Origin of the sequence: Polynucleobacter asymbioticus, from assembly GCF_018687575.1 — a bacterium.
In the GTDB taxonomy this organism is placed as follows: Bacteria; Pseudomonadota; Gammaproteobacteria; order Burkholderiales; family Burkholderiaceae; genus Polynucleobacter; species Polynucleobacter asymbioticus_C.
Genome location: NZ_CP061297.1, coordinates 797,186 through 912,528 on the forward strand (window position 1 = coordinate 797,186; position 115,343 = coordinate 912,528).

General features: G+C 46.0%; 110 protein-coding genes, 5 tRNA genes, 1 pseudogene and 1 riboswitch (2 of these 117 running past the window's edge). Of the genes and pseudogenes, 71 read left to right on the plus strand and 45 right to left on the minus strand.

Annotation, left to right across the window (positions count from 1 at the left end):
* From AOC19_RS03930 to AOC19_RS04000, 15 genes are all read left to right on the plus strand, one after another.
* Positions 1–509 carry the 3' portion of a CoA transferase subunit B gene (locus tag AOC19_RS03930; RefSeq protein WP_215377747.1) on the plus strand. 142 nt of this gene lie to the left of the window's left edge, so the window shows 509 of its 651 coding nt (coding positions 143–651); its start codon lies beyond the left edge, outside the window; the stop codon is at positions 507–509.
* Positions 510–576: 67 nt separating this feature from the next.
* Positions 577–2,397, plus strand: a complete 1,821-nt coding sequence (locus tag AOC19_RS09385; RefSeq protein WP_215377749.1) for an alpha/beta fold hydrolase — start codon at positions 577–579, stop codon at positions 2,395–2,397.
* A gap of 15 nt (positions 2,398–2,412) precedes the next feature.
* A complete protein-coding gene (locus AOC19_RS03940) occupies positions 2,413–4,449 on the plus strand; it encodes a RelA/SpoT family protein (protein ID WP_215377751.1) in 2,037 nt (678 codons plus the stop codon).
* Between the two features lie 18 nt (positions 4,450–4,467).
* Positions 4,468–4,544 (plus strand) — tRNA-Val (locus tag AOC19_RS03945).
* Between the two features lie 113 nt (positions 4,545–4,657).
* Complete coding sequence (thrS, locus tag AOC19_RS03950; protein ID WP_215377752.1) at positions 4,658–6,580, plus strand: threonine--tRNA ligase; 1,923 nt, start codon at positions 4,658–4,660, stop codon at positions 6,578–6,580.
* A gap of 33 nt (positions 6,581–6,613) precedes the next feature.
* Positions 6,614–7,147, plus strand: coding sequence for a translation initiation factor IF-3 (gene infC, locus AOC19_RS03955; RefSeq protein WP_435367688.1), 534 nt, complete (start codon positions 6,614–6,616; stop codon positions 7,145–7,147).
* A gap of 139 nt (positions 7,148–7,286) precedes the next feature.
* The gene (gene rpmI / locus AOC19_RS03960; RefSeq protein ID WP_011902674.1) at positions 7,287–7,484 is read left to right on the plus strand and encodes a 50S ribosomal protein L35; all 198 of its coding nucleotides are present in this window, start codon (positions 7,287–7,289) and stop codon (positions 7,482–7,484) included.
* A gap of 25 nt (positions 7,485–7,509) precedes the next feature.
* Entirely contained in the window at positions 7,510–7,875 is a 366-nt protein-coding gene (rplT, locus tag AOC19_RS03965; RefSeq protein ID WP_011902675.1) for a 50S ribosomal protein L20, read from the plus strand.
* Between the two features lie 29 nt (positions 7,876–7,904).
* Positions 7,905–8,951 carry a phenylalanine--tRNA ligase subunit alpha gene (pheS, locus tag AOC19_RS03970; RefSeq protein WP_215377754.1) on the plus strand — a complete coding sequence of 349 codons (1,047 nt, stop codon included), beginning with the start codon at positions 7,905–7,907 and terminating at the stop codon, positions 8,949–8,951.
* Positions 8,952–8,982: 31 nt separating this feature from the next.
* Positions 8,983–11,442, plus strand: a complete 2,460-nt coding sequence (gene pheT, locus AOC19_RS03975) for a phenylalanine--tRNA ligase subunit beta (protein WP_215377756.1) — start codon at positions 8,983–8,985, stop codon at positions 11,440–11,442.
* Between the two features lie 40 nt (positions 11,443–11,482).
* Positions 11,483–11,806 (plus strand): integration host factor subunit alpha, encoded by a 324-nt coding sequence (locus AOC19_RS03980; RefSeq protein ID WP_015421014.1) that lies wholly within the window; start codon positions 11,483–11,485, stop codon positions 11,804–11,806.
* Entirely contained in the window at positions 11,784–12,134 is a 351-nt protein-coding gene (locus tag AOC19_RS03985) for a MerR family transcriptional regulator (RefSeq protein ID WP_215377758.1), read from the plus strand. Before AOC19_RS03980 ends, AOC19_RS03985 begins: the two co-directional genes overlap by 23 nt.
* A gap of 25 nt (positions 12,135–12,159) precedes the next feature.
* Positions 12,160–12,236 (plus strand) — tRNA-Pro (locus AOC19_RS03990).
* Between the two features lie 22 nt (positions 12,237–12,258).
* A complete protein-coding gene (locus tag AOC19_RS03995; RefSeq protein ID WP_215377760.1) occupies positions 12,259–12,660 on the plus strand; it encodes a PaaI family thioesterase in 402 nt (133 codons plus the stop codon).
* 203 nt (positions 12,661–12,863) lie between these two features.
* Positions 12,864–13,148, plus strand: a complete 285-nt coding sequence (locus tag AOC19_RS04000; protein ID WP_215377761.1) for an H-NS histone family protein — start codon at positions 12,864–12,866, stop codon at positions 13,146–13,148.
* A gap of 89 nt (positions 13,149–13,237) precedes the next feature.
* On the opposite strand, the gene AOC19_RS04005 is transcribed toward AOC19_RS04000, so the two are convergent.
* Positions 13,238–13,939: an excisionase family DNA-binding protein gene (locus tag AOC19_RS04005; protein ID WP_215377763.1), complete on the minus strand. Its 702-nt coding sequence runs from the start codon at positions 13,937–13,939 to the stop codon at positions 13,238–13,240.
* A gap of 297 nt (positions 13,940–14,236) precedes the next feature.
* On the opposite strand from AOC19_RS04005, the gene AOC19_RS04010 reads away from it, so the two are divergent.
* The 9 genes from AOC19_RS04010 (at position 14,237) to bamC (ending at position 25,702) form a co-directional block, all read left to right on the plus strand.
* Complete coding sequence (locus AOC19_RS04010) at positions 14,237–17,095, plus strand: 2-oxoglutarate dehydrogenase E1 component (protein ID WP_215377765.1); 2,859 nt, start codon at positions 14,237–14,239, stop codon at positions 17,093–17,095.
* Positions 17,096–17,137: 42 nt separating this feature from the next.
* Positions 17,138–18,367, plus strand: a complete 1,230-nt coding sequence (gene odhB / locus AOC19_RS04015; RefSeq protein ID WP_215377767.1) for a 2-oxoglutarate dehydrogenase complex dihydrolipoyllysine-residue succinyltransferase — start codon at positions 17,138–17,140, stop codon at positions 18,365–18,367.
* Positions 18,368–18,377: 10 nt separating this feature from the next.
* Positions 18,378–19,814, plus strand: a complete 1,437-nt coding sequence (gene lpdA / locus AOC19_RS04020; protein WP_215377769.1) for a dihydrolipoyl dehydrogenase — start codon at positions 18,378–18,380, stop codon at positions 19,812–19,814.
* Positions 19,815–20,918: a cell division protein ZapE gene (gene zapE / locus AOC19_RS04025; RefSeq protein ID WP_215377770.1), complete on the plus strand. Its 1,104-nt coding sequence runs from the start codon at positions 19,815–19,817 to the stop codon at positions 20,916–20,918. It begins immediately after the preceding gene.
* Between the two features lie 9 nt (positions 20,919–20,927).
* Positions 20,928–21,776, plus strand: coding sequence for a 3',5'-nucleoside bisphosphate phosphatase (locus AOC19_RS04030; protein WP_215377771.1), 849 nt, complete (start codon positions 20,928–20,930; stop codon positions 21,774–21,776).
* A 53-nt stretch (positions 21,777–21,829) separates the two neighbouring features.
* Complete coding sequence (locus AOC19_RS04035) at positions 21,830–23,032, plus strand: tryptophan--tRNA ligase (protein WP_215377773.1); 1,203 nt, start codon at positions 21,830–21,832, stop codon at positions 23,030–23,032.
* Between the two features lie 18 nt (positions 23,033–23,050).
* Positions 23,051–23,605 (plus strand): class I SAM-dependent methyltransferase, encoded by a 555-nt coding sequence (locus AOC19_RS04040; protein ID WP_215378087.1) that lies wholly within the window; start codon positions 23,051–23,053, stop codon positions 23,603–23,605.
* A gap of 76 nt (positions 23,606–23,681) precedes the next feature.
* Positions 23,682–24,554, plus strand: a complete 873-nt coding sequence (dapA, locus tag AOC19_RS04045) for a 4-hydroxy-tetrahydrodipicolinate synthase (protein ID WP_215378090.1) — start codon at positions 23,682–23,684, stop codon at positions 24,552–24,554.
* On the plus strand, positions 24,554–25,702 hold the full coding sequence (bamC, locus tag AOC19_RS04050) for an outer membrane protein assembly factor BamC (RefSeq protein ID WP_215378092.1): 1,149 nt from the start codon (positions 24,554–24,556) through the stop codon (positions 25,700–25,702). Before dapA ends, bamC begins: the two co-directional genes overlap by 1 nt.
* A gap of 69 nt (positions 25,703–25,771) precedes the next feature.
* Here bamC and AOC19_RS04055 read toward each other — a convergent pair whose 3' ends face one another.
* Both AOC19_RS04055 and AOC19_RS04060 read right to left on the minus strand, forming a co-directional pair.
* Positions 25,772–25,954 (minus strand): hypothetical protein, encoded by a 183-nt coding sequence (locus tag AOC19_RS04055; RefSeq protein WP_215334916.1) that lies wholly within the window; start codon positions 25,952–25,954, stop codon positions 25,772–25,774.
* A gap of 115 nt (positions 25,955–26,069) precedes the next feature.
* Entirely contained in the window at positions 26,070–27,296 is a 1,227-nt protein-coding gene (locus tag AOC19_RS04060) for a cupin domain-containing protein (RefSeq protein WP_215377775.1), read from the minus strand.
* Positions 27,297–27,340: 44 nt separating this feature from the next.
* Between AOC19_RS04060 and AOC19_RS04065 the strand changes: the two genes are divergently transcribed.
* Positions 27,341–27,931 (plus strand): FKBP-type peptidyl-prolyl cis-trans isomerase, encoded by a 591-nt coding sequence (locus tag AOC19_RS04065; RefSeq protein ID WP_215377776.1) that lies wholly within the window; start codon positions 27,341–27,343, stop codon positions 27,929–27,931.
* A gap of 1 nt (position 27,932) precedes the next feature.
* On the opposite strand, the gene cysE is transcribed toward AOC19_RS04065, so the two are convergent.
* The gene (gene cysE / locus AOC19_RS04070; protein ID WP_215377777.1) at positions 27,933–28,700 is read right to left on the minus strand and encodes a serine O-acetyltransferase; all 768 of its coding nucleotides are present in this window, start codon (positions 28,698–28,700) and stop codon (positions 27,933–27,935) included.
* 29 nt (positions 28,701–28,729) lie between these two features.
* The gene (locus AOC19_RS04075; protein ID WP_215377779.1) at positions 28,730–29,479 is read right to left on the minus strand and encodes an RNA methyltransferase; all 750 of its coding nucleotides are present in this window, start codon (positions 29,477–29,479) and stop codon (positions 28,730–28,732) included.
* 130 nt (positions 29,480–29,609) lie between these two features.
* Here AOC19_RS04075 and AOC19_RS04080 point away from each other — a divergent pair, with 130 nt between their 5' ends.
* Positions 29,610–30,398: an inositol monophosphatase family protein gene (locus AOC19_RS04080; protein ID WP_215377781.1), complete on the plus strand. Its 789-nt coding sequence runs from the start codon at positions 29,610–29,612 to the stop codon at positions 30,396–30,398.
* Between the two features lie 13 nt (positions 30,399–30,411).
* Here AOC19_RS04080 and AOC19_RS04085 read toward each other — a convergent pair whose 3' ends face one another.
* Genes AOC19_RS04085 through AOC19_RS04095 form a run of 3 tightly spaced genes read right to left on the minus strand, consistent with a single transcriptional unit; the run spans position 30,412 to position 32,561 of the window.
* Positions 30,412–31,200 (minus strand): UDP-2,3-diacylglucosamine diphosphatase, encoded by a 789-nt coding sequence (locus AOC19_RS04085; RefSeq protein WP_215377783.1) that lies wholly within the window; start codon positions 31,198–31,200, stop codon positions 30,412–30,414.
* A complete protein-coding gene (locus tag AOC19_RS04090) occupies positions 31,197–31,700 on the minus strand; it encodes a peptidylprolyl isomerase (RefSeq protein ID WP_215377785.1) in 504 nt (167 codons plus the stop codon). The genes AOC19_RS04085 and AOC19_RS04090 overlap by 4 nt, the downstream gene beginning before the upstream one ends.
* 45 nt (positions 31,701–31,745) lie before the next feature.
* Positions 31,746–32,561, minus strand: a complete 816-nt coding sequence (locus tag AOC19_RS04095; protein WP_215377787.1) for a tetratricopeptide repeat protein — start codon at positions 32,559–32,561, stop codon at positions 31,746–31,748.
* A gap of 87 nt (positions 32,562–32,648) precedes the next feature.
* Here AOC19_RS04095 and cysS point away from each other — a divergent pair, with 87 nt between their 5' ends.
* The 11 genes and pseudogenes from cysS to AOC19_RS04150 all read left to right on the plus strand — a co-directional run bounded on the left by cysS (position 32,649) and on the right by AOC19_RS04150 (position 40,785).
* The gene (gene cysS / locus AOC19_RS04100; RefSeq protein ID WP_215377789.1) at positions 32,649–34,070 is read left to right on the plus strand and encodes a cysteine--tRNA ligase; all 1,422 of its coding nucleotides are present in this window, start codon (positions 32,649–32,651) and stop codon (positions 34,068–34,070) included.
* Positions 34,071–34,129: 59 nt separating this feature from the next.
* Positions 34,130–34,756, plus strand: a pseudogene (locus tag AOC19_RS04105) (DNA-3-methyladenine glycosylase family protein); the annotation flags it as partial.
* Positions 34,757–34,765: 9 nt separating this feature from the next.
* Positions 34,766–35,737, plus strand: a complete 972-nt coding sequence (locus AOC19_RS04110; RefSeq protein ID WP_215377790.1) for an acetyl-CoA carboxylase carboxyltransferase subunit alpha — start codon at positions 34,766–34,768, stop codon at positions 35,735–35,737.
* Positions 35,703–37,016: a tRNA lysidine(34) synthetase TilS gene (gene tilS / locus AOC19_RS04115; RefSeq protein ID WP_215377792.1), complete on the plus strand. Its 1,314-nt coding sequence runs from the start codon at positions 35,703–35,705 to the stop codon at positions 37,014–37,016. The genes AOC19_RS04110 and tilS overlap by 35 nt, the downstream gene beginning before the upstream one ends.
* Before the next feature lie 83 nt (positions 37,017–37,099).
* Positions 37,100–38,350 (plus strand): aspartate kinase, encoded by a 1,251-nt coding sequence (locus AOC19_RS04120; RefSeq protein ID WP_215377794.1) that lies wholly within the window; start codon positions 37,100–37,102, stop codon positions 38,348–38,350.
* A 91-nt stretch (positions 38,351–38,441) separates the two neighbouring features.
* A tRNA-Ser gene (locus AOC19_RS04125) sits at positions 38,442–38,536 on the plus strand.
* A 408-nt stretch (positions 38,537–38,944) separates the two neighbouring features.
* Positions 38,945–39,241, plus strand: coding sequence for a hypothetical protein (locus AOC19_RS04130; protein WP_215377796.1), 297 nt, complete (start codon positions 38,945–38,947; stop codon positions 39,239–39,241).
* 46 nt (positions 39,242–39,287) lie between these two features.
* A complete protein-coding gene (locus tag AOC19_RS04135) occupies positions 39,288–39,728 on the plus strand; it encodes a Smr/MutS family protein (protein ID WP_215377797.1) in 441 nt (146 codons plus the stop codon).
* 65 nt (positions 39,729–39,793) lie between these two features.
* Positions 39,794–40,129, plus strand: coding sequence for a DUF883 family protein (locus AOC19_RS04140; RefSeq protein ID WP_215377799.1), 336 nt, complete (start codon positions 39,794–39,796; stop codon positions 40,127–40,129).
* A 6-nt stretch (positions 40,130–40,135) separates the two neighbouring features.
* Entirely contained in the window at positions 40,136–40,507 is a 372-nt protein-coding gene (locus AOC19_RS04145; RefSeq protein ID WP_215377801.1) for a phage holin family protein, read from the plus strand.
* On the plus strand, positions 40,504–40,785 hold the full coding sequence (locus AOC19_RS04150) for a YqjK-like family protein (protein ID WP_215377803.1): 282 nt from the start codon (positions 40,504–40,506) through the stop codon (positions 40,783–40,785). The genes AOC19_RS04145 and AOC19_RS04150 overlap by 4 nt, the downstream gene beginning before the upstream one ends.
* 7 nt (positions 40,786–40,792) lie before the next feature.
* Here the strand turns inward: AOC19_RS04150 and AOC19_RS04155 are convergent, their stop codons facing one another.
* Complete coding sequence (locus tag AOC19_RS04155; RefSeq protein ID WP_215377805.1) at positions 40,793–41,311, minus strand: adenine phosphoribosyltransferase; 519 nt, start codon at positions 41,309–41,311, stop codon at positions 40,793–40,795.
* Between the two features lie 11 nt (positions 41,312–41,322).
* Here AOC19_RS04155 and AOC19_RS04160 point away from each other — a divergent pair, with 11 nt between their 5' ends.
* Both AOC19_RS04160 and AOC19_RS04165 read left to right on the plus strand, forming a co-directional pair.
* Positions 41,323–41,886, plus strand: a complete 564-nt coding sequence (locus tag AOC19_RS04160; protein WP_215377807.1) for a 5'-methylthioadenosine nucleosidase — start codon at positions 41,323–41,325, stop codon at positions 41,884–41,886.
* Between the two features lie 19 nt (positions 41,887–41,905).
* Positions 41,906–43,579: an AMP-binding protein gene (locus AOC19_RS04165; protein ID WP_215377809.1), complete on the plus strand. Its 1,674-nt coding sequence runs from the start codon at positions 41,906–41,908 to the stop codon at positions 43,577–43,579.
* 2 nt (positions 43,580–43,581) lie between these two features.
* Here AOC19_RS04165 and AOC19_RS04170 read toward each other — a convergent pair whose 3' ends face one another.
* The 3 genes from AOC19_RS04170 to AOC19_RS04180 are packed head-to-tail and all read right to left on the minus strand — an operon-like array spanning position 43,582 to position 46,387.
* Positions 43,582–44,538, minus strand: a complete 957-nt coding sequence (locus AOC19_RS04170) for a transporter (RefSeq protein ID WP_215377811.1) — start codon at positions 44,536–44,538, stop codon at positions 43,582–43,584.
* Positions 44,510–45,049 carry a hypothetical protein gene (locus AOC19_RS04175; protein ID WP_215377812.1) on the minus strand — a complete coding sequence of 180 codons (540 nt, stop codon included), beginning with the start codon at positions 45,047–45,049 and terminating at the stop codon, positions 44,510–44,512. The genes AOC19_RS04170 and AOC19_RS04175 overlap by 29 nt, the downstream gene beginning before the upstream one ends.
* A gap of 36 nt (positions 45,050–45,085) precedes the next feature.
* A complete protein-coding gene (locus AOC19_RS04180; protein ID WP_215377814.1) occupies positions 45,086–46,387 on the minus strand; it encodes a peptidase U32 family protein in 1,302 nt (433 codons plus the stop codon).
* Between the two features lie 224 nt (positions 46,388–46,611).
* Between AOC19_RS04180 and AOC19_RS04185 the strand changes: the two genes are divergently transcribed.
* Together AOC19_RS04185 and AOC19_RS04190 are read left to right on the plus strand one after the other, a co-directional pair.
* On the plus strand, positions 46,612–47,196 hold the full coding sequence (locus AOC19_RS04185; RefSeq protein ID WP_215377816.1) for a hypothetical protein: 585 nt from the start codon (positions 46,612–46,614) through the stop codon (positions 47,194–47,196).
* 347 nt (positions 47,197–47,543) lie between these two features.
* Positions 47,544–49,244, plus strand: coding sequence for an amidohydrolase (locus tag AOC19_RS04190; RefSeq protein WP_215377817.1), 1,701 nt, complete (start codon positions 47,544–47,546; stop codon positions 49,242–49,244).
* Positions 49,245–49,763: 519 nt separating this feature from the next.
* On the opposite strand, the gene AOC19_RS04195 is transcribed toward AOC19_RS04190, so the two are convergent.
* The gene (locus AOC19_RS04195) at positions 49,764–50,075 is read right to left on the minus strand and encodes a hypothetical protein (RefSeq protein ID WP_215377819.1); all 312 of its coding nucleotides are present in this window, start codon (positions 50,073–50,075) and stop codon (positions 49,764–49,766) included.
* A 227-nt stretch (positions 50,076–50,302) separates the two neighbouring features.
* On the opposite strand from AOC19_RS04195, the gene AOC19_RS04200 reads away from it, so the two are divergent.
* Positions 50,303–51,472 (plus strand): outer membrane beta-barrel protein, encoded by a 1,170-nt coding sequence (locus AOC19_RS04200; RefSeq protein WP_215377821.1) that lies wholly within the window; start codon positions 50,303–50,305, stop codon positions 51,470–51,472.
* A gap of 24 nt (positions 51,473–51,496) precedes the next feature.
* A complete protein-coding gene (locus AOC19_RS04205; protein ID WP_215377823.1) occupies positions 51,497–52,285 on the plus strand; it encodes a DUF4239 domain-containing protein in 789 nt (262 codons plus the stop codon).
* Between the two features lie 140 nt (positions 52,286–52,425).
* On the opposite strand, the gene AOC19_RS04210 is transcribed toward AOC19_RS04205, so the two are convergent.
* Both AOC19_RS04210 and AOC19_RS04215 read right to left on the minus strand, forming a co-directional pair.
* Positions 52,426–53,775, minus strand: a complete 1,350-nt coding sequence (locus AOC19_RS04210; protein ID WP_215377825.1) for a TAXI family TRAP transporter solute-binding subunit — start codon at positions 53,773–53,775, stop codon at positions 52,426–52,428.
* A 32-nt stretch (positions 53,776–53,807) separates the two neighbouring features.
* Positions 53,808–54,707, minus strand: a complete 900-nt coding sequence (locus tag AOC19_RS04215; protein WP_215377827.1) for a hypothetical protein — start codon at positions 54,705–54,707, stop codon at positions 53,808–53,810.
* A gap of 141 nt (positions 54,708–54,848) precedes the next feature.
* Between AOC19_RS04215 and AOC19_RS04220 the strand changes: the two genes are divergently transcribed.
* Both AOC19_RS04220 and AOC19_RS04225 read left to right on the plus strand, forming a co-directional pair.
* Entirely contained in the window at positions 54,849–56,597 is a 1,749-nt protein-coding gene (locus tag AOC19_RS04220; protein ID WP_215377829.1) for a carboxylesterase family protein, read from the plus strand.
* A gap of 36 nt (positions 56,598–56,633) precedes the next feature.
* A complete protein-coding gene (locus AOC19_RS04225) occupies positions 56,634–57,905 on the plus strand; it encodes a hypothetical protein (protein ID WP_215377831.1) in 1,272 nt (423 codons plus the stop codon).
* A gap of 47 nt (positions 57,906–57,952) precedes the next feature.
* Here AOC19_RS04225 and AOC19_RS04230 read toward each other — a convergent pair whose 3' ends face one another.
* Complete coding sequence (locus AOC19_RS04230) at positions 57,953–58,351, minus strand: YidH family protein (protein WP_215377833.1); 399 nt, start codon at positions 58,349–58,351, stop codon at positions 57,953–57,955.
* Positions 58,352–58,362: 11 nt separating this feature from the next.
* Positions 58,363–59,859 carry a hypothetical protein gene (locus AOC19_RS04235; protein ID WP_215377834.1) on the minus strand — a complete coding sequence of 499 codons (1,497 nt, stop codon included), beginning with the start codon at positions 59,857–59,859 and terminating at the stop codon, positions 58,363–58,365.
* A gap of 127 nt (positions 59,860–59,986) precedes the next feature.
* Between AOC19_RS04235 and AOC19_RS04240 the strand changes: the two genes are divergently transcribed.
* The gene (locus AOC19_RS04240) at positions 59,987–61,366 is read left to right on the plus strand and encodes a patatin-like phospholipase family protein (protein WP_215377836.1); all 1,380 of its coding nucleotides are present in this window, start codon (positions 59,987–59,989) and stop codon (positions 61,364–61,366) included.
* 163 nt (positions 61,367–61,529) lie between these two features.
* On the opposite strand, the gene AOC19_RS04245 is transcribed toward AOC19_RS04240, so the two are convergent.
* Both AOC19_RS04245 and AOC19_RS04250 read right to left on the minus strand, forming a co-directional pair.
* Positions 61,530–62,684: a Gfo/Idh/MocA family oxidoreductase gene (locus tag AOC19_RS04245; protein WP_215377838.1), complete on the minus strand. Its 1,155-nt coding sequence runs from the start codon at positions 62,682–62,684 to the stop codon at positions 61,530–61,532.
* A gap of 21 nt (positions 62,685–62,705) precedes the next feature.
* Entirely contained in the window at positions 62,706–63,503 is a 798-nt protein-coding gene (locus tag AOC19_RS04250; RefSeq protein ID WP_215377840.1) for a sugar phosphate isomerase/epimerase family protein, read from the minus strand.
* A 79-nt stretch (positions 63,504–63,582) separates the two neighbouring features.
* Here AOC19_RS04250 and AOC19_RS04255 point away from each other — a divergent pair, with 79 nt between their 5' ends.
* Positions 63,583–64,329 (plus strand): hypothetical protein, encoded by a 747-nt coding sequence (locus AOC19_RS04255; protein ID WP_215377842.1) that lies wholly within the window; start codon positions 63,583–63,585, stop codon positions 64,327–64,329.
* Between the two features lie 225 nt (positions 64,330–64,554).
* Entirely contained in the window at positions 64,555–65,382 is an 828-nt protein-coding gene (locus AOC19_RS04260) for an HNH endonuclease (RefSeq protein WP_215377844.1), read from the plus strand.
* Positions 65,383–65,496: 114 nt separating this feature from the next.
* Here AOC19_RS04260 and AOC19_RS04265 read toward each other — a convergent pair whose 3' ends face one another.
* The 7 genes from AOC19_RS04265 to AOC19_RS04295 form a co-directional block, all read right to left on the minus strand.
* Positions 65,497–65,835 carry a hypothetical protein gene (locus AOC19_RS04265; protein ID WP_215377845.1) on the minus strand — a complete coding sequence of 113 codons (339 nt, stop codon included), beginning with the start codon at positions 65,833–65,835 and terminating at the stop codon, positions 65,497–65,499.
* A 320-nt stretch (positions 65,836–66,155) separates the two neighbouring features.
* Positions 66,156–66,662 carry a hypothetical protein gene (locus AOC19_RS04270; protein ID WP_215377847.1) on the minus strand — a complete coding sequence of 169 codons (507 nt, stop codon included), beginning with the start codon at positions 66,660–66,662 and terminating at the stop codon, positions 66,156–66,158.
* A gap of 8 nt (positions 66,663–66,670) precedes the next feature.
* A complete protein-coding gene (locus AOC19_RS04275; RefSeq protein ID WP_215377849.1) occupies positions 66,671–67,348 on the minus strand; it encodes a hypothetical protein in 678 nt (225 codons plus the stop codon).
* A complete protein-coding gene (locus AOC19_RS04280) occupies positions 67,345–67,584 on the minus strand; it encodes a hypothetical protein (protein WP_215377850.1) in 240 nt (79 codons plus the stop codon). Before AOC19_RS04280 ends, AOC19_RS04275 begins: the two co-directional genes overlap by 4 nt.
* 189 nt (positions 67,585–67,773) lie before the next feature.
* Positions 67,774–68,460 (minus strand): hypothetical protein, encoded by a 687-nt coding sequence (locus tag AOC19_RS04285; protein ID WP_215377852.1) that lies wholly within the window; start codon positions 68,458–68,460, stop codon positions 67,774–67,776.
* Positions 68,461–68,485: 25 nt separating this feature from the next.
* Complete coding sequence (locus AOC19_RS04290) at positions 68,486–69,484, minus strand: tyrosine-type recombinase/integrase (RefSeq protein WP_215377854.1); 999 nt, start codon at positions 69,482–69,484, stop codon at positions 68,486–68,488.
* Between the two features lie 74 nt (positions 69,485–69,558).
* Positions 69,559–69,634, minus strand: a tRNA-Asn gene (locus AOC19_RS04295).
* Positions 69,635–69,655: 21 nt separating this feature from the next.
* Here AOC19_RS04295 and thiD point away from each other — a divergent pair.
* Complete coding sequence (gene thiD / locus AOC19_RS04300) at positions 69,656–70,540, plus strand: bifunctional hydroxymethylpyrimidine kinase/phosphomethylpyrimidine kinase (RefSeq protein WP_215377855.1); 885 nt, start codon at positions 69,656–69,658, stop codon at positions 70,538–70,540.
* A gap of 20 nt (positions 70,541–70,560) precedes the next feature.
* On the opposite strand, the gene AOC19_RS04305 is transcribed toward thiD, so the two are convergent.
* The 10 genes from AOC19_RS04305 to AOC19_RS04350 all read right to left on the minus strand — a co-directional run bounded on the left by AOC19_RS04305 (position 70,561) and on the right by AOC19_RS04350 (position 79,671).
* Positions 70,561–71,487 carry a thiamine phosphate synthase gene (locus AOC19_RS04305; protein WP_215377857.1) on the minus strand — a complete coding sequence of 309 codons (927 nt, stop codon included), beginning with the start codon at positions 71,485–71,487 and terminating at the stop codon, positions 70,561–70,563.
* A gap of 12 nt (positions 71,488–71,499) precedes the next feature.
* The gene (locus AOC19_RS04310; RefSeq protein WP_215377859.1) at positions 71,500–72,318 is read right to left on the minus strand and encodes a thiazole synthase; all 819 of its coding nucleotides are present in this window, start codon (positions 72,316–72,318) and stop codon (positions 71,500–71,502) included.
* A gap of 44 nt (positions 72,319–72,362) precedes the next feature.
* Positions 72,363–72,560 (minus strand): sulfur carrier protein ThiS, encoded by a 198-nt coding sequence (thiS, locus tag AOC19_RS04315; RefSeq protein ID WP_215377861.1) that lies wholly within the window; start codon positions 72,558–72,560, stop codon positions 72,363–72,365.
* A complete protein-coding gene (locus AOC19_RS04320; protein ID WP_285896597.1) occupies positions 72,548–73,708 on the minus strand; it encodes an FAD-dependent oxidoreductase in 1,161 nt (386 codons plus the stop codon). Before AOC19_RS04320 ends, thiS begins: the two co-directional genes overlap by 13 nt.
* Positions 73,709–75,646 (minus strand): phosphomethylpyrimidine synthase ThiC, encoded by a 1,938-nt coding sequence (gene thiC / locus AOC19_RS04325; RefSeq protein WP_251368082.1) that lies wholly within the window; start codon positions 75,644–75,646, stop codon positions 73,709–73,711.
* A 40-nt stretch (positions 75,647–75,686) separates the two neighbouring features.
* Positions 75,687–75,794: riboswitch (TPP riboswitch) on the minus strand.
* Between the two features lie 73 nt (positions 75,795–75,867).
* Positions 75,868–76,719 carry an NUDIX hydrolase gene (locus AOC19_RS04330; protein WP_215377863.1) on the minus strand — a complete coding sequence of 284 codons (852 nt, stop codon included), beginning with the start codon at positions 76,717–76,719 and terminating at the stop codon, positions 75,868–75,870.
* A 211-nt stretch (positions 76,720–76,930) separates the two neighbouring features.
* Positions 76,931–77,005: transfer RNA gene (locus AOC19_RS04335), tRNA-Arg, on the minus strand.
* 60 nt (positions 77,006–77,065) lie between these two features.
* Positions 77,066–77,206 carry a hypothetical protein gene (locus tag AOC19_RS04340; protein ID WP_215377865.1) on the minus strand — a complete coding sequence of 47 codons (141 nt, stop codon included), beginning with the start codon at positions 77,204–77,206 and terminating at the stop codon, positions 77,066–77,068.
* A 6-nt stretch (positions 77,207–77,212) separates the two neighbouring features.
* A complete protein-coding gene (locus AOC19_RS04345) occupies positions 77,213–78,445 on the minus strand; it encodes an MFS transporter (RefSeq protein WP_215377867.1) in 1,233 nt (410 codons plus the stop codon).
* A gap of 5 nt (positions 78,446–78,450) precedes the next feature.
* On the minus strand, positions 78,451–79,671 hold the full coding sequence (locus AOC19_RS04350; protein WP_215377869.1) for a CaiB/BaiF CoA transferase family protein: 1,221 nt from the start codon (positions 79,669–79,671) through the stop codon (positions 78,451–78,453).
* 78 nt (positions 79,672–79,749) lie between these two features.
* Here AOC19_RS04350 and AOC19_RS04355 point away from each other — a divergent pair, with 78 nt between their 5' ends.
* A complete protein-coding gene (locus AOC19_RS04355; protein ID WP_215377871.1) occupies positions 79,750–81,738 on the plus strand; it encodes a DNA topoisomerase IV subunit B in 1,989 nt (662 codons plus the stop codon).
* A gap of 74 nt (positions 81,739–81,812) precedes the next feature.
* Entirely contained in the window at positions 81,813–84,185 is a 2,373-nt protein-coding gene (gene parC / locus AOC19_RS04360; RefSeq protein ID WP_215378102.1) for a DNA topoisomerase IV subunit A, read from the plus strand.
* A 68-nt stretch (positions 84,186–84,253) separates the two neighbouring features.
* Here the strand turns inward: parC and AOC19_RS04365 are convergent, their stop codons facing one another.
* Positions 84,254–85,213: an XdhC family protein gene (locus AOC19_RS04365; protein WP_215377873.1), complete on the minus strand. Its 960-nt coding sequence runs from the start codon at positions 85,211–85,213 to the stop codon at positions 84,254–84,256.
* A 62-nt stretch (positions 85,214–85,275) separates the two neighbouring features.
* On the opposite strand from AOC19_RS04365, the gene AOC19_RS04370 reads away from it, so the two are divergent.
* Positions 85,276–85,932: a nucleotidyltransferase family protein gene (locus AOC19_RS04370; RefSeq protein WP_215377875.1), complete on the plus strand. Its 657-nt coding sequence runs from the start codon at positions 85,276–85,278 to the stop codon at positions 85,930–85,932.
* On the opposite strand, the gene AOC19_RS04375 is transcribed toward AOC19_RS04370, so the two are convergent.
* Genes AOC19_RS04375 through AOC19_RS04385 form a run of 3 tightly spaced genes read right to left on the minus strand, consistent with a single transcriptional unit; the run spans position 85,929 to position 88,506 of the window.
* On the minus strand, positions 85,929–86,387 hold the full coding sequence (locus tag AOC19_RS04375) for a RidA family protein (protein WP_215377877.1): 459 nt from the start codon (positions 86,385–86,387) through the stop codon (positions 85,929–85,931). The two genes, AOC19_RS04370 and AOC19_RS04375, sit on opposite strands and share 4 nt — an antisense overlap.
* 60 nt (positions 86,388–86,447) lie before the next feature.
* Entirely contained in the window at positions 86,448–87,623 is a 1,176-nt protein-coding gene (locus AOC19_RS04380; protein ID WP_215377879.1) for a vWA domain-containing protein, read from the minus strand.
* A 25-nt stretch (positions 87,624–87,648) separates the two neighbouring features.
* Positions 87,649–88,506 carry an AAA family ATPase gene (locus tag AOC19_RS04385; RefSeq protein WP_215377881.1) on the minus strand — a complete coding sequence of 286 codons (858 nt, stop codon included), beginning with the start codon at positions 88,504–88,506 and terminating at the stop codon, positions 87,649–87,651.
* A 155-nt stretch (positions 88,507–88,661) separates the two neighbouring features.
* On the opposite strand from AOC19_RS04385, the gene AOC19_RS04390 reads away from it, so the two are divergent.
* Both AOC19_RS04390 and AOC19_RS04395 read left to right on the plus strand, forming a co-directional pair.
* On the plus strand, positions 88,662–89,036 hold the full coding sequence (locus AOC19_RS04390) for a c-type cytochrome (RefSeq protein WP_015421076.1): 375 nt from the start codon (positions 88,662–88,664) through the stop codon (positions 89,034–89,036).
* Positions 89,037–89,053: 17 nt separating this feature from the next.
* Positions 89,054–89,398, plus strand: a complete 345-nt coding sequence (locus AOC19_RS04395) for a c-type cytochrome (RefSeq protein ID WP_215377883.1) — start codon at positions 89,054–89,056, stop codon at positions 89,396–89,398.
* Between the two features lie 64 nt (positions 89,399–89,462).
* Here AOC19_RS04395 and AOC19_RS04400 read toward each other — a convergent pair whose 3' ends face one another.
* Positions 89,463–90,101 (minus strand): GntR family transcriptional regulator, encoded by a 639-nt coding sequence (locus tag AOC19_RS04400; RefSeq protein ID WP_215377885.1) that lies wholly within the window; start codon positions 90,099–90,101, stop codon positions 89,463–89,465.
* A 96-nt stretch (positions 90,102–90,197) separates the two neighbouring features.
* Between AOC19_RS04400 and scpA the strand changes: the two genes are divergently transcribed.
* From scpA to AOC19_RS04440, 8 genes are read left to right on the plus strand one after another with little or no spacing between them, the layout of a single operon-like run.
* Positions 90,198–92,393 (plus strand): methylmalonyl-CoA mutase, encoded by a 2,196-nt coding sequence (gene scpA / locus AOC19_RS04405; protein ID WP_251368083.1) that lies wholly within the window; start codon positions 90,198–90,200, stop codon positions 92,391–92,393.
* Between the two features lie 22 nt (positions 92,394–92,415).
* Positions 92,416–93,441 carry a methylmalonyl Co-A mutase-associated GTPase MeaB gene (gene meaB, locus AOC19_RS04410; protein ID WP_215377887.1) on the plus strand — a complete coding sequence of 342 codons (1,026 nt, stop codon included), beginning with the start codon at positions 92,416–92,418 and terminating at the stop codon, positions 93,439–93,441.
* A 10-nt stretch (positions 93,442–93,451) separates the two neighbouring features.
* Positions 93,452–94,984: an acyl-CoA carboxylase subunit beta gene (locus AOC19_RS04415; RefSeq protein WP_215377889.1), complete on the plus strand. Its 1,533-nt coding sequence runs from the start codon at positions 93,452–93,454 to the stop codon at positions 94,982–94,984.
* A gap of 26 nt (positions 94,985–95,010) precedes the next feature.
* Complete coding sequence (accC, locus tag AOC19_RS04420) at positions 95,011–97,035, plus strand: acetyl-CoA carboxylase biotin carboxylase subunit (protein WP_215378107.1); 2,025 nt, start codon at positions 95,011–95,013, stop codon at positions 97,033–97,035.
* Between the two features lie 8 nt (positions 97,036–97,043).
* Entirely contained in the window at positions 97,044–97,508 is a 465-nt protein-coding gene (locus tag AOC19_RS04425) for a VOC family protein (RefSeq protein WP_215377891.1), read from the plus strand.
* 18 nt (positions 97,509–97,526) lie between these two features.
* On the plus strand, positions 97,527–98,249 hold the full coding sequence (gene tsaB / locus AOC19_RS04430; RefSeq protein ID WP_251368084.1) for a tRNA (adenosine(37)-N6)-threonylcarbamoyltransferase complex dimerization subunit type 1 TsaB: 723 nt from the start codon (positions 97,527–97,529) through the stop codon (positions 98,247–98,249).
* Positions 98,242–98,787, plus strand: a complete 546-nt coding sequence (gene rimI / locus AOC19_RS04435) for a ribosomal protein S18-alanine N-acetyltransferase (protein WP_215377893.1) — start codon at positions 98,242–98,244, stop codon at positions 98,785–98,787. The genes tsaB and rimI overlap by 8 nt, the downstream gene beginning before the upstream one ends.
* A gap of 2 nt (positions 98,788–98,789) precedes the next feature.
* A complete protein-coding gene (locus AOC19_RS04440) occupies positions 98,790–99,329 on the plus strand; it encodes a hypothetical protein (RefSeq protein ID WP_215377895.1) in 540 nt (179 codons plus the stop codon).
* A 9-nt stretch (positions 99,330–99,338) separates the two neighbouring features.
* Here the strand turns inward: AOC19_RS04440 and lplT are convergent, their stop codons facing one another.
* Complete coding sequence (gene lplT, locus AOC19_RS04445; protein WP_215377896.1) at positions 99,339–100,658, minus strand: lysophospholipid transporter LplT; 1,320 nt, start codon at positions 100,656–100,658, stop codon at positions 99,339–99,341.
* 48 nt (positions 100,659–100,706) lie between these two features.
* Here lplT and alr point away from each other — a divergent pair, with 48 nt between their 5' ends.
* A complete protein-coding gene (alr, locus tag AOC19_RS04450) occupies positions 100,707–101,831 on the plus strand; it encodes an alanine racemase (protein ID WP_435367680.1) in 1,125 nt (374 codons plus the stop codon).
* A gap of 26 nt (positions 101,832–101,857) precedes the next feature.
* Here alr and AOC19_RS04455 read toward each other — a convergent pair whose 3' ends face one another.
* The gene (locus AOC19_RS04455; protein WP_435367681.1) at positions 101,858–102,757 is read right to left on the minus strand and encodes an outer membrane protein assembly factor BamD; all 900 of its coding nucleotides are present in this window, start codon (positions 102,755–102,757) and stop codon (positions 101,858–101,860) included.
* On the opposite strand from AOC19_RS04455, the gene AOC19_RS04460 reads away from it, so the two are divergent.
* The 7 genes from AOC19_RS04460 (at position 102,751) to AOC19_RS04490 (ending at position 110,331) form a co-directional block, all read left to right on the plus strand.
* Positions 102,751–103,791, plus strand: a complete 1,041-nt coding sequence (locus AOC19_RS04460) for an RluA family pseudouridine synthase (RefSeq protein WP_215377898.1) — start codon at positions 102,751–102,753, stop codon at positions 103,789–103,791. The two genes, AOC19_RS04455 and AOC19_RS04460, sit on opposite strands and share 7 nt — an antisense overlap.
* Positions 103,775–104,572: a peptidoglycan editing factor PgeF gene (pgeF, locus tag AOC19_RS04465; protein WP_215377900.1), complete on the plus strand. Its 798-nt coding sequence runs from the start codon at positions 103,775–103,777 to the stop codon at positions 104,570–104,572. Before AOC19_RS04460 ends, pgeF begins: the two co-directional genes overlap by 17 nt.
* A gap of 84 nt (positions 104,573–104,656) precedes the next feature.
* The gene (gene phaC / locus AOC19_RS04470; protein ID WP_215377902.1) at positions 104,657–106,288 is read left to right on the plus strand and encodes a class I poly(R)-hydroxyalkanoic acid synthase; all 1,632 of its coding nucleotides are present in this window, start codon (positions 104,657–104,659) and stop codon (positions 106,286–106,288) included.
* 21 nt (positions 106,289–106,309) lie between these two features.
* On the plus strand, positions 106,310–107,050 hold the full coding sequence (locus tag AOC19_RS04475; protein WP_215377903.1) for a 3-ketoacyl-ACP reductase: 741 nt from the start codon (positions 106,310–106,312) through the stop codon (positions 107,048–107,050).
* Positions 107,051–107,166: 116 nt separating this feature from the next.
* Complete coding sequence (gene phaR, locus AOC19_RS04480) at positions 107,167–107,706, plus strand: polyhydroxyalkanoate synthesis repressor PhaR (RefSeq protein ID WP_215377905.1); 540 nt, start codon at positions 107,167–107,169, stop codon at positions 107,704–107,706.
* 2 nt (positions 107,707–107,708) lie between these two features.
* Positions 107,709–109,067, plus strand: a complete 1,359-nt coding sequence (gene rimO / locus AOC19_RS04485; RefSeq protein WP_215377907.1) for a 30S ribosomal protein S12 methylthiotransferase RimO — start codon at positions 107,709–107,711, stop codon at positions 109,065–109,067.
* Positions 109,068–109,146: 79 nt separating this feature from the next.
* Positions 109,147–110,331, plus strand: coding sequence for an acetyl-CoA C-acyltransferase family protein (locus tag AOC19_RS04490; protein WP_215377909.1), 1,185 nt, complete (start codon positions 109,147–109,149; stop codon positions 110,329–110,331).
* Positions 110,332–110,370: 39 nt separating this feature from the next.
* Here the strand turns inward: AOC19_RS04490 and serB are convergent, their stop codons facing one another.
* Both serB and mfd read right to left on the minus strand, forming a co-directional pair.
* Positions 110,371–111,261, minus strand: a complete 891-nt coding sequence (gene serB / locus AOC19_RS04495; protein ID WP_215377911.1) for a phosphoserine phosphatase SerB — start codon at positions 111,259–111,261, stop codon at positions 110,371–110,373.
* Positions 111,262–111,282: 21 nt separating this feature from the next.
* Positions 111,283–114,837, minus strand: coding sequence for a transcription-repair coupling factor (gene mfd / locus AOC19_RS04500; RefSeq protein ID WP_215377913.1), 3,555 nt, complete (start codon positions 114,835–114,837; stop codon positions 111,283–111,285).
* Between the two features lie 23 nt (positions 114,838–114,860).
* On the opposite strand from mfd, the gene ispD reads away from it, so the two are divergent.
* A protein-coding gene (gene ispD, locus AOC19_RS04505) for a 2-C-methyl-D-erythritol 4-phosphate cytidylyltransferase (protein ID WP_215377914.1) crosses the window boundary here: on the plus strand, positions 114,861–115,343 show its 5' portion. The gene runs 267 nt beyond the window's last position; only the first 483 of its 750 coding nucleotides appear in the window; its start codon is at positions 114,861–114,863; its stop codon lies off the right edge, out of view.

Consider the following 115,343-nt stretch of genomic DNA (forward strand, 5'->3'; position numbering starts at 1 on the left):
ATGGTTTGCTTGGTATTGGCCCATTTCCGACTGAGAAAACGATTGATGCAGATTTAATCAATGCGGGCAAGCAAACGATTACTACTTTGCCAGGCTCATCCATTTTTTCTTCAGCAGATTCATTTGGAATGATTCGCGGTGGAAAAATCAATATTGCGATTTTGGGTGCAATGCAGGTCAGTGAGTATGGTGACTTAGCCAACTGGATGATCCCGGGCAAGATGGTGAAGGGTATGGGCGGTGCCATGGACTTGGTCGCTGGTGTTAAGCATGTGGTTGTCCTGATGGAACATGTTGCTAAGAAAAAAGATGGCACAGAAGAAATCAAGATCTTGCCTAAGTGCACCTTGCCATTAACTGGTGTGGGTGTCATTAGCCGCATCATTACCGACCTGTGTGTGCTCGACATCACACCTAAGGGCTTGAAGCTGGTCGAATTGGCTCCAGGCGTGACTAAGGAAGAAGTGATCTCCAAAACGGGTGCCCCTGTTGATACAACGGGTTTCTAAGCTATTTTTCATCGGATGGTGAAATAATGGGGTCAATGACCCCATTTCTATTTCTAGAGACCCTTTTATGAGCGCTGCAGACCATTCACTTCATGCACATAAGCAGGGTGATGCCAAGCATTCCCATGCCAAGGAAGTCTCCAATCAGAATCTATTGCTAATTGCCTTAGTGCTCACTCTAGGGTTTTCTGGGGTTGAGGGGGCAGCAGCTTATTTCGCCAATTCACTAGCCTTGATATCAGATGCCGGTCATATGGTGACTGATGCAGCCGCACTTGGATTGGCTTTATTGGCTCAAATTATTTCTCGACGCCCACCGTCACCAAAGCATTCTTTTGGATTTGGTCGTGCTGAGGCCTTAGCTGCCTTTGTCAATAGTATTGCGATGTTGGCTTTAGTGTTGTGGATTGTGGTGGAGGCGGTAAGTCGGTTTTATGATCCGCACCAGGTTGATGGTTTGACCGTCACGGTGGTTGCTGCGATTGGTTTGCTAATGAATATCGTAGTGGCATGGGTTCTTTCGCGCGACAAGAAAAGCGTGAATACGCGTGCCGCCTTAGTGCACGTCATGGGCGACTTGCTGGGATCGATAGCCGCCTTAATTGCCGGTATTGTTATTCAGCTAACAGGATGGATGCCGATCGATGCCATTTTGTCTATTCTCGTTTCGCTGCTGATTTTGAAGTCAACTATTTCCATTTTGCGTGAGTCATATCACTTCTTAATGGAGGGTGTACCTTTACATATTGATTACTTGCAGGTCGGCAGTGATCTTAAAAAAGTTCCTGGAGTATTGGCAGTCCATGATCTGCATGTTTGGGAAATGACGCCTAGCTTTCCAGCGCTGATTGGTCATATTGAAATCGAACGCATTAATGAGTGGCCAGAAATCATGGCTCGCATTAATGAGATGTTATTAAATAAACATGGTATTGATCACGTTACCTTGCAGCCTGAAGTTGCGGGTATGGTGGATGAGCATACGCACGACGAAAAACTTCAGGATGAAATCAAGCGATCTGATGTGATTCATCATGGTGATACCTTCTTTGTCACTTGTACTAGTCCTGATGGATCGCATCGCATGGCTTACCATGCCTGGGGAAATCCGAACAATCCCAAGGTATTGGTTTGTGTTCATGGACTAACTCGCAGGGGTAGTGATTTCAAAACCCTTGCGCAGGCGATGAGTCATGATTACTACGTCGTTTGCCCGGATGTGGTCGGTCGCGGAGATTCGGATCGACTTCAGAACCCCATGCTCTATGCCGTTCCTCAATACGTTGCAGATATGGCAAGCCTGATTAAGCACTTGGGAGTCTCGCAGGTAGATTGGTTTGGCACTTCGATGGGCGGTCTCATTGGTATGGTCTATGCCTCAATGCCTAAGAACCCAATTCGTCGTATGTTAATTAATGATGTAGGCCCAAAGATTGAGCCCGAAGCAATCAAGCGCTTAGGTTCTTACGTCGGCCAGCCATTTAGCTTTAGTAATCGCGCAGATGCGCTGCAGCGCCTGAATGAAATCTGTGCGTCGTTTGGTAGTCATACACCAGAAGAGTGGGAGATTTATAACGGACCCATGCTGGTACAAAAGGATGGGCTGTGGGTAATGCACTATGACCCCGATATTTCTGTACCGTTTGCATCTGTTAATCCGATTATGGCAAAGGCAGGAGAGATGGCAATGTGGCATGCCTTCAAGCAAATTCATATCCCGATGCTGATCGTGCGTGGTGGCGAATCGGATTTACTGTCAGCTAAAACTGTTGCCGAGATGTGCAAGGTCAACCCCTACATTCGGAGTATTGAGATTCCCGGAGTAGGGCATGCACCCGCTTTTGTGAAGTCTGAGCAAGTTGCTTTAGCAAAAGAATTCTTTAGTTAAGGATCTTGGTCACCCATGTCAAATGCTGGCAACGCATCTGAGAGCATCAAAATTGTTGATGGGTGGTATGGTGAGCCTTCTGAGAATCATGCTGCTGGCGTATTCAAGATCCTGAACTTACTTCATCTGGATGAAGCAACCCTTACTGCTGCAAACAATATTGCCCGCACCCATGGCAAAGAATCGCTTACCAAGCTCATTGGTGAGGAGTCAGCCAAGCTTCTGATTGGTTACCGTGGTCTGAGGCAGGCTCAAGCTAAGCTTGTGCGCAATGATGGTGGTTTGAGCATCTCTGGACAAGAGGAAATGCTCAGAAAGATGTTGCTGGCCTTTGGTGATGACCTGCGCGTAGTCCTTATTTATCTTGCCTCTCGGTTGCAAACCTTGCGCTGGATTACCCAAGAAAAGATGGATATGCCAAAAGCTTGGGCGCAGGAAATTTTGAACATTGATGCATCTCTCGCAAATCGTCTTGGTATCTGGCAGATGAAATGGGAGATGGAGGACTTAGCATTTCGGGTTCTGTCCCCAGAGGTCTATCGAGATATTGCCAAGATGTTGGATGGCAAGCGTATTGAGCGTGAATCTTTTATTGAGCAGATCGTCAGAAAGCTCCAAGAAGAATTAACAGCCGCCCATATTCAAGGTGAGGTTCAGGGTCGCCCAAAACACATCTACAGTATTTGGAAAAAGATGCAGGGTAAGTCACTCGACTTTGCAAATCTGTATGACGTCAGAGCATTCCGGGTTTTAGTGGACGACGTGAAATCCTGCTATGCCATTTTGGGAATAGTACATAACGTTTGGCAGCCCGTGCCTCGTGAATTCGATGACTACATCGCACGGCCAAAACCGAACGGTTATCAATCTTTACATACTGTTGTGATGGATGAGCATGGCACCGCGTTTGAGATTCAGGTGCGCACCAATGAAATGCATCAACAAGCTGAGTATGGATTGGCTGCGCATTGGCGCTATAAGGAGGGTGCATATATTGGTGCTGCAACACCACCAAAAAATAAACCCACATCTAACGGCTCAAGCACGCCAAACCCAAATCATCAAAATGGCACGCATAGTGCGGCGGTTGCCTATGAGCGTCAGATTGCTTGGGCAAGGCAGCTGATCTCCTGGAAAGAAGATGCTTGGGAGCAACTGAAGCATCATGAGATTGATGATCATATTTATGTTCTCACCCCACTAGGAAAAGTAATTTCCCTAGAGAAGGGCTCATCACCAATCGACTTTGCATACGCAGTGCATACCGATTTAGGGCATCGTTGTCGAGGTGCTCGGGTTGATGGTGCAATGGTGCCATTGGATACGCCGCTCCAAAATGGCCAGACTATTGAAATCATTGCTGTGAAGCATGGTGGTCCTTCACGAGATTGGATTAGCCCCAACCGAAACTACTTGCGTTCTCAGCGTGCCCGTACTCGTGTGCGGACCTGGTTTAATGCCTTGGACGATGAAGAGGCTGGTACTAAATCTGCCGATATCAAAACAGAGCAAAAGCCAGAAGCTAAGGCCACTGCACCTGCCCCAGAAATTATTCTGAAGCAAAGTACTCGAAAGCAGGGTCAGGCTGGTGATGTTTTAGTGGTTGGAGTAGATTCATTGCTGACCCAGTTAGCTCGCTGCTGTAGACCGGTTCCGCCGGATGCAATTGCGGGCTTTGTGACTCAGGGACGTGGCGTGTCTATTCATCGTCGCTCTTGTAAAACTTTTAGGGGTCTGCTGGAGCGAGCACCTGAGCGCGTTATTCAGACTGCTTGGAATGATTCCGGAGTCGAAGCGGTCAGTGGGAATGATGCTAAGCGGGTGTTTCCTGCTGATTTGGCCGTAACGAGCCTAGACCGTCCGGAGTTGATGCGCGAGTTATTTGAAATCCTCACCAGGCAGGGCGTTCATGTGATTGATTTACGTAAATCTGCCAAACGAGGCCTTGCTCAAATACTGTTGACCGTTGAAATTAAAGACTCAGAAGCCTTACGTTTAGTTCAAAACAGTCTAGAAGAGGTCAAAGGGGTGACCCAAGTACGCCGCCGGTGATAAACTCTATGGCTATATAGGCTCGTAGCTCAGCTGGTTAGAGCACCACCTTGACATGGTGGGGGTCGTTGGTTCGAGTCCAATCGAGCCTACCAACGAATAAAGACCCAAAAGTGCGCGGTTGCCCAAAAGCTTCCGCGCTTTCTTTTTGGTAGCTGTTGTGAAGTACATCAGTCAATTGGCTGAATCTTAATAAGATGGAGTGGTCATGCTTGTAGTTACTCTGCCAGATGGATCTAAACGTGAGTTCGATGCTCCCGTTCGCGTGCTTGATGTTGCCCAAAGCATTGGTAGCGGTCTTGCCAAAGCTGCTCTCGGTGGCATTGTCGATGGAAAAATGGTTGATGCCAGCTTTGTGATCGACAAAGATAGTCAGCTTGCGATCGTCACAGATAAAAGCCCTGAAGCTCTGGAGATCGTGCGTCACTCCACGGCACACTTACTGGCTTATGCCGTTAAAGAACTCTTCCCAGAGGCGCAGGTCACCATTGGTCCCGTGATTGAAAACGGTTTCTATTACGACTTCTCATTTCATCGCCCCTTCACGCCGGAAGATCTAGTTGCAATTGAAAAGAAAATGGCTGAGCTGGCTAAAAAAGATGAGCCAGTGATTCGTACAGTGATGCCTCGTGATGAGGCGGTGCAGTTTTTTAAAGATCAAGGCGAGAACTACAAAGCAGAAATCATCTCTAGCATTCCGCAGGGTGAGGATGTGTCTTTGTATGCTGAAGGCAAGTTCACCGACTTATGTCGTGGGCCGCACGTGCCATCTACTGGCAAGCTCAAGGTATTCAAGCTTCTGAGCGTTGCTGGTGCTTATTGGCGTGGCGATAGCAAGAATGAGATGCTGCAGCGGATCTACGGTACAGCTTGGTTGAAAAAAGAAGATCAAGATGCGCATTTGCATATGCTTGAAGAAGCTGAGAAGCGCGATCACCGCCGCCTCGGTAAGTTCTTGGACTTGTTCCACTTTCAGCCTGAAGCACCTGGTTTAATTTTCTGGCACCCTAAGGGCTGGTCTATTTGGCAAGAGGTTGAGCAGTACATGCGCCGCGTTTATCAGCGCGAAGGTTATCAGGAGGTGAAGGCTCCACAAATTCTCGATCGTGGATTGTGGGAAAAGTCTGGTCACTGGGATAACTACAAAGAAAATATGTTTACGACCGAGTCGGAGAATCGAGCTTATGCGTTAAAGCCGATGAACTGCCCAGGACACGTTCAGATTTTTAACTCTGGTTTGCATAGCTATCGTGAGTTGCCATTGCGTTACGGCGAGTTTGGTCAGTGCCACCGCAATGAACCATCAGGTGCATTGCATGGCTTGATGCGCGTACGTGGCTTCACACAAGATGATGGCCATATTTTCTGCACTGAAGATCAGATTCAATCCGAAGTGGCTGCCTTTGATACAGCAGTTCGTGGGGTCTATCAGGACTTTGGCTTTACTGAGGTTGCTGTCAAGCTAGCCTTACGCCCGGCAAAACGCGTTGGCGATGATGCTATTTGGGATAAAGCCGAGGCTGCCTTACGTGGCGCTTTGACTGCCTCAGGCCAAGAATGGGAAGAATTGCCAGGCGAGGGTGCTTTTTATGGTCCGAAGATCGAATATCACCTCAAAGACTCCATCGGACGTACTTGGCAGTGCGGCACGATTCAGGTGGATTTCTCGATGCCAGCCCGTCTAGGCGCTGAATACGTCACAGAAGAGAACACCCGTAAGGCTCCAGTGATGCTTCATAGAGCAATTGTGGGCTCTTTAGAGCGTTTTATCGGTATTTTGATCGAAAACCACGCTGGAAACATGCCAGTTTGGCTTGCTCCGACCCAGGCTGTAGTCCTGAATATCTCCGACAATTCCGCTGCATATGCACAAAAAGTCCAGCAATCTCTGAAAAAACAAGGGTTTAGAGTCGAATCAGATTTGCGGAATGAGAAAATTACGTATAAAATACGCGAGCACGCATTACAGAAGCTCCCATTTTTGTTAGTTGTAGGGGACAAAGAAGCAGAAAGTAATTCGGTGGCCGTTCGTGCCCGTGGCGGAGTGGATTTAGGTGTAATGCCTCTTGATGCCTTCGTTGCCCGACTCCAGCAGGATATTTCCCAGAAAGTCGGACCCGAGCCTAGCTAGGGGTGGAATGGTTTTTATTGTTTTTTTAAAGGAATTAAGAAGATCGCTACTGATAAATCGCAGCGCATAAACCGGGAGATTACTGCTCCTGAAGTGCGTCTGATTGGACTAGATGGAGAACCCATCGGTGTAGTTAAGTTGAGTGAAGCCCTGGCTTTAGCAGAAGAGAAAGAAACCGATTTGGTTGAAATTGCTCCGACGGCTGTGCCACCTGTAGTCCGCATCATGGACTTCGGCAAATTCAAGTACCAAGAAGCCAAACGTTTGCATGAAGCCAAGCTTAAGCAAAAAGTGATTCAGGTGAAGGAAGTGAAATTCCGTCCCGGCACAGATGATGGTGACTATGGTGTGAAGCTACGCAATCTAATCCGCTTTTTAGAAGATGGTGATAAGACAAAGATTACGCTGCGGTTTCGGGGTCGTGAAATGGCTCACCAAGAAATCGGAGTCAGAATGTTGGAACGTTTGAAGGCAGACCTGATTGAGTATGGTCAAGTAGAACAGTTTCCAAAGATGGAAGGTCGCCAGATGGTGATGGTATTGGCCCCCATTCGTAAGGCTAAGTAATAAACCAAATCGCAAGATTGGGTTTGTTGTTTAAGTAGGGAGGAGTCGCAAGGCTCTGGTAGTTAGAAGTGCTTCTAGGTACAGGAAGCGTAACCGTCGGTTACCACCTATGTTGCACAAGTAATTGAAGGGGTGCTTTATGCCCAAGATGAAGAGCAAGAGTAGCGCTAAAAAGCGCTTCACGGTTCGCGCAGGCGGAACGATCAAACGAGGTCAGGCTTTCAAACGCCACATCCTCACCAAGAAGACCACAAAGAACAAGCGTCATTTGCGTGGTTCCACAGAAGTTGCGAAGGCAGACGTTAAGTCAATTCGCTCCATGCTTCCATACGCTTAACCTCAGACTAGATTAGGAGAAATAAATGCCAAGAGTCAAACGTGGGGTTACAGCAAGAGCCCGTCATAAGAAAATTACCGATGCCGCAACAGGCTATCGTGGACGTCGTAAAAATGTATTCCGTATTGCTAAGCAAGCAGTTATGCGTGCTGGTCAATATGCATACCGCGACCGTCGCAATAAGAAACGTGTATTCCGCGCATTGTGGATTGCTCGTATCAACGCGGCAGTTCGTCAGCATGACATGACCTATAGCGTATTCATGAATGGTATGAAGAAGGCTGCGATCGAACTCGACCGCAAAGTGCTTTCTGATATGGCCATTGCTGACAAAGCGGCTTTCGCTGCTTTGGTTACTCGGATCAAATCCGTAGTAAACGCTGCAGCTTAATTCTTAGTTTATTTATTAACTAAGCTGCAATGGTTTCTCTCGACCACATTGTCGAGGATGCTAAACGTGATTTCCTCGGAGCTGCCGATGCGGCAGCTCTAGAGGACGCGAAAGCCAAGTATCTCGGTAAGTCAGGTGTTCTCACTGAGCGTTTAAAAGCGCTTGGTGGAATGTCGCCTGATGAGCGCAAGAGTGCTGGCGCCCAAATTAATCAAATCAAAACCCAAGTTGAAGCTGCATTGCAAGAGCGTCGCCAAGCATTGGCTGATGCGGTATTACTGCAACGTCTTGCGGCAGAATCCATTGACGTCTCTTTGCCTGGTCGTGGCCAAGCAGTAGGTAGCCTGCATCCCGTGATGCGTACCTGGGAGCGTGTTGAGGAGATCTTCCGCTCTATTGGTTTTGATGTAGCAGATGGCCCAGAAATTGAAACCGATTGGTTTAATTTCACCGCCTTAAATAGTCCTGAGAATCATCCTGCTCGCTCAATGCAGGACACCTTCTATATCGATGGCAAAGATTCCAATGGAAAGCCTTTGTTATTGCGTACGCATACCAGTCCAATTCAGGTTCGTTATGCGAGTGAGCATGTCAAGAAATACGCTCATGCTGATGTGATGCCGCCAATTAAAGTGATTGCTCCAGGCAGAACCTATCGCGTGGATAGTGATGCCACCCATTCACCGATGTTTCATCAGGTCGAAGGCTTGTGGATCGCAGAGAGCGTTTCATTTGCCGACCTTAAAGGTGTGTATACCGATTTCTTAAGAACCTTTTTTGAAACGAATGAATTACAAGTTCGTTTCCGCCCATCGTATTTCCCTTTTACTGAACCTTCAGCTGAAATCGATATGGCCTTTGGTAGCGGCAAGTTGGCTGGCCGTTGGTTAGAGATTTCTGGAGCAGGGCAGGTCCATCCAAATGTATTGCGCAATATGGGTATTGATCCAGAGCGCTATACCGGTTTTGCTTTTGGCTCTGGTTTAGAGCGCTTGACGATGTTGCGTTACGGCGTTGATGATTTACGTCTTTTCTTTGAGAACGATCTCCGTTTCTTAGCGCAATTTCCGGCTTAATTCGCCAACCTTCTAATAGTAGATAGCGCATATGCAATTTTCTGAATCTTGGTTACGCCAATATGTAAACCCTTCGCTCGATAGCAATGCCTTAGGTCACGCAATGACTATGGCGGGTCTAGAGGTTGAGGAGCAAAATTCAGTAGCACCCCCATTCACAAAGATTGTTGTTGCGCAAATTCTCTCTGCTGAGCAGCACCCTGATGCAGATCGTTTACGTGTTTGTAAGGTTGATGCTGGCACTGGGCAGGAGTTACAAATCGTATGCGGCGCCCCAAATGCGCGCGCTGGTATCAAGATCCCATGCGCCCTGGTTGGTGCCGAACTACCGCCAGCTGAATCAGGTGGCAAGCCATTCATGATCAAAGTAGGTAAGTTGCGTGGTGTCGAAAGCCAAGGCATGTTGTGCTCTGGTCGTGAATTAGGTCTAGGCGATGATCATGAAGGTATTCTGGAATTGCCTACGGATGCACCAGTAGGTGAGGATATTCGCCAGTATTTAAATTTGGATGATCAGATCTTTGTTATTAAGTTGACGCCAAATAAAGCCGATTGTTTGTCTCTGATGGGCATGGCTCGTGAAGTATCCGCTATTACTGGCGCTGCACTATGTGCCCCTAAGTGGACTCCTGCCAATGTCACTATTGCTGACAAGCTCAAAGTGACCGTTGAAAACACGGATCTTTGCGGACGTTTTGCTGGTCGTGTGATCCGCGGTGTGAATCCAAAGGCTAAAACTCCAGACTGGATGATTCAACGACTTTGTAATGCTGGTCAAAGAAGTATCTCTCCATTAGTCGACCTATCAAACTATGTGATGTTGGAAATGGGTCAGCCAACCCATGTGTTTGACATTGATAAATTAGCTGGTGATATCTCTGTTCGTTGGGCAAAGTCCGGCGAAAGTCTTGAACTATTAAATGGCCAGACAATTACTCTGCAAGGTCCAGACTCTGCAGGCAAGATCCAAGATGCTGGCGTAGTTGCAGATCAAAATGGTCCAGTGGCTTTAGCTGGAATCATGGGTGGCAATCACTGTGCTGTAACTGACGACACTAAAAATATTTATGTTGAAGCAGCCTATTGGCAGCCTTCAGCAATTCAGGGACGTGCTCGTCGCTTTAATTTCAGTACCGATGCCGCTCATCGCTTTGAGCGTGGTGTGGATCCACAAAATACGGCTAACTGTTTAGAGTATTTAACTGCTTTAATTGTTGAGGTATGTGGTGGTCAAGTTGGTCCAATTGATGATCAAGTATTAGCTGTTCCAGAGCGTAAGCCAGTGAGTATGCGTTTGGCTCGCGCCATCAAAGTGATTGGTATTCCACTGACTGCTGAAGTTGTTTCTGATGTATTCAAGCGCTTAGGTTTTGAGTTCAAGCAAGAAACTGGCGATGTATTCGTTGTGACTCCACCAAGCTATCGCTTTGATATCGAAATTGAAGAAGATTTAATTGAAGAAGTCGCACGCATGTACGGCTTTGAAAATATTCCTGATGTGCCGCCTGTTTCTTCTTTGAAGATGAGCGCTAAAGCTGAAGCAAAGCGTGGCGTGCATTTATTACGCCAACGTTTGGCTCTGCAGGGCTACCAAGAGGCAGTCAATTTTGGATTTACCGATCTTGAAAGTGAGCAACGCTTAGCAGCCGCTACTGAAAAAGATTTAATTGCCGTACTCAATCCAATTGCTAGTCAGTATGGTGTGATGCGGAGTAATCTCTGGGGTGGCTTATTAGGCAATCTCAAGTCAAACCTGAATCGTGGTGCTGGCCGTGTCCGTTTATTTGAAACAGGCCGGGTATTTAAGCGTGATTTAAGCGTTCAGGAAGAGGCTGGCAAGGTAGCTGGCTTTCATCAGCCGCAGCAAGTTGGCGGCTTAGCTTATGGTTCGTTTGTCCCTGAGCAATGGGCGAGTGCTGATCGTGCAGTTGATTTCTTTGACGTGAAGGGTGATCTGGAGCGCGTGCTCGATCCCTTACATTTCACAACTGAGGCTGCAGTTCATCCTGCGCTTCATCCAGGCCGTAGTGCACACATTCAATTATTAACCCCATCTGGCAAGCAGCATATTGGCTGGATTGGTGAATTGCATCCTGGATTGCAGCAGGCCTATGAATTACCTCAGGCTCCAGTGCTCTTTGAAATGGATCTTGAGGCCATTCGCAATCTCGGTATTCCGCAGCCAGAAGAGTTAAGTAAATTCCCTGCTGTTCAACGAGATTTGGCAGTAGTGGTGAAGCAGACTGTTTCTGCACAGGTTTTACTAGATGCAATGAATGCAAAGAAGCAGAACTTGGTGAAAGCGATTGAGCTCTTTGATGAGTTCAAGCCTAAGGCTGGTTCTAGCAGCATGGCTGATGATGAGAAGAGCTTAGCCTTCCGTGTTACCTTGCTTAATCCACAAGAAACCCTGCAGGATGCCCAAATTGAAGCAGTTATGACGGCTTTATTGTCATCGCTTGAGAAAAATTGCGCAGCCCGTCTGCGCTAGGTTTAATATTAGTAAAAGATATTACAAAGAGACTTCCGCCATGAATGACTTAGTTAGCAACGATACCGTTACCAAGAATGAACTCTCGGAAGCCCTCTTTGATCAAGTTGGTCTAAATAAGCGTGAAGCTAAAGACATGATTGATGCCTTCTTTGACCGCATCGGCCAGTCGCTAGAGGCTGGTGTTGAGGTGAAGATTTCTGGATTTGGAAATTTCCAACTACGTAATAAATCAGCTCGCCCAGGTCGCAATCCAAAAACGGGGCAAATGATTCCCATTGCAGCACGTCGCGTTGTCACATTTCACGCAAGTCAAAAGCTCAAGGACGTAGTTGAGTCACATGCTCGAGAAAACAGTATTTGATGCTGGGTCGGTGCTGCTGAGTTCGCAGCTCCCCCCAATTCCCGCTAAGCGTTATTTCACTATTGGTGAGGTATCAGACCTTTGCGGCGTGCGCTCGCATGTCTTGCGCTACTGGGAACAAGAATTCTCGCAGCTAAGTCCGCAAAAGCGTCGAGGTAATCGACGCTACTATCAGCATCATGAGGTGGTCTTAATTCGCAAGATTAGGGCGCTTCTATATGAAGAAGGCTTCACGATCAGTGGTGCCAGAAATCGTCTTGATGAGGCTCGTGGTGAGCTTCGATTGCGCGATGAGTTGCAAGCTGTTCTGCAAATTCTCTCGAAATAGTAACTGATACAATTTTGTTTCTCGTCGGGGCGTAGCGCAGCCTGGTAGCGTACATGCATGGGGTGCATGTGGTCGGAGGTTCAAATCCTCTCGCCCCGACCATTCATTCAATTTCAAATCTGCCATGACATCAAGCTCAAACGACATTACTTATTTTGGTTTAACGATTCCCTTTTTAGCGCACCTTGGCGTTGTGCCTGAGTATGCTGAAGGCGGTAAATCACGTATTAGCTTAGTGATTAAGCCTGAGTTTGAGAATAGCTTTCAGATTGCCCATGGTGGGGTGGTGATGACGCTCCTGGATTTTGCGATGGGGGCAGCAGCTCGTAGCACTGTTAACCAGCCACTTGGAGCCATGACAATTGACATGAGCGTGAGTTTTTTGCGCCCAAGCGTGGGCAAGATTGTGGTGGAGGGTACCGTTCTTAAGTCTGGAAAAACGATTAATTATTGTGAAGCTGTAGTTTTAAATGAGGCTGGCGAGATAACTGCTAAATCTAGCGGTACCTTTATGTTGAGAAGGTAAGGCTTATATACTTGTTTTAAATATAGTATTTATAATGATTATGTTAGTTAATAATTTAAAAATGCCTAAAGAGCTTAATTGAATAAGGTTTTAAGGGATATTTAAATATATATTCGTATTTATTAATATGTGTATATAATTTTTATTCAGGTTTAGCAAATTCTTTGTTATCCCATGTAACTAATATTCGGAGAAATTCATTCATGTCTTCTTATAAAGAGCTTTTAGCCCAACGCGAATTGTTGGATAAACAGATTAAAGAAGCAGTTCTACGTGAAAAAGCCGACGGTATTGCGAAGGCCAAACTCATCATTGAGCAATACGACTTAACAGCATCAGATTTGTTCAGCCGTAAGGCTGGTGCCCGTAGCTCTAGTGGCAAGGTTGCTCCTAAGTACCGTAATCCATCTACCGGTGATACCTGGACTGGTCGCGGTAAGGCGCCAAAATGGATCGAGGGAAGAGATCGCAGTAGCTTCTTGATCTAAGTTACTGATTCATAAACTTTTATCTATGAAAAGGCCGCTCAATGCAAATTGAGTGGCCTTTAATCTTTATTGGAATAGGTTGGAGAGCTCTAAACACACTTTCTATTGAGTGCCTGAATAAATATAGGCTCTAGGAGTTCATGCCGATTTTTGTCTCCTAAGGCATCCTCAAGCTCTGGATTGGTAGCGGGATACCCAATAATGAGAGGATTTTGGTCAATCAAGCCATTTTGTACCTCTTCCTGTAAGACTTCTGGGTACTGGGACCTTACACCTACAGTATTTTCATCTGCCAGACCCATTACCCCAGGGTGAAGACGAATAAATCCTTCATCTACTAGTATAGGAATGCGCTGCGTGTCCTTGTTTTTACTCAGATAATGTATTAAATGAACCTGCTCAACCGGTGGTATCAGGGCGTCTAGGAATATGAGGTCTGGTGCTATTGATACGGCCTTCATGAGGCCCTCTAGGCTATCCACGGATACCTCCATCTCTACCTTGAGTTGCCAGCATTGAATCGATTCGATTAACTCATGGCTATTTTCTACTCTCCTGAATATCCCCATGGCAATACAGTTTTGGGTGGTTTTTTGCCGCATGGCTCTTTTACGTCGAGCAAGTTGCTGGTCAAGTGAGCTTGCCAGGATGCGTCGATGACCCCCGCGGGTCTTCCAAGCGATTAATTCGCCTAATTCAACCATTTTCTGGACGGTGCCAAGCGAAACCTGCAGTACTTTTGCACTTTGGCGAGTGCTTAGATATTCCAAATCAGGGGTAATTGCTTTCATATGTCCTTAATCTCATTAATTCATTTGAAGATTTAGAGAATACGAATCAACCCTTGGGGAATCTGTCAGGAGGGGTTTAAATCAAAGTAGGAAAATTCTTATTCGGGGCTTAATTGGACAAATACCCCCAAAAGCCCCAAAATCAGGGAAAGCCCTTTATGAATCAATGGGTAATCGTGTTAAATTAGCACCGTTGTATATGTATTCGCACAGATCAATTCGTATCGCGGTTAAGCCGTAGAGCGAATGGTTTTAACCACAGTTTTTATTCGGGAAACCCGATGAAAGGTGAGCATCATGATGCAGGATCAAAGAGATAACTCCTATCTCTTCGGCGGAAACGCACCCTACGTAGAGGAACTCTACGAATCCTACTTGCACGATCCAGCTTCTGTAGCTGATCATTGGCGAGACTATTTTGATAACGTGAAGCAAATTCCAGCGGCCGATGGTTCATCTAGAACTGATATTGCCCATGGACCTATTGTTGCTTCATTTGCTGAGCGCGCAAAGCAAGGCCCGATTCGCACAGTGTCTGCTGATTCAGCTGACTCTGCTATGGGTCGCAAGCGCGTTGCTGTTCAACAGTTGATCGCGGCGTATCGTAACGTCGGTAATCGTTGGGCAGATATTGATCCGTTGAAGCGCTCAGAGCGTCCGGATATTCCTGAATTAGATCCAGCCTTCTACGGCTTTGGTGATGGCGATATGGATATCGTCTTTAACACCAGCAACACCTTCTTCGGCAAGAACGAAATGACCTTGCGGGATTTACTGCAAGCCTTGCGCGAAACGTATTGCGGCACTTTGGGTGCTGAGTACATGTTTATTGCAGACCAAAAGATTAAAAAGTGGTGGCAAGAGAAGTTGGAGTCCATTCGCTCAACCCCGCATTTCAATGTGGATCAAAAGCGCCAAATTCTGGATCGCGTTACTGCGGCTGAAGGTTTGGAGCGCTACCTCCAAGCTAAGTATGTTGGTCAGAAACGCTTTTCACTTGAGGGTGGTGAAAGCTTCATCGCCTGTATGGATGAGTTGATCCGTGAGGCCGGCGCTAAGGGTGTTCAAGAAATCGTCATTGGTATGGCCCACCGTGGTCGTCTCAACGTGCTGGTCAATACCTTAGGCAAGATGCCTACGGATTTGTTTGCTGAATTTGAGCACAAGGGCCCAGAAACTTTACCTGCTGGTGACGTGAAATATCACCAAGGTTTCTCAAGTGATATTTCTACTCCAGCTGGCCCAGTGCATTTGTCATTAGCATTTAATCCATCCCACTTAGAAATCGTGAACCCTGTTGTTGAAGGTTCTGCCCGTGCTCGCATGGAGCGTCGTGGTGATATGTTGGGTGAGCAAGTAATGCCGGTATTGGTACACGGTGATGCTGCGATTGCTGGCCAAGGCGTCATGCAAGAGACCTTGGCAATGGCAGAAGTTCGTGGCTATTCGACTGGCGGTACCATCCACATTGTCATTAATAACCAGATTGGTTTTACTACATCCGATCCACGCGATTTACGTTCAAGCTTGTATTGCACTGACATCATGAAAGTGATTGATGCGCCGGTGTTGCATGTGAATGGTGATGATCCTGAGGCAGTCGTGTTGGCAACGAAGTTGGCGGTTGAGTTCCGCAGCCAGTTCCACAAAGACGTTGCAATTGATATTGTTTGTTTCCGAAAACTCGGTCATAACGAGCAAGATTCTCCAGCAATGACTCAGCCTTTGATGTACAAAATCATTGCCGCTCATCCTGGTACACGAAAGCTTTACGCTGATAAGTTAGAAACCCAAGGTGTCTTACCTGCGGGTACCGGTGATTTGATGGTGAAAGAGTATCGCGCCGCAATGGATGCCGGTAAGCAAACCTCCGATCCAGTATTGAGTAACTTCAAAGGCAAGTTTGCCGTAGATTGGTCACCATTCTTAAATAAGAAATGGACTGATGAAGCCGATACGGCAATTCCATTAACTGAATGGAAGCGCTTGGCTGAAAGAGTTTCAACTGTTCGTGAAGGTTTCCAGGTCCATCCACTCGTTGAGAAGGTACTAAAAGACCGCGCAGCTATGGGTCGCGGTGAAGCGAATATCGACTGGGGCATGGGTGAGCACATGGCTTTCGCGTCCTTAGTAGCAAGTGGTTACCCAGTGCGTTTGTCTGGTGAGGATAGTGGTCGTGGTACCTTTACCCATCGTCATGCGGTACTTCATAACCAGAGCCGTGAGAAATGGGATGAGGGTGTCTATATTCCTCTTCGTCACATTGCAAAGGATCAAGCGCCATTCCTGGTAATTGACTCTATCTTGTCAGAAGAGGCTGTCCTCGGCTTTGAATACGGTTACGCAGCGGCTGAGCCGAATACCCTGACCATCTGGGAAGCTCAGTTCGGAGACTTTGCGAACGGTGCTCAAGTGGTGATTGACCAATTTATTGCCTCTGGCGAAGTGAAGTGGGGCCGTGCAAATGGTCTCGTCATGATGTTGCCTCATGGTTATGAGGGTCAAGGACCAGAGCATTCATCGGCACGTCTAGAGCGCTTCATGCAGTTATGTGCCGACACCAATATGCAGGTAATTCAGCCAACAACTGCAGCGCAGATCTTCCACGTATTGCGTCGCCAGATGATTCGTCAGTTCCGCAAACCGCTGATCTTGATGACACCAAAATCATTGTTACGTAATAAAGAAGCTTCTTCACCATTAACCGAGTTCACTAAGGGCGGTTTCCAAACCATTCTTCCAGAGCGCGATGACAGTATCGACGGCAAGAAGGTGACTCGCTTGATAATGTGTTCCGGTAAGGTGTTTTACGATCTAGCTAAAACACGTACCGAGAAAAAGCTTGAAGATGTGGCGATTATTCGTTTGGAACAGCTTTATCCGTTCCCACATAAAGCATTGTCTGCTGAGTTGAAGAAGTATCCAAACCTACAAGAGGTTGTGTGGTGTCAGGATGAGCCACAAAATCAAGGCGCCTGGTTCTTTGTTCAGCACAATATTTTGGAGAATATGTCTGAGGGTATGAAGTTGGGATATGCGGGTCGTCCAGCATCAGCTTCACCAGCTTGCGGATATGCCCATCTCCATCAAGAACAACAGAAGTCGCTTCTTACTGCAGCATTCGCAAAACTAAAGGGTTATGTCATTACGAAGTAATCGTAGACGTCACTCATACACAAACACTAAATAGGATTAATCATGGCTATTTTTGAAGTTAAAGTTCCCCAGCTCTCCGAGTCAGTAGCAGAAGCTACTTTGTTGCAATGGAAAAAGAAAGTCGGCGATGCCGTCGGTCAAGATGAGATCTTGATTGAAATTGAAACAGACAAAGTGGTATTGGAGGTTCCAGCCCCATCCGCTGGTGTCATTACTGAGATCGTAGTTGCTGATGGCGGCACGGTTGTTGCTGAGCAGCTGATTGCAAAGATTGACAGTACTGCTGTTGCTTCTGCCGCTCCTGCAACTGCAGCTGCACCGGCACCTACGGCAGCCCCAGCTGCTGCTCCAGCTCCAGCTCCAGCTCCAGCTAAAGCTGCTCCTGCAGCAAAATCCTCTGGCGCTGCTGCTGCACCTTCTGCAGCAAAAATCCTCGCAGAGAAAAACATCGATGCTAGTCAAGTTGCGGGTTCTGGTCGCGATGGTCGTATTACTAAAGGTGATGCATTAAACGCTTCTGCCGGTGGTGCAAAATCTACGGCCTTGCCAAGTGCGCCGATTCCGATGGGTGATCGCCCAGAAGAGCGCGTTCCAATGAGTCGCTTGCGTGCTCGTATCGCTGAGCGTTTGCTTGAGTCTCAAGCAAACAATGCCATCTTGACTACTTTCAATGAAGTCAACATGGCTCCAGTAATCGCCATGCGTAATAAGTACAAAGATCAGTTTGAAAAAGTCCATGGTGTGAAGTTGGGCTTCATGTCTTTCTTCGTTAAAGCGGCTACACATGCTTTGAAGAAATTCCCATTGTTGAACGCTTCTGTTGATGGCAATGACATCGTGTATCACGGTTACTTTGATATCGGTATTGCAGTAAGTTCACCACGTGGCTTGGTAGTTCCAATTCTGCGTGATGTTGATCAAATGAATTTGGCTGACATTGAGAAGAAGATTGCAGAGTTTGGTGCTAAGGCACGCGAAGGTAAGTTGTCACTAGAGGACTTAACTGGCGGTACATTCTCCATCTCTAATGGCGGTGTATTTGGTTCTATGCTTTCTACTCCGATTATTAATCCTCCGCAGTCTGCAATCTTGGGTATTCATGCAACTAAAGAGCGTGCAGTGGTTGAGAATGGTCAAATAGTGATTCGTCCAATTAACTACTTAGCTTTGTCATATGACCATCGCATCATTGATGGTCGTGAGGCAGTACTTGGTTTGGTTGCTATGAAGGATGCATTGGAAGATCCTTCACGTCTCCTCCTTGACTTATAAGAGGTAGAACATGAGCCAATCATTTGACGTATTAGTAATCGGCGGTGGCCCTGGTGGCTACATCGCCGCAATTCGTGCAGCCCAATTAGGTTTCAAAGTCGCCTGTGCTGAATCGAATGCCTATGACGATCCAAAGGGTGAGGTCCGCTTGGGTGGAACCTGCTTGAACGTCGGTTGTATTCCTTCTAAAGCTTTGCTTGCCTCTTCTGAAGAGTTTGAGAAGATTAGTCATCATGTTGCTGATCACGGTATTACCGTAGGATCAGTCAAGTTGGACTCCGGAAAAATGATTGCTCGTAAAGATGCGATTGTGACCAAGATGACTGCAGGTATTCAGTTCTTATTCCGTAAAAACAAAATTACTTTGTTAAAAGGCCATGCTTCTTTTGAAGGTAAGGGTGCCGATGGCTATCAAGTCAAAATTGACGGCAAGGATAATGAAGTTGTTACGGCAAAAAATGTGATCATTGCTACTGGATCAAAAGCGCGTCATCTGCCAGGTATTCCAGTTGATAACGTCTTGATTAGTGATAACGAAGGTGGCTTGAAATTTGATTCCATTCCGAAGAAGCTTGGCGTGATTGGTGCTGGCGTAATCGGTTTAGAGTTGGGCTCTGTATGGCGTCGTGTTGGCTCTGATGTGACGATTCTTGAGGCGCTACCCACTTTCTTGGGAGCTTGTGATCAAGGTATTGCAAAAGAGGCTCATAAGATTTTTACCAAGCAAGGCCTCAAAATCAATATGGGCGTCAAGATTGGTGAAGTGAAGGCTGACAAAAAAGGTGTAGTTGTTAATTACACTGATAGCGAAGGCAAGGCGCAAAAATTAGAGTGCGATCGTTTAATTGTTTCTGTTGGCCGCGTTCCGAATACTGAAAAATTAGGTCTCGATAAGATTGGCCTTAAAGTGGATGAGCGTGGCTTTATTCCAATTGACGACCATACTTGTGCAACAGCAGCGCCTGGTGTTTACGCGGTGGGTGACGTGGTTCGTGGACCGATGTTGGCACATAAAGCGGAAGATGAAGGCGTGCTCGTTGCTGAAACGATTGCCGGTCAAAAGCCGCACATTGATTACAACTGTATTCCTTGGGTGATCTATACCGATCCAGAAATTGCTTGGGTTGGCAAAACTGAAGAGCAGCTCAAGCACGCTGGTATTGCTTATAAAGCTGGTCAATTCCCATTTGCCGCTAACGGTCGCGCCTTAGGCATGGATCGTGCTGATGGTTTTGTCAAAGTCTTAGCTGATGAAAAAACAGATGAAATCCTAGGCGTTCACATCATTGGCCCAAATGCTTCTGACCTCATTGCTGAAGCAGCTGTAGCGATGGAATTTAAAGCCGCAGCCGAAGATATTGCTCGTATCTGTCACCCACATCCAAGTTTGTCGGAAGTGGTTCGCGAAGCAGCATTAGCGACGGATAAACGTGCATTAAACATGTAATTGAAAGCTTTAGAGTATTACCATCAAGAGTTAAAGGCGCGCGGGTATCAAAGTGATCCCGCGCAGCTTGCTGCCATTGAGCGCTTACAGCGCTGCGAAGATGAGTGGATTGCTTATAAAGAAATTCGTAGTAATGGCTTAAAAAAGAAACTCTTTAAACCAAAACTTCCCCGAGGCGTCTATCTATGGGGCGGCGTTGGACGAGGCAAATCCTTCCTAATGGATTGTTTCTTTGCAGCATCCCCGCTAGAAAAAAAGATTCGCATTCATTTTCATGAGTTCATGCGAGAAGTTCATCGCGAGCTTCATGAGCTCTCCGGCATGGCAGATCCGCTAGATGAACTCTCCAAAAGAATTGCCAAGCGATATCGACTGATTTGTTTTGATGAGTTTCATATCAATGACATTGCAGATGCCATGATTCTGTATCGCTTACTCAGTGCGCTGTTTGAGGATCGTGTCCAGTTTGTCATGACCTCAAATTATCAGCCTAGCCAGCTTTATCCTAACGGCTTGCATCGTGATCGTCTATTGCCCGCTATCAAATTACTTGAAGAGCAGCTTGACGTCTTAAATGTGGATGCAGGCAATGACTATCGTCGCGTACAGATGGCACAAGTTGAAGCTTATCTAACACCAGTGAATGCCGAAACCCACTCAATCTTGATGCAGATGTTTCAGACTCTGATTGGTAATCAAAAAGAAACGGTCCGCCCAGTTCTTCGTATTGAATCCCGTGAATTAAGACCTCTGCATATGGCTGAAGGAGTGGTTTGGTTTGACTTTCAGACCCTCTGTTGCGGCCCCAGGTCTCAAAATGACTATTTGGAGATTGCCAAGCTGTTTCACACAGTGATTCTGTCTGGGGTGCCTTATATGCCCCCTAGAATGACTAATGAAGCCCGCCGCTTTATTTGGCTAATTGATGTTCTGTACGACCATAAGATCAAATTAATCATCTCTGCAGAGGTTCCTGCGGTGGATTTGTATACCGAAGGTCAAATTACCAGCGAGTTCTCTAGAACGGTTTCCCGCTTAATTGAGATGCAATCCCGTGATTACCTAGATGCGCCTCGCCGGGTAATTGATACCAGCTTGACCTAAAATAGGGTCATGATCAGCAATTCCAGCCTAAACGCCGATTTACACTGCCATTCCGTTGTTTCCGATGGAACTCTAACCCCGGAGCAGTTGGCTGAACGCGCCCATGCTAATGGTGTGCGTTTATGGGCTTTAACCGATCACGATGAATTGGGCGGCCAAGAGAGGGCTCAGGCTGCGGCAGGTTCACTCGGTATGGATTACCTTTCTGGAGTTGAGATTTCAGTAACCTGGATGGGGCAGACGATTCATATTGTTGGCTTGGGAATTGATGCTGCGCATGCAGGAATTCTGGAAGGCTTGCGATTAACTCGTGAAGGCCGTGGAAATCGCGCTAAGCAAATGGCGGAACAATTATTAAAGGCCGGCATACCTGGTGCTTATGAGGGCGCTCTCCATTTTGCAGGTAATCATGACCTGATTTCACGCACGCATTTCGCGCGTTTCTTGGTGGAGCAGGGCGTATGTCGCGATACTGATCAGGTCTTTAAAAACTATTTGGTTGAAGATAAACCGGGTTATGTTCCACACTTGTGGGCAAGCTTAGATGATGCCGTTGCCTGGATCAAAGGGGCGGGTGGCGCTGCGGTGATTGCGCATCCTGGCCGTTACAAGCTGAGCGCCATGCAGATGGATGAGCTCTATAAGCACTTCAAAGAAATCGGCGGCGTGGCTATTGAGGTGATTACTGGTAGCCACAGCCCGAATCAATATCAAACCTATGGCAAGATCGCTCAGCATTATGGGTTCTTGGCTTCTCGTGGCTCGGATTTTCATGATCCAAAGGAGAGCTACATTGATCTCGGTACCTTGCCGCACTTGCCGGATCATTTGACTCCAGTATGGTCGCTATTTCATTAGGCGATCGTTCTTACTTAACCATTTTCAATTACCCTTAAAGAATAAAGATCAAGATGTTTGCAGAACGCGTTCTCTCTGGCATGCGACCAACTGGTAGCTTGCACCTCGGCCATTACCATGGCGTTTTAAAGAACTGGGTTCGCTTGCAGTCAGAGTATCCCTGCTTCTTTTTTGTAGCAGACTGGCACGCTCTAACAACTCACTATGAAACCCCGGATGTCATTGAGCAATCTGTTTGGGACATGGTGATTGATTGGTTGGCTTGTGGTGTTGATCCAAACCAAGCCACTTTATTTATCCAGAGCAAAGTGCCTGAGCATGCAGAGCTATTTTTATTACTCTCTATGGGAACCCCATTGGGCTGGCTGGAGCGGGTTCCAACCTACAAAGATCAAATCGAGAAACTCAAGGAAAAGGATTTACAGACTTACGGTTTCTTAGGCTATCCCTTATTACAGGCTGCCGATATCCTGATGTATCGAGCCCAGTTTGTTCCGGTAGGCGAAGACCAGGTGCCCCACGTAGAGATGACGCGTGAAGTAGCGCGTCGTTTTAACTATCTGTATGGGCGTGAACCTGGTTTTGAAGAGAAGGCATTAGAGGCTGTTAAAAAATTGGGCAGCAAGCGCGCGAAGATGTATGCTGAATTGCGCGTTGCATTTCAGGAGCGGGGCGATGATGAGGCTTTAGAGCAGGCTAAGGCTTTGCTGCAAGAGGCGCAAAGCCTCTCGATGGCTGATCGCGAGAGATTATTTGGTTTCTTGGAAGGTGCTCGCAAAATTATCTTGCCTGAGCCACAGGCCTTGTTAACCACTGCATCACGTATGCCAGGGATTGATGGGCAAAAGATGTCCAAGTCTTACGGCAATACGATTGCTATTCGTGAAAAACCTGAAGAGGTGATTCGCTCAATTCGTACGATGCCAACTGATCCTGCAAGGGTGCGCAGAACCGATCCAGGTGATCCTGCGCGTTGTCCTGTCTGGCAACTCCATACGGTGTATTCAAGTGAAGATACTAAAACCTGGGTTCAAAAAGAATGTCAGTCTGCAGGTATTGGTTGCTTGGAGTGCAAGCAACCTGTGATTGATGCCATTCTGGCAGAGCAACAACCCATGTTTGAGCGTGCCCAAAAGTACCTGGATGACCCTAGCTTGTTGCGTTCCATTATTGCGGACGGTTCAGACAAGGCGCGTAAGGTTGCTCAAGAAACCATGCGAGAGGTCCGTGAGTCTATGGGCTTAGCGTACGATTAAGGTCGACCTTTGACCGCAATGCACGGTGTGATCACGGATGCCTCTCCTTGGGTGAGGCGGTTTGCCCCAGTTCTCCCAAAGGATGGTTTAGTTCTTGATCTGGCTTGTGGCGCCGGCCGACATACTGCTTTGCTGGCTTCTTTGGGTCATCACATTCTGGCGGTTGACCAAGATATTTCCGCGGTGGAGTCACTCAAAACCGAGGCTATCCAAACGCTAAAGTTAGACCTTGAGGGTGCTGACTGGCCCTTACTGAACCAGCAGTTTTCGGCCATTGTGGTAACCAACTATCTATACCGCCCATTTTTGGATGAATTACCCAAAATGCTGACTGAGGGTGGGGTTTTAATCTATGAAACCTTTGCCGATGGCAATGCCGAGTTTGGCAAACCCTCCAACCCTAATTTCCTACTGAAATCAGGGGAATTGCTCACTTTGGCACAGCGATCTGGTCTTAAAGTGATCGCCTACGAGGATATTTACCTTGAGCAGCCTAAACCAGCCAGGGTTCAGCGGATTTGTGCCGTAAAAGGGCATTTAAAAGGGTGCGTTCCGTTACAATTTGGTGGTTAACATTCAGATAATTCAGACACATTCAGTGACTAATACAACACAATCCAAAGCTAGTAAAAAGCCTATTGCAGGTAGCATGCCTGCCATTGTGACACCCATGTTTGAGGATGGAAGTCTGGATTTTCCGGCCTTGCGTTCTTTGTTGGATTGGCACGTTGCTGAAGGCTCCGATGGCATTGTCATCGTTGGCACGAGTGGAGAGTCTCCTACGGTGTCTGTGGAAGAGCATTGTGAGCTCATTAAAGTCACTGTCGACCATATTGCTGGACGTATTCCAGTGATCGCTGGTACTGGTGGAAATTCCACTACCGAGGCAATCGAGTTAACTCACTTTGCTAAGTCAGTTGGTGCTGATGCCAGCCTCCAGGTAGTTCCTTACTACAACAAGCCGACACAAGAGGGTATGTACGCCCACTTCAAGAAAATTGCGGAATCGGTTGACCTGCCCGTCATTTTGTACAACGTTCCTGGTAGAACCGTTGCTGATCTTGCTGGTGAGACTACTGTTCGTCTAGCAGCAGTGCCTGGCATTATCGGTATTAAAGATGCTACCGGTAGCATTGAGCGTGGCACCTTATTGTTAGCCGATCTCAAGCGTGCTGGGCACGCAGAATTTTCTGTATTTTCAGGCGATGATCTGAGTGCGGCAATGTTGATGCTGATGGGTGGTAAAGGCAATATTTCCGTAACAGCCAATATCGCTCCACGTTTAATGCATGAACTATGTCAAGCCGCGATGTCTGATGATGTTGTAAAGACACGCGCCATTCAATATCAATTACTGGCTGTTCATAAAGCCATGTTTACTGAGGCAAATCCGATTCCTGTGAAATGGGCTCTGCATGAGATGGGCAAAGTCACTGCTGGAATTCGTTTGCCTTTAACCCCTTTAAGTGTTGCTTTGCGTGAACCTTTGAAGATTGCAATGAAACAGGCTGGCTTACTATGATGAATCTGATGCAATTCTTGCGCAAGTATTGTGCAACCTTATTAATTCTCTCTTTTGCAAGCTTTGCCTTGCTTGGATGTAAGTCCGTAGGAACAAATGATAAGGTTGATTACAAGTCTGCTGGCGCTGTTCGCGGACCTAACTTGTCCTATCCGCCAGATCTCATTACTGCTCAGGCTGATCGTCGTTATATCGTTCAAGATGGCTCTGCCACGATGTCCGAGTACAACGCTGCAGTAAAAAAATCAGTGCAGACTCGCAAGGACGTCATGACTGGTATTCCGGGTATGCGCATTGCTCGTGATGGTGAGCGACGCTGGTTGGTGGTCGAAAAGCCTGCTCCAGAGCTCTATCCACAAATCAAAGATTTCTGGCAAGAGAATGGTTTCTTATTGGTGGTTGACTCACCATCAACCGGAATCATGGAAACCGACTGGGCTGAGAATCGTGCCAAGATTTCACAAGACTTTATTCGTAATATTATTGGTGGTGCCTTAGATTCAATTTATGACACTGGTGAGCGTGATAAGTACAAGACTCGTCTTGAAGTGAGTAAGCCTAATGAAACCGAGGTTTACATTACCCAACGAGGGGCAATTGAGAAATGTGTCACAGACGCCACCACCACCGCGTGTAATTCTACGGTATGGACTGCACGTCCAAACGACCCTGAACTCGAAGCAGCATTCTTAGCCCGCTTAATGGAGCGCTTGGGAATGACACAAGAGCAGGCTAAGGCTCAGGTTGCAACCCCACTTGGAGCAAAGACACCAAAGGCAAAGCTAGTTCAGGAAGGTGTTAATACTGCTTATATTGAAATGGCCGCAGGCTTTGATCGCGCTTGGCGTGATACTGGCCTTGCTTTGGATCGTTCTAACTTTACCGTTGAGGACCGTAATCGTGCTAACGGTGTCTACTTTGTGCGCTACGTTAATCCGAAGGATTTAGGTGACACTAAGGGTTTTTTCTCGAATCTCTTTAGTAGTAAAGATGATTCAAGCTTGAAGGCCAAGAAGTATCTCGTAGTTGTTAAATCCTCTGGCGACAATTCCTCAAGGGTTTACGTACAAGATGCTGATGGCAAGCCAGAAAATACCGCCGCCGGACTCAAGCTGTTAACCTTGCTTACCGAACAGATGTCTAGGTAAGCCCATAGCTAAAAAACTTAGCCAATAAAAAAGCCGCTTTTCAGCGGCTTTTTTTCTTCAAGAAGAAGATTACTTCTTCGCGTCAGCAGCTGGAGCAGCAGCAGGTGCAGCTGGAGCAGCAGCAGGAGCGTCAGCAGCAGGAGCAGCGGCAGGAGCAGCAGGAGCAGCTTCTACAGGTTTTGCTTCTTCTTTTTTACCGCAAGCGGCCAAAGCGATTGCCAACATTGCTACGAGTGCGAGTGACTTCTTCATTTGTAATTTCCTCTTAAAAAATTATCATTAATAACCGGTTATTAATACAAGAAAAGTACAGGGTTAGCCCTTAGGTACTTTCCAGCATTCATTATAGCCATCTCCTAATCTGGTGCTAAAAAACCAGCCAGCCAGCTTCAAAGGCTTCAAAAAGGCTGCTATTTGCCCCATTTTTAGGTATCGACCCTTGAAATTGTCTGTTTGCGGCCAGTGCTCGCCAGGCGGCTTGTATCTGCGCAGCCTGATTGCTAGTCATATCTTCGCCATTACAGTAAATCACTGAGCCCAAGGCTAAAAGCCGAGTTTGGGGATGTGCTTTCAGTGCTTGCTTGGCTAGTTGACGCGTAAATTCTTCTGGTGCAAGATTGTTTGCCATACCGTCAAAGTAGGCTTGGGGTTTTGGTTCGCTGAGATAGGCGGTGATGCCGGGAAGAAATGTTTCCACGCGATCTAGCTTTAAGTCTTTCAATTTGTTGGCTAGCTGCACAATGATTTCTTCAGGAAGTTGTTCTGCATGTCGAGTCGCTCTTTGCTGTGGATCAGCAAAACGTTTTTCTAGCTCAGGAATATTTTCAAGCGATTCAGCTAAGCGCCATAAGCCTTCTTGCAGTAGTTCTTTATAGCTTTGCGCCCTAAAGCCGACGGACCAAGTTTGGCAGCCGGCATCTAGAGCGATCCCATCATGGGCAATATGGGGTGGCAGATAGAGCATATCCCCAGGCTCTAAATCCCACTCCTGTTCAACTTTAAAGTTCTGCAAGATCTTCAGAGGAAGATTGGGATTTAGGCTCAAATCTGTTTGCTTGGAAATGCGCCAGCGCCGACGTCCTGACATCTGAATTAAAAAGACGTCGTATGAATCAAAGTGGGGGCCTACGCCACCACCTGGACCAGCAATGCTAATCATTAAATCATCTAGACGTGCATCTGGAATGAAGCGAAACCAGGAAAGTACTTTTGCAGCAGCGGGATGTCTTGCCTCCATACCTTGAAGAAGTAGTGTCCAGTCTGGGGTCTCAAGCGAAGGAATGGATTTTTTCTTCATTGGACCATTTGAAAAGGTCCAGGGCTTGGCCTGAATTAATCTCGATTCAACAGCGTCATCGCCCGCTATTTTGAATAAGTCTTCAGGCGATATTGCACTGCCCAAGGGTTCACCTAGTTTTTTTGCAAGCTCAAAAGCTGGGATGGCGCCGCGCACTAAAAGCGGCTTCTTATGCCAGTAGGACTTCATGAACTGCTGAGGGCTTTTGCCACCCAGAAGCGCCCATGGGCGATCTAGCGGGAGGTTTTGGGGTGCCTGCGGCGGATCGTAGGGTTTGCTCAAGTAAAATGATGTCATATCAGTAAAAAGCTGTTTAAAACACAATGTTGAATGAATTACGCATGAAGATCGAAAAAAATACTGTTGTATCCCTGCGCTACAAATTAACAGATGCGCAAAACAATATTATCGAGGAACCGGATTCTCCGATGGTATACCTGCATGGCGGATATGAGGGTACTTTTCCAAAGATTGAAACCTTATTGGATGGCCAGGATGTGGGTTATGAAGCCAGCATTCAGCTTGAGCCTAGTGAGGCGTTTGGTGAGTATGACCCTGAGTTACTGAAGATTGAGCCACGCGCACGCTTTCCAGAGCCTTTGGAAGTTGGCATGCAGTTTGAGGGCGTTCCTGATGCCGAAGAAGAAGGCGACTCTGGTGATGTGGACGATGAGCCTTTGATTTATACCGTCACCGATGTGGCTGACAGCCAGGTAGTCTTAGATGGCAATCATCCACTGGCTGGTATGGCTCTGCGATTCTGGGTTCAAGTAGAGGATATACGTGCCGCTACTGAAGAAGAAATTGAAAATCGTCATCCCGAGGGTGGCGAAGGATTTGCATTTGGAATGCCCGATGATTCCGATGAGGGTGATGATGAGTTTACGGATAAAGCTGTGAATCTGGGCGGCTCGTCACCAACCCTGCATTAACTTATTCTTTAAGCCACTCTTTTAGGGCACCAAGGTCGCGCTTAGTATCGCTTGATTCACTAGCATCGGCAGAGGGTGTATTACTGAATTTCGCCAGTGCTTTCTCAAGAGCTGCTATTTTGGCTTCTTGCTCTAGCGTCGCATCAATCAAGCCTTTCAGGGCCATCGATACTGGATCATCCACGTTCGGTGTCACACCATAAGCAGAGAAATATTCCTTAGCCTTACTATCAGGCGTGCTTGCCTGCGGCAAGTCTGGATGCAAGATGCGCGCAGGTATTCCAACTGCCGTTGCTCCTGCAGGAATTTCTTTTAGTACTACAGCATTGGATCCAACGCGAGCGCCATCACCCACAGTGAAACCACCGAGAACTTTGGCGCCAGCGCTAATTACTACGCCTTTGCCTAAAGTGGGATGACGCTTTACACCTTTGTATAAAGAGGTTCCGCCTAGAGTAACGCCTTGGTAAATGGTGCAGTCATCACCAATTTCGGTAGTCTCGCCGATGACGATGCCCAAACCATGATCTAGAAATACGCGGCGACCAATCTTTGCCCCGGGATGAATTTCAATACCGGTAATAAAGCGAGCCAGCATTGATAGCAGTCGTGCGATCCATTTCAGGCCCAAGTTCCAGAGACCATGAGACACCCGATGAATCCATACCGCATGTAAACCTGGATAGCAGGTGATGACCTCTAAGCGATTTCTGGCGGCGGGGTCACGAACAATGATGGAGTCGACTTGGTCGAAAAGCGAATTAAACATAGAGCGATTTTAACGGGTAAAGGCTGAATTTATTTTCTGAGGATCATCTGTTTAGCGATCCCACGTAGAAGATCGATTTCTTCTTTATGAAGACGGGTTCTGGCAAATAGCGCTTGTAAGCGCGGCATAAGTTTCTTGGGATTGGCTGGATCAAGGTATCCAATGGCCTCCAGCCCTTCACGCCAGTGGTCTAGCATGGCAGCTACAGCTGCCGGATCTGCATAGTCCACTGGTTCAACATTTGTATTGGATGGGTCAGCTCCCGCATCTTTACTCAAGGCCTCCCTGAGGGTAAAAGCGCAAACCATGATGGCTTGAGCGAGATTTAGTGAGGGGTAGAGGGGGTTGGCATCCAGCCAGACCCGATGGGTGCACAGTGAGAGATGGTGGTTATCCAGACCCGTTCGCTCCGGACCAAAAAGAAGGGCGACCCGGTGCTTGCCGGTAATAGCAGCTTGAATTAGGGGGCGGGCATCTTGCCAGCTGATTGCTGGTGGCCCAAACTCCCGATCGCGACTGGTCAGTCCCAAGACAAGGGGGCAGTCTTGAACAGCTGATTCTAAGGATGAGCTCTCCTGACTAGATTCCAAGATATCAAGGGCACCACTAGCTAAAGCAATCGCCTCAGGCACCTGAGCGACCCCCGAAATCTTTGGGGAAATCAGGCGTAGATCGCTAAAGCCCATGGTTTTCAGTGCGCGTGCAGCTGAACCTACGTTTCCGGGATGACTGGTTTCAACCAAAACCCAGCGCAGTAACTGTGCGTGTGCGGTATTCATATGAATAGGAATTCTCTAGGAGCTTGGACGTTTAAAGGAGCAATCGTTTAGAATCAGGGTGTTAGCTCCTTATTGTCCTGCAGTTTGCAATTTGGTGAGCTTGTTCTTATTTAATTTGTCCATCAATACTATGCATCCCATGTTAAATGTGGCCGTTAAGGCTGCCCGTCGTGCCGGAACCGTGATTAATAGAGCCTCTCTCAATTTAGAGCGCCTGCAGGTTGACCGCAAACAACATAATGACTTTGTAACTGAGGTGGACAGACAGGCTGAAGCGGCGATTATTGAAACGCTCAGCGAGGCTTATCCTTCCCATGGCTTTTTGGCTGAAGAAACTGGCGCTCAAAATGCCGATGCCGAAAACGTATGGATCATCGATCCACTAGATGGCACAACCAACTTTATTCATGGTTTCCCGCAATACGCAGTTTCGATTGCACTGTCTGTTAATGGGGTAACTCAACAAGCAGTAGTGTATGACCCAACCCGTGATGAACTTTTCACCGCCACTCGTGGTGCAGGTGCTTATTTGGATCGCCGGCGTTTGCGTGTTGCCACTCAAGATCGTTTGGCTAGCTCCTTATTGGGTACCGGTTTTCCTTATCGCGAAGATCAGGATCTAGAAAAGTATTTAAAAATCTTTGCAGACATGTCCCGAAATTGTGCTGGTCTGCGTCGTCCTGGTGCCGCATCTCTCGATCTAGCCTATGTGGCTGCTGGTCGTTACGATGGATTCTTTGAGAGTGATCTCAAGCCATGGGATATGGCTGCAGGTGCTTTATTAATTACTGAAGCTGGTGGGCTCATTGGCAACTACCGCGGCGAAGAAGGTTTCTTGCAAAGCGGTGAAGTGATGTGTGCAAATCCACGCATCTTTGCTCAGATGGTCCAGTGCTTATCCAAATACTCGACCTGCTAAAGGGGTAGCAGTATTAAGTTTTGATCAGGTCGGCGTAACGAACGCCGTCTTGGTTAATCAGCAGTGCGCTTGCGCGTGGTCGCCCGCTCTCAGGGTGATCTAAATCCCAATCCGATAAGACCCAGCGTTGCCATTCTTGATCTAAGAGTTGCTCCTGATGATGCTGAGGTAGATGTGTATGCCCATGAATCAACTGATTGCCAGCTAGCTCTCTGAGAACTGCCGCGCATGCTGCTAGGGTGACATTCGTTTTCACTTGTGTCCCTTCAATGGAAGATTGCATTGCACGTTGGTACTGCACACCACTATTGCTACGAAGTTGATTTGCAATCGAGCGACGCCAATTCAAGGGCAATCTCAAGAATAGTTTCTGGATCCAGGATTTACGAACCCATCCACGAAAAACTTGATAGCCAATATCTGCTGTGCAAAGCGAGTCGCCATGACACAAAACATATTCCGATCCGGCAATGTTGATCTTGTATGGATCGGGCATGAGGGTCATACCCGTTTTACTTAAGAAATGGTTGCCAACTAAAAAATCACGATTACCGTGAAGATAAAACGTTTTTACTTTAGTGGAGAGTGTTGCAAGCGCATGTTTCACTTCCTGATGAAAGGGCGAGTGTAGGGCGGCATCATCCCCAACCCAATACTCAAATAAGTCTCCTAGGATAAATACTGCCTCAACCTGAGGAGCATCCTTTTCACAAAAATCAAAGAAGCGTTGCGCCGTCAAAGGCATTGACGGCGTGAGATGCAGATCAGAAATCAGTAACGCGCTTGCGTATTGCGGAATCATTCCTCGAGAATACTTGCCTTCTCAATCACAACATCTTCCGCTGGAACGTCTTGATGAAAGCCGGCGTTACCAGTCTTTACTTTACGAATAGCATCGACCACATCAAGACCATCAGTCACTTTGCCAAAAACCGCATAACCCCAGCCTTGCGCGCTTGGTGAAGTGTGATTTAAGAAATCATTGTCATTGACGTTAATGAAGAACTGGGCTGTCGCAGAATGCGGATCGCTAGTGCGAGCCATAGCAACTGTGCCACGCTCATTCTTGAGGCCATTGTTTGCTTCGTTCTCGATTTGGGCGCCAGAAGTTTTTTCTTTAAGACCGGCAGTCATGCCGCCACCTTGAATCATGAAGTTATCAATCACGCGATGGAAAATCGTGCCATCGTAGTGACCGCTTTTCACATACTGCAAAAAATTAGCAACCGTCTTTGGCGCTTTAGCGGCATCTAATGTGAGGGTGATGTCACCTTTATTGGTTTTGAGTAGAACTTTAGCCATGATGAATTTACTTTCGATGAGTTAGTAGATAAATAGGTATGAATATTATTTTGAAGCAGGCGCCGCTGGAGTTGAAGGTGCTACTGGCGCAACTCCTTTTTTGGTCGGCTTCAGAATTTCCATTAATGCTTTCGCACGATTCGTGTATTGACGCTGATTGAGGACGGCATCTTTTGCTGCATTGTCGTAAGCCTGTGCTGCCAGTCGAATGTAGACCTCGCCGAGGTTAGCTGAGGCAACGGTGTAGCTTGGGCGTAATTTCAATGCCAGCTCTAAATAATCTCTAGCCTCAATCCAATTGCCCTGATTGGCTGCTAGTGCAGCGAGGTTGTTATAGGGCTCAGGTAACTCTGGAAATTGTTGGGTAATTTCAACCAAGGTCTTTTTAGCTGCATCCCATTGACGCATTTCAATCTGCATACGCGCTTTGACATAACGTAACTGCACATTGCCCGGTGTTTTCTTGAGGCGCTGATTAATGAGGTCAATGGCTTCTGGATATTTTTTGGCTTTTACTAACTTTTCAATATCAGACGGAACCCCATTTTTAGTTACAGGATCGGGCTCAATGATTAAAAAAGATAGGAATGGAACGGCTACTGAGTCTGAGAGCTCAGAATTAAATTGATCGTACCCTGCGTCATTGCCAGCAAGTCTTGGCGGGTCATTGGGTCCATATGAGCCTAGATACGGGGCCTGGGCGCCTGGTGCGGCAGCAGTTGAAGCATTATTGAGGGCTCTGATTTCAGCATCTGCCAGCTGTTGTCCTGGGGTGCTGCAGCCTGCCATGAATAAAACAGCAAAAATAGCGCTCAAGCCACCCAATTGGGCTGGACGAGGTGAAAAAAGGTTAGCTGGCATAGGGGGTGGGGTGAAAAACTGGCTCATTCGATATACTCAGCGCTCAGTCTAACAAATTGGCGCTACTTGCCCACCTTTATAGCCCCTATGCTGCAAATTTATAACACCCTCAGTCGATCTAAACAGGCATTTAAGCCTATTGAGCCAGGCAAGGTGAAGATGTATGTCTGTGGAATGACGGTCTATGACTTTTGTCATATTGGCCACGCTCGGGTGATGATTGTCTTTGATATGGTGGTGCGCTGGTTGCGGGCCAGCGGCTACGAGGTGGTTTACGTACGCAATATCACTGATATTGACGACAAGATTATCAATCGCGCGATTGAGAATGGTGAGCCCATTTCTGCCTTGACCCAGCGTTTTATCGATGCAATGCATGCCGACTCTAATGAGTTGGGATTAATGCATCCGGATCATGAGCCCCGCGCAACTGATTACATTAATCAAATGCAGGGCATCATTGGCCGCTTGATTGAAAAAGAATTAGCCTATCAAGGCGAGGATGGCGATGTTAATTTCGCCGTTCGTTTATTCCCAGAGTACGGCCGTCTCTCTGGTAAATCCTTGGATGAACTCAATGCTGGTGAGCGCGTTGCCGTTGGTGGTGGCAAACGTGATCCATTGGACTTTGTTTTATGGAAAAGCGCTAAACCAGAAGAGCCTGCGGATACGCGCTGGAAATCCCCTTGGGGCGAAGGTCGCCCTGGATGGCATATCGAGTGTTCTGCTATGTCCTGCGATTTGCTGGGGGAGCATTTTGATATTCATGGTGGTGGTGCTGATTTGCAGTTTCCCCATCATGAGAATGAGATTGCTCAGAGTGAGGGCGCTCTCTATGGCCAAGAACACAAAGCCAGCGATCAGCCTTTTGTAAATTATTGGATGCACAACGGGCACATTCGGGTGAATGAAGAAAAGATGTCCAAGTCATTGGGCAATTTTTTCCTCATTCGAGATGTTCTTAAGAATTTTGACCCTGAGGTCTTACGCTTCTTTATGTTGCGTGCTCACTATCGCAGTCCGATTAACTATAGCGATGCCCAGCTTGAAGAGGCTCGCTCCGGACTAGTGCGCTTGTATACAGCCTTAGCCCAAGTACCAGACAGTAGCAAGTCTGTAGAACTTCATTCTGCATGGGCTCAGCGCTTTGCTGATGCCATGAATGATGACTTCAATACACCTGAGGCTATTGCTGCTCTCTTTGACTTGGCTAGTGAAGTCAATCGGGCGCAGGGTGCAGAGAAGGTACAGCTCGCTAATACACTCAAAACATTGGCTGCAACTCTGAATTTCTTACAACGAGACCCAACCGCATTCTTGCAGGAAGGATCGCGGGGCGCTGATGCAGGTTTATCTGCCGCTGCGATTGAAGAGCAAATCGCGGCTCGGGTTGCTGCAAAACAAGCCAAAGATTTTGCACAAGCGGATTTGATTCGTAAAACCTTGTTGGATCAGGGCGTGGTTTTAGAAGACAAACCTGGTGGTCTGACAGAATGGCGTAGAAGCTAGATAACTCATTTCGTGATTGAGAATGTATTTTGAATAAAGTAGTAGAGCAAGTATTTATTGAAGAATCTGCACCCGAATACTGGGAGCAAGCTTGCGCTGAGTTGATGAAGCATGATCGCATTCTAAAAAAGCTCATTCCAAAACATGGTTCAGTTTTTTTGAGAACGCGCGGTGACGCATTCGTCACATTGGCTAGATCGATTGTTGGCCAACAAATTTCAGTAGCGGCAGCCCAGTCAGTTTGGAATAAGGTATTGCTTGCCGCTAAAAACAAAGTTAATCCTAAAAATATTCTCGCTTTAAGTGTTGAAGAATTGCGCGCAGCTGGCCTATCGGGCCGAAAAGTGGAGTACATCCGCGACCTGGCAGAACACTTCAATTCCGGCCGTTTACACGCCAATCAATGGAAGGGCATGGAAGATGAAGTAATCATCAAAGAACTGTGTGAAATTCGGGGTATTGGACGCTGGACAGCTGAAATGTTCCTCATTTTCAATATGGTGAGGCCCAATATTCTCCCTTTGGATGATGCTGGCCTAATTAAGGCCATTTCCCTCAATTACTTCAGCGGAGAGCCTGTCAGCAGGCATGAGGCCCGTGAAGTGGCTGCAAATTGGGCCCCTTGGCGCACGGTTGCAACCTGGTATATGTGGAGAAGTCTCGACCCCGTGGCCGTTGAATATTAAAATCAAGCTATGAAAACGACTTTCCTGGATTTTGAGCAGTCAATCGCTGAACTAGAGTCAAAGATTGAAGAGCTGCAATTTGTACAAGATGAATCATCAGTGGATATCTCTGATGAGATCAAAACGCTGAGCGAAAAAAGTCAGCAGCTGACGAAAGATATTTATGCCAACTTAAGCCCTTGGCAAGTTTCTCAAGTGGCTCGTCATCCACAGCGTCCTTACACATTGGATTACGTGAGCGCACTATTTACGGATTTTCATGAGCTGCATGGCGATCGTAATTTTGCGGATGATCAATCCATCATTACCGGCCTGGCCCGTTTTGAGAATCAACCCTGCATGGTGATTGGCCATCAGAAAGGTCGCGATACCAAAGAACGTGCATTAAGAAACTTTGGCATGAGTCGCCCTGAAGGTTATCGAAAAGCAAAGCGTGTCATGCGCTTGGCAGAAAAATTTAAATTACCTGTATTTACCTTTGTGGATACACCGGGCGCATTTCCAGGGATCGATGCAGAGGAGCGCAATCAATCCGAAGCTATTGGTCATAACCTCTATGTGCAAGCTGAATTAGAGGTTCCTATCATCGCCACCATTATTGGTGAAGGTGGTTCTGGTGGTGCACTTGCGATTGCAATGGGCGATGTAGTGTTGATGTTGCAAAACTCCACTTATTCCGTGATCTCACCTGAAGGCTGTGCATCTATTCTTTGGAAGACTGCTGATAAAGCACCAGAGGCTGCTGAGCAATTGGGTTTGACTGCGCAACGTTTAAAAGCAATTGGCTTAATCGATAAGATTGTTCCCGAGCCAACTGGTGGCGCGCATCGTGATTACGACACCATGATGAGCAATATGCGCAAAGCTTTGAATGAGTCCCTCAAAACCTTTAGTGGTATGAAAGTGGATGCGCTTCTTGAGCGTCGACACGAACGCTTGATGAGCTATGGCAAGTTCAAGGAAATCGAAGCCAAGCCTTAAGGCAATCCCCGGAGCAGCCAAACCTATTGGGCTAGCCTTAAGTGGTGGGCTTGACTCGGTTGTGTTGCTCGATACCGTATGTAAAGCGGTTCAAGCCAATTCAAATAAGCCCACTGAGATTTGGGTGTTTCATATTCACCACGGACTTCAAAAGCCTGCTGATCAGTGGCTAGAGTTCTGCGAGAAGCTGGCAAAAAAATATCAAGTGCATTTTGACTTTCGTCTTTTGCATTTTGCAGATCAAGCGCAGGGCAATATTGAAGCGAGAGCAAGGGCAGAGCGCTATGAAGCTCTTACTGACTTGTGTGTAGAACACAACATCGAAGATCTACTGCTAGCCCATCACCAAAACGACCAAGCAGAAACCGTGCTCCTGCAACTCTTGCGAGGTTCTGGTGTAGCAGGTCTCTCTGGCATGCCACTGCATCGCGCCAATTCTAAAGAGGGCCACCAAATTACCCTCTGGCGGCCATTGCTCAATCAAAGCAGGGCAGAGTTAGAGGCTTATGCCAAAGAACACAAATTGAAGTGGGTTGAAGATCCTAGTAATCAAAATACGCGCTATCGTCGCAATGCCATTCGCAAAGACATTATTCCGAAGCTGGAGAAGATTCAGCCTGGTGCAATTGCTAACCTAGCTCGCAGCGCAGACTTATTGGCTCAATCCCAAACATTGCTCGATCGCTTAGCTGAGTTAGATGGCAAAAAAATTCTTCAAAGCAATCAATTGCAGCTGGCACCTCTTCTAACCCTTGCCAGGGTAGATAAATCAGCTGCTAATAATCTGATGCGGTATTGGCTCAAACTCCATGATTTGGCAATGCCATCCCAAGAACGTCTTGAGTCTTGGTGGAAGGATCTGATGCTTGTAAAAGCTGATTCCAGTTTGGAATGGCAGCACGATGGGGTGAGCATTTATCTCTGGCGTGACCGCTTGCAGGTGGTCCATTCCAATGCGGGGCAGTGGATCTTTCAGGCTGTCCCTGCACGAAGCGAATTACTGGGCTTACCTGCAGACTGGGTTAGCAAAGCCCAGGAGCAGGGCCTGATTGAGGAAAGTCTGCGTCAAGGTGCGGAAAAGATCCAAATCAAGCCCAATACCCCACGTAAAACGCTCAAGAACCTTTTCCAAGGGTCCGACATCCCACCTTGGGAGCGTCAGGCGCCATTGCTTTATATCAATGATCAGCTCATAGCGGTCGCTGGTGTTGGCACGAGCTATCCACATTTAGTATCGACTGGTAAGCGAGTGCTCCCCGTATGGCTTGAGAAGCCATAGCAAAGCATAAAACCCTGTAAAATAAGCCCCTTTTAGACCCTCGGGAATGTAATTCCCTATAAATAGACAATACGACGGTTTTTATGGCTCTTATCGTTCATAAGTATGGTGGCACCTCAATGGGCTCAGTTGAGCGCATTCAGAATGTCGCTAAACGCGTTGCTAAGTGGATGCGTGCAGGTCACCAGGTAGTTGTGGTGCCTTCAGCTATGTCTGGCGAAACCAATCGTTTGCTTGGTTTGGCTAAGGATATCAATCCCGATGCAAATCCACGCGAACTCGATCAAATCGCCTCTACAGGCGAGCAAGTGAGTTCTGGCCTATTGGCCCTGGCATTGCTCCGTGAAGGTGTTGATGCAGTTAGTTATGCTGGCTGGCAGGTGACAGTTCACACAGATTCTTCATTTACTAAAGCGCGTATCAAAAGTATCGATGACAAGAAAATTCTTGCTGATTTGAATGCTGGACGTGCTGTTGTAGTCACTGGCTTCCAAGGCGTTGATCCCGATGGCAACATCACGACTTTAGGTCGTGGTGGTTCAGACACATCTGCTGTTGCCATGGCGGCGGCCCTGAAGGCGGATGAGTGCTTAATCTACACCGACGTGGATGGTGTCTACACGACTGATCCACGTGTTTGTGAAGATGCACGTCGCTTAGACAAAATTACTTTTGAAGAAATGCTAGAGATGGCAAGTCTGGGTTCAAAGGTATTGCAGATTCGTTCAGTTGAGTTTGCTGGTAAGTACAAAGTTAAAACCCGTGTTCTGTCATCACTGACAGATCCGTTGATGCCCCTTGATCAAGAGATGAAGTCGGGCACCTTGATTACATTTGAAGAGGACAGCACTATGGAAGCCGCAGTTATTTCCGGCATCGCCTTTGCGCGTGATGAAGCAAAAATTACCGTTCTTGGGGTTCCTGATCGCCCAGGTATCGCTTATCAAATTCTGGGTCCAATTGCGGATGCCAATATTGATGTGGACATCATTATTCAGAACCAGTCCTTTGAAGGTAAGACAGACTTCACTTTTACAGTCCCACGTGCGGACTATCAAAAAGCTCTGGACTTGTTAAAGAACAATGTTCAATCTCATATTGAAGCCAAAGAAATTACTGGTGATCCAAAGGTATCTAAGGTTTCCGTTGTGGGTGTTGGTATGCGCTCCCATGTTGGCGTTGCTAGCAAAATGTTCCGCACATTGTCAGAGGAGGGCATCAATATCCTGATGATCTCCACCAGCGAAATCAAGATTTCTGTAGTGATTGATGAGAAATATATGGAGTTGGCTGTACGCGCTCTCCATAAGGCATTTGAGCTCGATCAGAAGTAAAAAACACGCAGTAATCGCTGTAAATCCGCAGTAAAACCCCGCAGTCAACGGAATCCGTTAAACTGTGGGTCGTTGTAAAGGCATCAAGCAGGGAGACGTGGCCGAGCTGGTCGAAGGCACTCCCCTGCTAAGGGAGCATCGGGGCTAAAACTCTGATCGGAGGTTCGAATCCTCTCGTCTCCGCCAAAATCCTTGTGATTTAACTGCTTGAGCCGCTACGACAAATAACTAAGCCCCTTAACCGGGGCTTTTTTATTGCCTATACCTTTACTAGGCCCGTCGGATCTTCGCAGCAAATCTCCAAAAACTAATTCATATCGTTCATTTTGGCCCGAACGCTGCCAATTTATTTTTTATTACTAAAGTTCACAACTTCACAACTTCTGTGGTATAGTGTTTCTAAAGGAGGGTAAATGAGAAGAGCGATACCAAAAACACATCAAGCTTTAGATTGGATAGGGAAGGGAATGACCGCAGCTCAAGCCGCTAGGAAGATGGAAATTTCAGAATCTAGCGTCTACGCCGCCTTAAGAAAAACCAAAGCAAAAGATTCAGGTTGTTGTCCAACATGTGGTCACAAATTAAGGAAATAAGATGAAAAAAACTCTATTGGCTGTTGTTTCAATCTCCGTAGCTGCATTTGCTTATGCAAATACCTCATCCGATTCATCTGAATTGGTAAGTCAGCAGTGCAAGATTTCAGCTGAAGCAGTTTCGACATTGAAGGGATTGCGCTATGGCAATACATCGATTCGTAAGGATGTAGCCGGTCTGATTAATATCAATCTGAAGGTGCAAGAGAATAAAGATGCAGCTCAATTGACCTTAAATAGAATGGTTGATGACCAAGTTAATACAGCCTCCGCATTAGAAGCTAAGTATTGTTCTTAATGTTGTTGTGAATGGGTTATTGCCCAATCATCTATAAAGGCGTTTGATGACCCATTCATTTGAGTGCCCAGAATGTGGTAACCCAAGAGGTATGCTGGGGGAGTGCCGTCAATGCGGTAGTGAGGATCCACCGATTCCGCATAGCGACACAATGGTGTTGAATTTAAAGTTTGATAGTCCGAGTGCAGAAGAGGCTTTGGATCGACTGACTATAGGGCTTCGTCGAGCCTCTGAGGTCGGTATCAAGGCAATCATCCTGATACATGGTTATGGAGCTAGCGGCGAGGGTGGCAAGATCAAGTGGGCGGTGCATGACGCCCTAGATAACAACTATTTCTCGGATCGGGTTGATGAGTACCATTTTGGTGAGCAGACTGCGTTTGGCAGCGAGGCTTACCATGCGCTTTTGAGGAGAAGGCCTGGATTAAAGGCGTATCTCAAGCTCTTCAAGGAAGGTAATGCAGGGATGACGGTATTAATACTGTGATCTCTGTTGGAATTGCTTAGAATGGACTTACCTATCAAATTAGATGGCATCAGCAAGGAGTGGTAATGACAGCTAAAAAATCGACAACTGTGCATGAAGAGGTTCAAATCAATTCTGAAAATTTAATTGGTGATTTCAAGGCGCTCATGGCGGATGCCGAAGACCTCATTAAGGCCACAGCTAGCCATGACGATGGCCCTCTTGGCGCAATTCGTTCAAAGGCTCTGGAGACTCTTAATAGCGCAAAAGAAAGCCTTTCCTCTGTTGAAGGCACTGTGACTGAAAAAGCTAAAGTCGTTGCTGAGCGCACTGATGAGTTTGTCCACAGAAATCCCTGGGAGGCAGTAGGTGTTGCTGCTGGGATTGGCTTGTTGGTCGGTCTATTCATTCGTCGTCGCTAGGAACTCATGTCACAAGAAAATCTTTTTTCCTCACTCAAGAATCTAGTCTCCACCGGGGCATCCATTGCTCAAACTCGTCTGGAGTTGATCTCGATTGATGTGCAGATTGCTCGCACTAAGTTTCTGAGTCTTTTGGTGATGGTGATTTGTACTTTATTTTTCTTGTTCTTTGGCTTGGTGATGCTGGCCTTGCTTATTGTGATTTATAGCTGGGAGACTGATCGAGTCTTGGCGCTAACTTTGCTTACTTGCGGTTTCTTAGCGGTGGGCTGCATTCTTGCGTTGGTAGTTTTACGTTCACTCAAGGCCATGCCTAAATTATTTGATGCAACCATTAGCGAGTTGGCTAAAGACCGCCAGGAGCTTGCAAAGCGATGAGTCAAAAGCTCGCTGAACTCCAGGCCAGGCAAAGGGAGCTGCAGGAGCGAGCTGCCCAAGAGCGCGCTGATTTTGCTTTGCATTTTGAACCCATAGAAAAACCCTTGTCATGGGCTGATAAGGGTATCGATGCCTTTAATTTCATGAAGAGTACGCCCATCTTATGGACTAGCGCATTCGCTGTACTAGCGCACTACAAACCCAAGTTGGCCAGCAAGGTGCTCGCAGTAGGTTGGGGCACTGTCAAGCTTCTGAAGGGCGCTAAGAGCCTTCTATAGCCATTACTTAAGCAAGCATCACCGTCTGATTGGCAATCCCATTTTCATTCAAGATCTTGCTGCCATGTAAACCATCGATTTCCAGCAAGGTGATCGCGCCAGCTACTCCAAAACCCGCTTTTTGAAGGAGCTTGCTAGCCGCAATGATGGTGCCACCTGTAGCCAGAACATCATCCACAATCAAAACACGTGCATCTGCTGGCAAGGTAGATTGCTGAATTTCCAGGGAATCAGAGCCATATTCCAGGCCATAAGACTCTCGATGGCTTGCCAGGGGAAGCTTATTGGGTTTGCGAGCCAGTGCTAGCCCCGTATGGGTTTGCTGGGCTAGGGCAGTAGCAAAGATAAAACCACGTGATTCAATACCTAAAATATGGGTGTAGTCAAACCGTTGAGCGAGTGCCTCTAACTGACGCGTAGCCTCCTTAAAAGCGTCTGGATTGGCTAATAAGGGCGAGATATCCCTAAAGAGTATTCCTGGCTTGGGGAAGTCGGGGACTCCGGGTAGATAATCTAATAAATTCATTATTGGCTGACATGAAAACACAATTACTCATTATTACCGCATTGGAATCCGAGCTTGCAAAAACCGCCTTGCCAGCGGGTGTAGAGATCGTCTATTCCGGTGTTGGAAAAATCAATGCAACTGCAGCAAGCCTTAGAGCTATCCATCAATATCAGCCTCAACGGATCGTGAACTTTGGGACTGTCGGAAAAATCAATTCTGCATTAGAGGGTTTATTGGAAATTGGTAAGGTTGTTCAGCGAGATATGATGACAGTACCTCTGGCTCCACGAGGTCAAACACCATTTTGCTCGAAGCCATCTCAATACCTTTCGCTGGGCGGTGAGCATACTTGCGGAACTGGCGATAGTTTTGTAACAGCTCACGATCCTTGGTTAATCTCCCAGGGCATTGATGTTGTGGATATGGAATTGTTCGCGATTGCCAATATTGCCTATCAATCCAATATCCCATGGCAATCATTTAAATATGTGACTGATGATGCGAATGCAGATTCCGGAAATGAGTGGACGCATCGCGTCAATCATGGTCAGGAACTCTATCTAGACAAGCTCAAAGAGCTGATGAGCGCCTAATAACAATCCCATATTGATCATGCCCATGAATGCTCAAAAACCTTGGCTGAAAAACTATCTTGAGGGCGTTCCTCATGAGATTGATCTGGCTGGGCACACTTCGATTGTGGATTTCATAGAAGAATCATTTCGCAAGTTTCCAGATCGTATTGCAATCGAGTCGATGGGCTACAAAATCAGCTACCGTCAACTTGACATCCTTTCCAAGGACTTCGCTGCGTATTTGCAAACCTTAGGTCTCGATCAGGATGCGCGTGTCGCCATCATGTTTCCCAACGTTCCGCAATACTTGATAGCGATGTTCGGTACGCTGCGCGCCGGCTTTGTCGTGGTGAATATCAACCCGCTATACACCGCCAGGGAGCTCGAACACCAATTACAAGATAGCGGTGCATCTCTTTTGGTGATGTTAGAAAACTTTGCACACGTGTATCAGGAGATTGCTGATCATGGGCTGGTAAAGAAGGTGATTGTGAGTAGCTTGGGTGAGAGCCTTGGTCCAAAAGGTGTCATCATTAATCTGATTGCACGTCATATTAAAAAGCTCATCCCACATTGGAGCTTTCCTTGTATCAAATTGAATCAGGCGCTCAAACTTGGTGCTGGCCATGGCTTTACTAGGCCCACTCTAGCGCAAGACGACATTGCCTTTTTGCAATATACGGGAGGCACTACGGGAGTCTCTAAGGGCGCCGTCTTGCTACACCGAAACATCTTGGCGAACATCATTCAAATTGAGTCTTGGCTTGAGCCTGCTCTAAAAGGCCGTCATCAGCAGTTAGTCTTCTTATGCGCACTACCCATGACCCATATTTTTGCGCTCACCGCTTGCGGTCTGCTTGGAATGCGCAAAGGCGGAAAATTATTATTGGTGGCAAATCCCCGCGATATCACTGGCTTTATTAAGCTACTGATGAAACATCCTGAGATTAATATTTTCCCGGGTGTGAATACACTCTTTCATGCGCTGATCCATCGCCCTGAATTTAGCAAGGTGAAATTGCCCAATCTCTTGGTTACCATTGGTGGCGGCATGGCGGTGCTTAAGAAGACTGCGGAACTGTGGCAGAAGATGATGGGGGTGCCGATTGCTCAAGGCTATGGACTATCGGAAACCTCACCGGTGGTATGCGTCAATACACCATTTGTTAAAGAGTTTACGGGCTCTATTGGTATGCCAGTACCCAGTACAGATGTGCTGATACTAGATGATGATGGAATAGAGGTTCCCTTTGGTGTGCCAGGTGAGATCTGTATTAAAGGACCACAAGTGATGGCGGGCTACTGGAATAGACCCGAAGAGACTGAGCAATTTATTACCCCAGAGGGTTACTTTAAGTCTGGTGATATTGGCACTATGAGCCCAGAGGGTTATGTTCAGATTGTGGACCGCAAGAAAGACATGATCGTCGTTGCTGGCTTTAAAGTATTTCCGAATGAGATCGAAGAAGTGATTTCATTAATGCCTGGGGTCAGGGAGTGTGCCGTGATTGGCTTCCCGCACCGTAAGCTTGGCGAGATCGTCAAAGCCTATATCGTCAAAGATCAGCCTGACTTAACAGAGGCTCAAGTCATTCAGTATTGCAAAGAGCAAATGACGAGTTACAAACGCCCTAGAAAAATTGCCTTTATTGATGAAATGCCAAAGTCCAATGTTGGTAAGATTCTGCGTCGTCACTTGCGCGACTTATAAAACTATAAGCCGCCACCAAAGCGGTATTGCCAAGAGATGCCATACAGATCGTAGCTATTATTAGTCCTGGAGTAAGCGCCAGTACTGGCAGATAGTCGCACAGAGTTGTGTTTATTTACTGGGTAGGACATGGTTGTTCCAAAGCGCCAGTTCTCTTGATTGCCGCTGATCGGATTGCCATTCACATACGATTGCCCGCCAGTAAAGTAGGTGGCATCAACCGAGATCCAAGCCGTATTCTGAAAGTAATAGATTGCGTGAGTTTGAGTTGAGTAGACTGGGTTTTGAGATAGCGAGTTCCCACCCATAAAGTTCGTATTGCTGGTGTAAAAAATACCTGCGCCGGCCAACTCCAATCTCCATGGACCAAGCGCCTTCGAGATTCCAAGGCCGGGTTGGATAAACCAGCGATTAGCACCCACATTAATCAATTGATTGTCATTGTATTTGCCCCATGGGATGGAGGCTGCCAGACTCACGCCGACAATGAGGTCTTGCTGATAGTCTTTAAATTGATCTAGCGTTAATGCGGGCGCACCATAGAGATTAATTGCAGCCTTGATGAGTGGATCAGATAAGCCCTCAGTACTTGCGTTGACTGTTCGTCCACCGACGCTGCTTGATCCACTGAGTTGGCCATAGGGAACAACCAGGGTGAGTTTTCCGGATTGTCCGCCTGCATCAAAGATGTGGGTCAGGCCCATGACCTCACTTGTCAGGGTGTAGTTGCCCGCTTTTGCTTGCGCCACTCCAGCGCTGATGAAGTTAATGCCGACCGGCGCATTGGAATAGGTTCGTGCCTCGATTTCTTGGGCATACGACAGGGCGGGAAATAAAGCGCTGAAGCTAAGCGCTAGATAAGCCAATACCCTGAAAATTCTGCCTTGACGGATGGAGAATGACTTCATCATCAAGGCAGTCTTGCTGGACTTAATTGCTCGATTTTGATTTATCGCCAAACAAGATTTCTAGGGTGGCGTTGCTACCCAGCATCAAAGTCATGCCCATCAATAAGAGATAGGGCCATACAATTAACCAATACACAATCGACATAGCCACAACGCGCAATGGATCAGCTTGTCCAAATTCAGTCATGGAAATCAGGAATTCTTTTCCATGAAGCAGTCCATGAACTCCAGCCTCCAAATAATTTAAACCCAAAACCACAAGCAGATAAATCAAGGACTCTAGTATCAGAGAGCTCACGATGCCATGATTCTTGTCCACTTTGATTGGGAAGGCAGCTTGAGCAAGTAGCAAGAATTTTGCACATACGGCCGCTTTGATTAAAGCAAAACCAAATATAGATAAAGGAATAGGTCTTTCATCTAGTGATGTTGCAGCTAAAAAAGCAATAGCGCAAAACCAAGCCCCAAAGTAAACGGTTAACTGAAAGGCTTTAACAAACTCTTCCTTTGCCTTCTCTTTAAAGGTTTTGGGTTTGCCGTGTAACGTGTGTGTGGAATTCATATGGATATCTAAGTGCGATGCACCCCGGTTAATGGTTTAGCAGTTACTGCAAGAGCCGCCAGCTTCAACGGGGGCGGGTTCTTGGGTGTAGCGGGCAATAAATGCGTGTTTACTCTTGAGTGGCAACTGAATCCATACAAAGTGACCCGATCCAGGGGCAACATCGATTGGTTCGCCTTTTAGATTCCACATGGCATCGAGCACCATGTCTTGGTTACCTTCAGGCTCAATAATTTCTAATTTATCGCCTAGAGAGAAGCGATTCTTAACATCGACCTTAACGCGACCAGATGCCTCATCAATTTCTACAGTTTCACCAACGTAAAGACTTCTGCCTGAGAGGGAGTGGCCGCGCATATAGAGTTGATACTCTTTATCGTGATGACGCTCATAAAAGCCATCGGTATAGCCACGATTTGCCAGACCCTCTAAGTTACCAATGAGAGACATATTCATCGGACGGCCTGCTACTGCATCATCAATTGCGGTACGGTAAGACTGACAAGTGCGTGATACGTAATAGGGTGACTTAGTACGACCCTCAATCTTGAAGGAGTCCACACCCATCTTCGTCAAGCGTTCAATATGCTCAATCGCACGTAAATCTTTTGAGTTCATGATGTAAGTGCCATGCTCATCTTCTTCCATGGGCATCAAATCATCTGGACGGCGGGCTTCCTGAAGAAGAACTACATCACCACTGGTATTTTGTTGGCCAGGCTTAACCTTGTAATCCCAACGGCAAGCATTGGTGCAAGCACCTTGGTTAGAGTCGCGATGGGACATGTAGCCAGACAAAAGACAGCGACCTGAGTAGGCGATACATAAAGCCCCGTGAACAAATACCTCTAGTTCCATTTCTGGGCAGTCTTGACGAACTTCTTCGATTTCATCAAAAGAAAGTTCACGAGACAAAATCACTCGGCTAATACCAACGGAGCGCCAGAACTTAGCAGAGGCGCCATTCACGGTATTAGCCTGAACTGATAAATGAATAGGCATGTCTGGCCAAGCTTCTCTAGCCATCATGATGAGTCCAGGATCTGACATGATCATGGCGTCAGGTTTTAACGCCACTACAGGATCCATGTCTTTAATGTAGGTGCGGGTCTTACCGCCATGAGGAAGTAGGTTAGATACTAGATAAAACTTCTTACCTAAAGCATGCGCTGTATCGATGCCTTCTTTGAGCGTTTCCATTTTTCCAAAGTCATTGTTACGCACTCGGAGTGAATAACGCGGCTGCCCGGCATAAATGGCGTCAGCACCAAAGTCAAAGGCGGTACGCAGCATGGAAAGGCTGCCGGCAGGGGCTAGAAGTTCTGGAATCTTAGTCATGGCGCTATTTTAGTGAATACAGGCATTCTTGTTGGATTTGCTGCAACACCAAGCCCTCGGAGCCACTCAGCCAGCGTTTATCCCAGCATTCCAGTCAAATTACCCGCTATGAAGAGTATCCTACGGGGTCTGTGGCGAGCATTTGTAAAAACAGAGCAGGGAGCCTTCCCTTGAATCGTCCACCCGAAATTGAAGGCACTAATTTAAGAATCAGAAAGAACGTCATGACAAAACTCACATCCAAGCCAATCCTCAAAAAAGCGAGTGGCATTTTGGCGCAAGAGTTTGCTATACCTAAGGACATCGCCTGGGCCTGGTTCACATTATTGCTGTCACAAGAAGAGCAAAAGCGCGACAGTGAAGAAAAGCGCTATGCCCGAATTGCAGAATTTGAAGCTTGGATTGCAGAACTCAATTTACCAACTGACCCTAAAAATCCCGCAAGTGGCGCAGTGAGTCCAGAGTCAGTAAAAAATTCAGCTAGAAATGTATTTGAGTGGCCCCATGAGTACATTTTTGATGAGCCGGTAGCAGCCAAGCATCCAGACTCTAAGGTCACCTACAGCGATACGATTACCAAACCAATCTTAGATGCCATTAAAGATGCTGGAGGTTCTGATGATCGACCGGCACTTATTGCCATTTTGGAAGGCTATGCAAGAGAGGGTAAAGAGCCATTTGCCAATGTCACACCAGAAGGTATTGAATGGAAGGGCAGCAATTGGTCCGAGGGCGACAAGCTCAATCTACTCACCATCAAGACCTTAAATAACCGCCTCGCTAATTTAAAAAAGAAGGGGCTGATCTAAGTTCAACTTGGTTACCCAAGCTGCAAAGAAGAAGCCACCCATAAGGTGGTTTTCTTATATCTAGCTACTCTACCTAAAGATTAACAGAGCAAAAAACACTCTCGTATCTTGTATTAAGCTTCTCCAAGGTTCTGTAAAGATTGGGTATTAGCCTAATTCAACTAATATTGATTGACCGCTTTCGGCCAAAATGAGAGGCTCTTGCTTCTCTACAAGAATCTAACGGTTGCCCCTTAAACAGATATCGAAATCATTGTATTTAAGTAAGCATTTGCAGGGATTTGCTATTGGATTTTGGTATATTCATTATTCCAATTCCCACCGAATAAACCCAATCGGAGATTAATGTGAAATTCGCACCAAAACTACTTGCTGCTTTATTGATGGCGCAATGCTCCTTGGTTTTTGCCGCAAGTAATGCGGACACCATTTTTTATGGCGGTGATATTGTCACAATGAATAAGGCCCAGCCTGCAGCAGAGGCTGTAGCGATTCAGGGTGGAAAGATTGTCAAGGTCGGCTCTTTATCCCAGGTTAAAAGCCTTCAAGGGAAAGACACCAAGCTCATCAACCTGAATGGTCAAACTTTAATGCCAGGTTTTGTAGAGCCTCATGTGCATATCTTTGGCACAGCATTTTCAGAAGAACTTTGGCAAAACATGTCCAACTTTGAGATGCCGCATGACACCTTAGACAGTTTGGTTGCAAAGCTGACGGCGTATAGCAAGAATGTTAAAGATGGTGAGTGGATTACTGCGTTTGGCGTTGATCCCTCAAGGACTGACCCATTCATGGCTGAGTTGACAGCCGATATCCTGGATAAGGTATCCACAACTAAGCCAATCTTTGTCATGAACCAAAGTATGCACATTGCCTATGTAAACCATAAGGCTATGGAGATGGCGGGGATCACTGACTCCACTCCAGATCCTAAGGGTGGCAAATTACTAAAAGATAGCAAGGGTCGTTTAACTGGCGTAATTTATGAGGTGCCAGCCTTCTATTTGTTCTTAAAAAAGATGCCTGTACCTAACCAGGATTTAATTGAGCAAGCGGTTGCAAAGGTGGGGCAGAGAATGGTGCGCAAGGGCGTTACGACCTCAGCAGAAATTTCTCTCGGAGGTTACCTTGGAGTTGATAAGGAAAATGCTTTATTAAACGACATGACTCATAGCGGAAAGCTGCCAGTTCGTGTCAGGGGGTATATGTATTCAAATGCATTTCCACTAACGAACAATAGCTATAAGCCAGGTCAGGGTGATGATGTCTACAAGCTAATTGGTGTCAAGATCGTGTCAGATGGATCTGATCAGGGTCTTACTGGCGCAATGAATCAGCCCTACGCATATCCTGCGGGGACTAAAAATACAGGTAACCTAAACTTTACTGAGCAGGAACTCTATGATCTTGCTAAACCAAGATTTGATCAGGGCTGGCAGATCTCGGTGCACTCCAATGGCGATAGAGCAATTGAGCAGACTCTCAATGTTTTTCAGAAGCTCGTTACCAAACCAAGTGATGCTAAGGCTAGATTAAGGATTGAGCATTTCACAGTTCCTACTGAGGCACAGATTGCAAAAGCAGCAAAATTAGGCGTTGTTCCTGGTTTCACTATTGGACATACAGATTATTGGGGTGAAGCGTTTCACGATCATCTGCTTGGACCAGAGAGAGCTAATCGAATTGACCCAAGCGCTAGCTTGATAAAGAATGGCATGCGCTTTGCGTACCATAGTGATTCTCCGGTCTCCCCAATTCACCCATTGAAGTACGCTTCTGAGGGTGCCTCAAGACTTTGGCAAGTAACACCACAAAAGGTATTGAATGCCAAAGAAAAGGTATCTATCAATGATGCTTTAAAGGCGATCACTATTGATGCCGCCTATCAACTCAAGATGGACGATAAGGTTGGATCGGTTGAAGCGGGTAAATATGCTGACTTCGCTATCGTGAATCAGAATCCCATGAAAACGGATGCCTATAAGATCCGAGACATTCAAGTTAACGAAACTTGGGTAAATGGTCAGCAGGTGTTTAAGAAGAACTAAGACTCAGCTTTTCTTGTTTAAAAGATTAACCACCTTTGGGTGGTTTTTCTTTGTGCGTCCGCTTTGGGTCGATTGCGGGCAATCGCTGTTCGCTGGATTATTAATCTATCGATCATTGAGTTACCAAGCAGAACCAATAAAAAAGCCCCTAGATTGCTCTAGGGGCTTACTAATTTGGCTCCTCGACCTGGGCTCGAACCAGGGACCTACGGATTAACAGAGTCCTTGGATCTCTATTTGCCTTGACATGGCTCTAATTTACACCAATTTACTCAGGTTTTAAATACCTCTTAAATAGTGATTTTCTCGCTAGAATTTCCCTATGAACAATGGCTCAATTTTTACTGATTCGGCTCTTAATGCCTTGATAACTGCCCACTACATTCGTGAGTTCTTGGATAGGGGGTTGGTTAAAGAGGATTTAAATAATGAGGATGCGGCAAACAGTGCATCCTGCTGTTGTCTAGAAATAGGCTGGGGAAATTTTTAGGGGTGTATTCAGCGTAAGATAATTTCATCTCACTGACAATGCTTTCTTATGATACGTAAGGCACTTTCGTACGACTCTGAGAGGTCTGCAACCCAAATCCTGCCCTCACTATCTGAATTGGGGTACTGAACCATCTTTATTCCGTAGTCATTAAGGTTCCCGACAATAGTCTCACGCTCAATTGGATCATGGCCACCTAACCATTCCAAGACATAAAGTCCTTTTGGACCATCAGCAATAAAGTGGTCACATGAACCAAATTTCTCAACAACAACCCCAGTTTCTGCACAAACAAATTTTGTCATTAACATAAGGATAAATAATCCAATAAATTTTTTCATGTTCTACTTTTTATGAGGGTCTATCGCACTTTAGTTATTTAGTTGACAGATGAGTGGTAACAGGGTCTTTGATTATCTGAGGCAATGATTTTTATTTTTAAGCACCAGATTTAAAAATCTTACTTCTCATCGCGTCGGGTTGCTATATAGATCTATCAGTCTAATTCTTGGTTGATTCGAGTAATATTATATTTTTTCTGGTTATAGCCAGTATTTTTTTGCTTAGTATGCGCATTTACGCTCTGATCGCCTTTTTCTTGTATTTTATTTCTGCTGGTGCAATAGCTGCAGCAGAAGAGTCGATGGCGTCTGTTGCTATAACTATGGATGATTCTCTCTCCTTTGGCGGTAAGAGTCCGTCTCTGGATCTTGGCGGCCTGGGTGTTTGGCAGGTCACACCGGTTGCGTCGGCTTTAGCCTTCTCGCAAAACAATCCGCAGGGTGGTGCGGGAGATATATCTAATGCACAGCTATTAATTCAGAAATCCGAGGGTGACCTTCACTTTTTTATGCAGACTGGACTTTATTCGGTTCCAGTCTTAGGAAAGCCAATTGTGCGCACTTTGAGCAATACGGTAGATACCTACGGGTATATCCCAAGCGCTTCACTTTCTTACATTCTTGACCAAAACTGGTCTGTTACTGCTGGAAAATTAGCTTCAATGGGTGGATATGAGTCCACCATGACATTCCAAAACTTGAATATTCAACGTGGTTTGCTTTGGGACCAGACTAGCTCGGTATCTTATGGAGCTGTTGTGAATTATTCAAAAGATGATTTATCTCTCGCGGTTACATGGAACGATGGCTACTATTCAAATAAAATGAATTGGCTAGGTGCCTCTGGAGCATATCAACTAAATGATAAAGAGAGTGTCGGTTTGAGTTGGGTTGGGTCTACCAGTGGGAATGGACAAAACACATACAACACGCCTCTTTTACAAAACAACTCACAGATATTTAATGCACTCTATAAATATGATGGAGAGCGCTGGTATTTCGCACCATATTTACAGTACACCCTCATTCCCGTTAACGGCGCCATCGGAATCACATCGCAATATCAAACCTATGGGGCTGCACTCTTGGCAAATTACCGCTTTCCTGGCGCAACCCTTTCTGGTATCGGACATGCCAAGATGAGTCTGCCATTTCGTCTAGAGTACATCCAAGAAAAGGGTGGAACATTGAATAACGTAAACTCCATGTTGTATGGCCCCGATAGCTCAGCTGTATCGCTTACCATTACACCAACAATACAGCTTAATGGGTTTTTTGCCCGTGCTGAAGGCTCAGTAGTTCGGATTTCGAATCCAGAGCCTGGATTGGGTTTCGCGGCCAATGACTCAAAGCGCTCCCAATTTCGCATGATGTTAGAAGTTGGCTTGCTGTATTAATTGGAATATCTAAGAGGGAATTAAATGAGTATGGAATTATTGGAAAACCTTCCTAACTGGGCTCTTTTTATTATTTTCCCAGTCGGCTCATGGTTAGCTTTAGGGTCGCTTGTGCTCTTATTCAGGACTATTTCTAAGCCTCTGGGGTTTGAAGATTTTGATTCAAATATCCTTGATACGGCAACCCAAAATGTTATGTCTGGGGCTTATGTGGTTCTTGGATTTGTACTGGTGTTGGTGATGGCTACTGTAAATGAGATTGATAGCAATATCACAAAAGAGGCCAGCCAAATCGAGGGTCTTGATCGACTTTTAATTATCGAGGGGTCTCAAGCCGCTCAGACCACACGCCAAACTTTACATTTATATACAAAATCTATTGTGAGTGATGAATGGAGTCGCTTGGCTGGAGGCCCCAGAAATCCCATTACTCGCCAATATGCTGATGAACTATTTAAAAATCTGAGGGCTATACAGCCAGGCTCGGCTCTTCAGGTGGCGCTTTTCACAGACATCATTAGATCTGGGGATGAGATTGCTCAATATCGAAATCTCAGAATAATGAATTCCCAAAGCCACCTCCCAAATCTTTTTTGGCAATTAAGTTGCCTTACTTTTTTTGGCGTAATTGTTATTGCAGCTTTAAGATTGACTAATCTATCTAATATTCGAATCATTGCACTCTCGGTTCAACTAGCAATGCTTTCTTGGCTGCTAGCAACCGTCATGATTCTAGACTTGCCATACCTAGGCGTAGTTAAAGCCTCACCAGAAGCTTTTGAGAGGAGCATTCAACTAATGCAGGCTCGGTAACAGGGTGGAGGGACTATAGGCCAAAAACGTTAAGTGCTGTTTCAGATATCAGCCCTAGCAACCCTGATTATTTTGGCTGCAATATGCCCGTTATTGAATCCCAGTGCAATCCAAGGATGCTAAAAGATTAACTGCTTACTTTAGTCCTTAAGTATTTCAAGTTTTTGTTGTGCATCTCGCTTAATGCCAGCTACTGCATTTTTGAGATTGAAGTAGAAGCGAGAATTTTCCCCATATACATACAAGCCGGTGATATTTTGCTCGTATTCATGTGCCATCTTTAAAATCTCTTCAAGTTCCTGCCTTGTTTTAGCTTCAATAATTGCTTCATCTAGTACTCGAAGATTGATAAACATTTTATTCATCAAGCCCTTTGATGGGTAAAGTCTAGCTTCTTCAATCAATTTGATTGCTGGAATAATTAATGCAAAAAATGCAAAGATATAAACCCAAATGCTATCAAGCAGACTTGCTACCCAAATGGGCATGTAGCTAAATATGGTCGGGACGCCATTCTTATAAAAGCGCTCTGCAATGGGGCTCAACGGGAAGCTACGATCAACATCCCTTGGGAAAAAATCTGGCGAAGAGAAAAAGGCATTGGAGTCTCTATTGCTCTCTTTAGCTGCCAAAAGAAATGCCCATTGAATTGCGCGATGTGTATCTTTTTCAATTAATAGGTTTGTTGTTGAGGCTAGGATGGTGATATCTTGAGGAGGCTGAACTTTTTCGATGCTTCGAGAGCCCTTAGGCACAATTAGTTTTTGTAAATAAGGCAGCTTCTTAATATAAGCATCTGCAAGCGGGAAATTCATAATCTTGATATTGGTGTTCTTCAGCAATCCTTTAACTGTTTCGGACTGGATACCATCCACGATAAACAAAGCATCTATTTTTCCCTCTTCAAGGGCGAGGGCGCCATCTTTATGAGAAATCTCCAACACATTTCGAATAGGCCCAGATTCGCTAATTTGATATAGTTTTCTATAAAGGGTATTGGTAGCTTCCCCCGGCAATCCGATGGATATTTTTTTATTTGAAAAGTACTGAAATGGATCATTTGCACTTATCTCTGGCCCTTTATAAAAAATCCATATCGGAGCAAACTGTACGCTTCCAAGCGATACCAGATTGGGATAGTCCTTTCCTGAGGTATATCCGACCGTTAGAAAGCTTGCATTAATTTCAGAATCATTAGTATCTAGACCCTTAAGTCCATCACCAAGACCCTTAGTAGGGATTAACTCAAGTTTTATCTTTTGTTTCTTAAAAAAATCTTCAAAGTTATTGGATATTCTTTCGTAAGACGAACCGCCTTGTCCTATTGCTAGATAGGCAGTCTTTGGGGGAAGGGGGTTTATATAAATTGCTAACCCTATGAGGCATAGAATTCCGAGGGGAATGTAAATGTTAAAAAAGAATAATACTTTCAACCAACTCTTTTTCTCTTTTTGAAAAAAGAGCCTCAAGTACCTTTTGAGGTACTCCATTTGTGTGCTTACCTGGAAATTCATATTACTTCTCAGTCTTCATTAATTGAATAAATTAGTGCTGCTCGTTTAATTTTGCCGGAGAAAAAGTATTCTCTTTCATTATCAGTTCTAGTGTTTGGCCTTGGCATTTCAGGCGAGCTTAGGACTAGCTGATCTCCAAATACGCCTTTAAGTTTTACCGAACAACCAGGGTGGAGCTCAATATACGATGCGCCATCAATTGTTTCAAGATCAAATAAGTCACGATCAATATTTTTTGTTTTGCTGGCATCCAGCTTTAAACTACGATGAATTTCTATACGACTACTACTCGCATTAATACAGTCCTCAATTGGATTTAAGATTTCCAGATTCATAATTTGAACATGAGAATTTGCAAAGTCAATGCCATCATCAGCTGAATGATTGCATTTAATAGATTTGATAGACCATTCTGTTGGACCAACTCCTAATACTGAGAAGCCATCAATATCATCGCCAATACCAATAAGATTCCCAGACTTGGGGCTAATGTAGCTATCAGCCCTACCAAGATAGTTGGTGGTAATTAATTGAGCCGAGAAGTGAGAGAGTGGGTTTTTGCGGTTGGTTTTGAGGTGAAGGCCATCTTTACTTGCATTTGCATAATTGCCAAGAAACCAAATACCGCCGTTATCTGCTAACTTCACAGGTTTTAAGAGTTCATTCGCTGCCATAAGATGCATTTTCTTTGCGCTAAGACGAGAGCCTTGGTCAAAGATCAAAGCCGATCTTTTCAGGCGGCTAGATTTAAAAACACCATTTACTAATAATATTCTTACACCATTCCGAGCTGTTACTTTTACGTTTTTTAGAACCCTAACTTCGCCTTTGATGACATAGATCTTTGATGCACTTAAATTGAGGTTTTTCCGTATTTTTGATGGAAGGGTTACAAACTGATTTGTCATACAGATATTAAGGGCTTGAAGGGTCAGATTGTATATATTAGTCGTTATGTAATGTTCAGTGTTATTTTAGGCAATATATAATATTTTTTTTCGTATGGCCGCCAGGCAATCAACACATCAAATTCAACACTTAAGTTAATTATGACGAATTTCTCCCTAGCAAGATTTAGTCCATTTTTTTGTTTAATTGCACTCTTAATATTGCAATGCGTAAATATCGTCAATGCACAGTCGCAAGCGGTGACTGTTCAAACGTCATCAGGAGTCTTAAGGGGTCTTGCCGCTAATGGAGTTAGTGAATATAAGGGGATCGCTTATGCAACGGCAAATCGCTTTGAGATGCCCGTTGCCGCTCGTCCTTGGGTTGGGGTAAAAGATGCCACTAAGTTTGCAAGTAATTGTCCACAGGCAGCTCGTTTTAATTTAACCGAAGAAAGCTTAAACGAAGATTGTTTGTATCTCAATGTTGCAGTTCCATCAGATATAAAAGCCAACGAAAAGCTTCCGGTAATGCTGTGGATACCTGGAGGTGGATTTGTCGGGGGCGGCTCAAACCTGTATAAATTAGATCAGATGGCACGTGAAGGGCGCATGGTTATTGTTTCCATGAATTATCGTGTGGGACTTTTTGGTTTTATGCCCCATCCCGCCATGGATTCCTCCTCTAATGGGGATTTAGGCTTAGAAGATCAGCGTGAAGCCATGAGATGGGTGCAGAAGAACATTGCCGCATTTGGTGGGGACCCTAACAACGTAACCGTTGCAGGAGAGTCTGCTGGAGCTGGATCAATCTGTCAGCATTTAGCCAGCCCTGAAGTTGTTACCGGCCTATTTCAGAAAGCGCTTCTCATTAGCGGCGCCTGCTTGCAAGTTCTTCCAACGCTAAATCAAGCATTAGCTACTCCTATATGGAAGTCTGTTTCTAATAACCCGAAAGATCCTAATAGGCGCTTTAAGTGCCCAGTGCCAGGGGATACCAACTATTCCGAAAAGGAATCTTTGTCATGCCTGAAAAAGATATCCGTCGCAGAATTATTGGAGGCCCAAACCTATGAAGCAGGTAACTCCATTTTAAGTTTTGTGCCGGTGACCGGAAATAAGACGGTTCCACGCTCATTCAAGGATGCTGTTGCAACAGGCAATGTTGTGAGAGTCCCTATAGCGTATGGTGGAGCGCAAAATGAGCTTCGACTATATGTGGGCTATGACGCCTTAGGTGATAATGCAAACCATACAAAGTATCCTGCAAATCTAGAAAATGCTAATCGCTACTATTTGCCTGCGTTCTACGGATCGGATGAAAAAATAAACCAAAAAATTCTTGCACGGTATTTTGGTGATGCGAAAAATCCTAAGAACTTAAATGGCGCAACTTTAGGATCTATGTTGTCAGACTTTAATCCGCATGTCGGTATTAACAACTGTTTTTATCTCAGAACCTCTAATGCACTGAATGGCGTATCAAATATGCCCCCAATTTATCAATTTGAATTTGGAGATCCAAATGCACTTGTACTAGGTGTGGGTATTGCAAAAGGAAGTAACCCTGGTTTTCCATTAGGAGCCGTTCATTCTTCAATCCTAAATTATTTCTTCCCAAATCTTTCTAATACCGCTGCAATTAATGCTCCTAATTTACCGCCCCCTTCAGAGAAACTTGGTAAGCAGATGACTGCATATTTGGCGAGTTTTATGAGAGATGGAAAGCCAAGTCTTGCTGGTCAACCGGTATGGCCTCGATATGATGGGACAAAGGAAAAGCCATCTTCTAAGAATGTAATGTTCTTTAGTCCTGACAATATCCATACTTATAGTGCGTATGGTGGAGTGCAAGCAGGCTCCAAAGCAGGGCATCAATGTGCATTTTGGAATGAGATTTATCCCGAGTAATTAAGGGGAGGCAATGTTAAGTAAATGAAAGACTGTTTGATTATGAAAATTCGGGCTCTAGCTACTATTAGCATATTGGGATTGATAACAGGCTGCACTACGATTAACTCAACTAGTTTTAGTGATATGTCATCCGCCTATCGCGAGGTAGTGGAGAGTTATAGTAATGACAATATTCTTTTAAATATTGTTAGATCCTCCAAAAATATGCCATTAAGTTTTTTGGATATTCCCTCTGTTATTGGAACGGGGAACGTCCTTGCTAATGCAGGAGTTACTAGCTACCAGGCTGGGGTCCCTAGCGGTGCTGCCCCACCAACATCTACTACCGCCAACGTAGGTCTAGCAGTTAATAATGGCTTTACCTTCACTCAAGCATCATTGGATAACGCTCAATTCATGCAATCTTTTCTCAAAGAGATTCCACTGAGCGTTTTGGGTTTGAAAGGAACGGAACGACTTTTGCCAAGAGCAGTTTCTTATACACTGCTCATTGAGAGTATCGAATTGCGTTCCGATAATTCCATCGTTCACCGCTTTAATAACGACCCTTTAGACCCTAATTATCAAGAGTTCCAAAATCTTCTCTATTTGCTGATTGAGTCAGGTTTAACAGTAGAAAATAAGCCTCTCAAAACTCCATTGGGACCTCCGATTGATAAGAATCTGCTGACAAAATCCTTTGACTCTTGGGGTTCATCAACGATAGATAACTTGGCGAAAGGTACTATTTCGTTCGATAAGACAAATCTTGGTGGAAAAGATGCTTATCAATTGGTTCGTAATGATTCTCGTGCTCGCGTTTGTGTAAACGAGGCTCGAGCAAAAGAGCTTCTTGGGAATTTATTAAGTGCGGAGGCTTATTGCATGGATTCGCCAAAGTATCCAAAGGCTGATCTGAGCTATGCAAATGCAATAAAGTCATTTTCTGCCTCTTATCCTAAAGCAAAAAATATGGAGCTTGTCATAGGAATTCGCTCCCCCGGTAATGTCTTTGATTTTCTAGGCTCTGTCTTGAATGCACAATTTATGGGCGATGGATCCAAGATGGTAATGATTAAGCCTTCTAGGTCGGTTTTTGATAGCTATAACGAGCGCTATCAGAACAATCTTCCATTTTTTAAGGTTTATAAAAATGAGTCAATAAAGAACTCCGTTGCTACAGTTAAATATAAAGGTGTAACCTACTCAATAGCGGATGACGATGGCTCATACAGCAAAGATGTGATGGAGTTTATGTCTACCCTTGTCACAGTTGCAAAGATTCCTGGGGCCATCCCCCCATCACCAGCTGTAATCGTGAGATAGCTTTTTATTCCATGCCTGTTGGCGCTGCAATGATGATTTCTAATTTTTCACACAACGAATGAGTTAGAAATCATCAGCCAAGTGGCTAGTCCGATAGCAGCGAAGAACATGGTGTAACTAACTAGTGGCCCAAGAAAAATAAAGTAACTATCTGGAAGATCGCTTTGGGGAAGGGTTTTCAGGAAGTTTTTGTATTGCAGCACGGATAAAAGGGAGACCATAGCTCCCATAACTATAAAAAATATTCCGATAAAAGTTGAAAGATGAATGCTGTTATCTGGAATGCTATTAGCAATTTTTAGGAATTTTATAAAAATACCAAAGCGTTCAATGACAAATCCAAGCGCAATAAAAGAAATAGATGATCTTTGCCATGCTAGGAGGGTTCTTTCTGCTGCAAAGAAAACCTGAGGATTAAAGGCGGCTAATTTTTTATTATTTTCCATGACCGATATTATCAGCCTAATTCAGATGGCCAATTGCCAAGGGTAAAAAGAATTTCTGAGGGGCAGGGCTTAACGATTAAGTTCCCGGTTTCGGGTTGATAGCAAGAATCTTGATAATGAACCCATGAGTTTTCCTGCCCATAGGCTGAGCTCACTGTTACTGGGTCGGTACTATTTTTTTTAAATAAATGCTCCAACAATACATGCAAAAGAAGCGCCTTGTCACGATCTGTGCCCGAACAAAGTCGTATTGTTTCATCGGGAAGCGCAACACGATCGCGATCATTAAAAATGGAATCCATTTTAGTGATGCCCTTAACTAGTGCGATTGCTTCAGACGCATCTTTCATTCCATGCGCAATTTGTATAGCTAGTGGACTGCGCCTTGCTGCCTCAAGGTAGGGCGTAACACTCTCTACGAGCCAGGAGCGATATGTATAGGTTATGGTTGACTGCCAGGGTTCAGGGAGTTTCTTTATGATGCTTTTGATATCCTCTTTAGTTCCAATTCTGAGTGTACTTTGTAGTGCGGCACTAAATGGGGACTGTGTGATGACTCTTTTTTGTTTAATCAAGCCTGCGTCCAACTGTTGTAGACGCATACCAAAAAACACATCCATCTTCTGTATGTACTCATTAAGGTGATCTGAATCTATTGAGCATTGTCCGGAACTCAGTTCAAAGACTCCCGCAACAGTGATAATCTTATTGAAATCTGCGAATACTGTGTCAAAACATGCCTGTGCATCCCCCGCAAACTCAGTTTCTACTAATTTTTTCCACTGGGATTTTGAGTGCAGGTGATTTTTTCCGTAAAACCACCACAACTCGTTAGTGGGCCCATATCCAAATACGCTATAGTGACTTGGGCTGGAAAGAATTATGATGCTAGAAATCTCCTTGGATTTCATTGTAAGAACAAGTGCTATAAAAATAGTTGCTTCATCCAGGCATGAGGTTAGGCCATTGGGAGCTCGTGACCCATGAACGCTGAATTTTCTGTGCGCGTGCACGAGATCATAGATCTGGTAAATATATGCTGGGAATCGTTCATGGCCGATCTCCTCGAGTTGTCCCTTCAATGCCACAGATTGCTGACCCCCTAGACAAATCCGCTTATTAAAAATTTGCTGAATATCTTTAATAATGGGGTTAAGCAGTCTTGAGCCTAGTCTATTTTTTTCGAGCTTAACATCTAAATAACCATAAATTTCTGCTATTTCGTTGGGATGTAAATGTTTGAAGTCTCGATCAATTTGACGTTGAATTGCCCTTATGATTCTTGGAACGCCTTCATCGATTAAGGACTCAATTGACGATGCGCGCTCATTTATATCGAACTCAGATATGGTTGAGTATTTTGAGTTGATCTTTTCAGATAATTTCCATAGTTCAGGCGAAAGCAAGTTTGCTAAAAGAAGGGGTGCAATTAACTCGCTGTTGCACAAAACATCAAATATGTTGGGGGAAACGTAAGCACTAAAATCACGATTAATTTCTTGGTCCATGATCTTAATAATAAGGCTATCTCTATTTATGTTTCTGGGCAGACCTAAATTATCATTATTGATGGTGTCTAATGTCTAATTTCTAGTGTCTTGTATTCTTTGTGTATTGACGACTTTACTTAAATATATGAAATATTTAAAAATTCTGGGATTTTTATTATTAGGCCTAGTAGTTTCAATAGTTTGCCTCTACCTAGCCTATGCAAATAAAAAGCCTTGGCTTAATCAACCTCTCAAGTTTGAGCCATCAATAACTAATGTAGGCCTCGGCACAAAAATCCTTGGTGACCACACAGATAATTTCTCTACAGTAGTCGTTTTAACTTTTTCAGGGGGCGGTACTCGGGCCGCTGCTTTTTCATATGGTGTTTTAGAGGGATTGCGAGATTCGAAAATAGGTAAAGGGGCTTTTAATAGAACATTACTTGATGAGGTGGATCTGGTAAGCGGCGTTTCTGGGGGGAGCATTCTGGCTTCCTATTTTGTTGCATTTGGCTCAGAGACTTTCAAATCATTTAAAGACCAGTTTTTATATGCAGATTTTGAAACTAACCTAGTTAAATCCTCTCTACGGCCAGATAGACTTTTCGGAATGATGTCACCGTGGTATGGACGGGGGGACGTATTGGTTGAGCAGTTAAATAATTTGTTTCAAGATAAAACATTTTCAAATTTGCCGGATAGGCCGCGTCTGCTGGTCTCTGCAACCGATTTAGCTACAAGTAGACCATTTCCTTTTACAGAAGAGCAATTTTCATTAATATGTTCCGATTTAAGGTCTGTTCCCCTTGCATATGCTGTTGGCTCATCATCGTCAGTTCCAGTAGTATTTAGCCCTATCGTTTTGCAAAACTATTCCAATACGAGTGCGTGTATTCATAAATCTCCCATTACATTAAATACAAAATATAAGCACAACTATCATATGGATGGGCTTTATGAAGATAAGAGTTCTTACTTAAATTCTCCAGATAGAAGATATATACACCTGGTAGATGGAGCTGTTTCTGACAATCTTGGTCTTTTATCCTTATTAGAGCAATCAAAATCAGAAAGCATTGCATCTCTGGTTGATTCTGCCCCCAAAAATTCCGTACATAATCTTGTATTCATAGTTGTGAACTCTGAAATTCCTCCACTAAGAGCAATTGACCAAAGTGGGGTAGTGCCAAATGTGGGTCAGGTAATTAATGCCATTCGCACGACAAAAAATTCCCAAGCTTCTGCAGACTTAAGTAGGGTGCTTAAAACGTCTATTGGCAGCTGGGAAAAGCAATTAAGAGCTAGAAATGATTCGAGATCTCCATTTGCAAACGATATTCAAATTCATTTAGTAATGGTTAACCTTTTAGATACCCCTGATCTAGCATTGCGCGATAAATTAGTAAATGTTTCAACTACACTTCAACTTCCCAAGGATGTAGTTGACGATTTAATAGGTGCTGGCAGGCTAACTCTTTATTCTCAATCTTCATATGCTAATTTAATGAAAACCCTTGGAAAATAAGGAGGGGTAATAATTAGATAGATGCTACGCGCCAGGCTCAAACCAGGTAGACCTGCGGTCTAATAAAGTTCTTGGATCTCTATTTACCCCGACATGTCTCTAATTTTCCCAGAGTTTAAATATTATCTAAAAGGATAATATTTAAACCTTGCTTGGCGTTGTCTCACGCAATATACGGAGGCGTCATGATTTTGAAGCGTCTGGATTCGTCAATTCTTGCTCTCGAGCCTTCCTCACTGCCGAGTACATCATTCGAGTCGTCCATATCGAACCATCCGCTGCGTGCCCATTCATGCAGCTTTGTGACATCTTGTAAGGCCCGCCTGACAGAACAGGGATTCGGGCCGATGTTCGAAAAACATCGCATTGACCTATTTAAATGCTGGATCATCGTGTCATCCTCTATCGCATTGATCTGATGGTCAAGTACATAGTTACGGAACACCAGCAGACAGCCCTGGCGTCTAGGAAGAACACCAATTGGTTCAAAGCACCCGATAATCTGATAGGGCGTGTTCTGCGGATCTATCCCGTCAATCCGCAAAATTCTATAACGCGTCGACGCATCATCCTCTGCTATGCGCTGCTCAGGAAGGGCAAATGGTGGGCAAGGGTAACCAATGATCCCGGACATCGATGTGTACAGCTCAACGATGCAGCCATTGGTTGCAATATATTTCATGAACGCACCACCCTGATGCGACAACCCCATAGTCTTGAGAGCGACACTGTCGATGTCTGTTTCCAGAATCTCTGCAGCGGCATAGGCCTCGCCGAGTTCGCCGATGAGCGCTAATAGATGTGATCCCTCATAGCCAAGCGCTCCAAGAGCGTTGTCAATAAACCGTCCTTTCAGATAGTCTTTGCCGCGATGTTTGGTCATTTCTACGATAACCCGGGTCGGGGTCAAAGCGAGTGCCAGGACCTTATCCTTGACTGCCTGAGTGATTGCAGAGGAACAGTAATTTTCATTTACAACAATATGCCCTTTGTGGCTTGCTAGTACTGCATTGACTAGGGCAATATCCTCAAAATCGCAGATCGGTTTTTCGATCAGAATATTCGCATAAGGGTTGAGCGCGCTGATAGCCTGTAATATTTCTGCATGCACACGCGTTGGCGTACAAATATCAAAAAAATCAGGATGCAGGGCGATTGCTTCCTCTACCGACCCTAATGGTTTCAGGCCCGCCTGTCTGATCTGCTCAATGCGCAGTGGATCTGACTCAAGGACGCCGATGGTTTGAACGTTCAACTTACTGAACGCTTGTTCGTGAATATGGGCGATTGTCCCATAGCCAATGCGGATGCATTTCATATCAATTGTTCAAGCGTACGCTCAGGAATGGGAATTGAGCCAGGAATGTCTTAAAAAATCAAGACTTTCGCGCATAGCGGTGAGTGGATCACCCTGAATATAGCCTTCGACGCTCAGTCGACCAGAAAAGCCACCTTGTTTAATATTTCTAAAAAAAGAGCCATAGTCATACGATCCTGTCCCTGGATTCAGCCGACCTGTATCTGCAAGGTGAAGGTGTGCTAGCCAGCCTGTATCTCTAGACAACACGTCGAGTGCTTCGGACTCCTGATCCATATGAAAGAAGTCTGCTAGCGCGCGTACCCGGGGGTGATTGAATACTTTTGCGATCCGTACGCCATCGGCGACACTGTTGATGAGACTGGATTCCTTGCGGTTTAGGGGTTCGATGACTAGAGTAGTCTCGAGACCTTTCAGACCTTCTGTGCACCATGTGAGCGTGGTGAGGAAGTCTGCTTCTGCTTGTTCGGCGCTCCAGCCCTCTGGAATATTTCTGCTCGCACCGCTTCCTAGAACCAGAATGTCAGTCTTGGCAATTGCCAGAAGTTCGGCGACCCGATCAAAATAGTTGCGGTTTCGACGTGTATCTTTTTCAGGACCTACAATTTTTAAATAAGCAGGGAAGAGCATGTTGAATGCTCGCGCCGGTAGGGCAAGGTCTCTGATTTGTGCTTTGGCATTTGCAAAGGCGGTATCATCTTCAAGTTGCATCGGAGCAAGCTGCCCCTCAAAATAGTCAACTCCCGCCTGTTGCATCAGCACGGCATGTTTTGGATGGCCACACCAGCCGAATTGGGGTACATCACCTTTGGTTTGCATACTTTTCTGTAGCGTCTTTAAAGAATTAATTATTTTAAAGCTTATTCCTGACAGTGATTTTATTTTCTAATTTTTGAATATGACGTGTCAACGCCCCTTTTTAAGTAGGCTTTCAAGTTTGCTGCAGAGATATCCGGGCAAGCTTCTGGGTCTGTTGCGCATCCCAATGGATCTCGCGATGTTCTGGGCGGGCGTGCAGACGATGACATTTGCTCCGTTATTTATAGGACAAGATTTGCATGCTCGTGAGTGGGTGATCTCTGTCGGGGGACTTGCCACCGTGATGCAGACAGGTAACCCCTGGATTGCCTGCGTCGGTCTTATCGGACTACTCTCGAGTATCGTGCTTATTATCTACGCAGATCCTGTGAAACACCCCGGCGAGCCAGATCCACAGGATCATCAGAGTTTGCTAAACCCTTTGAAGTTCTGGAAATACCCCTGGGAGTTTGCGTCACTGATGGCGATTGGTAAAGCACTGAATCTGCTGATGTCAGGGATATCCCGTGGGCGGCTAGATGACCTCTTTCTGGCGATATGCCTGATTATTGGTCAGTTACTTGTGCAGATCCCTCAACGTTCCCTTATTCCTGGTGCGCTTAGCCCTCAAAGTCTGCTTGCGAAGTTGAAAGAAAAAATTGCAGAGAATCCTAATAGGGCTTGTGCGCACGTGATGAATATCGGGAATCTAGTTTTTACGATCTCCGCATTGGTAATGCTGGACTTTCCAAGGATTTTTGCCGGTCTGTGGAATATATGCTTGAATGCCTACTTGATGGCACGCTCTAGTAAGCGACTAACTCCGGTGAGCCGCAACCAGAATTAAAAGGCTGCGCGACTTTGTGCAAACTCTAATCGTGGTGATAGTGGTGGTTAGTGATGTTGTCAGTGCTGGTCAACCAAGAAAGACCAAAACTATTTTCTAGCAGTTTTTCTTTGAATATCTGCTTTGGGTCGATAACAGCCATCCAAGACCAACGGATTGATTGATCCGTTGCTCCTAGATCAAAGTATTAGGGGCTTAATATCTCTGCTGGCTTAGAATATCTGAATGTCATTTAATCCGAATCTTGAGCAGGGTGCTGAGCTAATTAATGAGCAGTTATGCAATCTTTTTGGCGTAAGTCCTCAGGGCGGCATGAGAAGGTCGCTTAAAAATGATGCTTTAGTGCTAATTTCTAATCGGATTGAGTCTCCCTATCAAGACCGTTTTGTCGATGGAGTAATTCACTACACAGGCATGGGGCAAATTGGCCACCAAGATCTAAACGCTTCTCAAAATAAGACCCTAAAGGAATCACCGTCAAATGGAGTGAGCATATTTTTATTTGAGGTCCTAGAGACAAAAAAATATACCTTTACTGGTCAGGTTCATTTAGTTGGGGAGCCTTATCAAGAGATCCAAGAGGATGTTGAAGGCAAAGATCGAATGGTGTGGATGTTTCCTTTAGGACTTGTTGCGGGGCAGGTTTTACAGCCAGTACCAGTTGAGAAGGTAAAAGAGTTGGAAGTTGCGCGTGAGCGCAAGATTACTAAGTTGGACAGAGTAGTGCTTGTTCACAGGGCTAAGCAGGCGGCTAAAGTTCCTGGTTCAAGATCGGTTATTGCTAGGCAGTACCAGCGGAATGAGTATGTGGCAGAGGAGGCCAGGCGAAGGGCTCAAGGTGCCTGCCAGCTATGTGATACCGCTGCTCCATTTGCTAATAAATCTGGTCAGCCTTACCTTGAGGTTCATCATGTCGTTTGGCTTGCTAGAGGTGGTGAAGATAGTCTTGAGAATACGGTCGCTCTTTGCCCGAATTGCCATCGTCGAATGCATGTTCTCGATTCTGATTCCGATAAAAACTTACTGCTCACCAAAATAGCCTCACATCAATAGTTATTTTAATTCTCTCCATTAACCAACGGATGGTTGGTCCGATTCTCGTCCGGTTGGTTCGTAGGCTTGTGGCTCAACCTAGACCAATGGTTTTGATATCCTTTGCACTGAAATTTAGTCTTTTGATAGCCAATGCGAGACATTGGAAGGATTTTGTTCGTGACGGCCATATCCATATGGAAATTCATCTATAACCTTTGTAATCATCGGTTGAAGTATTTGTGCCTGGGAGTTTCCTAGCTTTGCATGAATATAGGGTGCTGCCGCTACTGCATAGGGAAATGCTGCTTCATATTCACCTTGGTCAACCTTATCACTCATACACCTCAAAATAACCTCTAGGGGCGTCATTGCCTCTGATTGAACAAAGTCCCTTGCAACCTTTGTTGTTTTCTCTGTAGGGCTTCCTTTGCGCCTTCCTGAGCCTGGTCTTCTACCGCCATGTCCAGCCATTATTCGCTCCAATCTTGAAATCATCGATTCTTTTCAATTTCTTGATACCAAGTTTATTTGGCTAATGCTTATATATGGGCAAAAATGACCAAACTACCTTAAACCTTTTACAACCGATAAATTAAACCGAAAGCTTTCTGTTATTGATGCTCATAAGGAGTGGCTTTACTAGAGGGTGTCCTTGCTTTGGTCTAAGAAACTTATAAGATAACCCCAGATAGATCCTTGCTCTGGTCTTACGGATAAATTGATCAATCCTTGCTATGGTCTTATGGTTATGTTCATAAGTCCTCTCCATGGTCTAAGAACATCAATTTCGATTAGCATGATTGCGCAATTTGACAATGAGTTTGTCTAATCTTTAGCGGCTTAACAGGTATCATCTTTCTTCTAAGCTTTGTTTCGGGTGATGGTACCCAATGGGCATAGGCGCCTCGTGGAAAATCTTGAACTTTCACATCAATACCTTTCGTTATTTGTAGTGCTACCCAACAGATTGCGAACCAGCTTGCTTTATTGGGCCTATGGCCCTGAACCGTTTTAAAAATTAGTTGATGCTCTAGAAGCTCATCTAACGCCTTCTTAAGGGATCCAGCAGAAGTCCATCCACGTCTCTCGCTCATATATCTCCATGACGCTAACAAAGATCCATTGTTATCACGGCCGTTATATTGCATTGCTATGTCAATCATGAGGCGAATTGCATTTCCTGAAAGGGTTTTATATGCCGAGCTATTGAGCACATAATGGGGAATAACAATAACTGCGCCATTTGGATCATCACGCTTTGCGGCATATAGTTTTTTGCTATTTTTAGCGCTTGGCATCTTTGAGCTCAGAATGGAGAATCGCTGCCACCAATTATCGGATTCTTGACTCTATCAAGAACCCTACTGAAATCTACTACGTTGTCGTTTGATTTTGATAATTGTCGGGCAATTCTGATATCTTCTTTTTGGCATTGGAGAAAGTGCTGTTCTTGAGTCTGCTTTTGATTTAACCATTCTCTCTCTTCATATTTCTCAAGAATGGCGAGAAGGGCGATCATTACATCGCGATAGGTCGAATTTTTATCTATCTTAATAGGATCGCTTTCATCATCGATTGAGTCACACGGCGGGGCCGTATTTAACTGATTTAATTCATGTTCTTTTATTTCATAAGCAAGATCATGAAAATTGTCATTTATTTCTTTGGTAATTTTATTTAGGATGCGAATCACATCCTTTGGTTTAGCACTGGGATCTATATTTATAGAAATGATCTCGGTTTCAAATTCTTTGGGCTGTAAGCTTCTCGAGAATGGTCTTTGAAGAATGTGGTCACCATCAGGATCGTTCCAACAATCATCCGCAAAGACTTTTTCCCCCGATAACCTCTTTTCAGTAATTCCGCTATACCTTATGACCGTCCGAATTTTGTTTGAAAGATAGCTTTCAATTAGAGCCAATGACTTCGGGCTGTCATTTTCGATAATGAATAATTTTTTTAAAATTTCTAATTTTGTATTCATTTTTCGAGCTCCTCTTTGGCTAATGCCTGAGCAATCTCAATTACCTTAAGATCATAAGCTGGTCGTATGCGGTGCCATCTTCTTCGCACTTTAATTAGCACGCCAGCCTGTACCAAGGACTTGCGATTGATGCGCTCGAACCAGTCGAGAGCGTTCTGAGACCCAAATAGACTCTTTCCTTCGGGTGTTTCTAAAAATTCAGTTTTGCTCTGAACGCTAGACAAAGTTGCCTCCATAATTCTTTTCCTTTTAATAAATAATTCACACAAATGCGTATGTGGTCTGTTGATTGGTCAGACGAGACGGCGATATACCGTCCTGAGTGAGACTTTATTTTTTAAGAGGTGGAATGAGAATGGGGGGATGGAACCTAACAGCTTATGTTCGAACCTAGGTGGCTAGGTGTGGGGATATATACAACAGTATTACTCTATTTCAGAGCGCCATTGTCTTAATGTCTTTGTAGTGAGGGTTTTATAGAACTTGCATTCCTTAAGCATTTCTTTAAGAAAGGTTTCCTGATCTGGATAGTCAAGTGGATTGCTTTGCCAGATTGCAAATTCTCTTAAGATCATTTCCTTGTCGATCTGAGCTTCAGGTGAATTGGTCTTGCGTTTATCTTGATTCATGCCACCTATAAGTGACTTCTGATGTGGATATAAGGACGCCACATGGATTTGACCTAATAAGTAATTGGCTTGAGCGATTAATTCCAATGACTTATTTATGTCACCCAATATTGCATAGTGCTTTGCAAGCGGAAGACTAAGCAGTAATTCAGCTATTGCCACATTCGTTAATGTCATCAAGTTATCCTTTATTAAATCACGGACAAATGAGACTTCTCGTGGATCTGTTAAGCACTCGATCCGATCTCTTTTAAACTTCTCATGAGTTTCTTTAATAAATTCTATGTCCGATTTACATCTCAAATCGTTAAGTTTTTTTATTTCCTCAATCTCCTCAAGCATCAAGATGCGCTCAGGATCAGTTGAATCCACTTTAGTGAAACTAAGCTCTGATACCGTCTTAATAATGATCAAAAGTCTCTGATAGACCTCGTCTGCTTGTTGTTCAATTGAAGGTGTCAATAAATTTAACTTATTGTTCATATGATTTGTCCTCATTAGTACTTTATCAGTTGGTCTGCGTCGCCATCTGTCCACCCTGGAAGGATTTGCGGATCATCTCTTTGCGAGAGTCAATGCAAAGGTGGGCATATCTTTTAGTCATGGCTAAGGACTTATGGTTCATGGATTCTGCTATTGCCAGCAGGGGTATTCCTTGTTTGGCCAACCAACTTGCATGGGAGTGACGTAGTGAGTGAAAGCACAGACGATCCTTGGGTGCGACCTCTGGTCCGTCCTCTAAGTTAGCGTCCTTCACGGCCCGCTTCCAAGCCTTGGTGAAGTTCATTTGCCGATAAGGGTTCTGTCCACAGAAAATCAGTTCATCAGGCTTGGCAGCCCCTTTAAAGCGTTTCAATTCTGAGATGATTTCTGGCAAAAGCACCAAGACAAAGGGCTCTCCGTTTTTGGTTCTTTGGACTAAGGCTTCGCCAACTTGAAGATCAACATCCTGCCATCTCAAGTTCATCAATGCACCCCTGCGTGCACCAGTAGTCACAGCCATCATGATTAGGGCGGTTAATTTGTGCCAACATGAGATCCGAGCCATCTTGACGAGTCGATCGTATTCATCATTAGTAAGGTAGCGAGTACGAGCGTTATCCTCTTCTAAGCGCTCCGTATCTGTAACAGGGTTGGTCCAGCCTTTAGGCATAAGGCGTTTTTTTCTTGCCCAGGTTAAAACACCTTGAAGAGATGTGCGATAACGATTCACGGTAGCTGGAGCAAGTGGCTTGTTGACCTTAGTCATTTCACCACCAGGCTTTGTTCCACCACGGTTATGAAGTTTTCCACGATTGGTAAGAACATCAAGGCAGTCTTGAACATCATCAGCATCGATGTCACAAGCATTCTTGTTTCCTAGAATTTCTACAAAGAAATGGAGTCGGCTACCAAGGTAGGGGTCTAAGCCCCTATATCCAGCCATGTAAGTATCAGCGAGTGCCGATAAACTGAAGCTTTCACCCCTAATCAGGGGGCGATTAACTACTAAATATTGATGTTCCATGTTTATTTCTCCAGAAAAGAGCAACAGTCAGTTGCAAATTAATGTCGACGGCAAACACAGACCACACAAGCATTTGGCTCCTCGACCTGGGCTCGAACCAGGGACCTACGGATTAACAGTCCGGCGCTCTACCAACTGAGCTATCGAGGAATAAGCCGATATTATAGCAAGATGAAATCACTCACTCCAAGTTCTGTACAGATCCCTAAAGTATTGACTATCGCCGGGTCCGATAGTGGCGGCGGCGCGGGCATTCAGGCTGACCTCAAAGTCATTACAGCCCTTGGTGGCTATGGGATGACGGTCATCACCGCCATCACAGCCCAGAACACTTTGGGGGTGAGTCGTATTCAGGATATTGACCTCGATGTAGTGGAGGCTCAGATCGATGCGGTATTTATGGATATTGGAGTAGACATCGTCAAAATCGGCATGTTGGCCAGCCCAGAAATCGTTGGTACAGTGGCATCAGCCCTCAAGCGCCTTGGTGCCAAAAGAATTGTCCTAGATCCGGTATTAAGGGCTACATCAGGCGCTAGCCTTGGGGGCGATGACACCGCCCAAGCCATCATTAAGGAGTTATTCCCCATGGCGACTTTAGTGACCCCAAATCTGGAGGAGGCTTCTTTATTACTAGGTCGGGAGCTGCGTGGTCCGGATGACTTCAAACTGGCTGCAGAAGAATTGCTCGACATGGGCCCCCAAGCCGTCTTGATCAAGGGTGGTCATCTCGATAAAACCCATACTCAATTGACCGATTTTCTGATGTGGCGGAGTATGGAAGATGGTCTTGAGGTAGTGCAATCAAAAGAGTTCAAACACTACCGCGTCAATACCGCCAATACTCATGGCACTGGTTGCTCATTAGCATCCGCTATTGCAACCTATTTAGCAGACGGACATGATTTGCCACATTCTGTAGCAAAGGCAATTTCTTATGTGGAAGCAGGGCTCGAGGCAGGGCGTTTCTTGAGTATTGGTGAGGGACCAGGCCCTTTATGGCACATGCATGATTTCTATAAAACAGTATTGCCAGAAGAAGAGGGTAAGTATTAATTAAGCCTGAGGCTAATACTTTAGGTTTTCATTAACTCTTGTAATCGTTTCACCGCAGCCTGAGGGTCACTTGCACCATTAATTGCTCTGACAACCGCAACAGAGCCAACACCGCTTTGTGCCACTGCATGAATACTGCTTTCATCAATGCCGCCAATGGCTACTAAAGGGTAGTGATTCATTAACTGGGCGTACTTATATAAACGCCCTAAACCTTGAGGCGCTGTAGCCATCTTTTTGAGATTTGTTGGGAACACAGCACCCATCGCGATGTAGCTTGGACAAAAGCGATCAGCGTAGACCATCTCGGCATAGCCATGCGTACTAAGGCCTAAGCGCAAACCTGCAGATCGAATGGCATCTAAATCTGCCGTTTCTAAATCCTCTTGCCCCAGATGAATGCCATAGGCACCAGCCTCAATCGCCTCTTGCCAATAATCATTGATAAAAAGTAGTGTCCTACTACCTTTAACCGCATCAACAGATTGTTTAATCTGCTTGCGGATCAGTTTTTGGTCGTCTGATTTCAGGCGCAGTTGCACGGTTGGCACTTGCGCATCTACCATTCTCTTTACCCAATCCGCATCAGGCATCACAGCATACAAACCCAAACGCTTTGGACACTCTGCGAAAGCCTTAGGGTTCATGTTTCGTGTCCAGGGAAGCAAATCAAAATGCTCTGGCCTAGACGGCCATTTAAAGGGATTAAAGCCACCATCTTGATGGACCATGCGTGACCACGCCTTACCTAAGACCTTGGCATCACATTCAATAAAGCCCATTTCAATTGCGGCGAGCATGCCAGCTAGTTCGTAATGATCGGCAGCAGATTCATTATCAATTTTTGGTGGTGGTGATGACATGCTGTATGCCGGAATAGGCAAACTCAAATCATCCTTGGAATGGGCTGCAACAATTTGATCCGCAAGGTCGCGAACTAAGCTCATCAGTAGCGCTCTTTAACTTTGATGCCAGAAGGGCGTGCCAACTAGCGGCGTACTAGCTTGCGCAGACTGCTGAGCCTTCATGGCACCAGAGAGGTAGGCAGTACGACCTGCATCAACTGACATCGCAAACGCTTTGGCCATGGCGACCGGATCATCAGCTAAGGCAACCGCAGTATTCAATAGAACACCATCAAAACCCCACTCCATCACACTACAGGCATGAGAAGGTAGGCCTAAGCCAGCATCGACTAAAAGTGGAACGTCCAAGCGGTCACGAAGCAGTTTTAAAGCGTAAGGATTTAAAGGGCCTTGACCAGTACCAATTGGCGCAGCCCAGGGCATGACAGCCTGACATCCCACATCCACTAAGCCTTGGCATAAGATGAGATCTTCGGTGCAATAAGGCAGAACCTTAAAACCATCTTTAATTAAAGTTTCCGCTGTAGATACCAAACGCAAAGTATCGGGCTGCAAAGTGTAGTCATCGCCAATGAGCTCTAACTTAATCCAATTGGTTTCAAAAACTTCACGTGCCATCTGCGCTGTAGCAATGACTTCCTTTGGGCTATGGCAACCGGCGGTATTGGGTAAAACGGGTACAGCCATTTTTTTCAAGAGATCCCAAAAACCAGAATGGGCTTCAGTAGTTGAAGTGCCTTGTCTGCGTAGACTTACTGTAATCATTCCAGGATTAGACTGCTTCACAGCATTCTCTAAAACTTGTGGAGAAGGGTAGCGTGATGTCCCTAGTAATAATCGGCTGGCAAAAGTCTCCCCATACAGCACTAATGAATCTGCAGTATTTAAAGGATTCGGTAAAGGGGCTGTCATCTTAATCAAGTACTCGTATCTATTTTTCTGTATTCGGCGCGGGCTTAGCCACCAGTCACAGGAGAAATCACTTCCATCTCATCGCCTTCACGTAATACCTCATCAGCATGTCTGGTCTTGGGTACAAATTCATAATTGATCGCAACCGCAAATGGGGGCTGTGCATCAATCATGATTAGCACATCATCAATCGTGCTGTTCTCTGGAACCTCTTTCGCAACTTGGTTTACTAAGATGCGCATGCACTGAACTCCTGATGGCTAGTAGCGGCGATGCTGACCTGTAAACCCAAATCAATTGCAGTTGGACTCGAGCCTGAGCTCAGTAGCTCGAGGGCGCAATCCAAAATCGCTGGTGAGATCATGAAGCCATGGCGATAAAGGCCGTTGATCATCATCAGGCTAGCGTGATTGGGTTTTTCTTCAACTGATATTTCAGGCAGATTATCTTTGAGCGTAGGGCGGCACTGGGTTGCCATCTCTAAAATGCGCGCTTCGGCAAATCCGCTATGCACGGTATACACCGCACTCAGTAACTCCATGGCTGAACGCAGACTCATTGGCGAGAGATCTTCAGACTCAATCTCTGTAGCGCCAACCACATAGACATCATCTTCCTTGGGGGCGATATAGATCGGATAGCGTGGATGAATTAGGCGAGTAGGGCGTCGTAGCTTGACCTCGGGTGCATGGAGGCGAATCACTTCGCCACGCACTCCCCGTAAATCTTTGGAGGCTTTATCAGGCTGATTCCAAGATCCCTTGGCACCCAGGCCACGACAATCAATCACCCAATCAAAGCCATTCTCCTGACTGCGAAGTTGCTCTGGGTCGGTAGCTTGATTCCAATGACAAGGCACTTTCATCAAGGTGAGCTCAACTAATAAAGCCTCCAGTAATTGGCGGTTATCAAGCTGACCTTCATTAGGGAGGTAAAGGCCTTGGGTAAACCGCTCTGCAACACCGGGCTCAATTTCTGCGAGAGACTGACTGTCCAAATGCATTGGCTTTGAAAGAGATGGATTACGATCACAATTTCTTTCAAGATGAGAGGCAAAACGTTCTGCATCACTGGCATCTTGACGGTGCCACAAGATCAAAGTGCCATCTTGCTGAAAAAATACTGGCTTAGCTAGCTCATCAATAATTTGCTTCCAACGAGGCAAGCTATGAACACCCATACGCACAACGTTATCTTCAGTAATGGCAGATTCCGCTAGTGGAGCCAGCATGGCCGCAGCAACCCGTGCTGCCGAATTAGCAGCATCTGCAGCACCTTTCTCAAACAGCTTTACACGAGCACCACGCTTCGCAAGTGCGACCGCTAGCAGCCGACCCATGAGGCCGGCGCCAACGATGGCATATTTGCCGTTTGAGAATGCGCTACTCACTTACTGATAAATCTCACTACCGCGCTTACGGAACTCTGCTGACATCTCTTCCATTCCCTTTTGTGGATCGGTAGAAGCCTCTGCAGTAATCGGAATAACTTTCGATTTAGGATTGCCGTCAGCATCTAAAGTCGCTGCGTAATCACGCACTTCTTGAGTAATCTTCATTGAGCAGAACTTCGGTCCGCACATGGAGCAGAAGTGAGCAATCTTGGCGCCTTCCGCAGGCAAGGTGGCATCGTGGTATTCACGGGCACGCTCAGGATCTAAGCCCAGATTAAATTGATCTTCCCAGCGGAACTCAAAACGCGCTTTGGATAAAGCGTTGTCGCGTACTTGAGCACCCGGCAAACCTTTGGCCAGGTCGGCACCATGCGCCGCAATTTTGTAGGTGATGATGCCGGTACGAACATCTTCTTTATCGGGCAAACCTAAATGCTCTTTCGGTGTGACATAGCAAAGCATGGCCGTACCGTACCAACCAATTTGCGCAGCACCGATACCACTGGTGATGTGATCATAGCCAGGAGCAATGTCGGTAATCAATGGTCCGAGGGTATAGAAGGGTGCCTCTAGGCAGTGCTTCAATTCCTCAGTCATGTTCTCTTCAATGCGCTGCATAGGGACGTGACCAGGGCCTTCAATCATCACTTGAACGTCATGCTTCCAGGCTTTGGCAGTCAATTCACCCAGAGTATGGAGTTCGCCAAACTGGGCAGCATCATTCGAGTCAGCAATACAGCCTGGGCGCAAACCATCACCCAAGCTAAATGACACGTCATAAGCCTTCATGATTTCGCAAATCTCGTCGAACTTCGTGTAGAGGAAGTTTTCTTTATGGTGAGCCAAGCACCACTTCGCCATAATCGAGCCGCCGCGAGAAACAATGCCAGTAATACGATCGGCTGTTAATGGCACATAACGCAGCAATACACCAGCATGAATAGTGAAGTAGTCCACACCTTGCTCAGCCTGCTCAACTAAAGTGTCGCGGAACATTTCCCAAGTGAGGTCTTCTGCAATACCACCTGTCTTATCAAGCGCTTGATAGATTGGAACGGTACCAATCGGAACTGGTGAATTACGAATAATCCACTCACGGGTTTCATGAATATGCTTACCGGTAGACAGATCCATGATGGTGTCTGCACCCCAACGAATCGACCACACCATTTTTTCTACTTCCTCATTAATGGAGGAGGTCACGGCTGAGTTACCGAGGTTGCCGTTAATCTTCACGCGGAAGTTACGGCCAATAATCATTGGCTCCAGTTCTGGGTGATTGATATTCGCTGGAATGATTGCGCGACCCGCAGCAATTTCAGAGCGGACGAACTCGCCAGTAACAATCTCAGGCAGGTTGGCACCATAGCTCTTACCAGGATGCTGCTTGAGTAACTGTTTGTATTCCGGATTCTTGCGCAATTGCTCAAGACCCATGGATTCACGTAAAGCTACGTATTCCATTTCTGGAGTGACGATGCCTTTGCGGGCGTAATACATTTGGCTTACGTTCTGTCCTGCCTTAGCGACGCGCGGAGGATTGATATGGGCAAAACGTAAATTCTGAGTTGCCGCATCTTGTGAGCGGGCAACACCGTATTCAGAGCTCGGTCCAGCCAATTGCACTGTGTCACCGCGTTCTTCAATCCAGCTCTTACGCAATAAAGGCAAACCTTTTTCAAGGTTGATCACAATGTCAGGGTCGCTATAGGGACCTGATGTGTCATAAACCGGAACAGGGGGGTTGGGCACCATCTCTTCGCCTACACGCGTTGATAGCTGCTCAATCATGCGAATTGGCGCTTTGATGTCTGGACGCGAGCCCTCTAAATAGGTTTTGGTAGAGGCGGGATAGGCAAATTTTTGGCCAAAGTCACGCTCTAAGCTTTTTAAGCTGGGGATTTCTTGTTTAGTTTTTGTGTTGGTATCGCTCATGTCCATCTCCTGACTGTAATTAGATGGACGAAACCGGGTGACGGTCTGATGGAAAACTCCCCACGCCAGCATTACCTGGATCGGGTTATAGGGTCTTTCTCAGCGCCTAAAAGTAAAAATCACTAAAAGGGCACCCCTGTTTCATCCTTAGAGCTAATTTAACCACGAAATGACATCAAGATGGATGACCAAAATCAAGCCGTCCATTTAGCCTCTAAAAGTTAAGCAGCTTTGGTATTGCGCAAAATGAAATCTGCCGTCACAAAGGCGGCATCGCTGGTGAATTCATCAGCCAAAATGCGTGCCGCAGCCTCTGAAAGCGAGATTTCAATAAAACCACTTACTTCCCCGTCATGGTTGGTCGGAATGAAGTTGTCTGCGAGCTCTAGGTCATAAATGTAGAGCTGCTCGTCATGGAAACCGCGCCCTGGAATAGGGCGACGCATATGAATTCGGCCTACGGGCTCAATATGGTCAGAAATTTGGGGTGGAACGCCAGCTTCTTCCCATAATTCCCTGCGGGCATTCACCCAGGGGGTTTCATCTGCACCAATACCGCCTGCAGCTAAGTTATCCAGGCGACCCGGATCGGTTGGCTTAGTCTCGCTACGACGTCCAAGCCACAGATTACCCGCCTTGGTATAGCCGTTAATGTGGGTTGCCATGCTGCGAAAGCCAAAAGTACGAAAGGCAGAGCGCTCCAAACGGAAGTATTCATGGCCATTTTGGTCAATCCAGGCGAAATCCTCATGCCGCCAGCCCGGAATAAAGCCACCTTGCTGCATCCGATCTGCTAGCTTTGCCAAACTGGCGGAGAGCGCTATGGGTCTTGCGTGGCAAATGGTCAGGCGATCATGGCCCATTTCAAGTAAAGGGATTGGGTTTTTTGCCAAGGATTCTTGTAAAAAAGCGATAAATTCTGGATTAAGGTGCCCAATGATCTGTCCGGCTGAGCTAGCACCCAAAAAATGGATAGGCAAGAAATCTGGCGGTGCAGACCTAGCTGTGTTCTGGAGCATCTCCTCTAGGGCGGCGATGGTGCTAGTCGTGAGCGTATTGGTGAGCTTATGCATGCTCTAAGTGTAAGAGAAATTAAAAATGCTGAAAAAGTAGTCTAAAAATTGATAAGCGAAGTTCAATTGTCAACAGATCTTTATGTAATCTTTTGTCAGATATGGATGCCCATAATTTAAGCAAGCTAGGTCACTCTATACAAATCTGTGACTTACGAAAACTTTTGGGGATTTATCCACAAAACCTGTGGATAAGTTTTTTATTTTGGAATGGTCCCGCCGACAGGAATCGAACCTGTATCCCACGCTTAGGAGGCATGTGCACTATCCATTGTGCTACGGCGAGACTGAAAAAATAAAAATGATTTTTTAAAAAGATGCTGAGACTCGAAGCATTATCCACTGATTACCAGCCACACATCGCCCATACTGAATTCGTGATAGCAACCATCATGTCTGGGGCAAAGTAGGCGAAAAAAATAATTCCTAAAGCAATAATTAAAACAAAGTAGAAAAGCCATTGCGAGAGTCGAAATGTTTTCTGCATGAACTTTTAGGCAAGTGCGGTGCGATCGAGTGCACGTTCTTTTACGGGAAGATTGACCAAGAATGCAAATACGCCTAAGGCAATCGCAATATTCCAAACAATGAGGTAAGAGCCGGTACGGTCGAATAAGTAGCCGCCAAAATAAGCCCCGCAAAAACTACCCAATTGATGGGAGAAGAACACCAGCCCTGAAAGCATGCTGAGGTATTTGACACCAAAGATCTGCGCTACGATCGCATTGGTGAGTGGAATTGTGGATAGCCATAGAAAGCCCATAATGGCTGCAAAGATGTAGGTAGAAGTAGGGCTGAGAGGTAGCCAAATAAAGGCCATGATGGCAATAGATCGGCTGATATAGATGCCCGACAGCAGGTAGCGCTTAGGAAAGCGTTGACCGAGTATTCCAGCGCTATAGGTCCCAAAGATATTGAATAAACCAATTAAAGCTAATGCACTGGTTGCAATAGCGGGGGCACCAACATCGGGATAAATTGATGATAAATCTTTGAGGTAGGGTGCTAAGTGAACCGCAATAAATACCACCTGAAATCCGCATACAAAATAACCCAAGGTGAGCAATTTAAAACTAGGATTGCCCATCGCTTCTCTTAAAGCTTGTTTAATCGTTTGATCATTCGCCTTTTGTAAATGGATGGCAGTTGGTTCGCGCAACATAAATGCAATTGGAATCATGAGGCTGGCCATGAGTGCCAACATCAGTAGCGCATCATTGGCACCAAAGCTGGTGAGCAAACCTTGCTCAACCGGAATCATCAGGAATTGTCCAAACGATCCTGCTGCTGCTGCAATACCCATGGCCCACACCCGTTTTTCTGCAGCAACGTTACGACCCAAAATTCCGTAGACCACACTGTAGGTAGTTGCAGTTTGTGCAAGACCAATGAGCAATCCGCCAGCCAATGAAAAGTTCAGAGCATCTGTAGACATTGCCATGCCGGCTAGACCAAGCGCATAGAGTGCGCCACCAGCAATCATGATTTTGAATGCGCCGTAACGATCAGCTAAGGCACCCGTGATGGGTTGAACTGCTCCCCAAATCAGATTTTGTAATGCAATAGTGAGGGCAAAGGTTTCACGTCCCCAACCGTTTGCCGAAGTGATGGGCAGGTTAAAGAGTCCAAATCCATGGCGAATACCCATGGAGAAAGTGACCATCAGCCCGCCAAAAATCAGCACCTGTTGTAGTGATAATTTTTGGCTTTGAGGGCTAGAAGACATTGGGTCTAAATAATGCCTTTTTCTTGGAGGGCTGTAATGGCTTGGGAGTCCAGATTCAAGCGCTCTTGCAAAATTTCATCTGTATGTTGACCCAGAGTCGGAGGGGCCATCCTCACTTCAACCGGGGTCTGCGATAGCTTCATAGGACTCGCTACCAGTTTCATGGTGCCTGCCGTTGGGTGTGGAACCTGAATTTGGACGCCACGAGCCTTCACCTGCTCGTTATCAAACACTTCTTCAAAGTTATTAATAGGTCCACAGGGCACGTTAGCGGCCTCTAAAAGGCTGATCCACTCAGCCTTAGTTTTACGTCGAGTCATGACTTCTAGCAATGGAATCAATGACTTACGATTTTCTACCCGAATTGGGTTGTTGATATAGAGGGGGTTGCTCGCCAAATGCGCCTCACCACCAGCAGTCACAAAGTGTTTGAATTGTCCATCATTACCAACTGCCACAATCATCCAGCCATCAGATGTAGGGAAGGTTTGATAGGGAACAATGATTGGAGATGCATTGCCCCAGCGTTGAGGCACTTTATCGGAGCATAAATAGGCGCTAGAAACATTGGCCATTACGGCAATCTGGGTATCTAGGAGGGCCATATCAATATATTGACCCTGTCCTGTTTTATCTCGATGCACTACGGCAGCCAAGATGGCGGTGCTGGCATACATGCCAGTAAAAATATCGGCAATGGCAACCCCAGCCTTTTGCGGGCTTGCACCTGGAAAGTCGTCTGCCTCGCCAGTGACACTCATAAAGCCACCCATTCCTTGGATGATGAAGTCATACCCAGGGCGATGCGCATAAGGGCCGTTTTGGCCAAAACCTGTGATTGAGCAGTAAATCAGGTCGGATTTGACCTTTTTGAGGCTATCGTAGTCCAGGCCATATTTAGCTAGATCCCCAACCTTGTAGTTTTCAATCACTACATCTGACTCTTTAGCCAGCTGGCGGATGATTTCTTGGCCTTCTGGCTTGCTGATATCGACTGTAATAGAGCGCTTATTGCGGTTAATACAGATGAAATAAGCTGTTTCTACCGTATTTTGACCCTGTGCATCCTTCACAAATGGAGGGCCCCAGTGTCGGGTATCGTCCCCAACGCCTGGACGCTCCACTTTAATGACATCTGCACCGAGGTCGGCGAGGTTTTGTGCGCACCATGGGCCGGCAAGAACACGGCTGAGGTCTAAAACGCGAATATGACTTAAGGCTCCCATCCTGTAATTTTGGCATGAATATGGGGTTAATTATGGAAATTTCGGGTTTTGCTTTGCACATGACTACAATTTGCCCGCATGGCTACCCGTAAAACATCCGAATACAGCGAATCATCGATTCAGGTCCTAAAGGGACTCGAACCCGTCCGGCAGCGGCCGGGAATGTACACCCGTACTGATAATCCATTGCACATCATTCAAGAGGTGCTCGACAACGCTTCCGACGAGGCTTTGGGAGGATTTGGTAAGCACATCATCGTGACTTTGCATACGGACAGCAGTGTGAGCGTTGAAGATGATGGACGCGGAATTCCGGTTGGAATGCATCCCACAGAGAAATTACCCGTAGTAGAAATCGTTTTTACCCAGCTTCATGCGGGCGGTAAATTTGAAAAAGGCACCGGTGGCGCTTATGCTTTCTCTGGCGGTTTGCATGGTGTTGGTGTTTCTGTAACGAATGCCTTATCTAAACGCCTTGAAGTGACTGTATGGCGTGAAGGCCAAATTTCTACTTTGACCTTTGCTGATGGCAAAGTCATTGAAAAGTTGAAAACCAGCGCTGCTGGTAAAGAAGATAAATCCCACGGAACTCGTGTGCGTGCGTGGCCTGATGGCAAGTACTTTGATAGTGCTGCTATTCCTATGCCAGAACTCATTCGTTTGTTGCGTTCTAAAGCAGTCTTACTCCCAGGCGTCAAAGTTACTTTGATTCAGGAGAAATCGGACGAGAGTCAAACTTGGCAATATGCCCAAGGCTTACGCGGCTATTTAAATGAAGCAATGGCCCAAGCTGGCCATGGTGCAGAAGTCATCCCCCCATTTGAAGGCGAGCAATATGCTACTGGCAATGGTGAAGATGATTCCTTTGCTGAAGGTGAGGGCGCTGCTTGGGTTGTGACCTGGACTGAAGATGGCGCACCTGTCCGCGAGAGTTATGTGAACTTGATTCCCACTCCTGCCGGCGGAACACATGAAAGTGGACTGCGTGAAGGTCTCTTTAATGCCGTTAAGGGCTTTATCGAAATGCATGCATTGCAGCCTAAGGGTGTGAAGCTCATGCCTGAAGACGTCTTTGCAAGAGCGTCATTTATCTTGTCTGCCAAGGTTTTGGATCCGCAGTTTCAAGGGCAAATTAAAGAGCGTTTGAACTCAAGAGATGCAGTGCGTTTGGTTTCTGGCTACGCTAAATCTGCACTAGAGCTTTGGCTTAACGAGCATGTCGACTATGGTCGCAAATTAGCCGACTTGGTAATTAAGCAGGCACAAGCGCGAACTCGTGCTGGCCAAAAGGTGGAGAAGAAAAAATCTTCCGGTGTCGCAGTGCTGCCCGGAAAGTTGACCGACTGCGAGAGTCAAGACATTGGCCTGAATGAAATTTTCCTCGTCGAGGGAGATTCAGCAGGTGGTTCTGCAAAGATGGGGCGCAATAAAGAATATCAAGCCATTCTGCCTTTACGCGGCAAGGTTCTGAATACCTGGGAAGCAGAGCGCGATCGTTTATTTGCGAACAACGAGGTGCATGACATTGCCGTTGCGATTGGCGTGGATCCTCATGGCGCTAATGACACGCCTGATTTATCCAACTTGCGTTATGGGAAAGTCTGCATCTTGTCAGATGCGGACGTGGACGGCGCACATATTCAGGTATTGCTACTGACTTTGTTCTATAAGCATTTCCCGAAACTGATTGAATTGGGCCATGTCCATATTTCAAGACCACCTTTATTTAGGGTGGATGCGCCAGCGCGCGGTAAAAAACCAGCGCAAAAGATTTATGCCTTGGATGCAAATGAACTGCAAGCAATTGAAGACAAATTGCGCAAAGATGGCGTTAAAGAAACGGCTTGGCAAATTTCTCGCTTCAAAGGTTTGGGTGAGATGAGTGCTGAGCAACTGTGGGATACCACTTTGAATCCAGATACCCGTCGCCTTTTGCCGGTGACCCTGGGTACGTGGACAGAAGACGAAACAATTAAAACAATGGATATGTTGATGGGTAAGTCCGAATCCGGGGCGCGTCGTGATTGGCTGGAAGAGCGCGGTAATGAAGTAGAGGCGGATATCTAATGGCAACTAAAAAAACTCCAGGTAGTACTGGTTCAGATGATCAAGCAGACTTATTTGCTGGCGAGCCAATTGAAATGAATATTGTTGAGGTAGATGAACCCATTGTCCCTCTGGCAGGCGGCCCCAAGGATCCACATGATCCCAAGAAGGTTGAGCTCAATGAGGATGACAAAGACAGCCTAACGCTGGCAGTCTATGCGGAGCGCGCTTATCTTGATTACGCCATTAGCGTAGTGAAAGGTCGTGCCTTACCAGATGTATCCGATGGTCAAAAACCAGTTCAACGCCGCATCCTATTCTCGATGAGTGAGATGGGTTTACGTGCTGACGCAAAGCCAGTTAAGAGTGCGCGCGTTGTGGGTGATGTGCTGGGTAAATTCCATCCACATGGTGATCAATCTGCTTATGACGCATTGGTACGCCTTGCGCAGAGCTTCTCATTACGCTATCCCTTAATTGATGGTCAGGGTAACTTTGGCTCACGTGATGGTGATGGCGCAGCGGCAATGCGTTACACCGAAGCGCGTTTAACCAAAATTGCCGGCCTCTTATTGAGCGAGATTGATGAAGGTACGGTAGATTTTGCTCCGAACTATGATGGATCTTTCCAAGAGCCTAAGTTATTACCAGCGCGCCTACCTTTTGTTCTGTTGAATGGCGCTTCCGGTATTGCTGTGGGTATGGCGACGGAGATTCCCTCGCATAATTTACGTGAAGTAGCTAGCGCAGCCATTGCTCTAATGAAGTCTCCAAAAATGAGTACTTCAGAGTTGTTAGAGATCATGCCCGGCCCAGACTATCCAGGTGGCGGTCAAATTATTTCCTCTCCAGCAGAGATTGCGCAGATTTATGAAGCAGGGCGTGGTAGTTTAAAAGTTCGCGCTCGTTGGTCTATCGAAGAATTAGCTCGTGGCCAATGGCAAATTGTGGTTAACGAGTTGCCACCATCCACCTCATCACAACGTGTTCTGCAAGAGATTGAAGAGATTACCAATCCAAAGGTGAAGGTTGGCAAGAAGACCTTAACCCCTGAGCAGAATAATCTGAAGTCCACCATCTTGAATGTGCTAGATGGTGTGCGAGATGAATCGAGTAAAGATGCGGCTGTACGCTTGGTATTTGAGCCTAAGAGCAAAAATATTGATGTCAATGAGTTCGCAAACTTATTGCTGGCCCACACCTCACTAGAGTCCAATGCGCCAATGAACTTGGTGATGATTGGTACTGATGGTCGACCACGTCAAAAAGGCCTTAAAGAGATTATTGCTGAGTGGATTTCTTTCCGAGTCGGCACCGTTACACGACGCACTCAGCACCGTTTAGCTAAAGTCAACGACCGGATGCATATCTTAGAAGGGCGCTTAATTGTTCTTCTCAATATTGATAAGGTCATCAAGATCATTCGCAATAGCGATGAGCCTAAAGCTGACCTGATTAAAGAATTCAAGCTCAGCGATCGTCAAGCAGAAGATATCTTGGATATTCGCTTGCGTCAGCTCGCTCGTCTGGAAGGCATCAAGATTGAGCAAGAGTTGAAAGAGCTCAAGTCTGAGCGTGACGATCTTGAAGGTTTGTTGCAAAGCGATACTGTATTGCGCAAGCGCATCATCAAAGAAATCGAATCTGATATGAAGGATTTTGGTGATGATCGCCGTACTTTGATTCAAGAAGACAAGCGTGCCATTGCAGAAACTAAAGTATTGGATGAGCCTGTAACGGTTATCGTGTCTCAAAAAGGTTGGGTACGTGTTCGCCAGGGTCATGAGCATGATGCAACTCAGTTTGGATTCAAGGCGGGCGACGCCCTCTATGGAACATTTGAGTGCCGTACAGTTGATGTGATGCAAGGTTTTGGTAGTGATGGCCGCGTCTATACGGTACCAGTCAGTGAGCTACCGGGTGCACGTGGTGATGGCTCACCATTGACCAGCTTCGTGAACTTAGCTGCAGGCTCGCAAATGGTTGCCTACTATGCTGGCCAGGCTGATGATCTCGTACTGATTTCTACTAGATCAGGCAATGGCTTCCTTGCTAACGTAGCAGACATGACTACCCGTAACAAGGCTGGTAAATCATTTGTGGGCATCGACAGTAAATTCCCTGGTGGAGATGCACCTCTCGGTGCGGCTAAGGTGACCGTAGGCATGAAGCAGGTAGCTTGTCTATCTGAGAGCTCCAAGTTATTGGTTTTCCCGCTAGACGAACTCAAGCGTTTACCAACAGGTGGTAAGGGCGTCATTCTGATGGGCTTGGACGATAAAGAAAAGCTGGCTTCAGCCATTGCGGTTGGACCTGATGGTGCTACTTATTCAGGTGCTGGACGTGCAGGTAAGCCAACAGAACTCAGTCTGGATGCAAAAACCTTGAAGTCGTTTGCAGGAAATCGTGCTCGTAAAGGTCACTTTGTAGAGCCAAGACTGAAGGATGGAAAGCTCAAAGCCAATTAAGAGCTGTATTTAATCTGGCGTAATCCAAAAAACCCGGTCATCAACTGATCGGGTTTTTTATTCAATGCTTAGACTTTTTTGGGGATTGGTACACCGTACTTCACGGCAATGACTTCAGCCAAAATCGATACGGCAATTTCTGGTGGGGTTAAAGCGCCGATAAATAGACCAACTGGCCCGTGAAGTCGTTCAACTTGTTCCTGTGTTACATCAAACTCTAGTAAGCGATCCTTTCGCTTCTGAGTATTGATTCGGCTACCTAGTGCTCCAACATAGAAAGCAGGAGACTTTAGTGCCTCCATCAAAGCCATGTCATCCAGTTTAGGATCATGCGTTAAGGCAACTACGGCGGTGTGTGAGTCGACGCCGATCTCTAGAAGTACATCATCTGGCATTCCCTTGACAAATTGAATATGCTCGCGATTGATGCCTTCTGCATACTCTTCACGCGGGTCAATCACAATCACCTCAAAGTCAGATGCAAGTGCAAAGTCGGCGGTATAGAGTGATAGTTGTCCTGCGCCAATGATGACCATACGCCAACGGGGACCATAGGTCGTTTTCATGAATCGATCATCGCAAACAAATGCCTCGTTGCGATTTCCAGCTTCTAGAGTGGATTTGCCGGTTGCGAGATCCACTGTGCGAGATGTGATTTGGTGATTACTGATGGATGCCAGAATAGTTTCTAAGATTGCTAATTCTGGTTTTGGTTCAACAAGCAAGCGTAGCGTTCCGCCGCAAGGTAAGCCAAAGCGAGCCGCTTCTTGTTGGCTCACGCCGTAGACCACCATTTCCGGTAAATCCCGCGTCAAGATTTCAGTTTGAACCCGGCGGATCAAGTCATCTTCGACGCATCCACCAGAGACCGATCCAGTCACTTGTCCATCTCCCCGTATGGCCAACCAAGAACCGATAGGTCTAGGTGCGGAACCCCAGGTTTGAACAACTGTGGCGATTGCAACGGGATGACCGGCCTTGAGCCAATCTACTGCAGCTTTCAGTACGCTTAAATCAGTGCTATTCATTTCTTGTCTTGAATTTCTTCTATTTATTATTATTTGCTAGGAATGTATTTATTATCACTCTAATGACAAGTTCTAGCCCATCTGCTCAAGCTAAACAATTACGCCTTGCCGTGCTTTTGCTGGCGGCGGGAGAGGGCAGCAGGTTAGGTTCGCACCCTAAGGCCTTGCTTCATCGAGATGGCCAGACTCTTTTACAGCGATTCTCAAACTCAATACAAGGATTTCATCCTGTTGAATACATAACAGTCACTGGTTTTCATGCCCAAGTGATTGAGTTGGAGATAGCAAAGTTAAACGCCTGCTTAGCGTATCCAATACGCATCATTCCAAATCTTTCTCCAGAAAGAGGCCAATCTTCCTCTGTGCGCCTTGGACTTGAATCACTCCGGAGTGCATTTGATGTGCTGCTCGTTGCCTTATCCGATCAGCCTGAGATTGGAGGAGCAGAGATTCAAGATCTGCTGGATGAGTACGTCAAGCGAGAGGCTGGCGAGGAAATCATTCTGCCAATGGTTGATGGGAAGCGTGGTAATCCAGTACTGTTTTCTCACAAGGCCATATCTGATGTGCTCAAGACCCCTGATATGGTTTGTAGAGCTTATATGGATGCTCATCCAAAACAAGTTAGGATAATGAATACGAGTAAGCAGGAATTTGTAATGGATGTCGACACGCCGGAAGACATCCAACAGCACAAGTTAAGCCTGCTGAGTTATTAAATCTCAGCAATAAGCTCAATTTCAACGCAAGCGCCTAAGGGGATTTGAGCAACGCCAAACGCGCTACGGGCATGCTTGCCAGCATCGCCAAAAACCTCAAACAGCAATTCAGAGCAGCCATTAATCACTAAATGTTGCTCAGTAAATTCAGAGGTGGAATTCACCAATCCCATCACTTTGACGATGCGCTTTACTTTATCGAGAGAGCCCAAGTGATTTTGCAGGGTAGAAATCAAATCAATCGCAATCGATTTGGCAGCCGCTTTACCAGTCTCCGTATCCATATCTAGACCTAACTTACCAATCCAAGGCTTGCCATCTTTCTTGGCAATGTGGCCAGAAAGAAAAACAGTATTACCAGTCGTAGCAGCCATGACATAGGCGGCTGCAGGTGGTCCAGGCGGTGGTAAATCAATGCCAAGTGTTTTGAGACGGTCGCTAATATGGTTTGTCATAGGTTCTTAGTAAAAATGGAAAGAAAAAAATAAAAAATGGCTTCTGTAAATCTTACTGGATTACTTAGACAATTGACGCATCGCATCCTCAAGACCATTTAAGGTCACGGGATACATATGATCTTTCATGAGACCTTTCATGATGTCAATAGATTGTCGATACTGCCAGACTGATTCCGGCTCTGGATTGAGCCAAGCAAAATGGGGGAAGTGGTCAATGAGGCGGTTAATCCAAGTTGCACCAGTTTCACGGTTGTTGTATTCGACTGAACCATTCGGACTCAGAATTTCATAGGGAGACATCGTGGCATCGCCAATAAAAATGAGCTTGTAGTCTGGACCATATTTATTGATGATGTCTTGTGTTGCCGTAACTTGGTCACGTCTGCGACGATTGCTTTGCCAAAGATGCTCATACACACAGTTGTGAAAGTAGTAATACTCCAAGTGTTTGAATTCGGTTTTGACGGCAGTGAATAACTCAGAGATACGCTGGATGTGATCATCCATAGATCCGCCTACATCCATTAGCAATAAGACTTTGACTTGGTTATGGCGCTCAGGGCGCATTTGAATATCCAGCATCCCTGCATTTGCAGCTGTCGAGTGAATGGTCTTATCGAGATCCAGCTCTAGACTAGAGCCTTCTCTAGCAAAGCGTCTCAAGCGACGTAAGGCCATTTTGATATTGCGAGTTCCTAGACTGAGATCGCTGTCATAGTCCTTGAATTCTCTTGCTTCCCAAACTTTGATAGCAGTGCGATTACCAGCACTTTCTCCACCAATCCGAATACCCTCAGGGTGGTATCCACTATGCCCAAAAGGAGATGATCCTCCCGCGCCAATCCATTTTTTACCGCCACCGTGCCATTCTTTCTGCTCTTTCAAAAGCTCTTGAAGACGCTTTTGTAAAGCTTCGGGACCGCCTAATTTTTTGAGTGCCGCTTTTTCTTCTTCCGTTAGTACACGTTGCAGTTTCTTCTCGAGCCAGTCTAGGGGTATATCAGGCGCTAAGGCCATTAGTTGCTCTACACCATTGAAGTAGGATCCAAAGACCTGATCAAAGCGGTCAAAGTGCTGCTCATCTTTCACCAAGGTCATACGTGCGAGTTGATAAAACTCATCAATGGAGGGCTCAATGACCCCTTCCTTTAGGGCTTCCAAAAGCGTTAAAAATTCTCGTACAGAAACCGGGACTTTAGCCTCTTTGAGTTTCAGAAAGAATTGAATCAACATGATTCAGCTATTGCAGTGTGAGATATCAGCGATGATTGCGGTTCATCATCACCAAGCGTTCAAATAAATGAATATCTTGTTCATTTTTAAGTAGCGCCCCATGCAGCGGTGGAATTGCAATCTTGTCTTCGCCGCTATAGAGGGCCTCAGCTGGAATATCTTCGGCCAACAATAACTTTAACCAATCAATTAATTCTGAAGTAGAGGGTTTCTTTTTCAAGCCTGGCAAAGACCGGATCTGATAAAAAGATTTGAGTGCTGCTTCCAGTAATGTTTGTTTGATGTTCGGATGGTGAACATCCACGATACTTTGCATCGTTTGGGCATCTGGGAACGAGATGTAATGAAAAAAGCAGCGACGCAAAAATGCATCGGGTAATTCTTTTTCATTGTTGGAGGTGATGATGACAAGAGGGCGGTGCTTTGCCTTAATCAACTCCCGTGTTTCGTACACATAGAATTCCATGCGGTCAATTTCTCGCAAGAGATCATTTGGAAACTCAATATCTGCTTTATCTATTTCATCAATTAATAGAACGACAGGTTCATCCGCTTCGAATGCCTGCCAAAGAACGCCTTTAACAATGTAGTTACGAATATCATTTACTTTTGCATCGCCGAGTTGGGAGTCTCTTAGTCGGCTAACAGCATCGTATTCATAAAGGCCCTGCTGAGCCTTGGTGGTGGATTTAATATGCCATTGCATCAGTGGCATATTCAAGGCTGCGGCGACTTCCTCGGCCAACATGGTTTTACCTGTTCCTGGCTCTCCCTTAATGAGCAGGGGGCGCTGCAGCTGAATGGCAGCGTTGACCGCCAATTTCAGGTCATTAGTGGCTACATAGCTTTTGGAGCCGTCGAAGCGGGATTTGGTCTTGGTCATCTTGAGGGGGTAATTTGTCTGTAAATAGCGCTCAAGTATAGGTAAAAGGGCCGTTATTTTCAGTGTTTTTGCTAATTTAAGGGGGTGAAAAGGGGGTATCTTGGTCTGTCTCCGCTATACTCTTTCCAAATTGATTTGAATCAAACTCGTTAATGATGATTTCTATGAAAAAACACCTCATTCTTTCCCAATTGACTCTTTGTGCTGGTTTGGCTTTTGCTGGATTTGCTGCACAGGCTCAAGACGTTAAAGGCTCTGCCCAAGCTGGACAGGGTAAGGTTTGGCTTTGCATCGGTTGCCACGCCATTCCTGACTATCGTGCTGACTATCCTTTGGTTTACAAAGTACCAATGATCGGCGGCCAAAATGCTGCTTATATTGCCAGCTCCCTAGCGGCATATAAAAAAGGCGAAAGAAAGCATCCGACGATGCGATCTATAGCTGGAAGCTTGTCTGACCAAGACATGGCCGACCTTGGCGAATACTATGCTGCGCAAACAGCCAGCTCACCAAATAACCCATTGAAGTGATATTTAGAGGCATGTTTATGAAATTCGCACTAATTACCGCCATGTTGTTATCTAGCATTGGCGTAGCTCAAGCAGCTAATGCTGAAAAAGGTCAGGCACTGGTAGAGAAGGCCAATTGCGCCTCATGCCATGGCGCTGGTCTCAATGCTCCAATCTTGCCAGCTTATCCAAAGTTAGCTGGCCAATATTCTGATTACCTTTATTACGCCTTAAAAGCTTATAAGGTAGGTAATGGCAATGCCCAATACGGCCGCAACAATGCCATTATGGGATCTCAAGTTCAAGCGTTTACTGATGCTGATTTGCAGGATATGGCTGCATATATCTCTAAATTACCTGGAACCTTTGTCATTAAGAAGTAATTTCAGCCCCCATCCTTTAAAGGCCTAGGTGTTCACTTAGGCCTTTATTTTTTTTGGGAGCAGCTTATTTAGTGGCTTCAAGCCCCCGAGCTAGATGTTTGCGCATAGCAAGCTCGGCTGCTATTGAATCGCGCTTCAGTATGGCCTGGAGAATCTCTCGATGCTCAATCAGTGAGCTCAACAGTCGACCACTCCGACTTAAAGAATCCCGCCTTTGAAGTTTCAGAACCTTGCGCAGGTCCTCAATAACGCCATTCATCCATTTATTTCCTGCAATTTCTTGGATGAGGTCATGAAATTTGACGTTGATTTCGAAAAATTGCTCAATATCTCTGTCTGCTGCCGCTTTTTCTAGTCGGTGATGCAGGTTATCCAATTGGGTTAGCTGCGCTTCAGTTGCCTTGAGCGCTGTTTCTTTTGCTGCTTGACCCTCTAGTAGGGATAGAACGGTAAAGATTTGCTCAAGATCACGCCTATCAACCTCGGTGACATACGCGCCTTTATTCATCTTGGTTGTGACCAAGCCTTCCGAGGCCAATACTTTGATGGCTTCTCTCATTGGGGTCCGGCTGATCCCAAATGCCAGAGCTAGGCTTTGCTCATCTAGCCAGCTCCCAGGGGCCAATTCATGTGAAAAGATCTGCTCGCGGAGGCGCTCAGCAACATCTTCATATAGAGGTCTATTAATCAGTTTTGTATTCATAATTATGTATACAGTATCTAGACAAATTTAAAAATGTCAAGCAAAATAGCCTTACAAATTTAGCAACAATGCAATAAAGCCAACCAGGAGTGCTTTATGAGTACAAGTAAGAAAACGCCATCATCGAATACATCTAATAGTTGGCCAAATGTGCCTGATAGCAATTTAGATGCGTGGAAAAAATCAGCCCAAAAATCAGCTCCGAATGGGGATGTTGATAAATTAGGCTGGCAAACCCCGGATGGTATTCATCTCAAGGCTTTGTATACAGCGGAAGATACAGAAGGTCTTCAGTACACCCATTCCTTACCAGGCTTTGAACCATTTGTTCGCGGTCCTCAGGCAACGATGTACTCAGTACGACCATGGACTATTCGTCAGTACGCTGGCTTTTCAACTGCTGAAGAATCGAATGCGTTTTATCGCAAGGCTTTAGATGCAGGTGGTCAGGGTGTATCAGTGGCATTCGACTTGGCAACCCATCGTGGCTACGATTCAGATCATCCACGTGTGACTGGTGATGTTGGTAAAGCAGGTGTTGCCATTGACTCTGTTGAAGATATGAAAATCTTGTTCGATGGCATTCCATTAGACAAGGTATCTGTGTCGATGACGATGAACGGTGCCGTGTTGCCAGTATTGGCTGGATATATCGTTGCTGGTGAAGAGCAGGGTGTTAAGCAAGAGTTGCTATCCGGAACAATTCAGAATGACATTCTGAAAGAGTTCATGGTTCGCAATACTTATATCTATCCGCCAGAGCCTTCTATGCGGATCATCGGCGACATTATTGAGTACACCGCCAAGCACATGCCGAAATTTAACTCGATCTCTATTTCGGGTTATCACATGCAAGAGGCTGGTGCAAACCAAGTTCTCGAGTTGGCATTCACATTAGCCGACGGTAAAGAATATGTAAAAACTGCTTTAGCTAAAGGCTTAGATGTGGATGGCTTTGCTGGTCGCCTTTCATTCTTCTTTGCTATTGGTATGAACTTCTATTTAGAGGTTGCCAAGCTACGTGCTGCTCGTCTCTTGTGGTGGCGCATCATGAAGTCTTTTGAGCCAAAAAACCCTAAGTCATTGATGCTGCGCACACACTGCCAGACATCTGGCTGGTCTTTGACTGAGCAAGACCCCTATAACAACGTTGTTCGTACGACTGTTGAAGCCATGGCTGCGGTATTCGGCGGTACACAATCCTTGCACACGAACTCCTTTGATGAAGCCATTGCGTTGCCATCTGAATTCTCAAGCCGTATTGCGCGTAATACCCAATTAATCTTGCAAGAAGAAACCCACATTACTAGCGTGATTGATCCATGGGCTGGCTCTTACATGATGGAGAACCTCACTCAAGAAATGGCTGATAAGGCCTGGGAAATTATCCAAGAAGTTGACGCCATGGGCGGTATGACCAAGGCAGTAGAAAGCGGTTGGGCCAAGCTCAAGATTGAGGCTGCCGCCGCTGAGAAGCAAGCCAAGATTGACTCCGGATCTGATGTGATTGTCGGAGTGAATAAGTACAAGCTAGGTAAAGAAGATTTAGTTGATGTCTTGATGATCGATAACGACAAGGTTCGTGAAAGCCAAGTTGCTCGATTAAAAGATATTAAGGCGAAGCGCGATTCCAAAAAAGTCGAGGCTGCATTAGAAGCATTAACCAAAGCCGCAGAAGAAAACACTGGCAACTTATTAGAGTTGGCTGTTCAAGCGATCCGTTTGCGTGCTACGGTTGGTGAGGTTTCAGATGCATTAGAAAAAGTTTACGGGCGCCATCGCGCCGATACTCAAAAGGTGACTGGTGTGTATGCAGCTGCTTATGACTCAGCAGAAGGTTGGGAAAAATTGAAGGTAGAGATCGCGGAATTTGCAAAAGACTTTGGTCGCCGTCCACGTGTGATGATTGCTAAGTTAGGTCAGGATGGTCATGATCGCGGTGCTAAGGTTGTGGCAACCGCTTTTGCTGACCTCGGTTTTGACGTAGATATCGGACCTTTGTTCCAAACTCCTGAAGAATGTGCCCGTCAAGCAATTGAGAATGACGTACATGCCTTAGGCGTTTCTACTCTGGCTGCAGGTCACAAAACCTTGGTGCCTGCCATCATTGCCGAGCTGAAGAAGCAGGGCGCTGATGACATCATCGTTTTCGTGGGTGGTGTTATTCCAAGGCAGGATTACGACTTCTTGTATGAGTCAGGGGTGAAGGGCATATATGGTCCTGGTACTCCAATTCCAGCTTCGGCTAAGGATGTGCTCGAGCAGATTCGTAAATCTGTAAAACCTGCTTAATCCCAAGATCGAAGACATCAGCATGCTTAATGCAGTTGACCAAGCTTTGGTGAATGATCTCACTGGTGCGCCTTCGCCGGCGCAGCGTCGAGCCTTGGCTAAGATCATTACCTTGCTTGAGTCAACACGCATGGATCATCGCAAGCGTGCTGATGAGGTTCTCAATACCTTATTGCCAAAAACAGGCAAATCATTTCGCCTGGGTATCTCAGGCGTACCGGGTGTTGGTAAATCTACCCTGATTGAAACCTTAGGTTTATACCTCATTGAAAAAGGGCATCGGGTTGCAGTTCTGGCGATCGACCCTTCCTCCAGCTTATCTGGCGGTTCTATCTTGGGTGATAAGACCCGAATGGAGAGGCTCTCAGTTTTAGATAACGCATTTATTCGTCCAAGTCCGTCATCATGCACCCTAGGTGGTGTAGCTGAGAAAACACGCGAAGCAATGCTGGTTGCTGAGGCAGCCGGCTTTGACATTGTGATTGTTGAAACTGTTGGCGTCGGTCAAAGCGAAATTGCAGTTGCTGGTATGACGGATATGTTCCTTTTATTGCAATTGCCCAATGCCGGAGACGATCTGCAGGCCATCAAAAAAGGGGTCATGGAAATTGCTGATCTGATTGTCATCAATAAGGTCGATATCGATCCAGATGCAGCAATGCGCGCTCAATTATTTATCACAAGCTCTTTACGCTTATTGGGTTTCCAAGGCAACCCCGATCATGCTTCTCACAATCAGGAATATTGGCACCCAACTGTCATGACTTTGAGCGCTCTTGAAGGCAATGGAGTGCCTGAATTATGGGAAAAAATTCTGCATTTTCAGAAGCTGCAAAACGCAAATGGCCAGTTACAGTCTCGTCGCAAACAACAAGCCGGTGCTTGGATGTGGGATCGAATTGATGCAGGCCTCAAGAATGCTTTTCAGAATCACCCGGAAGTACAAACACTTTTACCCATCCTGAGTGGCGAGGTAAATCAAGGAACCATGGCCGCATCTGTTGCTGCGAGACGATTGCTCGAGGCAATGGGACACGAATTTTTCTAAGGGAGTAGTTATGAAGGAAATCATTCAACAGCTTGAAGCTAAGCGCGAGCTTGCCAGATTAGGTGGCGGGCAAAAGCGTATTGCTGCACAACATTCCAAAGGCAAGCTTACTGCTCGTGAGCGTATTGAGCTCCTGTTGGATGCGGGTACCTTTGAAGAGTGGGATATGTTTGTTGAGCATCGTTGCTACGACTTTGGCATGGCGGATCAAACTGTTCCAGGAGATGGTGTTGTTACTGGCTACGGCATGATTAATGGCCGCTTAGTTTTTGTGTTCTCACAAGACTTCACTGTTTTGGGCGGCTCTCTTTCTGAAGCGCATGCTGAGAAGATTTGCAAGATCATGGATCAGGCGCTTAAAGTAGGCGCCCCTGTGATTGGTCTGAATGACTCTGGTGGTGCACGTATTCAAGAGGGTGTTGCTTCTTTGGGTGGCTATGCCGAGATCTTTCAACGTAATGTGACTGCCTCTGGCGTCATCCCGCAAATTTCACTCATCATGGGTCCATCTGCTGGCGGTGCAGTGTACTCACCAGCTCTGACTGATTTCATCTTCATGGTGAAAGATAGCTCTTATATGTTTGTTACTGGACCGGAAGTGGTCAAGACGGTAACCCATGAGGATGTAACGGCAGAAGAGCTTGGTGGTGCCGTTACCCATTCCACTATTTCAGGCGTATGTGACTTAGCTTTTGACAACGACGTTGATGCCATCATGATGCTCCGCCGTTTCTTTAACTACCTCCCATTATCTAATCGGGAAAAGCCACCCATGATCAATGGGGCGCAACGCACTGAAGAGCCAGATTTCTCACTAGATACATTGGTGCCAAGCAATCCAAACCAACCTTACGATATGAAAGAGTTGATCGGGAAAATCGTGGATGATGGTGAATTCTTCGAGCTCCAGCCTGATTACGCAAAAAATATCCTCATTGGTTTTGCTCGTATGGAGGGCCGCTCGATTGGTATCGTTGCAAACCAGCCTTTAGTTTTAGCAGGCTGCTTGGATATCAAGGCATCCATTAAAGCTGCTCGTTTTGTACGCTTCTGTGATGCCTTCAATATTCCAGTTGTAACCTTGGTTGACGTACCTGGATTCATGCCTGGTACATCACAAGAATACGGCGGCATCATTAAACATGGCGCGAAGTTGCTGTACGCCTATGCGGATTGCACCGTTCCAAAAGTAACGCTGATTACTCGTAAGGCCTACGGTGGCGCCTATGACGTGATGGCATCTAAGCACTTGCGTGGTGACGTTAACTTCGCATGGCCATCAGCTGAGATTGCAGTGATGGGCCCTAAAGGTGCCGTTGAGATTATCTTCCGTGAAGAAAAATCTGATCCCGCAAAAATTGCTGCTCGCGAAGCTGAGTACAAAGCTAAATTTGCAAATCCTTTTGTAGCGGGTCGACGCGGCTACATTGATGATGTGATCTTGCCCCATGAGACACGGAAGCGTATCTCACGCTCTTTGGCAATGCTCAAAGATAAAGAGCTGACAAACCCACCGCGTAAACACGGCAATATTCCTCTTTAAGGCGCCGACAAATCATGACTACGAAAATGTTTAAGAAAATTTTGATTGCTAACCGCGGCGAGATCGCCTGCCGTGTGATGAAGACTGCCAAGAAGATGGGTATCAAGACAGTGGCCGTCTATTCCGAGGCAGATAAAGAAGCGCGACATGTGCAGATGGCTGACGAAGCGGTTTGTATTGGGCCGGCTCCTTCACGCGAATCTTATTTGGTAATGGACCGCATTATTCAGGCCTGTAAAGATACTGGTGCTGAAGCAGTTCACCCTGGATATGGCTTCTTATCTGAGAATGAGCAATTTGCTCGCCGTTGCGAAGAAGAGGGTATTGTTTTCATTGGCCCTAAGCATCAGTCTATTGCGGCAATGGGCGACAAGATTGCTTCAAAGAAGTTGGCTCTTGAGGCTAAGGTCAACACTATTCCTGGCTACAACGAAGCGATTGATACAACTGAAGAAGCGGTAAAGATTGCCCAAGGAATCGGTTACCCGGTGATGATTAAGGCATCTGCAGGTGGTGGTGGTAAAGGCTTGCGTGTTGCATTTAATGACAAAGAGGCTGGCGAAGGTTTTGCTGCTTGTAAAACAGAGGCGATGAATAGCTTTGGTGATGATCGTATCTTCATTGAGAAGTTTGTTGAAGGCCCACGCCATATTGAAATTCAGGTGTTAGGGGATGCACATGGCAATGTGGTGTATCTAGGTGAGCGTGATTGTTCTATTCAACGACGCCATCAAAAGGTGATTGAAGAAGCGCCATCCCCATTTATTGATCCAGCTACCCGTAAGGCGATGGGTGAACAGGCTGTAGCTTTAGCAAAAGCAGTGAACTATCAATCTGCAGGCACTGTGGAGTTTGTGGTCGGCAAAGATAAGTCGTTCTACTTTCTTGAGATGAATACCCGCTTGCAAGTAGAGCATCCGGTTACCGAGGGTATTACTGGTCTCGATTTAGTGGAGCAGATGATTCGTGTGGCCGCTGGCGAGAAGTTGGCATTCAAGCAGGAAGATATCAAGCTTGATGGATGGTCGATGGAATGTCGTATTAATGCAGATGATCCATTCCGTAACTTTTTACCTTCTACAGGGCGTCTCGTTAAATACCGTCCACCAGAAGAGTTGGATGGTGTGCGTGTTGATACAGGTGTATATGAGGGCGGCGAGATCCCGATGTACTACGACTCCATGATTGCCAAGTTGATTGTGCACGGTAAAGATCGTACTGAAGCAATTGAAAAGATGCGTGCTGCACTAAATGACTTTGTCATTCGCGGTATTCATTCGAATATTCCTTTCCAGGCAGCCCTGTTGCAGCATCCACGCTTTGTCTCTGGTGACTTCACTACTGGCTTTATTGCTGAAGAATATCCCGATGGTTTTAAAAAGGATTCCGTACAGCCAGCAGATCCAAAACGTTTAGCAGCTTTATCCGCGTTTATGCGTTACCGTTATCTTGAGCACATCCAGATGATTGACGGCCAATTGGCTGGTCACGAGATGACAATTGCCAAGAATTTCGTAGTGGTCACCGGTTCACGAGTTGGATCTAGCGAAGAGATGAAAGAGATTCCTGTTCGTGTTGATCTGAAAGATGGTGTGTATTCCGTCTATATTGAAGAAGGGGGCGATGTTAGTCGTTATGACCTTGTCAGTAATTGGCGTCCAGGCGAGCTATGTTTGCGCGCAACCATCAATGGCACGCACAAAATTACCGCTCAAGTAGAGCGCAAGGGTGTGAAGTACGCTCTTGTTTTAGACGGAGCGCACTACGAGTGTATGGTGCTAAGTCCCCTGGGCGCTGAGCTTCAGCGTCGGATGTTGGTCAAGGTTCCACCAGATACTTCAAAGTTGGTGATGTCACCAATGCCAGGCCTATTAACCAACATTTCCGTCCAAGTTGGTGAGGCAGTCACTGCTGGTCAAAAATTGGCTGCGATTGAGGCTATGAAAATGGAAAACACATTGGTTGCGGCGCAAGACGGTGTGGTTGCTGAAATCTGTGCCAATGTTGGCGAAAGCTTAGCGGTTGATCAATTGATCATTCGCTTTGAATAAGGCCTGCTATGACTAAACCATTCAAGATATTAGGCGTTCAACAAATTGCCATTGGCGGCGAAAATAAAGAGCGTCTCCGTAAGCTGTGGGTTGACCTGTTGGGCTTTGAATATAAGAGCACCTTTGTCTCTGAACGTGAAAACGTCGATGAAGATATTTGTGCAATTGGTAAAGGTGCTCATGAAATCGAAGTGGATCTCATGCAACCCTTTGATATTGAAAAAAAGCCTTCCGTTCATCAAACTCCCTTAAACCACATTGGCTTATGGGTGGATGATCTTCCCAAGGCTGTGGAGTGGTTGTCTGCACAGGGTCTGCGTTTTGCACCAGGTGGTATTCGTAAAGGTGCAGCTGGCTATGACATTACCTTTGTTCACCCCAAAGGTAATGAAGAGTTTCCTTTCTGTGGTGAAGGTGTGTTGATTGAACTTGTTCAGGCGCCACCGGATATCATTGCAGGTCTGAATTCATAAGTATCTAGAAAGCCCCAATTGACCCATATATTGGCCATCGACACCTCATCAGCTTGGTGTTCGGTGGCTTTATCTTTAACTGATGCTGCACCTATTTTCCGTCACCAAAAAGTGTCGGCAGGCGCTAGCCAACTCTTATTGCCTTGGGTTGAAGAGTTGTTATCTGAAGCCTCAATCGAACTTTCTGCGCTGGATGCTATTGCTATTGGCGTAGGTCCAGGAGCCTTCACGGGTGTTCGACTTGGAGTCGCAGCAGTCCAAGGTTTAGCAATCGCAGCAAGACTACCAGTACTGCCGGTAGCCAGTCTGGATGCTATTGCCAGCCAACTGATTCTGACGCCTGCATTTATTGCTTCAAGGGCGCAATCCTTTGTAATCTCTGTGGATGCCCGCATGGACGAGGTTTACTGGGCCAGATATCAGGTAAAAGTAAATCAATTGCCATATCGTCAGGGCGATATTCATTTGACGAAACCAGAGGAAATTGAACTCTCGAATACTGATTTCTTGGCGGGTAGTGCGATTAATGAGTTTGGAGATCGTGTATTTGCCAGCCTTTCACAATCTCTTGCTAGCAATCAGCTTGATTCGTCTATTACAGTGAATGCTTTAGGAGTTTTAGATTGTGCTCGGGACATGTGGAGCAAAGGCTTGCAACAAGATATTCACTTGCTTGAGCCACTGTACATACGTAATAAAGTGGCATTGACTTCCGCTGAACGTAGTCAACAGCATGGTTGATAGTATCAAGCCCGAGCAGTTAAGTTCTGCAGGCGTAGCGGAACTTTCTTTTCTGCCCATGACAGTCGCAGACTTAGATTCAGTTCTCGCTATAGAGTCTGTTTCACATATCCACCCTTGGACAAAAGGCAACTTTTCAGACTCACTAGCTGCAGGTCATTGGGCCTATTGCGTCAGGCCACAATTGTCTGATGCAGTAAAGGGCAGTTATTTAGACCCAGAAATTCTCTGGGCCTACTGCATTTTGTTTCCGGCTGTTGATGAGTTACATCTCCTCAACATTACCGTTTCTCCAAAATTACGTCGTTTGGGTATTGGCGTAAAAATGATGAATGCCATCGAGGGTGTAGCCGCCCAGCAAAATATGCCCAGAATTATTTTAGAGGTTCGACCCTCTAATGAGTCAGCCTTAAAGCTCTATCAAAGTCTTGGATATGAGCAGATTGGTTTACGCAAAAATTATTACCCAGTGGATATCGCTAGTGGTTTGCGCGAAGACGCCCTAGTTTTGGCTAAATCGATTAAGCTTGAGTCATGAATATGAGTACAAATTCCACCTTCCTGAAGGAGATGGGTATTACCGAGTGGACTTCACGAGATGCGGCTCCTGAACAAGCCGCAGAAGTGATCGCTACTGAGGTTTCTCAGCATCAGACTGCTGCCGCTGTCGTGACTGAAAAGCAGGAGAGAGCTTCGGCTGGCATATGGTGGTTTTATGGCAATAAACCTCAAGGTGATGTCGAATTGCTCTTTCAGAATATCATTCGGGTTCTCGGCTTATCTTCCCAAGAGTGGTCTTGGAAAAATCCTGCCGAACAATTCAATCCCGAACAGTTGCCACAAGACGGAACACCTATAGTGGCTCTGGCGTTTGGTGTAACTGCTGCTCAAAGGTTGTCAGGTGAGCGTGATGCGCTGCCTGAGCTTCGGGAGACTGTCTTGGCTATTCATGTTGATGGTGCAGAGGACTTGCCACTCATTGCTACTTTTGAATTAAATCAGTTGATTGCTAGGCCGAAAGACAAGAGTCTATTTTGGCAAGATCTGCTATTGGCTAAATCCGTCTTACAAAACATCTAAGCCTTGCGCTTAGTGCTTGTGCTCCCCAATCAAATGCATTGAGTCATATTCAGCCTGATTAGCAGCATGGCGCTTAATGACTAGCCACATGATGGCGCTTACTGCTACACCAAAGCCAATAATGACTGCCTGAATTGGTGCATCCAACCAAATCAGTCCGGAATAAATCAACAACATCATCAGCACAGAAATATTTTCATTAAAGTTTTGCACGGCAATCGAATGACCTGCAGACATCAGAACATGGCCGCGATGTTGAAGCAGGGCATTCATCGGGACCACAAAATAACCCGCCAACCAACCAACCAAGATCAGCAAGAAATAAGCTGGCAATAGGTTGAGTGCAAGTTCGAACTTGCCAATGGTCAGAATGCTGGTATTGGGTAACATGTCGGAGTTGTAGATTGCCATTACGCAGACAACTAAACCCATGGCGATGCCATAGGGAAGAACCTTCAGCGAGCTCTTAAGAGGTATACGCCAAGCAGCCCATACAGCTCCACCAGCAACGCCAAATGCAGAAATCGCTTGAAGAATGGCGCCTTGGGATAGGGTCATATGTAGGGAAACTTGTGCCCACTTAATCACAATAAACTGCAAGGTTGCCCCAGCACCCCAAAATAAGGTCGTCACTGCCAAGGAGATTTGACCAAGACGATCGGCCCAAAGAGTCTTAAAGCAGACAGCAAAATCTTTTACCAGTTCAATTGGGTTGGTCTTTTGGGACTCATAGCGCGCTCCAGTATCTGGAATGCGTAAATTAATCAGGGCAGCCAAGATGTAAATCATCATGATGATCATGATGGCAGATTCGGCTGCGGTATCAATGCTGGTCTCTAGTATTGGCATATCAAGTCCTAGGAGGCTCTCAGATACAGACTTGCTAATTAAGACGCCACCAAGCACGGTGCCCATGATGATGGAGCCTACAGTGAGGCCCTCAATCCAGCCATTCGCTGCCACTAATTTTTCTGGTGGAAGCAATTCTGTGAGGATGCCGTATTTAGCTGGGGAGTAGGCCGCAGCTCCTAGGCCAACAATCGCATAGGCCAATAAAGGGTGGCTGCCAAATAGCATCACTACACAACCAATGAATTTAATCGTATTAGTGATGAACATGACATTACCCTTAGGGCGGGAGTCAGCAAAGGCTCCTACGAAGGCAGCCAACAAGACGTAGGACAGAACAAAGAATAATTTGAGTAAAGGGGTCATCCAGGCCGGAGCGTTAAGCTGGACCAAGAGGGCGATTGCTGCAATCAGCAATGCGTTATCAGCAAGCGACGAAAAAAATTGCGCCGCCATAATGATGTAAAAACTACGGTTCATTCGTACAATCTAGTCATTAATATAATTAAAACACGAAAGGGGGTGCATATGAGCTTGTCAGCCAATAGCTTAATTCATAGGCCAATTCTGGCAACTATACACACAGATGCCTTTCGTCATAATTTGGGCCGTATTCGTGAGCTCGCCCCTGAATCTAAGATTTGGTCTGTAGTAAAGGCTAAGGCCTATGGTCATAGCCTAGAAGCAGCCTATAAGGGCCTTGAATCCACTGATGGCTTTGCCTTACTAGATATTGCAGATGCCCAATGGTTAAGGGATCATGGCTGGGAAGGCCGCATTCTCCTTCTGGAAGGTCTTTTTAGTGAACAGGAGCTTGAGTTGGCAATCCAACTTCAATGCGACTTAGTGGTTCATAGCGAGAAGCAGGTTTTATGGCTTGAGTCCTTTAAAAACCATACTGGTCACCCCGGTAATATTTTTTTAAAGCTGAACTCGGGAATGAATCGCCTTGGTTTAAGACCGGATCAATATCGCCTCGCTTTTCATCGCCTCCATTCTGCTGGCTATCGCCTTCATCACATGACCCATTTTGCTAATGCAGATCAGGTTGACCAAGCACCATCGGTCGGCGAGCAAATGGAATGTTTTGAGCAGACCATCGAGGGTCTTCAGGCACCCAGCTCTTTGGCTAATTCGGCTGCAATCCTGTGGCATCGAAATGCGCTTGGTGATTGGGTTCGCCCCGGAATCATGCTCTATGGCATATCACCAACTGGAGTGCATGCGGATATTATTCGATCCGAACTCCAGGCTGTCATGCAATTGCGTAGTGAAATCATCGACATTCAGGAACTTAAGAAGGGTGACCGGGTTGGTTACGGTGGTCGTTATCAAGCTCCGGAGGATATGCGTATCGGTGTTATTGCCTGTGGTTATGCAGATGGTTATCCACGTCATGCAGAAGACGGCACGCCAGTTTGGGTTGATGGTGCTGATGCACAGGGTGATGGTGTGATTTGTCCGATAGTTGGCCGAGTTTCTATGGATATGTTGACGATTGATTTGCGCGAAGCGCCCAATGCCAAAATTGGTAGTGCGGTAGAGCTATGGGGCAATGAAGTGCCGGTAGATGATGTAGCTCAAATGAGCGGGACCATCGGCTACGAGCTTATTTGTGCATTGGCACAGAGGGTGCGAGTGTTAATCAAGTAACGCCCTGCGCTACTTGATCGATCCTTTTATTTATTCCAGATCTGCCACCAACGACGTTCTTTCTGAACGCGTTGACCAGTAATCATCATCTGGCTATCTGGGAAGTTCAGCTTAAATACACGCGCCGCATCATTGCTGAGGTCAGTCATACCTAGCTTCTCATATGACTTGGTGAGAAGGTAAAGCGCTTCTTCTACAGCAGGTGCACGATCGTAGTCACGAATCACGAGCTGCGCTCTGTTGGCGGATGCTAGATAGGCGCCACGTTGATAGTAAAAGCGAGCTACGATCACATCTGCTTCGGCAAGTGAGTTCACGATGTAGCGCATGCGGTCCAGAGAGTCAGGCGCATACTTGCTATCGGGGAAGCGTTCAACCACCACCTTAAAGGATTCAAAAGCTTCCTTGGCTGCCTTTGGATCTCGCTCGCTTAAATCTTGTCCTGTGAATTTACCGAGCCAACCTAAATCATCATTGAAGCTAATTAAGCCTTTAAGGTAATAGCCATAATCTAAATTAGGGCTGCCCTGATGTAGTTTGATGAAACGATCGATAGCCACTTGAGCTTGGGCCTGCTCTTGAGCTTTCCAGTAACAATAGGCAGCATTAATTTGTGCTTGCTGAGAGTAGGGTCCGAAAGGAAAGCGTCCTTCTAACTTTTCAAAGTATTTGCCGCACCTCGCATAATCGGCATCTCTTAGTTTTTCGGTTGCCTCGGAATACAGCTTTGTCTCTGACCAGATATCGGTGTCATCCTTTTGACCATCACTACCAGCGCATCCGCTAAGAACTAGGCAGGCTGCAGTAGCTCCGACAAATAAAGAAATCAGGGATTTTTTGGAAGATGACCCAACACTGGCAGCAAGCCTTAAACTGGCGTCTGTAATAACGTCCGACATAACTAAAAGGCTCTTTAAGCGTGGCATTGCCGCATACTCCCGATTCGAATCCCATTGATTATATCGATGATGAGGATTTCATAGCCCTAGAAGTTCCCCCTGAGGTCAGTGGGGAGCGTTTGGATAAGTTCCTAGGCGGTGCTTTGCCTGATTATTCTCGTAATCGGCTCAAAGCCTGGGTTGAGGCCGGGGCAGTCACAGTCGATGGAAAAGTCACTAAAGTGCGCCATTTACTCCGTGGAAGCGAGAGTATTAAGGTGTTCCCACAAGAAATGCCCGAACAATTTGCTTTTGCTCCGGAAGATATCCCTCTTGATGTTGTCTATGAGGATGAAGCCATCATTGTCCTGAATAAACCCGCTGGGCTGGTAGTACATCCTGCCGCTGGTAATTGGACGGGAACCCTATTAAATGGCCTATTGCACCGTTTCCCCGAGCTCAAAAACCTCCCAAGAGCTGGAATTGTTCATCGCCTCGATAAAGATACTTCGGGATTAATGGTGGTAGCTCGGACGGATATCGCACAAACCGCACTAGTAAGACAGCTCCAAGAGCGAACTGTTGGACGCCGTTATCTTTCTTTAGTTTGGGGGGAGGCGCCTTCTCAAGGAAAGGTGCTGGCAACTGTAGGTCGCGATCAGCGTGACCGCCTCAAAATGGCCGCTGGCTCTGCCCAAGGTAAACCTGCAGCCACTTTGTTTCGACGCCTGGCTAAAGGCGCATTTTTAGAGAGTCCAGTGGCTTTGCTGGAGTGCCGCCTAGAGACGGGAAGAACCCACCAAATCCGTGTTCACCTCGAATCATTAGGCTTCCCACTATTGGGCGACCCGGTTTACCGTAAAAGAACGCCTGGTGCAGCTAAAACACTACCTTTCGGTCGGCAAGCGCTGCATGCTTATGCTCTCAGTCTGCAGCACCCAGTAACCCAGGAGGTGATGACCTGGTTTAGATTGCCACCTCCAGATTTCATGGAGTTACTGCCTTTGGTTGCCATGGTTGAGGCCGACCTGCCTAAAGAAGACGCCTTGATGGCATCCATCAAAAATGACCAGCGCAATTAAACAGATCAAGCCCAACTGGGATGTGCCGCAGCAAATTAAGGCTTTTTGCACAACTCGGGAAGGTGGAGTTAGCAAGCCTCCTTTCAATGGTCTCAATCTAGGGCTGAATGCGGGTGATCATTTGCAGGATGTTCTGCAAAACCGCAGCATTCTCAAAACATACCTGCCCAACGAACCAATTTGGCTTAAACAGATTCATGGGGTCAAGGTCAGCACCCCGGTCTCAAGACAAAATTTGAGCAATGGCCCATTTGAAGCGGATGCCTCCGTTAGTAATGTTCCAAACGAGGTTCTAGCTATTCTGACGGCCGATTGCATGCCGGTATTGTTTGCAAGTAAGAGAGGTGATGTTATTGGCGCCGCTCATGCTGGCTGGCGCGGTCTCAGTGGTGGAGTCCTTGAAAATACCATCCAAGAAATGTGCTCTCTATCTGCGGGTTTGAGGCCTCAAGACATTACGGCATGGATGGGCCCGGCAATTGGACCTTCAGCCTTTGAAGTTGGTCCAGACGTACTGCAAGCATTTGCCAGTCAATCTCAAGCCATCTTATCGGAGGCGTTTCAGCCTATTGCTGGCAGTCCGGAAAAGTATTTAGCCAATCTATATCTTCTCGCTCAGGATCGCTTGCGTTCTTTTGGTATTAAGCAGATCTATGGCGGAGACTTTTGTACTGTGAATAACCCGACGCATTTCTTTTCTTACCGCAGAGATAAGGAGACAGGGCGCTTCGCTTCCTTAATTTGGATTTCAGACAAAACCCCATCTTCGGGTTATTACTAGCTTAGCCCTAGGGCTAGGGTTAGTGCGTATAACCCTTCCAGCTTTATAGATGGAGAATGGTCTCAATAACTTTACGAGATCATTATGTTTGCAGGTATGAATACAGGTGTAGCGCCGTCATTAGCGCCGCACCACATGGCATTAATTCCGCCGGAACGCTTGGCGGAAATTCAAAAAGAATACTTTGCTGAGTTTGCGCATCTCGCAACAAATCCAGAAGCGATTGAGGTAAAGGATCGTCGCTTCGCCGGCAAAGCATGGCACTCCTCATGGAGCAAGATGATTGCCGCTACTTATTTACTCAACTCCAAGCATTTGCTTTCTCTTGCTTCAGCAGTTGAGGCAGATGAAAAAACAAAGACCAAAATTCTGTTCACCACAGAGCAAATGATTGATGCCTTATCCCCATCTAACTTTATTGCAACCAACCCAGAGGTTCTTGAAAATATTATTAGCACCCAAGGACAGTCTATTCAAAATGGAATAGTCAACTTGTTGGGGGACCTAAAAAAGGGCAAAGTTTCCCTGACTGATGAAAGTGCTTTTGAAGTTGGCAAGAACATTGCAACTACCGAAGGTCAGATCGTTTTTCGAAATGATCTTTTTGAATTGATTCAGTACACGCCGTTAACTGAGACAGTGTATGAGCGCCCATATTTAATGGTGCCCCCTTGTATTAATAAATATTACATCCTAGATTTACAGCCAGATAACTCCGTTGTGCGATATATGGTGGAGCAGGGTCACACGGTGTTTTTAGTCTCTTGGAAAAATCCTGACGCTTCCATGTCGAAGGTGACTTGGGATGACTATGTTGGCGACGGCGTGATCAAGGCGATTGAGGTGGTCAAGGATATTGGTAGCACCGATCAGATTAATGTACTCGGCTTTTGTGTCGGTGGCACTTTAACCTCGACTGCTTTAGCGGTTTTGGCAGCGCGTAAAAAGGATTATGTCGCCAGCTTAACTTTGCTCACTACCTTATTGGATTTCACTGATACTGGAATCCTGGATGTGTTTATCGATGAAGGCATGGTGAAATTACGCGAGAGCACTATTGGCGGTGAGGGCGGCCACTACGGAATGATGTCTGGCTTGGATTTAGGTAATACATTCTCTTTCTTGCGTCCAAATGATTTGGTGTGGAACTATGTTGTCGAGAATTACTTAAAGGGCAATTCACCACCGCCGTTTGATTTGCTCTATTGGAATGGTGATTCAACTAATCTACCGGGTCCAATGTATTGTTGGTATCTACGTCACACCTATCTACAAAATGAACTGGTTAAACCAGGCAAGCTCACTGTATGTGGTGAAAAAGTAGACCTAGGCAAGATCACTGTTCCAGCCTATATTTACGCGTCGCATGATGATCACATCGTGCCCTGGAAATCTGCTTATGAGTCTACCCATATCCTCAAGGGCAAGAATCGATTTGTCTTAGGTGCATCAGGACATATTGCTGGCGTGATCAATCCACCAGCAAAAAATAAACGTCATTATTTTGAAAACAACAAATTGGCCAAGACTGCAGAAGAGTGGTTGGCTGCTGCAAAAGATATTAAGGGTAGTTGGTGGCCTAACTACGCTAAATGGTTAGAACAGTTTGGCGGCAAGAAAATTAAAGCTAGCAAAACGTTTGGTAATGCACAGTACAAAAAACTAGAAGCGGCGCCTGGTAAGTACGTGAAAGAAAAAGTATCCGCTGCTCAATAATATTTTCATAAGGGGAAATACATGTCTCAAAAAATTGCATACGTAACTGGCGGTATGGGTGGTATTGGCACCGCTATTTGTCAGCGACTTGCCAAGGATGGATTTAAGGTTATTGCCGGTTGTGGTCCAAATTCCCCTCGCAAAGATCGCTGGCTTGGTGAGCAAAAAGCGCTTGGTTATGACTTCATCGCCTCTGAGGGTAACGTCTCTGACTGGGAAAGTACTGTTGCTGCATTTGATAAGGTGAAGGCTGAAGTAGGTCGTGTGGATGTTCTAGTCAACAACGCCGGCATTACTAAAGACAGCGTATTTCGCAAAATGACGCCTGAACAGTGGAAGGCGGTCATCGACACCAACCTCAATTCTTTATTCAATGTGACTAAACAAGTGGTTGATGGCATGGCCGATAACGGCTGGGGTCGCATTATCAACATCTCCTCTGTCAATGGTCAGAAGGGTCAGTTTGGCCAATCCAACTATTCCACTGCAAAAGCGGGCTTGCATGGATTTACGATGGCTTTGTCACAAGAGCTAGCTTCTAAAGGTGTGACTGTAAACACAGTCTCTCCTGGCTATATCGGCACAGACATGGTTAAAGCCATTCGTGAAGATGTTCTAGAGAAGATTGTGGCTGGCGTTCCTGTGAAGCGTTTGGGCACCCCAGAAGAGATTGCCTCTATCTGCTGCTGGATTGCTTCTGATGATGGCGGCTACGCCACTGGGGCTGACTTCTCCCTCAATGGCGGCCTGCATACTGGCTAAACAACAAAAAAACGCAGTTTTAGTGGTCTATACATCGGCATATTTACCCTCAGGTCAAACTAGGGATAAACTATGCCGATGTTGCATTGCAGTACCGAGATTTAGGAAAAATACACATGGCCACACGTTCCAAGAAAGCCGGCGATAGCCGCTTGATTAAGAAGTATCCCAATCGTCGTTTATACGATACTCAAACTAGCACTTATGTAACGCTGGCTGACATCAAAAATTTAGTCATGGCCGGTGATGCTTTTAGCGTTGTAGATGCCAAAACTGAAGATGATTTAACCCGCAATATCCTGCTACAAATTATTTTGGAAGAAGAGGCTGGCGGTGCGCCAGTATTTTCTACTCAAATGCTTTCTCAAATCATTCGTTTTTATGGAAATTCCATGCAAGGTTTGATGGGCAGCTATCTTGAAAAGACCATGCAATCGTTTGTCGATATTCACAACAAGTTAGGCGATCAAACTCAAGGCTTAGGTGTGGGTAGCACTCCTGAGGCATGGGCTAAGATGATGAATCTGCAAAACCCAATGATGCAGGGCCTAATGGGCAACTATATGGAGCAGAGCAAAGATTTGTTTGTGAAAATGCAAGAACAAATGCAGAGCTTCCCATTTGCTGGTCAACCTACTAAAACAGAAAAAGAATAGTTGTGGCGGGTAAAGTTGGTTTTGTTTCCTTGGGATGCCCCAAGGCGCTGGTGGATTCGGAGCTCATCCTCACTCAATTAAGTGCTGAGGGTTACGAAACTGCTAAGGATTATTCTGGTGCCGATCTGGTGGTTGTCAATACCTGTGGCTTTATTGATTCAGCAGTAGAGGAAAGTCTTGCAGCAATTGGTGAGGCTTTATCTGAAAACGGTAAGGTTATCGTTACCGGTTGTTTGGGTGCCCGTAAGAATGCAGATGGCAGTGATCTCATTCAGAGTATTCACCCTAAAGTCCTTGCCGTTACAGGCCCTCACGCCACCCAAGAGGTAATGCAGGCTATTCATTTGCATTTACCAAAGCCGCATGATCCCTTTACAGATTTGCTGCCGCCGATTGGTGTCAAGCTCACGCCGAAGCATTATGCATATTTAAAAATCTCAGAGGGATGCAATCACCGCTGTACTTTTTGCATCATCCCCAGCATGCGCGGTGACCTGGTCTCACGCCCCATAGGCGAAGTATTGCTAGAGGCTAAAAAGCTATTTGAATCGGGTGTAAAAGAATTATTGGTTGTTTCACAAGACACGAGTGCTTATGGTGTTGATATTCAATATCGCACTGGATTTTGGGAAGGCAAACCCGTGAAGACTCGTATGTTTGATTTGGTGAATGCTTTAAATCAAATTGCGAGTGAGCATCAAGCTTGGGTTCGTCTGCATTATGTTTACCCCTATCCACACGTTGACGATGTTTTACCTCTCATGGCGGAATTTGCTGAGCATGGCTATGGCGTACTGCCATATCTAGATATTCCATTGCAACATGCTCACCCAGATGTGCTCAAGAGAATGAAGCGTCCTGCTAGTGGTGAAAAAAATATAGAGCGTATTCAAGCTTGGCGTGCAGCTTGCCCGGATCTGGTTATTCGCAGCACCTTTATTGCTGGCTTCCCTGGTGAAACAGAAGAAGAGTTTGAATATCTATTGAATTTCTTGGATGAGGCGCAAATTGATCGTGCCGGCTGTTTTGCTTATTCGCCTGTTGATGGTGCCAGTGCAAATGCCTTGGAGAATCCCGTGCCCGAGCCAGTGCGTGAAGATCGACGAGCACGTTTTATGGCCAAGGCTGAAGCAATCTCAACCAAGCGACTTGCTAAAAAAATAGGCAAACGAGTTCAGGTCATCATTGATCGCGTTGATGAATCTGGTGGAATTGGTCGAACTATAGGCGATGCCCCTGAAATTGATGGTTTGGTGAGGGTTTTACCCCCAAGTAAGCCTTCGAAGCGCTATCGCGTTGGCGAAATCATTAAAGCAACGGTTATTAGCTCCCAAGGGCATGACCTAATAGCCGAAACTTGACTATTGGAATAAAAATGGTGTTTTGGCCTACTCTTGGGGTCAATTTTTTGCCTAATTAGGCGCCGCAAAGGGGATTGATATGAGTCGTGATGTCGTCGTTTTAAGTGCTGTACGTTCTGCAATTGGTGCTTTTAATGGCTCACTAAGTAGCCTTGAGCCATCCGAGCTCGGCGGTATCGTGATGAAGGAAGCGGTGGCCCGCTCTGGCGTAGATCCAGCATTAATTAATTACATTACCGTTGGAAACACTATTCCCACTGATAATCGCTACGCCTATGTCGCTCGTGTAGCCTCCATTCAGGCTGGTCTTCCGATGGAGTCAGTTGCAATGGCTCTGAATCGTTTGTGCAGCTCTGGTTTGCAAGCGATTGTGACAACAGCCCAAGCCATCATGCTGGGTGATTGTGATTATGGCGTTGGCGGTGGTGTTGAGGTGATGTCACGCGGCATGTATGGATCTCCAGCAATGCGCAGTGGTGCACGCATGGGCGATACCAAAATGATTGACTTGATGGTGTCTGTGTTGACTGATCCATTTGGAGTTGGTCATATGGGCGTTACTGCAGAGAACCTCGTTGAAAAATGGAAGCTGACTCGCGAGGAGCAAGATGCTCTAGCGGTTGAGTCACATCGTCGTGCAGCGCATGCAATTAAAGAAGGTCGCTTTAAATCTCAGATTGTTCCAATTACGATTAAAACTCGCAAGGGTGATGTGGTGTTTGACACCGATGAACATTGCAAGCCAGATACCACCATGGAAACTTTGGCGAAGATGAAAGCAGTCTTCAAAAAAGAGGGTGGTAGCGTTACTGCGGGTAATGCGTCTGGTATCAATGACGGCGCTGCATTCTTTGTGTTGGCTGAAGCTGAAGCAGCTAAGAAAGCTGGCCATAAGCCAATCGCTCGCTTAGTTTCGTACGCTATTGCCGGCGTACCGAATCACATCATGGGTGAAGGTCCAATCCCGGCTACCAAGATTGCCTTGGAGCGTGCTGGTCTGAAATTAGATCAAATTGATGTAATCGAATCCAACGAGGCGTTTGCTGCTCAAGCATTAGCTGTGACTAAAGGCTTAGGTCTAGATCCAGCTAAGACCAACGTCAACGGTGGAGCTATTGCATTGGGTCACCCAATCGGTTGCTCTGGCGCTGCAATTGCTACTAAAGCGATTCACGAGTTACATCGCGTTCAAGGCAAATATGCTTTGGTCACAATGTGTATTGGTGGTGGACAAGGTATTGCAACCATTTTTGAGCGCCTATAAATAGCTTTCATTTACTGCTGAAGCCAAACTCTTCGTGAGTTAGGCAATCAGCAGTAAAGCAGCATCCAAGCCGACTCGGTCAAAAGCCGCGTCGGCTTTTTCTTTGACAATGGGTTTTGCTTTGTAGGCTATGCTGATGCCAGAACCTTGCATCATCGGCAGATCATTAGAGCCATCGCCCATGGTGATGGCGTTCTGCTTATGGCAATTCATCAGAACGCAGGCTTGCTCTAGGTAGGTATTCTTAGCTGCGCCATCAACAATATCGCCAATCACCTTACCCGTTAGTTTGCCGTCGATAATCTCTAGGGTGTTTGCTTGGGTTTGCTTGAAGCCCAACTCCTGCTGGAGTTTTTGGGTAAAGAAAGTGAAGCCTCCAGAAACGAGTAGGGTGTACAAGCCCCTAGCATTTGCTCCAGCCAGTAATTCAGCAGCACCAGGGTTAGGCCGTAAACGTTCGCGATAGACTGAGTCCAAAACATCGGCTGATACACCTTCTAGAAGAGCCACACGTCTACGCAGGCTTTCTTTGAAGTCTTTAATCTCACCACGCATAGTAGCTTCCGTAATTTCAGAAACTGCTGCCTTCTTTCCTGTGAAATCAGCAATCTCATCAATGCACTCAATATTAATCAGAGTGGAATCCATATCCATGGCCAACACTTTGACCTCAGCTGTTTTAAGACCTGGGGATAGAAAAGCTAAATCCACACTGTGTTCGGCGGCAATATCCCGCATTGCCACTCTGGCTTCGGGTAGTAAGGTATGTGAGCAAGCCCAGCGGCCAGTGAAGTATTTCGGGTGGACTTGTTCTTTTTTGTCTCTGGCAATATCAATGCCTAAGACTTTTGCATGAGCAATCAATGCAGTATTTAATTCCACCGGAATCGGAGCGTTGGCAAGAGCTACTAGTGTGAGGTGACTGGACATGGTTAGTAAGCGTTAAAAAAATTAATTGGCTTGAGCAGTATTAAGCATCGCAGATTCATTCAGGCTTCTGAGAATTTTCCTGATATGGTCTAGACGTTGCTCTAGTTTCTCAAAATCCTTCTCTTTTTGGGGGAGTATTTTTAATTTATCTTGCCCATTAAGCTGGATGTACTTTGACGACTGAATCAATTGAATGATCTTCATTGGATCAATCGGGGGATTCGGGATGAACTGAATTTGAATCGACGTTGGGCTGGCATCAATCTTTTTGATGCCAAAGCCATCCATCTCCAAGCGGAGGCGATGGGTTTCATATAGGGATTTAGCCTGGTCTGGCAAATCTCCATAGCGATCTACTAACTCTTCACGCAAGCCCATGAGTTCGGAGAAATCATTTGTACCGGCAAAGCGTTTGTACATAGAGAGTCGCTCATGTACATCGGGACAGTAATCATTCGGAAATAGGGCAGGCACACCTAAATTCACATCGGTAGTTGCCTGTAGCGGAGAAAGCAAGTCCGGCTCTTTCCCGCTACGCAGAGACTTAACAGCCCGATTAAGCATTTCGGTATACAGCTGAAATCCGATTTCATGAATTTCACCCGATTGTTTGTCGCCCAATACTTCACCAGCACCACGGATTTCTAAATCGTGCATTGCTAAATAAAAGCCAGAACCGAGTTCTTCCATCGCTTGAATGGCATTTAAACGCAGTTGCGCTTGCTTGCTGAGTGCCTCAGGATCTGGCACCAGTAAATAAGCATATGCCTGATGATGCGAACGACCGACGCGTCCACGCAATTGATGTAACTGCGCAAGTCCAAATTTATCTGCACGATGCATGATGATGGTATTGGCTGTTGGAACGTCAATACCGGTTTCAATAATGGTGGTACACAGCAGAATATTAGTACGTTGTGTCACAAACTCACGCATGACTGATTCCAATTCGCGCTCGTGCATTTGCCCGTGCGCTACGCTAATGCGTGCCTCTGGAATCAGTTCTTGTAAAGCATGCTTACGATTTTGAATAGTTTCAACTTCGTTATGTAGAAAATAGACCTGTCCACCACGCTTAATCTCTCGAAGAACTGCTTCACGAATAACGCCATCACCTTCGCGCCGCACAAAGGTTTTAATGGCCAAGCGTTTTTGTGGTGCGGTAGCAATCACAGAGAACTCACGCAGGCCTTCCATCGCCATACCAAGAGTTCTCGGAATCGGTGTAGCAGTCAAGGTCAGTATGTCGACCTCAGCACGCAATGCTTTGAGCGCATCTTTTTGTCGTACTCCAAAGCGATGCTCCTCATCCACAATCACCAATCCCAGGTTGGCAAACTGTGTTTCCTTAGATAACAACTTATGCGTACCAATAATGATGTCAGCTTCACCTTTAGCAATCGCCTCGAGTGCAGCATTGATTTCTTTGGTCGTTTTAAAGCGTGAGAGCTCAACAATGCGAACAGGCCAATCAGCAAAGCGATCTTTCCAGGTTGCGACGTGTTGTTCTGCGAGCAGGGTAGTTGGCGCCAAGATGGCTACTTGCTTGCCACCCATGACCGCAACAAAACTGGCGCGTAAGGCAACCTCAGTTTTACCAAAGCCCACATCTCCACACACTAGTCGATCCATTGGCGTACCGCTGGTCATATCTCCAATCACTGCAGCAATCGCATTTGCTTGATCGGGAGTTTCCTCAAAGCCAAAGCTTTCAGCAAATGCAGCGTAATCATGAGCAGAAAATTCAAAGGCGTGACCTTTGCGGATAGCTCTTGCAGCATATAGACTTAAAAGTTCTGCAGCAGTGTCTCGAATTTGCTGTGCAGCTTTACGTCTTGCCTTATCCCACTGACCAGACCCCAATTGATGTAATGGTGCTGAGTCAGGATCGGAGCCTGCATAGCGCGTCACCATCTGCAACTGTTGGACTGGAACATAAAGAGTGGCATCTTTGGCGTAAACCAAGTGCAAGAACTCTTCAAAAATAGGCTCGTCTTTTGGAGGCGCTAAATTCAGGAGAACTAAACCTTGATATCGACCAATCCCATGATCAGAGTGAACCACGGGATCACCAATCTTGAGTTCAGACAAATCTTTGAAGAGCATGTCTGGATCAGCGCTCTCGCTTTCTTTACCCTTGCGCCGTTGGCGTGCAGTTGACGTAAAGAGCTCAGCCTCGGTAACGATGATGAGATTCTCTGCCGGCCAAGTAAAGCCATTAAAGAGTTGCGCTGTTACAAGACCAAATAGGGCATCGCTCTTAATAAAATCTGCAACACCTTCGAAACCTTCCGGCTTTAATGGGTAAAGCGGTTTGCCATTCTGGCCGGCAACTGAATTACTCTCTTCAAAGAGTTGGCGAATCGATTCTTTACGGCCATTGCTATCGCTACAGATGAGCACGCGCACTTTTTCTTGAGAGACTAATGCGCGCAAGCGATTAATCGGATCAGCGTCACGGCGATGTACTGCTAAATCCGGTACGGCTAAAAATTGTGGAGCCTCTTTAGCTTCCTTATCTGCCTCTTTATCCAATGACAGGCGAGCATTGGGTTTGGCAGCGCTAAAAAATTGATCTACATCGAGGAATAGCTCTGCTGGCGGAAGAATGGGGCGATCAAGATCATGTTTGAGGAATTCATATCTAGAGAGCGTGTCTTTCCAAAAGCTCTTGATGGATTCTTCAACATCACCAATGCTGACCAACCAAACCGGATCGCCAGAGCGGGGGAAGTAATCAAAGACGGTTGAGGATTCCTCAAAGAAGAGAGGTAGGTACGACTCGATACCAGCACTAGGGATTCCCAGGTTCGCATCTTTATAAATTGAACAACGCGTTGGATCACCCTCGAATACCTCGCGCCATCTGCCTCGGAAGGCGGTACGAGAAGCATCGTCAAATGGAAACTCATGACCCGGCAAGAGACGAACCTCTTTAACGGGATACAGGCTACGCTGCGTATCTGGATCAAATGCTCGAATTTGCTCAATCTCATCGCCAAAAAGATCCAGGCGATAAGGGAGGCTTGAGCCCATTGGAAATAAATCAATCAAGCCGCCGCGAATACTGTATTCACCAGGGCGCATGACAGAACTGACGGGGTCATAACCGGCTTGCTGCAACTGCAGTTTTAGGGCTGCTTCATTGAGACTGTCACCTTGTCTAAAAAAGAAGGTGTGTCCTGATAGAAAGTTTGGCGGCCCAAGTCTTTGTAATGCCGTAGTGATCGGCACTAAAACGATGTCACAACTGCCATTCAGTAATTCATAAAGCGTGGCCAGTCGTTCTGACACCAAATCTTGATGTGGTGAGAAGTGGTCATACGGCAAGATTTCCCAGTCGGGTAGCAGCCGCGTCTTGAGCTGCGGTGCAAATGCTGGGATCTCCTCTAAAAGGCGCTGGGCTTCCTGTGCCTGAGCACAAAAGATGACCATGACCGAGAATTCAGCTCGATAGCGTAGGGCGGATTGGGCGATTAAGGCGGCATCAGAAGAGCCAACTAAGCCTGAAAAGGTAAAGCGCTGCCCAGCCCGCGGTGCGGGTATGGGGGGTGCTAGTTTTAATGCATCAGACATCTGTGCTCATTATAGAATCAGGTATGGACGCAGTAATTCAATCTTCACCCCAATGTCATGCCTTGTTACCTACAGCTGGGACTGGGTCTAGGCTCGGCGGTGTCTTGCCAAAGCAGTTTCAGGAGTTGGCAGGTAAGCCGATGCTGTCCTATGCCTTGGAGGCGTTTGCTAAGACTCCCGAAATTAATTCAATTTGGGTTGGTGTGAGCCCTGGTTTCATTGACAATCCCATTTTGAGTGCACTTTCCAGTAATTCCACTGCTATTCGATTTCTGCCAAGCGGCGGCCCAACTCGACAAGAAACCGTCAGAAATACTCTGGCAGCCATGCTCAAAGCTGGCATTCCCGAGACCGATTGGGTCTTAGTGCACGATGCCGCTCGCCCCGGAATCTCTCCTGCGCTCATTCAAAAGCTGATTCATGCTGTGACTCAAGCTGGTGAGGGCGGCCTATTAGCAATGCCATTGGCTGACACCCTAAAAATGGCTGATGCCAACTCGGCTATT

Excerpts from the sequence above, each read along its gene's own strand:
- AOC19_RS04090 (WP_215377785.1), bottom strand. The coding sequence starts at position 31,700 with ATGGCTAAAGTTCTACTCAAAACCAATAAAGGTGACATCACCCTCACA.
- AOC19_RS04375 (WP_215377877.1), bottom strand. The coding sequence starts at position 86,387 with ATGACAAACCATATTAGCGACCGTCTCAAAACACTTGGCATTGATTTA.
- AOC19_RS04165 (WP_215377809.1), top strand. The coding sequence starts at position 41,906 with ATGCCCATGAATGCTCAAAAACCTTGGCTGAAAAACTATCTTGAGGGC.
- AOC19_RS04395 (WP_215377883.1), top strand. The coding sequence starts at position 89,054 with ATGAAATTCGCACTAATTACCGCCATGTTGTTATCTAGCATTGGCGTA.
- AOC19_RS04355 (WP_215377871.1), top strand. The coding sequence starts at position 79,750 with ATGGCTACCCGTAAAACATCCGAATACAGCGAATCATCGATTCAGGTC.
- AOC19_RS04380 (WP_215377879.1), bottom strand. The coding sequence starts at position 87,623 with ATGTTGATTCAATTCTTTCTGAAACTCAAAGAGGCTAAAGTCCCGGTT.
- AOC19_RS04110 (WP_215377790.1), top strand. The coding sequence starts at position 34,766 with ATGAAAACGACTTTCCTGGATTTTGAGCAGTCAATCGCTGAACTAGAG.
- AOC19_RS04040 (WP_215378087.1), top strand. The coding sequence starts at position 23,051 with ATGCACGGTGTGATCACGGATGCCTCTCCTTGGGTGAGGCGGTTTGCC.
- thiD (WP_215377855.1), top strand. The coding sequence starts at position 69,656 with ATGAAATCACTCACTCCAAGTTCTGTACAGATCCCTAAAGTATTGACT.
- AOC19_RS04075 (WP_215377779.1), bottom strand. The coding sequence starts at position 29,479 with ATGAATACCGCACACGCACAGTTACTGCGCTGGGTTTTGGTTGAAACC.
- AOC19_RS03995 (WP_215377760.1), top strand. The coding sequence starts at position 12,259 with ATGACATCAAGCTCAAACGACATTACTTATTTTGGTTTAACGATTCCC.
- tilS (WP_215377792.1), top strand. The coding sequence starts at position 35,703 with ATGGCAAGTTCAAGGAAATCGAAGCCAAGCCTTAAGGCAATCCCCGGA.
- phaR (WP_215377905.1), top strand. The coding sequence starts at position 107,167 with ATGGCCACACGTTCCAAGAAAGCCGGCGATAGCCGCTTGATTAAGAAG.
- odhB (WP_215377767.1), top strand. The coding sequence starts at position 17,138 with ATGGCTATTTTTGAAGTTAAAGTTCCCCAGCTCTCCGAGTCAGTAGCA.
- AOC19_RS04280 (WP_215377850.1), bottom strand. The coding sequence starts at position 67,584 with ATGGAGGCAACTTTGTCTAGCGTTCAGAGCAAAACTGAATTTTTAGAA.
- AOC19_RS04365 (WP_215377873.1), bottom strand. The coding sequence starts at position 85,213 with ATGAATAGCACTGATTTAAGCGTACTGAAAGCTGCAGTAGATTGGCTC.
- AOC19_RS04340 (WP_215377865.1), bottom strand. The coding sequence starts at position 77,206 with ATGCAGAAAACATTTCGACTCTCGCAATGGCTTTTCTACTTTGTTTTA.
- thrS (WP_215377752.1), top strand. The coding sequence starts at position 4,658 with ATGCTTGTAGTTACTCTGCCAGATGGATCTAAACGTGAGTTCGATGCT.
- parC (WP_215378102.1), top strand. The coding sequence starts at position 81,813 with ATGAATATTGTTGAGGTAGATGAACCCATTGTCCCTCTGGCAGGCGGC.
- rimI (WP_215377893.1), top strand. The coding sequence starts at position 98,242 with ATGGTTGATAGTATCAAGCCCGAGCAGTTAAGTTCTGCAGGCGTAGCG.
- AOC19_RS03940 (WP_215377751.1), top strand. The coding sequence starts at position 2,413 with ATGTCAAATGCTGGCAACGCATCTGAGAGCATCAAAATTGTTGATGGG.
- AOC19_RS04005 (WP_215377763.1), bottom strand. The coding sequence starts at position 13,939 with ATGAAAGCAATTACCCCTGATTTGGAATATCTAAGCACTCGCCAAAGT.
- AOC19_RS04060 (WP_215377775.1), bottom strand. The coding sequence starts at position 27,296 with ATGACATCATTTTACTTGAGCAAACCCTACGATCCGCCGCAGGCACCC.
- AOC19_RS04215 (WP_215377827.1), bottom strand. The coding sequence starts at position 54,707 with ATGACAAATCAGTTTGTAACCCTTCCATCAAAAATACGGAAAAACCTC.
- AOC19_RS04230 (WP_215377833.1), bottom strand. The coding sequence starts at position 58,351 with ATGGAAAATAATAAAAAATTAGCCGCCTTTAATCCTCAGGTTTTCTTT.
- AOC19_RS03985 (WP_215377758.1), top strand. The coding sequence starts at position 11,784 with ATGCTCGAGAAAACAGTATTTGATGCTGGGTCGGTGCTGCTGAGTTCG.
- mfd (WP_215377913.1), bottom strand. The coding sequence starts at position 114,837 with ATGTCTGATGCATTAAAACTAGCACCCCCCATACCCGCACCGCGGGCT.
- AOC19_RS04240 (WP_215377836.1), top strand. The coding sequence starts at position 59,987 with ATGAAATATTTAAAAATTCTGGGATTTTTATTATTAGGCCTAGTAGTT.
- AOC19_RS04205 (WP_215377823.1), top strand. The coding sequence starts at position 51,497 with ATGAGTATGGAATTATTGGAAAACCTTCCTAACTGGGCTCTTTTTATT.
- AOC19_RS04055 (WP_215334916.1), bottom strand. The coding sequence starts at position 25,954 with ATGAAGAAGTCACTCGCACTCGTAGCAATGTTGGCAATCGCTTTGGCC.
- serB (WP_215377911.1), bottom strand. The coding sequence starts at position 111,261 with ATGTCCAGTCACCTCACACTAGTAGCTCTTGCCAACGCTCCGATTCCG.
- cysE (WP_215377777.1), bottom strand. The coding sequence starts at position 28,700 with ATGTTTAATTCGCTTTTCGACCAAGTCGACTCCATCATTGTTCGTGAC.
- AOC19_RS04175 (WP_215377812.1), bottom strand. The coding sequence starts at position 45,049 with ATGAATTCCACACACACGTTACACGGCAAACCCAAAACCTTTAAAGAG.
- meaB (WP_215377887.1), top strand. The coding sequence starts at position 92,416 with ATGCTTAATGCAGTTGACCAAGCTTTGGTGAATGATCTCACTGGTGCG.
- AOC19_RS04285 (WP_215377852.1), bottom strand. The coding sequence starts at position 68,460 with ATGAACAATAAGTTAAATTTATTGACACCTTCAATTGAACAACAAGCA.
- AOC19_RS04095 (WP_215377787.1), bottom strand. The coding sequence starts at position 32,561 with ATGCCAGCTAACCTTTTTTCACCTCGTCCAGCCCAATTGGGTGGCTTG.
- AOC19_RS04010 (WP_215377765.1), top strand. The coding sequence starts at position 14,237 with ATGATGCAGGATCAAAGAGATAACTCCTATCTCTTCGGCGGAAACGCA.
- AOC19_RS04180 (WP_215377814.1), bottom strand. The coding sequence starts at position 46,387 with ATGACTAAGATTCCAGAACTTCTAGCCCCTGCCGGCAGCCTTTCCATG.
- AOC19_RS04270 (WP_215377847.1), bottom strand. The coding sequence starts at position 66,662 with ATGCCAAGCGCTAAAAATAGCAAAAAACTATATGCCGCAAAGCGTGAT.
- AOC19_RS04030 (WP_215377771.1), top strand. The coding sequence starts at position 20,928 with ATGATCAGCAATTCCAGCCTAAACGCCGATTTACACTGCCATTCCGTT.
- AOC19_RS04345 (WP_215377867.1), bottom strand. The coding sequence starts at position 78,445 with ATGTCTTCTAGCCCTCAAAGCCAAAAATTATCACTACAACAGGTGCTG.
- thiC (WP_251368082.1), bottom strand. The coding sequence starts at position 75,646 with ATGAGCGATACCAACACAAAAACTAAACAAGAAATCCCCAGCTTAAAA.
- dapA (WP_215378090.1), top strand. The coding sequence starts at position 23,682 with ATGCCTGCCATTGTGACACCCATGTTTGAGGATGGAAGTCTGGATTTT.
- AOC19_RS04185 (WP_215377816.1), top strand. The coding sequence starts at position 46,612 with ATGACAAAACTCACATCCAAGCCAATCCTCAAAAAAGCGAGTGGCATT.
- AOC19_RS04455 (WP_435367681.1), bottom strand. The coding sequence starts at position 102,757 with ATGCCACGCTTAAAGAGCCTTTTAGTTATGTCGGACGTTATTACAGAC.
- AOC19_RS04290 (WP_215377854.1), bottom strand. The coding sequence starts at position 69,484 with ATGGAACATCAATATTTAGTAGTTAATCGCCCCCTGATTAGGGGTGAA.
- AOC19_RS04250 (WP_215377840.1), bottom strand. The coding sequence starts at position 63,503 with ATGCAAACCAAAGGTGATGTACCCCAATTCGGCTGGTGTGGCCATCCA.
- AOC19_RS04330 (WP_215377863.1), bottom strand. The coding sequence starts at position 76,719 with ATGCATAAGCTCACCAATACGCTCACGACTAGCACCATCGCCGCCCTA.
- AOC19_RS04150 (WP_215377803.1), top strand. The coding sequence starts at position 40,504 with ATGAGTCAAAAGCTCGCTGAACTCCAGGCCAGGCAAAGGGAGCTGCAG.
- AOC19_RS04415 (WP_215377889.1), top strand. The coding sequence starts at position 93,452 with ATGAAGGAAATCATTCAACAGCTTGAAGCTAAGCGCGAGCTTGCCAGA.
- AOC19_RS04000 (WP_215377761.1), top strand. The coding sequence starts at position 12,864 with ATGTCTTCTTATAAAGAGCTTTTAGCCCAACGCGAATTGTTGGATAAA.
- AOC19_RS04130 (WP_215377796.1), top strand. The coding sequence starts at position 38,945 with ATGAAAAAAACTCTATTGGCTGTTGTTTCAATCTCCGTAGCTGCATTT.
- AOC19_RS04265 (WP_215377845.1), bottom strand. The coding sequence starts at position 65,835 with ATGGCTGGACATGGCGGTAGAAGACCAGGCTCAGGAAGGCGCAAAGGA.
- AOC19_RS04200 (WP_215377821.1), top strand. The coding sequence starts at position 50,303 with ATGCGCATTTACGCTCTGATCGCCTTTTTCTTGTATTTTATTTCTGCT.
- AOC19_RS04425 (WP_215377891.1), top strand. The coding sequence starts at position 97,044 with ATGACTAAACCATTCAAGATATTAGGCGTTCAACAAATTGCCATTGGC.
- AOC19_RS04065 (WP_215377776.1), top strand. The coding sequence starts at position 27,341 with ATGAAGATCGAAAAAAATACTGTTGTATCCCTGCGCTACAAATTAACA.
- AOC19_RS04155 (WP_215377805.1), bottom strand. The coding sequence starts at position 41,311 with ATGAATTTATTAGATTATCTACCCGGAGTCCCCGACTTCCCCAAGCCA.
- AOC19_RS04400 (WP_215377885.1), bottom strand. The coding sequence starts at position 90,101 with ATGAATACAAAACTGATTAATAGACCTCTATATGAAGATGTTGCTGAG.
- AOC19_RS04310 (WP_215377859.1), bottom strand. The coding sequence starts at position 72,318 with ATGACAGCCCCTTTACCGAATCCTTTAAATACTGCAGATTCATTAGTG.
- AOC19_RS04220 (WP_215377829.1), top strand. The coding sequence starts at position 54,849 with ATGACGAATTTCTCCCTAGCAAGATTTAGTCCATTTTTTTGTTTAATT.
- AOC19_RS04210 (WP_215377825.1), bottom strand. The coding sequence starts at position 53,775 with ATGGAGTACCTCAAAAGGTACTTGAGGCTCTTTTTTCAAAAAGAGAAA.
- rpmI (WP_011902674.1), top strand. The coding sequence starts at position 7,287 with ATGCCCAAGATGAAGAGCAAGAGTAGCGCTAAAAAGCGCTTCACGGTT.
- AOC19_RS04475 (WP_215377903.1), top strand. The coding sequence starts at position 106,310 with ATGTCTCAAAAAATTGCATACGTAACTGGCGGTATGGGTGGTATTGGC.
- AOC19_RS04160 (WP_215377807.1), top strand. The coding sequence starts at position 41,323 with ATGAAAACACAATTACTCATTATTACCGCATTGGAATCCGAGCTTGCA.
- cysS (WP_215377789.1), top strand. The coding sequence starts at position 32,649 with ATGCTGCAAATTTATAACACCCTCAGTCGATCTAAACAGGCATTTAAG.
- AOC19_RS04440 (WP_215377895.1), top strand. The coding sequence starts at position 98,790 with ATGAGTACAAATTCCACCTTCCTGAAGGAGATGGGTATTACCGAGTGG.
- AOC19_RS04135 (WP_215377797.1), top strand. The coding sequence starts at position 39,288 with ATGACCCATTCATTTGAGTGCCCAGAATGTGGTAACCCAAGAGGTATG.
- AOC19_RS04275 (WP_215377849.1), bottom strand. The coding sequence starts at position 67,348 with ATGAATACAAAATTAGAAATTTTAAAAAAATTATTCATTATCGAAAAT.
- AOC19_RS04085 (WP_215377783.1), bottom strand. The coding sequence starts at position 31,200 with ATGATTCCGCAATACGCAAGCGCGTTACTGATTTCTGATCTGCATCTC.
- AOC19_RS04245 (WP_215377838.1), bottom strand. The coding sequence starts at position 62,684 with ATGAAATGCATCCGCATTGGCTATGGGACAATCGCCCATATTCACGAA.
- thiS (WP_215377861.1), bottom strand. The coding sequence starts at position 72,560 with ATGCGCATCTTAGTAAACCAAGTTGCGAAAGAGGTTCCAGAGAACAGC.
- AOC19_RS04305 (WP_215377857.1), bottom strand. The coding sequence starts at position 71,487 with ATGAGCTTAGTTCGCGACCTTGCGGATCAAATTGTTGCAGCCCATTCC.
- AOC19_RS04370 (WP_215377875.1), top strand. The coding sequence starts at position 85,276 with ATGACAAGTTCTAGCCCATCTGCTCAAGCTAAACAATTACGCCTTGCC.
- AOC19_RS03980 (WP_015421014.1), top strand. The coding sequence starts at position 11,483 with ATGAATGACTTAGTTAGCAACGATACCGTTACCAAGAATGAACTCTCG.
- AOC19_RS04260 (WP_215377844.1), top strand. The coding sequence starts at position 64,555 with ATGTCATTTAATCCGAATCTTGAGCAGGGTGCTGAGCTAATTAATGAG.
- AOC19_RS04140 (WP_215377799.1), top strand. The coding sequence starts at position 39,794 with ATGACAGCTAAAAAATCGACAACTGTGCATGAAGAGGTTCAAATCAAT.
- AOC19_RS04490 (WP_215377909.1), top strand. The coding sequence starts at position 109,147 with ATGAGTCGTGATGTCGTCGTTTTAAGTGCTGTACGTTCTGCAATTGGT.
- pheS (WP_215377754.1), top strand. The coding sequence starts at position 7,905 with ATGGTTTCTCTCGACCACATTGTCGAGGATGCTAAACGTGATTTCCTC.
- AOC19_RS04120 (WP_215377794.1), top strand. The coding sequence starts at position 37,100 with ATGGCTCTTATCGTTCATAAGTATGGTGGCACCTCAATGGGCTCAGTT.
- AOC19_RS04390 (WP_015421076.1), top strand. The coding sequence starts at position 88,662 with ATGATTTCTATGAAAAAACACCTCATTCTTTCCCAATTGACTCTTTGT.
- AOC19_RS04235 (WP_215377834.1), bottom strand. The coding sequence starts at position 59,859 with ATGGACCAAGAAATTAATCGTGATTTTAGTGCTTACGTTTCCCCCAAC.
- AOC19_RS04385 (WP_215377881.1), bottom strand. The coding sequence starts at position 88,506 with ATGACCAAGACCAAATCCCGCTTCGACGGCTCCAAAAGCTATGTAGCC.
- AOC19_RS04145 (WP_215377801.1), top strand. The coding sequence starts at position 40,136 with ATGTCACAAGAAAATCTTTTTTCCTCACTCAAGAATCTAGTCTCCACC.
- AOC19_RS09385 (WP_215377749.1), top strand. The coding sequence starts at position 577 with ATGAGCGCTGCAGACCATTCACTTCATGCACATAAGCAGGGTGATGCC.
- lplT (WP_215377896.1), bottom strand. The coding sequence starts at position 100,658 with ATGAACCGTAGTTTTTACATCATTATGGCGGCGCAATTTTTTTCGTCG.
- alr (WP_435367680.1), top strand. The coding sequence starts at position 100,707 with ATGAGCTTGTCAGCCAATAGCTTAATTCATAGGCCAATTCTGGCAACT.
- accC (WP_215378107.1), top strand. The coding sequence starts at position 95,011 with ATGTTTAAGAAAATTTTGATTGCTAACCGCGGCGAGATCGCCTGCCGT.
- phaC (WP_215377902.1), top strand. The coding sequence starts at position 104,657 with ATGTTTGCAGGTATGAATACAGGTGTAGCGCCGTCATTAGCGCCGCAC.
- AOC19_RS04080 (WP_215377781.1), top strand. The coding sequence starts at position 29,610 with ATGCATCCCATGTTAAATGTGGCCGTTAAGGCTGCCCGTCGTGCCGGA.
- bamC (WP_215378092.1), top strand. The coding sequence starts at position 24,554 with ATGAATCTGATGCAATTCTTGCGCAAGTATTGTGCAACCTTATTAATT.
- pheT (WP_215377756.1), top strand. The coding sequence starts at position 8,983 with ATGCAATTTTCTGAATCTTGGTTACGCCAATATGTAAACCCTTCGCTC.
- AOC19_RS04255 (WP_215377842.1), top strand. The coding sequence starts at position 63,583 with ATGACGTGTCAACGCCCCTTTTTAAGTAGGCTTTCAAGTTTGCTGCAG.
- AOC19_RS04035 (WP_215377773.1), top strand. The coding sequence starts at position 21,830 with ATGTTTGCAGAACGCGTTCTCTCTGGCATGCGACCAACTGGTAGCTTG.
- pgeF (WP_215377900.1), top strand. The coding sequence starts at position 103,775 with ATGACCAGCGCAATTAAACAGATCAAGCCCAACTGGGATGTGCCGCAG.
- AOC19_RS04350 (WP_215377869.1), bottom strand. The coding sequence starts at position 79,671 with ATGGGAGCCTTAAGTCATATTCGCGTTTTAGACCTCAGCCGTGTTCTT.
- AOC19_RS04195 (WP_215377819.1), bottom strand. The coding sequence starts at position 50,075 with ATGAAAAAATTTATTGGATTATTTATCCTTATGTTAATGACAAAATTT.
- rplT (WP_011902675.1), top strand. The coding sequence starts at position 7,510 with ATGCCAAGAGTCAAACGTGGGGTTACAGCAAGAGCCCGTCATAAGAAA.
- scpA (WP_251368083.1), top strand. The coding sequence starts at position 90,198 with ATGAGTACAAGTAAGAAAACGCCATCATCGAATACATCTAATAGTTGG.
- lpdA (WP_215377769.1), top strand. The coding sequence starts at position 18,378 with ATGAGCCAATCATTTGACGTATTAGTAATCGGCGGTGGCCCTGGTGGC.